The organism is Rhizobium sp. Pop5 (assembly GCF_024721175.1).
Classification (GTDB): domain Bacteria; phylum Pseudomonadota; class Alphaproteobacteria; order Rhizobiales; family Rhizobiaceae; genus Rhizobium.
Genome location: NZ_CP099399.1, coordinates 57,672 through 170,174, shown reverse-complemented (window position 1 = coordinate 170,174; position 112,503 = coordinate 57,672). Strand labels below are relative to the sequence as shown.

Genomic DNA, 112,503 nt, shown 5'->3' with positions numbered 1-112,503 from the left:
TTTCTCGATCCGCATGCTGGCGGCACCTGCGGCGCTCGCGAACTACGCGATCCTCGGTTTCGTGCTCGGACGCGGACAGGGCAACGTCGGACTCCTGCTGCAAGCACTGATCAACGGCATCAACATCCTGCTTTCCATCTATCTCGGCCTCTCGCTCGGCTGGGGCGTGGCCGGGGTCGCCTGGGCAACGATGGCCGGCGAAACGGCTGGCGCGATCGCCGGGCTTTTCATCGTGCTCAGTGGCTTCAAGGCAGGGCGACCGGCATGGTCGGAGATATTTTCCCGTCATCGCCTGGCGGAGCTTTTTGCGCTCAACCGCGACATCCTGATCCGCACCTTCGTGCTGATCGGCGCCTTCACCATCATGACGCGGATCGGCACCAGCTTCGGCGCGATCACCCTTGCCGCCAATGCCGTGCTGATGAATTTCTTCCTGCTCTCCGGCTATTATCTTGACGGGCTCGCCAATGCCGCCGAACAGATCACCGGCCGTGCGATCGGCGCGCGCTACCGGCCGGCCTTCGATCGCGGGCTGAAACTGACAACCCTCTGGTCCTTCGGACTGGCGGCGATCGTTTCCGCCTTCTTCTTCCTCGCCGGTCCCTGGCTGATCTCGGTCTTGACGACCTCATCCGAAGTGCGTGAAGCAGCCGGGATCTACCTGCCCTGGGCAGCGGTGACGGGGCTGACGGGAGCGCTTGCCTTTTTGATGGACGGCGTCTTCATCGGCGCGACATGGTCGGTCGACATGCGCAACCGGATGCTGATGTCCTTTGCCGGCTACCTCCTGATGCTCGCCGTCTTCGTGCCGCTCTTCGGCAATCACGGCCTGTGGCTGGCGATGAATGCCTTCCTGCTCTTCCGCGGCTTCTTCCTGGCGGTGCTGGTGCGGCCGCGAGCCGATCAGACCTTCCGCGCCGCCCAGTAGTCCAGCCTGCTGTCGCGCAAATCACGGATCGAGCCGGCCTTTTCACGGTCGAGCAGCGCCGAGAGACCGCGCACTATATCGCCGGGCAGGCCCGGCCCCTCATAGACCATGCAGGAATAGAGCTGGACAAGATCGGCCCCCGCCCTGATCTTTTCGAGTGCGGTTTCGGCCGAGGAGACACCGCCGACGCCGATGATCGGCAGGTCAGGGCCGACGCGCTTGCGCATCCTGGCAAGCACAGAAGTCGACTTTTCGAACAGCGGCACGCCGGAGAGGCCGCCCGCCTCCTTCGCCTGGCGCTGATCCTTGAGACCGTCGCGGGAGAGCGTGGTGTTGGAGACGATCAGTCCATCCAGCGCATGCGAAAGCGCTTCCGCCGCGATGTCATCCATGCCCTCTTCCGTCAGATCGGGGGCGATCTTCAGAAAGACCGGGATCTTCCGTCCGGATTTCGCAGCCTCTTCATCGCGCGCCGCCAGCACGGCAGAGAGCAGCGCCGCGAGGCTTTCGCGCGCCTGGAGGTCGCGCAGGCCAGGCGTGTTCGGCGAGGAAATGTTGGCGGTGAAATAACGCGCGACGGAATAGAAGCGGCGGATACCGGCGACATAATCGGCGATGCGATCCTCGCTATCCTTGTTGGCGCCGATATTGACGCCAACCATGCCATGGCTCCTTAGCGCTGCCAAGCGCGTGAAGGCGGCGTCATGGCCGTCATTGTTGAAGCCGAGGCGGTTGATGACGCCTTCATCCTCCACCAGGCGGAAGATACGCGGACGCGGATTGCCGGATTGCGGCTTCGGCGTCACCGTGCCGATCTCGGTAAAGCCGAAACCGAGCTTCAGTAGCGCCTCCGGTACCTCGGCATTCTTGTCATAGCCCGCGGCCATACCGATCGGATTTTCGAAGACGAGGCCGGCGACGGTCTGGCGCAGGCGCGGATCGGGAGCGATCCGGCAGGCCGGCACGAGGCCGGATTTCAGCGCGGCAATCGACATGCCGTGCGCGGTTTCCGGATCGAACAGGAAAAGACCCTGGCGGGCGAAACGCTTGAAGGGATCGATCATGGCTGCAGCTCCGGGAAAACGTGCGCGCCGTCCTGATCAAGCGGCAGTGGCGCCTCCCACAATACGGCCGAGAGCGGCAACTTGGCATAGAGATGTGGGAAGAGATCGCCGCCGCGCGAAGGCTCGAAAATCAATTTGTCGCCGAGGCCGCTGCCATCGACGGCAATGAGCACCAGGCCCAACTGGCCGGCAAAATGCAGCGCGGCGGTCTGCCTGACCTGGGCTGCCGTCGATAAATGGATGAAACCGTCCTTGAGATCGATGCCGGCGCCATGAAAAATGCCGGTTTGTCTGGCTTCCTGCCAGAGCGCTTCCGTCACGATCTTGTAAAGGGTCGGTGTCACGGTCATCATGGCCTCACGATATGCTGGTCCTCGATCATGAGCGCTTTGCCGGAAAGAGACGGCGATGTCCACGCCCCGGCGCGTAAAAGGGGACGGCCACGGGAAAAATCCGGAGGATGAGACGATGAAGGTTTTGGTTCTCACGTTTGGCGCTGTTTTCCTGGCGCTTGCGGCTGCGGCCGCCGAACCCGATGCCAGCCGCTTCCAGCTCGAAAGGAGCGGCGACCATTTCGTCCGGCTCGACCGGCAGACCGGGGCGATGTCGATCTGCCAGGACAAGGACGGCGCGCTGGTCTGCCGGATGGCAGCCGACGAACGGGCAGCCTACGAGGATGAACTCGACCGGCTTTCCCAGCGGGTGACGAAGCTGGAACAAGGCGGGCTCGTTCAGCGCGCGCTGCCGAGCGATGCCGAGATCGACCGCTCGATCAGCATCATGGAGCGGATGATGAAGAGTTTCATGGGGATGGTGAAGGAGTTCCAGTCCGAGGAAAAGACCAATCCCCTTCCGCAGAAGACATGATCTGATATAGTCATTTCAGCAAGTGTTCATGCGACGCGGAGGGATGGCGACGCATGCAGGCATGATCGGACTCTTGGGAGGGAGTTTTCGATGCAGGAACAGACCATCATCATCGCGGACGACCATCCGCTTTTCCGGGATGCGTTGCGCCAGGCGGTGATCGGCATGGAAGGCCGGCAGGCGATCGTCGAGGCCGGCGATTTCGCTGCCGCGCGTAAAGCAGCAGGCGCCCATCCGGATGCCGATCTGATGCTGCTCGATCTCGCCATGCCCGGGGTCAGCGGCTTTTCCGGTCTGATGGCCTTGCGCGCCGAATTCGCCAGCCTGCCAATCGTCATCGTCTCGGCAAGCGACGATGCGACGACGATCCGCCGGGCGCTGGAGCTCGGCGCTTCCGGCTTCATTTCCAAATCCTCCGGTATCGAAGACATTCGCCGCGGCATCCAGACGGTGCTTGCCGGCGATATCGCCACGCCGGAGAGCTATCGCGACGGGCAGGAACAGGATCCCGATGTCGCCGACCTGATCCACCGTCTGCATACGCTGACGCCGCAGCAGAGTCGGGTATTGACCATGCTTGCCGAAGGCCTGCTGAACAAGCAGATTGCTTACGAACTCGGCGTCTCCGAGGCGACGATCAAGGCCCATGTCTCGGCCATCCTCCTGAAGCTCGATGTCGACAGCCGAACCCAGGCAGTCATCCAGCTCGGCAAGATCAATATGGCAATGGTCGCCTGAGCGCAGCACATGACTGCAAACAGGATTTTATTCCTTTCTCGTCTTTACTCGGGCGGCACGGTCGGTTAATATTCCGCTCGTTTGAAGCGCGGCATTGGATGAGCCGCACGGGATCGGGCGCATCATGCTGTCACACGAGCAGATCTGGGGAGCGATCGACAGGCTTGCCGAACGGCACGACCTGACGCCGTCCGGTCTTGCCCGGCGCGCCGGGCTCGACCCTACCTCCTTCAATAAATCGAAACGGCTTTCCGCCGACGGACGGCTGCGCTGGCCCTCGACCGAATCGATCGCCAAGGTGCTCGAGGCGACGGGGGCGAGCATGGAGCAGTTTCTCGCCTTCATGCGGCCGGGTGGCGGCCCGTCCGGACCGCCGGACGCCGCGTTTGCGCCTCCAGGCAACTCTATTCCCCTGCTCGGCTTTGCGCAGGCGGGTGCCGGCGGCTTCTTCGATGACGGCGGCTTTCCGGCCGGCCAGGGTTGGGACGTGGTGGAATTTCCGACGGCGCCATCACAAAAGGCTGGCGTTTATGCGCTTGAAGTGCAGGGCGAGAGCATGATGCCGTTCTATCGCGACGGCGACGTGCTGATCGTCGAGCCGGGGGCGCAGGTGCGTCGCAACGACCGCGTCGTCGTGCGGACACGCGAGGGCGAGGTGATGGCCAAGGTGCTGCTGCGTCAGAGCCCGCGGTCGATCGAACTCATGTCGCTCAATCCCGAACATCCCAACCGCACCCTCGATCTTTCCGACGTCGACTGGATCGCCCGCATCATCTGGGCCAGCCAATAGGAAGATATTCCATGCGCCCTGCCGCCTTGGTTACAGGTATCACAGGGATTGCGGTGGTCGCCGGCCTGCTGATGGCGGGCGAAGCAAAGCTTGGCGGCGGCGCGGGCGGAGAAGAGATCGCGCCTGCAGAGGAAATGACGACAGCGACGGCGGATGCCGTTCCTGGGACCGTCGCACAGCCGGCGCCGATATCGGACGAGCACGCCGAAATGATTGCCCGCTCGGCCGCGCCGCCGGTTCCGCCCTCCCCTGATACAGCTGACGACACGATGTCCAAAGCCGCCGATGCCAAACAACTGGCGGAGACGACGGAGCGCGGCGTGGCAAGTGTCGACACGAAAAAGGCGACGGAGTTGTCACGGCCGGCGGTTGAAAATGCCGGCATTCTTTCCTTCGGCGAGCGAAGGCTTCAGCTTGCCGGCGTCATCCCGACGCCGGTCGACAAGATATGCGGGCCGGCAAGCCGGCAATGGCCCTGCGGCATGATGGCGAAGACGGCGTTGCGCCTGCTATTGCGCAATCGCAGCGTTACCTGCGATCTCGAGACAGCGGAATGGCAGGGAACGTCGACGGCCGCCTGTCGGCTCGGCACAGAGGACCTCGGCTCATGGCTCGCCGAAAATGGCTGGGCGGAAGCGCCGGCAGGTTCGCCGCTTGCAGCCGCCGCCGAGAAAGCCAGGCAGGCGGGAAAGGGTCTTTATGGCGACGATCCGCGCCGCAATCAGCCAGCGGCCCGGCAGCCGCGGAATGCTGCCGATCCCTTGTAAAGACCACTGCCAGTTCCTAATCTGGGCTGATCGAAAAAGGAATCAGAAATGAACAAGCCGCTTTCCGCCCATGATGCGCTGATCTACGTGATGGTGATGGCATCCGCCGTCGACAGCACGATGAATGACAGGGAGCTGGAAAGAATCGGCCAGTTGATCGGATTCCTGCCCGTCTTCCGGGATTTCGATGACGACAACCTGATTTCCGTCGCGCGCGACTGCGCCTCGCTGCTTGCCGGGCCGGAAGGTCTCGACGTCGTTCTGGAAACCGTGCGCGACACCCTGCCCGCGAAACTCTACGACACGGCCTATGCACTCGCCGTCGAGGTCGCCTCCGCCGATCTTTCCGTCAAGGCAGAGGAACTGCGGCTGCTCAGCCTGCTGCGCGATCGGCTCGGCCTCGACAAGCTCACCTGCGCAGCGATCGAGCGCAGCGCAATTGCCCGTTTCCGCAAGGGCTGAAGTCCGGTTGTGGCCTCAGTAGAGCCCATAGGGGAAATAACGCAGATAGATTTCCTGAAGACGGCCGTTGCGCGACAGCGCAGCGAGCGCGTGGTCGATGGCTGACGTCAGCACGCTATCCTTTTGCCGCAGCATGATCGTCATGCCCTCACCGAGGAAATGTTCGGAGAGATAAGGGCCGTCGAAGAGCGCACAGCATTTGGCCGAGGCCGGCGAAGAAACCCAGAAGGAAAGCTGAAGCGCATCGGCAAAGGCGACATCGACTTTGCGGTCCCTGAGTGCGGTAAGCAGGGCCTCCTTGGTATCGAACGGCTCGGCCTTCAGACCCGGAAAGAAAGCGGCCAACATCGCATCGTGCACCGTGCCCCTGACGACGCCGACCGGCAGGGCCGATAGTGCCGCGGCCGTCTTTCCATCGATCGGCGCCGCGAGATTGCGCACGAAGCGCGCCGGCAGCATCAGATAGGGCCTGGAGAAGACGAACTGCCTGCGAAGCTCCGGGGTCACGGCAAGGCCAGCAATGACAGCATCGCCCTGCGAGGCGGCGAGCGCATCTTTGAGATCGGCAAAGGGGATCGCCTGGATCTGGCATTTATCCGATATCTCAAGCTCGCTGCAGATTTCGCGGGCGAGATCGACGTCGAAACCGGAGAGCTTGCCGTTCTGATCGGTGAAGTTGAAGGGTGGAAAATCAACCGATGTCAGGAAGCGCAGACGGACCAGCGAGGAAAGATCCGGTTTGGCCAGGCGTTCGCGTGCATCGAAGAGCAGCGGCAGTGAAGGGGATGCCTGCTGAGCCGATGCTGCAAAACCCGAAAACAATGCCCCGAGAAACAGCCCGAACGCAAGAAATCCCTTCAAAATCAGGGATGGCATCTTGGATTGCATCATCGTGATCCGGTCTCGGGTTGAGCGCAAACGTAACCGAGATGTATCAGAGTCATGGTCGGCGGGGAATATGCGCCCGGGCCGCCCGATCACGCTGTTTCCCTGCCAGAGGTATCCATTTTACGCGAGGAGCGATCTGCCGCTACAGCGAAAAGGCGATTGGCGGCAAGAAGGAATATCGCCGTGATTGTACTTCTTGCAGTATGTCGGGGATAACAGCCCAGCCCCTGGAAATTATGGGCATCCCGGCATTCCGCGTTAGGGCGGAATTAAAGAATAGCGCCTTTATTTGTTGCGACGACATCGGACCCCGCCAGCCGATCGCATGATGCAACCGTCAGCAGCGCTCTGTTCGCAACAATTGATTTCAAAGCGCCGACACGTTCGGCCAATCGGGTGATATTTCCATGCTGAAGCATCTGAAAATCCGCACAAAGATCATATCGGTCGTGGCGCTCCTCGGGCTGATCACGATGGCCGGGCTTTTCTATGTCATCGCCGAGTTCCGTCGTGCGGATACAGCCTATGGCGCCTTCATCGACCATGAAGCGCAAGCCTCGATGCTGAGCGCGCGCGCCAGCGCATCGGTGGTCGCCTCGGTGCTTCAGGTCAGTCTGCTTGCCGATATGAAGCCCGGCACGCCGGAATTCGATAAGACGCTTTCCACGCCGAGCAGGCTGCCGCAGGCCCGTGACCGGATGAAACAGGCACTGGCCCTCGTGCCCAGCCGCAAAGCGGCGATTGATGAAATCCAGGCGGGCATCGACGAAATCGAAGCTCTCTCGGCCAAGATCATCGAGCAGAGCAAGACCAAGGACAGCGCCGGCGCCCAGGCGAATGTCGCCCTGGTCAATGCCAAACTCGATGCGCTGACACCGAAGATGATTGCGAACAACGACGCGATGATGGCGATGCTCACCGACGGCGGCGACACGCTCTCGGCCTCCGTCAACGAACAGATCAACCTCTGCTTCGCCGTGATCGGCATTGCCGTCCTCGCCGCGATCAGCTTCAGCGTCGCCGTGGCACAGACGGGTATTGCCGGCCCGATGGCGCAGTTGCGCCTGCGCATGACGAGGCTTGCCGAAGGCGATACCAGCAGCGATATCAGCGGCCTCGACCGCCGTGACGAAATCGGCCAGATGGCAAAGGCCGTTTCGATCTTCCGCGACAACGCGATCGAGCGCGTCCGGATTGAGGCGCGCGCCGAAGCCGACCGCAACGTCAGCGACGGCGAACGCCGGGAACGCGAGGCGCAGCAGGCGCGCGAGGCATCCGAACTCGAAGGCGCCGTCCAGGCGCTCGGCGATGGCCTACGCCGCCTTGCCGCCGGCGATCTCGCCTCGCATATCGACCAGCCCTTCGTTGCGCATCTCGATGCACTGCGCCAGGATTTCAACAATTCGGTCGAGAAACTCAACGAGACCATGCATACCGTCGGCGCCAATGCCCGGGCGATCAGCGCCGGCGCCAACGAGATCCGCTCTTCCGCAGACGAGCTTTCCAAGCGGACGGAACAGCAGTCTGCCTCCGTCGAAGAGACGGCGGCGGCACTCGAAGAGATCACCACGACAGTGCGCGACGCCGCCAAGCGTGCGGAGGAAGCGAGCCAGCTCGTTGCCCATACCCGCCTCGGCGCCGAAAAATCGGGCGAGATCGTCCGCAAGGCGGTCTCCGCCATGCAGCAGATCGAGCAGTCGTCGGTCGAAATCGGCAACATTATCGGCGTCATCGACGACATCGCCTTCCAGACCAACCTGCTGGCCTTGAACGCAGGTGTCGAAGCGGCGCGTGCCGGTGAAGCCGGCAAGGGCTTTGCCGTCGTCGCCCAGGAAGTGCGCGAACTCGCGCAGCGTTCTGCCAACGCCGCCAAGGAAATCAAGGCTCTGATCACCACATCCGGCACACATGTGCAGACCGGGGTTTCGCTTGTCGGCGAAACCGGCAAGGCGCTCAGCGCAATCGTCCAGGAGGTGCAAGAGATCAACCAGCACGTCCACGCGATCGCCGAGGCCTCGCGCGAGCAGTCGATCGGGCTGCAGGAGATCAACACCGCCGTCAACACTATGGACCAGGGCACGCAGCAGAATGCGGCAATGGTCGAGGAATCGACAGCGGCCAGCCAAAACCTCGCCACGGAGGCAGCAGCGCTCAACAACCTGCTCGGCCAGTTCAGGCTGACGGGCACCGGCGGCTTTGCCGCCGCCGCACCGATCACGCCGGCCCGGCCGCCGGCCGCGGCGCCACGCGCCACTGTGCGCCCGGTTGCCAAGACACCGATCCGTATTGCCAAGGAAGGAACCGCCCGCCCGGCCGCCTCGCCGGCTCGCGCGCTCGGCCAGAAGATCGCGAACGCCTTCGGTACGGGCAGCAGCACACCGTCAAGCAAGGACGCCGATTGGACCGAGTTCTGAGGCGATCGAAACAAGCATGGGAAAGGGCGGCCGCGGCCGCCCTTTGTTTTTTGGGATGGAGCATCTCCGTTTTTCTCCGAATTGCGGAGCTGCTCTATCTCTTTGTTTTCACGCATTCCGGGCAAAAGCGCTTCGCGCTTTGCCTGGCAAAAGCGCTACACATTTTTGCTGGAATTGCTTTAGCCCGGCCGCCAGCCGACCTCGACGAGGATGTTTCCCGGCGCCGTGCAATAAAACAGCCAGCCACCGCGAATAGCGGCAGGCGGTCCGGAAACGGCAGCGTCATCCGCCGCCAGGCGAACATGAAGCTGATCGACATCCGATCTTTCAGCTAGGATAAAGCCGATATGATAGGTTTGCCTCTGCAGCTCGAACTGATCGGCACCGCCGAATTTCGGCAACGGGCGACTGAGAACGACCTCCGTGCCCTGGTCGTCGTAGAGGATCGCCCGGCCGATCCGTTCGTTCATCTCCCCTAATTCCAGACCGAAATAACGCAGGAAGAAATCCGCCGTAGCGGCAATATCGGGCACGTAGAAATCAAGATGGTTCAGGCGCATGACAGTCTCCGTTCGAAAAAAATCCCGGGACTGCTTTTGCCGTCTCCGCACGCCGCCGGGATCCCGCATCTTCATGCGGACCACGTCGCGGGTTCTCGTGCCAGGGCACGGAGCAGAGCTTCTTGAGAGCGCTGCGCTCTCGCGGAAGGGATCGGGCTTACCTCAACCGATCCTGCCTTTTTCGACAATGCCGATCTAGCAGACGGTACAGGTTTCGGCAATGGATGGGTTGCCACACGACTGGCGGAACGGGATTTCCACCCTAATATCAATAGCTGGCCGCCGACTGCTCGATCACGACGTCCGCGGGGACGCTTCCCGAAAGCTTGAAGAGCGGCATGGGCATTTGTGTCGTGAACTCTATCCGGCAAGGAGTAGAGTGATGTCATTCACGGCATTGGGAGGGGTGGATATGAAACCTGCAATCATCGGCCTTGTCGGCACTCTCGTCCTTGCGGGATGCAACAGTGTAACCTACAGCGGCCCCGGCCTCGAACCCATCCCGGGCAGCATCACCTATAGCGGTCAACCGCGCACAAAGCTCACCAAATCGCCCGTCGGTTCAGCCTTCCCGCATGATTTCATCGACCAATACGGCCGGCAGGTCGAGGAAACCTACATCATTCAGCCCGACAGAAGCCTGATCATCGCGCATCGCCAATACAAGCCGATCCGGTTCTTCGGGGATTAGGTTTACTAGGCATCGCTTGGGAGAGATAGAGCGCTCAAATGGAGCTGCGGTCTAAGAGGCAGATGACGTCGTCGAGGTCAGCGGGAACCACTGAAATGATGCTGCTAGCCGACGACGTCTGGAAGTCTAGGCGAAGCTCAGGACGCGCTTCTTTTTCCGAACCCGAATGTCTTTCTCAGACTGCTATCGACCGCGTTTGCCGGCATAAACCTGCGCAGCCAGCTGAGCAGCTTCGCCTGGCCACCGGCCGGTTGACGCATTCGGTATGGACCGTTGATTGCGGCCAAGATCTTTTCTGCTACTGAAAGCGCCGATGGCGCGGTTCTGATCTGGGCCTGTACCGCCTTGATGGTTGCATCGGCCTGCGTCGCATAGGCCCCCAAAGGCGCCTCGGTTTGTGCCGCATTTACATCGAGCTTGGTGTTTGTGAAGGTCGGCTCGAGAAGGACCACGCGCACGTTGAATTCACGAATTTCATGGTCCAGCGACTCGGACAGGCCTTCGAGCGCATGCTTGCTGCTGGCATATATTCCCATGAACGGTGCCGGCAGGAAGCCGAGGACCGAACTGATATTGATGATCAGTCCGCTGCGGGCGGCGCGCATGGAGGGCAAAGCAGCGCGAATCATTCGCAACGGACCGAAAACGTTGGTATCGAATACCGCTTGAGCTTCGGAAGGCGACGTGTTTTCGACAGGGCCGACCAGCGAAACGCCGGCGTTATTGATCAGGACGTCAATCTTGCCCGCCTCGGACAAAACCCATTGAACAAAATTCGAGACCGAGACGTCATCGGTCACGTCGACAATCCCATAGCGCACGCCGGGAATGGAATTGACGCGCTTCGGGTCACGTACGCCCCCAAAGACCTGGAAACCGTTTTGTGCAAGAAGGCGGGCTGAAGCTTCGCCTATTCCGGAGGATGCTCCGGTGATAACGACGACTTTATTTGTGGACATGCATGCTCCTGGCTGGGCGCGATTACGTGCTTCGATAGAAAGGTCAGACTCCTTACCCTGTCGCAAAGACAGCTTTCTAGAACCTGGCATCCAAGCACGTAAGATTTCAATCGACATCTATCCTTGCTTTAGATGTCAATCGAAATATAAAATCAAGCACTTTTTGCTCTACGGAGATTTTTCCGACGATCGCGCCTCCAAACGTGCCGGGGCATGACGGCGAGCCCGAAGGCCCCGCCGTCATGAAGGGTGGGAGGGACGCTGGAGCGCCGCGATGGACCTGGACGATAGGCCATGCAGCAAGAGCTCACCGAATTCAGGATTTCGGAGCGGCAGTCCCCGCTCGGTTTCGAGCGACCATTTCATCATGAGTCAAACTCGCGCCTACCGCGAAGAATTCATTGATCAGCGCATCGCGATTGTTGGCTGCGCGGGATCGGTCCGCCGATCGCAGCGCTTCTTTCAGCTCACTTGTTGCGAGCTCGGTGCAATAAGCGGGGGTGCCGGGTTGCTGACGCCAGGACGCCGCCAGCCCTCCTGTATCCAGCGCTTCGAAGCCGATGGCCTCAACCAGCTCTATGGCAATCGCCTTTGCTTCCGGAGCGTCGCCCGCAACCGGAATGGCGATGCGTCCATCCGTGCCGTCAAGCCGTCCCTTCTCCGCCAGCGTTGCTGCCAGCACGGCGTTCCAAGTTTTGATGACGGGCCGGCCGATTTGCCCGCTCACCCAAACGCTTTCGGGCATGCCGCCATCGACGTCCGCGATCGCACCGTCGCGAAACGGATAATAGTTTGACGTATCGATCACCACGACCTCTTTAGCGACATCGCCGAAGAGCCCACCGAGATCGCGATAGTTTCCGAACGGGATCGAAAGAACGACCACGTCGACGCCCTGGACGGCTTCTTCCTTCGAAACGGCAGCCGCTCCGATATCGCCGGCAAGATCGCGGATGGTGTCCGGCCCCTTTGAATTGGCAAGCTTGACCTCGTGACCGCCGGCGGCGAGTTTTCTCGCCAGAGTCGCGCCGATATTCCCGGCGCCGATGATTCCGATCTTCATAGGATGTCCCTTCTCTGATGTGGAAGTAGGCCCGTCTCAATCGCGGGCGGGGCGAGCAAATGCGTGCAGAGTGTCGCGCAGATCGACCAGCCCCTCGTCCGTGAGCTGGCAAGCCGTCTTGATCTTGGCGGTGACGGCCCAAAGCTCCTCGCGCAGCGATTCACCTATCTTGGTAAGATGGATGAGCACCCGCCGCTCGTCCTCGCGATCGCGCGTGCGGGTCACCATGCCGGCCGATTCCAGACGCTTGAGCAACGGCGTGATCGTTCCCGTGTCCATAGCGAGCTTTAAACCCAACTCCCCTACGGCGCGGGGCGTACCGTCATAAAGTTCCAGCATCACCAGGTACTGCGGGAATGTCAGGCCGAGCGGCTGCAAATATGGCTTATGAAGGCGCGCCATCCGATTGGCTGCGCCATAGAGCGCAAACGAAAGTTGGGTGCCTACCGCGTGGCGGGATGCGATCTTGTTGTTCGACATGGCTTTACCTAGCGTACTTTTATCTAGCGCACTAGATAATGACTTCATCGGAGAGCACAAGGTCGGCAGCCATTAATTACGCGCCTGTGCCTTTCAGGCAGGCGCGCGGTCTGACTTGCCGAGAGCCTTCATGATAAAGCGGATTTGCGCATCCAGGCTCACTGCAGTGGGCTCACCCTCCCGGACGCGCTGCTCAACCAGGATCGGATGGAAAAACGGCAAGAACGCGGTATTGATGCCTTCTGCAGCTTCGTCGGCGTCTTCGACTTTGAACTCGCCTGTTTGGACACCCTCGCGGACAAGTGCCTTGAGGATTGTCAGGATTTGCACATTATGCGCATTGATGGTTGCCCAGCTTCCATCCATGGCCGCTACGAGCAACTCGTGCATAGGCCTGTCCTCCACCAAGGTTCTCGTGCTGTGCCGATGGATGGCGGTTAAAAGATCAACCAGCCTTTCGCTCGCCGGCGCATCCGTTTGCGCGATCGCCAGAGCGATTTCGGCAACCTCTTTGACAACAAGTCCGCAGACAGAACTGTTGATCGCTGTCCTTGAAGGAAAGAAGCGATAAACATTCGCGCGGCTCATTCCGAGCTCCGAAGCAATGTCGGCGACTGACGTCTTATGGTAGCCAACCCGGCGAAAATATTTTTCCGCGACCTCAAGAATTTGCATCCGTGACTGCTCAACGTCGCTTCTATCGGGTCCGCGAAAGTCATTGCCACCGCCAGAGAACATCACTCGGCAGCCATTGCCGTTGGTAGCTCCACCTTCTTCGGTGAATTTTCATGACTTTCATTTTCCGTCGGCTTGATGCGGAACCATGTGGCGTAGAGAGCGGGAAGGAAGAGCAGGATCATCACGGTCCCGACCGCCGTTCCACCGATCAGCGTGTATGCCATCGACCCCCAGAACACCGAGTGGGTGAGAGGAATGAAGGCAAGGACGGCCGCAAGAGCCGTCAAGACGACGGGACGTGTCCGCTGCACCGTCGCCTCGATGACGGCGTGATAATTGTCGAGACCGGCTGCCTCATTCTCCTTGATCTGTTCCGTCAGGATCAAGGTGTTGCGCATCAGGATTCCAGCCAGTCCGATCAATCCGAGAATGGCATTGAAGCCGAAGGGCTTGTCGAAGAGAAGCAAGACCGGAACCGCCCCGGCAAGGCCGAGCGGCCCCGTCAGCATGACCATGGTCATGGTCGACAGGTTGCGGACCTGCAGCACGATAACGATGAGCATAGCGGCAATCATCACCGGGAAGACTTTGACCAGGGCGTCGTTGGCCTTGAGCGATTCCTCGATGTTTCCGCCCATCTCGATACGATATCCCACGGGAAGCGAGGCAATCAGCGGCTGAAGCGCCCTCAGAACCTGCCCTGATACTTCAGGCGGCTGTGTCGCCTCGTTGATATCCGAACGGATCGTGATGACGGGCGTTCGATCGCGGCGTTTCAGGATCGGTTCTTCAAACCGGATTTCCGAGTGGCCGATCTGATCGAGCGGAACCTGTCGCCCATCCCGGCTCATCAGCGAGAAGTCCGCCAATCTTGAGGGATCAAGCCGGTTGTCGCCAGCACTACGTGCGATGACAGGCACGTTGCGAATATTCTCGCGAACCTCCGTAATCGGAATTCCGCTCAGCAGCAATTGCAACTGCTGGGCTGCCTCGGCCGGCGACAGGCCGATCAGGTTCAACCGATCCTGGTCGGGAACGAAGCGCAGCACCGGCGTACGGTTGCCCCAATCGCGGTTCGCCTGGCGCACATCCGGCACGCTCTTCATGATGTCGAGGGCTTTCTCGGATATCTGGTACAGTTGCTCCGGATCAGGGCCGGTGATCCGGAACTCGACCGGAAACGGCGTGTAAGGACCGAAGACGAGCTGCGTGACGCGGACATAGGCCTCTGGGGCAAGCCCATCCGAAACGGCAGTGCGCAGGCGAAGCTTCAAGACCTCGCGTGTGTGAGCATCAGGGGTCAGCACGACGATCTTGGCGAAAGACGGGTCCGGCAATTCCGGCGCCATGGCAAAGAAGAAGCGGGGAGCGCCCTGGCCGACATAGCTGGTGACTGTCTTCGCCTCCGGCTGCTTCTGCAGCCATTCTTCGAGCTTCGTAACCGTTGCCGTCGTCGTCTCGATGCTGGTGCCTTCGGGCATGCGGACTTCGACGAGGACTTCGGGACGGTCCGACGTCGGGAAGAACTGCTTTTTCACCGCGCCCATTCCGACGACGGAGGCCCCCATGGCGATGACGACCACCGCACAGGTGAGGAACTTGTGGCGCACGGTAAATTCGATCAGCCGCCGCAGGCGCCGGTAATTCGGGGTGTTGTAGATGGCGTGATGGCCGCCTTCGACCGGCTTGATCGCCGGCAGCATCTTGACGCCGAGATAGGGCGTGAAGATCACCGCGACAATCCAGGAGACGATTAGGGCAAAGCCGACGACCCAGAAGATGTTGCCCGCATATTCGCCGGCGGTCGATCGGGCAAAGCCGACCGGCATCAGCCCGATGATCGTCACGAGCGTACCCGACAACATAGGGGCTGCGGTGTGGCTCCAGGCATAGGCGGCCGCCTTGATGCGATCCATACCCTCTTCCATCTTCACCACCATCACCTCGATGGCGATGATGGCGTCGTCGACCAGAAGCCCGAGCGCGAGGATGAGCGCGCCAAGGGTGATGCGATCGAAGAACCGACCGGTTTCCAGCATGATGAGGAAGACGACGGCAAGGGTCAGCGGAACAGCCAGAGCGACGACGATGCCGACACGCCAGCCGAGACTGACGAGGCTGACGAACAATACGACACCGAGCGCCATGGCGAATTTCAGCATGAACTCGCCGACGGCTTCGTCGATGTTGACGGCCTGGTCGCTGACCTTGGCGAGCGTCATGCCGAGCGGCAGGGTCTTTGCGATCGCGGCGGATCTTTCTTCCAGCGCCTTGCCGAGTTCCAGACCATTCCAGCCCTGTTGCATCACCGCGGCAAGCATGATCGCGGGCTCGCCGTCATGGCGAATGAGATAGGTGGCCGGATCTTGGTAACCGCGCCGTACTTCGGCAAAATCCGAGAGCTTCAAGGTGCGCCCAGCGGCGACGATCGGCGTGTCTGATATCGCCTGGATGCTATCATAGGCGCCATCGAAGCGAATGAAGACCTGCGGGCCGCGCGTATCGATCGATCCTGCCGGCGTCACGGTGTTCTGCCGCTGCAAGGCGGCCGCGATGTCCTGGGCCGAAATGCCGAGAGTGGCGAGCTTGGCATAGGAGAATTCTACGAAGATCTGTTCGGGCTGCTCTCCGAGGATGTTGATCTTCTTGACTCCCGGCACATGCAGGAGATCCTGGCGGATCACCTCGGCCTGGCGTACGAGCTCGCGCATCGGCATGCCCTTGGCCTTCAGCGCATAAAGCCCGAAGCTGACATCGGAATACTCGTCGTTGACAAAGGGACCGAGCACGCCCCTCGGCAGGTTGCGGACCTCGTCTCCAAGCTTCTTTCGGGCCTGATAGAATTCCTCCTCGACGGCCGCGGCCGGCGTGCTGTCCTTCAGTGTGACGGTCAAAAAGGCGTAGCCCGGCCGCGTTGTCGTCTCGACGCGATCGTACCAAGTAAGCTCCTGGAGGCGCTTCTCCAGCGGCTCAGCGACAAGATCCTGCATTTCGCGCGCTGTCGCGCCCGGCCACACGGCCGTTACCGTCAAGGTCTTGATGGTGAAGGAGGGGTCCTCCGCGCGTCCAAGCTTGACGAATGCATAAGCGCCGGCGGCGGCCAGCAGAACGATGAAAAACAGCGTGACGGCCCGCTCGCGAACGGCGAGCGCGGATAGATTGAAGTTCATCAGTTTACCGCCTCTGCCTGTTCCACCTTGGTGCGCACGCTGGCGCCGTCCTGCAGCAGATGGGCGCCGAGAGCGACGACCGGCTCGCCTGCATTGACGCTGGAAACCACCGCGACCTCCTCACCCATCTGTTCTATTTTCACCTGTCGGAAGTGGACGGTCGAAGATTCCTCATCGAATACCCAGACGCCGGTTCGACTGCCATCATCCAAAACGGCGCCAACGGGAACCGCGGCATGCGATTGGCCGCTGCTGTTGGAGATTCTGATCGTCACGGTCGCACCAAGCGGGGCCGACGCTGCCGCGCCGTCCAGAACCCAGCGGGCTTCATAGGTGCGGGTCTGGGGATCGGCGGCGTCGGAGATCTGCCGCAGCCGCGCCTTGTCTTCCCGGCCTTCCTTTCCATAGATGCTGGCGTCGGCTACCTCGCCGAGCTGCGGCCGAAGGAATTCGGGAAGCCAGACCAGCGCCTCGCGCGGGCCGGCCTGTGCGAGCCGGACCACGGTTTGTCCTGCCATCACGACTTGCCCCGGCTCTCCGAGCGTTTCGACAACCGTTCCGTCAGTATCGGCAACCAGGACGGAATAGGCGGTCTCGTTTTCTGCGACCTTCGCATCCGCTTCCGCCGCGGCAAGCTGCGCGGTCGCGGTGTCGAGTGCTGCCTTTGCCTGCTCATAGCGCTGCGGGGTCGCGGCCAATCCGTTTTTCACCAAAGCGGCGTAGCGTCTCTCGTCTGCTTGCGCTTGGGTCAGCATAGCTTCAGTTGCAGCGACCGCGTTTCGTTTCGCCGTCAGTGCGAGACGCAGATCGGTCTCGTCGATGCGCATCAGCGGCTGGCCGGCCTTGACCTGCACGCCAACGTCCACATAGCGCTGCATGATCTTGCCCGGCACACGAAAACCGAGATTGCTCTGCACCCGGGCGGCAATGGTGCCGGTGAAGGTACGTTCGGCTGTCTCCGGGCTCGTTGCCTCTATCAGCTTGACGAATGGTGGCGCGATGCGGGGATCGGCGGCTTGCGCGTCCCTTTTCGCGGGCTCCCCGAAAAGGACGAACGCCGTGGCGCCGGCAGCCGCCAGAAGGCCGAAAGAGGCGAAGAGAATTTTGCGGTTCATGTCATTAACCCTTATTGACGGGCGCAGCTATTCGTTTAGATTGCGATCTAACTCTAATTCTGGTATAGATGTCAAATGAAATCTAATTGGAGATCGCTATGAGAGTCAGTCGGGCTCAGGCCGAGGCCAATCGTGAAACGGTGATCAATGTCGCAAGCCGGCTCTTCCGGGAGCATGGCTTTGATGGGATCGGGCTGAAGGATTTGATGAAAGGTGCCGGCCTCACTCAGGGCGGATTCTACAAGCAGTTCGAATCGAAGGATGATCTTGCGGCGCTGGCATCCGGGCGAGCGATGGAGAGCGCGGTTGGCAGGTGGTCAAGGGTTGCCGCCGGAAGCGCCGATCCCTTCGGCGCGGTTGTCGGCATGTACCTTTCGACCGGGCACCAGGAAGAGAAAGGCGATGGTTGCCCCTTGGCAGCGCTCGGGTCCGACGCGGCGCGTCAGAGTGAGGAGGTGCGAATTCCCTTCCAGAATGGCATCGAAGCGCACCTTCAGATTCTCGACGAATTGATCCCGACATCGGACGGCACGAAACCTTATGACAAGGCCATGGTCGTGCTGTCCCTCATGGTGGGCGCCGTAACCATTTCTCGCATCATGACCGATCAGGCCATGTCGGAGCGTATGCTCGAATCCGCTGCTGATGCAGTCAAGTACATCGCGGGCGACAGAAACGAAAAATGAGATCAGATGAATGAGCAGCTGGAGCGGGTGAAGGGAATCGAACCCTCGTATTCAGCTTGGGAAGCTGCTGCTCTACCATTGAGCTACACCCGCGTTGAGCTGAGATTTCCAACAGATGGGGGCCGCTGTCAAGTCGCGGCAGGTGCAAGGCTTCAGATGCGGAAATGCTTCGAGAGCTTAAGGCCCTGGGCCTGGTAGTTCGAGCCGAGGCCAGAGCCGTAGAGGCTTGCGGGCTTTTCCTGCATGTGCTCGTAGACCAGGCGGCCGACGATCTGGCCGTCTTCGAGGATGAAAGGCACTTCGTGGCTGCGCACTTCGAGCACGGCGCGGCTGCCGCGCCCGCCGGCCGGCGCATGGCCGAAGCCCGGATCAAAGAAGCCGGCATAATGGACGCGGAATTCGCCGACCAGCGGATCGAAGGGGGTCATTTCGGCGGCATAATCCGGCGGCACATGCACGGCCTCGCGCGAGACGAGAATATAGAACTCGTCGGGATCGAGGATCAACTCGTTGCGGCCGCGGCTATAGAGCGGTTCCCAGAAGTCGAAGATGTCGTGCTGATCTTTCTTGTCGACGTCAACGACGGCGGTGTGGTGCTTGCCGCGATAGCCGATCAGGCCGTCCTTGTCTCCGGTCAGGTCGATCGAGAGCGCAATGCCGCCACCGGAAACATTGGGCTGCTTGCTGGCGACCAGCGTCTCGCTTTCATGCAGCTTTAAAAGCTCCGGCTCGCCGAGCAGTGCCTGGCCGACGCGGAAGCGGATCTGCGACAGGCGCGATCCGCGGCGCACGACGATCGGGAAGGTGCGCGGGCTGATTTCGAGATAGAGCGGGCCCGCATAGCCGGCCGGGATCTTGTCGAACTCCTGGGCGTAATCGGTGATGACGCGGGTGAAGATATCGAGCCTTCCGGTCGAGCTCTTCGGATTGGCCGAAGCGGACATATCGGCCGGGAGCGCCAAGCTTTCCATCAGCGGCACGATATAGACGCAGCCGGTTTCGAGCACCGCACCCTCGGAAAGGTCGATCACATGCAGGCTTAGCCGGTCGAGCTTGTCCGACACCAGATGCGAGGGGCCTGGCATAAAGCTGGCGCGCACGCGAAAAGCCTTGGCGCCCAAGCGCAGATCGAGACTGGCCGGCTGGATCTGGTCGCGGTCCAGCTCCCGCTCGGAGATAAGACGCCCCGTTTCGAACAGCGCCGAGATTGCGCGGTCAGCCAGAATTCCCGTTTCGCGAGCCATCATGCCCCATCCATCATTTGCCGCCGACAAAACCAAACTCGGGGAATTGACGCAAGCAGCTAACAGCAGTATTGCAGAATTATCCCGTGGTGATTTGGCCGGTCGGCTTGCAGCCACGTTAAACAAGTGGCTAAAAAGACCGGGTGTGAAACCGGTCTGCTTTTGCGGCCGGTTTTTTTGTTATGTGAAGGTGATGGCATGAGCAAGACCTGGCGCCCGGCAACCCAACTCGTCCACGAAGGAACGTTGCGTTCGCAATATGGCGAGACGTCCGAGGCAATCTATCTCACGCAGGGTTTCGTCTATGACACGTCCGAGGCGGCCGAAGCACGCTTCAAGGGCGAGACCGACGGGTTCATCTATGCCCGCTACGGCAGCCCGACCAACGACATGTTCGAGAAGCGCATGTGCGCGCTGGAAGGCGCGGAAGACGCCCGCGCGACGGCTTCCGGCATGGCCGCCGTCACCGCCGCTATCCTCTGCCAGCTGAAATCGGGCGATCATATCGTCGCGGCGCGCGCGCTGTTCGGCTCCTGCCGCTGGGTTGTGGAGACGCTGGCGCCGAAATACGGCATCGAGTGCACGCTCATCGACGGCCGCGATCTTGCCAACTGGGAAAAGGCCATCCGCCCCAACACCAAGGTGTTCTTCCTGGAAAGCCCGACCAACCCGACGCTCGAAGTGATCGACATCGCCGGCGTTGCCAAGCTTGCCAACCAGATCGGCGCCAAGGTCGTCGTCGACAACGTCTTCGCCACCCCGCTCTTCCAGAAGCCCCTGGAACTCGGTGCCCATATCGTCATCTACTCCGCCACCAAGCATATTGACGGCCAGGGCCGCTGCCTCGGCGGCGTCGTGCTTTCCGACAAGGCATGGATCGACGAGAACCTGCACGACTATTTCCGCCATACCGGCCCGGCCATGTCGCCGTTCAACGCCTGGACGCTCCTCAAGGGCATCGAGACGCTGCCGCTGCGCGTCAAGCAGCAGACTGAGAACGCGGCGAAGATCGCCGATTTCCTGGCCGAGCAGGGCAAGGTCGCCAAGGTCATCTATCCCGGCCGCAAGGACCATCCGCAGGCCGATATCATCGCCAAGCAGATGACGGGCGGCTCGACGCTGGTCTGCTTCGAGCTGAAGGGCGGCAAGGAAGCTGCCTTCGCGCTGCAGAATGCTTTGGAGATCGTCAAGATCTCCAACAATCTCGGCGACAGCAAGAGCCTGATTACGCACCCGGCAACGACGACGCACAAGAACCTGACGGAAGAGGCGCGCGCCGAACTCGGCATTTCTGCGGGCACGGTCCGGTTTTCGGCCGGCATCGAGGATACCGACGACCTGATCGAGGATTTCGCACGGGCGCTTTCCAAGGTCTCGGCCTGACCAGCGACAATGGCGGCCGGCCCTGATCGGGTCCGGCTCGCCGCTCCGCCAGGCGGACCTGTTCGGCCGCAGCTTCGGAACAAATCCGCTGACGCCGGCGTTCGCAGTAATATTAACACTGACGATTAGGCTTAATGTTCGAAAACCCTTCGATCATGACCATTTCATCGATGATCAACGTTCCGTTCCTTGACGGACAAGGCCTCTTATAAGATACGGGTAACATATCTTGACTAAGGTGCAAGGCATGTATCGCGCCCTCACAAGAGAGATCGAAGTTGTAGTTGAACCGTTCTATCTGGAGGAGCAATCCGATCCGGAAGACGACCGCTATGTCTGGGGTTACCGGATTGTCATCAGCAATAATTCCGGCATAGCCGTTCGCCTCGTCAACCGCTACTGGAACATCACCGACCAGAACGGACAGGTGGATGAGGTGACCGGTCCCGGCGTTGTCGGCGAACAGCCGCGGCTCAGCCCCGGCGACACCTACGAATATTCCTCGGGCTGCCCGCTCGATACGCCGTCCGGCCTGATGTTCGGCCATTACCAGATGGAAACGGATGAAGGCGAGCTGTTCGATGTCGACATACCCGCCTTCTCGCTGGATTCACCAGGGCTTCTGCGCGTCCTCAACTGAGCCTATTCGGCCGGTTGAAACTCGACCGGCTCGAAGCGGTAGGTGGTCGAGCAGAATTCGCAGGTGACGGCGATCTCTCCGTTTTCCTGGCTCGCCTCGATTTCCTCGGCGCTGAAACCCTTCAGCACACCGCCGATCTTTTCGCGCGAACAGCTGCAGCGGTCGAAGACCGCTCTGGGTTCATAGACGCGCACACCGCGTTCATGGAAGAGCCGGAACAGCAGTCGTTCGGTGCCAACAAGCGGATCGGTCAGTTCATCGGCATCAATCGTCTCGACCAGCGAACGGGCTTCGACCCAGGCGTCATCCTCGCCATGCGGACGGTCGCCGGTATCGCCATCACCTCCATGGAGATCCGGTTGGCGCATGCGCTCCGGGGCCTCCGGCAGAAACTGGGCGACGAGGCCTCCCGCCCGCCAGCGATGGCGCGGCTTGCCGGCCTCGTCACGGTCGAAGAGTTCAGCCGCGGCAAGGCGCACGCGCGTCGGGATCTGCTCCGACTGGCGAAAATAAACGCCGGCGATATCTTCGAGCGAGGTGCCGTCGAGCGCGACGATGCCCTGGTAAGGCTGGCTGAACTTGCCCTGATCGATGGTGAAGGCGAGCACGCCCTTGCCGAGCAATTGCTCCGGCTCGGCCTCGCCCGCTGCAACCGCCTTGGCGAGCAACGCCTGATCGAAACGCGCATAGGCGCGGACATTTTCCGGCGTCGAGAAATCGGCGACGAGAAGATCGACCGGACCATCGCCCTTGGTCTGCACCGTAAACTTACCGTCGAACTTCAGCGAGGTGCCGAGCAGCACCGTCAGCACGACGACTTCGGCGAGCAGCCGGGCGACGGGCGCGGGATAGTGATGGCGCTCAAGGATCGCATCGAGCATCGGGCCGAGCTGGACGGCGCGACCGCGCACATCCAGACCCTCCACCTGAAAGGGAACGACGTGGTCATCGCCGGCGAAATCGAACTGGCCGAGGGCGGCTGCAGCTTCTGCCATGGCTTTCACTCCTAATTTTCAGAGCGACGGCCAAGGTGCCCGACGCTCGCGCGGTCGCCAGTTTTTGACTCGGCGACACCAGATTATGGTTCAGATCGCGCCCAGGCACCAAGCAAGAATCGATTTCTGCGCATGAAGACGGTTTTCCGCCTCATCGAAGACCACGGATTGCGGGCCGTCGATCACGTCATCCGTCACTTCCTCACCACGATGGGCGGGCAGGCAATGCATGAACAATGCATCGTTGCCGGCCTTCGCCATTAAGGCCGCATTGACCTGATAAGGCTGGAAGACATTATGACCTCGGGCCCGATGTTCCTGATTCATGGAGACCCAGGTATCGGTCACCACGCAATCGGCGCCGGCGACCGCACGGTCGGCATCATGGCAGAGCATGATTTCGGCGCCCTCATCGCGGGCCCAGTTCAGATAGTGATCCTTCGGCTCGGAACCAAGAGGCACGGCCATGTTCATGCGGTAGCCGAAGCGCGCGGCGCCCTCGACCAGCGAATGCAGCACGTTGTTGCCGTCGCCGGTCCAGGCGATGGTCTTGCCCTTGATCGGGCCGCGGTGTTCTTCGAACGTCATGATATCGGCCATGATCTGGCAAGGATGGGTATCGTCCGTCAACGCATTGATGACCGGCACGGTCGCATGCTCGGCAAGCTCCAGCAGGCGCGAATGCTCGGTCGTGCGGATCATGATCGCATCGACATAGCGCGACAGAACCTTGGCGGTGTCGCCGATCGTCTCGGCGCGGCCGAGCTGCATCTCGGTGCCGGAGAGGAACAGCGTTTCGCCGCCGAGCTGGCGCATGCCGACATCGAAAGAGACGCGGGTGCGCGTCGAGGGCTTTTCGAAGATCATCGCCAGCATCTTGCCGGCCAGCGGCTTGTCGTCCTTGCCGGTTTTGAAGGCCTGCTTGCGGGCGAGCGCATCGTTCATGATGGTTCTGAGATCGGCTGATGTGACCGCCGAAAGATCAAGGAAATGCTTAGGTGTCATATCGTCTTCCTACCTCGTTCAAGCCGTCTTCTTGACCTTGGACGCGCGAATGCTCTCAGCGGCGCGCTCGATGCGGGCAAGGCCCTCGCGGGCTTCCTCGGCGGTGACGACGAGGGGCGGAAGAAGGCGGATAACGTTATCGCCGGCAGGCACGCCGAGCAGATGGGCGGCACGGATCGCCTGCAGCAGTTCGGCTGAGGGGACTGCGGCCTTGACGCCAAGCAACAGCCCCTCGCCTCTGATATCCTCGATCACATCGGGATAACGATCCTTCAACGAGGCGAGGCCCTGGCGGAAAACCAGCGCGACGTCGCGCACATGCTGAAGGAAGCCATCGGCGAGGATGATGTCGAGCACGGCGCTGCCGACGGCCATGGCGAGCGGATTGCCGCCATAGGTCGAACCATGCGTACCGGCCTTCATGCCGGAAGCGGCCTCTGCTGTGGCAAGGCAGGCGCCGAGCGGGAAACCGCCACCGATGCCCTTGGCGACAGCCATGATGTCGGGAGTGATGCCCGACCATTCGTGGGCGAAGAGCTTGCCGGTGCGGCCAACGCCGGTCTGAACTTCGTCGAGGATCAGCAGCAGGCCCTTCTCGTCGCAGATCTGGCGAAGCGCCTTCATGAACTCGTTGGTGGCAGGACGGACACCGCCCTCGCCCTGCACCGGTTCGATGAGGATTGCGGCCGTGGCATCGGTGACCGCAGCGCGGACCGCTTCGATATCGCCGAAAGGCACCTGATCGAAGCCCGGCGCCTTGGGGCCGAAGCCTTCGAGATATTTCTCCTGGCCGCCCGCGGCGATCGTCGCGAGCGTCCGGCCGTGGAAAGCGCCCTCGAAGGTGATGACATGGAACCGCTCGGGATGGCCCTTGGAAAACTGGTAGCGGCGCGCCGTCTTGATCGCGCATTCGAGCGCTTCCGCACCCGAATTGGTGAAGAAAACCTTGTCGGCGAAGGTGGCGTCCGTCAGGCGCTTTGCCAGGCGCTCCTGACCCGGGATTTCATAAATGTTCGAGAGGTGCCAGACCTTGTCGGCCTGCTCCTTCAGCGCGCCCACAACATGCGGATTGCTGTGGCCGACCGATGTGACGGCGACGCCGGCGCCAAAATCGAGATATCGCTCGCCGCTTTCGGTGATCAGCCACACGCCCTCGCCTCGCTCGAACCGCAGCGGGGCACGAGAATAGGTGTCATAAAGCGGCGCGGCTTCAGCCATGGCGCGATCTCCTGATCTAAAAGTTATGGGGCAACTGACTCCGGCTAAGAAACCAGGCCCGAAAAATCAAAAATGCCGCCTCGCGGCGGCAAGCGGTACTATTTCCTTTTCGCGCTGCAATGTCAACAAAACTGCGCCCTTAGCGCATGCAGCAAGCGTGTACAGCGGCATTTCAAGTCTTCAACAGGCATTATTGCAGAAATGACACGCAGGGGCAGCAAGTTGGGGAAAACCCGAAATTCGATTCATCCGGATTCACGCGACTCTTGTCACGGAGTCAGCCTCACACTAGGTTAAAGTTCAATTACTAGACTGCATGCGGCGGAACTAGTCACCAAAATTGATCAGGCGTTTCTTGTTTCGGAGGCTTCCGGGACAACGGTGAGGGATTCTGCCATCACCAACGCAAAAGGTGGAGACAGGGCATGAACTGGACAGACGAGCGGGTCGAAAAACTCAAGAAGCTTTGGTCCGAAGGGCTGAGCGCCAGCCAGATCGCGGCGCAGCTTGGCGGAGTGAGCAGGAATGCTGTCATCGGCAAGGTTCATCGACTGAGCCTTCCGGGCCGCGCCAAGGCCGGCGGCACGGCCACGACGGCGCGAGCGCCCAAGCGTACTACGTCGGCGCCGCGCGCCCCGAACTATGCCTCGCGCATCGCCACCCGCACCGTTACCCGCCAGCAGGGCGCAACGATGCTGAAGGAAGAGATCGAGATCGAAACGATCGAGGAAATGGAATACGTGCCGAAGGGCAACGTGGTTGTGCCGATTTCCCGCCGTCTCGGCCTGACGGAGCTTACCGAGCGCACCTGCAAGTGGCCGGTCGGCGATCCGCTGAAGGAAGACTTCCATTTCTGCGGCTGCGAATCCCCCGACAACTCGCCCTATTGCAGCTATCATCAGCGGCTTGCCTACCAGCCGGTCAACGAGCGCCGCAGGGCAGCAGCCCGCGTCAGCTGAGCGTGTGACATCGCTGGACATCAGAAACGGGCCGAGCGGCCCGTTTTTTTATGGAGCTTTACGGAAGCTCAGGTTTTGGATTGTCGATCAAGTCGGCGCGTGCAGACCCTCGGCAGAATGGCGAGGATGACATCGCGGGTTTTGCCAGGATTGTCAGCGGTTAGAATGGAAGCCCTCAGGCTTCCATCGAATAGCCGGCGCCGCGGACGGTGCGGATAACGTCCTGCATGTTGGAAAAGTTCAGCGCCTTGCGCAGGCGGCCGACATGGACGTCGACGGTGCGCTCGTCGACATAGATGTCGTGGCCCCAGACGCCGTCCAAAAGCTGCGACCGGGAGAAGACCCGGCCCGGCGACGACATCAGGAATTCCAGCAGGCGGAATTCGGTGGGGCCGAGGCGGACTTCGCGGCTCTTGCGATGGACGCGATGGGTTTCGCGGTCGAGTTCGATATCGCCGCATTTCAGCACCGTCGACAGAACCTCCGGACGGGCACGGCGTAGCATCGCCTTGACGCGGGCGACGAGCTCGGGGGTCGAGAAGGGCTTGACGACGTAATCATCGGCGCCCGTCGAAAGCCCGCGGACGCGCTCGCTTTCTTCGCCGCGCGCCGTCAGCATGATGATCGGCAGGCGCTCGGTTTCCGGCCGCATGCGCAGGCGCCGGCAGAGCTCGATGCCGGAGACGCCGGGCAGCATCCAGTCGAGGATGAGAAGGTCGGGCGTGCGCTCCTGAAGCCTGATTTCGGCTTCGTCGCCTCGAAGGATGGTATCGACCTCGAAACCTTCTGCTTCGAGATTGTAGCGAAGAAGCACGCTGAGCGCTTCTTCGTCTTCAACAACTGCAACTCTCGGGATCATGCGTGTCGGTCTCCTCGCGCATGATCCTTAAACCGGGGGTGATTTAAGCAATGCATCCTGCGCAAATTCAGAATTGGCTGCGACCTGTTTGCGCGCCCGGATGGGCGCGCACGCGATCTTCTGGTCCGGGCGACTGGTCCGGAACCGTTATTCCGTAACCGCGCCAACGGTGTTGGCGCTGTCGTCCTTCGGACGATCACCTTCCGGCTGTGCGCCGGTTGCCATGTAGTAGATCGTCTCGGCGATGTTGGTGGCGTGGTCGCCGATGCGCTCGATGTTCTTGGCACAGAAGAGAAGATGCGTGCAGCTCGTGATGTTGCGCGGATCTTCCATCATGTAGGTGAGGAGTTCGCGGAACAGCGACGTGTACATCGCGTCGATCTCGTTGTCGCGTTCGCGGATCGCATTCGCCTTGTCGGCGGCGCGCGTCGTGTAGACGTCGAGCACTTCCTTGAGCTGGACGAGCGCCAGTTCGGACAGATGCTCCAGGCCGCGGGCGAGCTTGCGGGGAACGCCGGTGCTCTGGACGGCGATGACGCGCTTGGCGGTGTTCTTGCCGAGGTCGCCGACGCGTTCGAGATCGGCGGCGATCCGGATCGAACCCATGATTTCGCGCAGGTCCGAGGCCATCGGCTGACGGCGGGCGATGGTGACGATCGCCTTGTCGCCGATCTCGCGTTCGGCGTGATCGAGGATCACGTCGTCGGAGATGACTTTCTGCGCCAGCGCGGTATCGCCGTTGACGAGAGCGCGGACGGATTCGCTGACCATCTGCTCGGCCAGGCCGCCCATTTCGGAAATCCGCCTGGACAGGAACTTCAGATCATCATCATAAGCGGAAAAAATATGTGTCGATGCCATGGGGCTTTATCCTCGAATAACGGGAAGGCTTCGTGTCGCCAAAATCAGCCGAAGCGACCCATGATGTAGTCCTGGGTACGCGGATCGTCCGGATTGGTGAACATCTTGTCGGTGTCGTTCTCCTCGACGAGATTGCCGAGGTGGAACATGGCGGTGCGCTGCGAAACGCGCGCGGCCTGCTGCATGGAGTGCGTAACGATGACGATCGTGTAATTTTCGCGCAGCTCGTGGATCAGCTCTTCGACCTTGGCGGTGGCGATCGGGTCGAGCGCCGAGCAGGGCTCGTCCATCAGGATGACTTCGGGGCTGACGGCGACGGCGCGCGCAATGCAGAGGCGCTGCTGCTGACCGCCCGACAGGCCGGTGCCGGATTCGTGCACGCGGTCTTTGACCTCGTTCCAGAGGCCGGCGCGCTGCAGGCTGGTCTCGACGATCTGGTCGAGATCGGCCTTCGACTTGGCAAGGCCATGGATGCGCGGGCCGTAGGAGACGTTCTCATAGATCGACTTCGGGAACGGGTTCGGCTTCTGGAAGACCATGCCGACGCGGGCGCGAAGTTCGACGACGTCGATATCGGGATCATAGATATCGTCGCTGTCGAGCGTGATCTTGCCGGTGACGCGGCAGCCGTCGATCGTGTCGTTCATGCGGTTAAGGCTCCGCAGGAAGGTCGACTTGCCGCAGCCCGAGGGGCCGATCAGCGCGGTTACGGTGTTTTCGCGGATGTTCAGGTTCACGTCGAAAAGCGCGCGCTTCTCGCCATAGTAAACCGAGACATCCTGGCCGATCATCTTATAAGGGACGTTGCTCATCTTCCGATCCAGCGCCTTTTCAACTGCTGCTTCCGTCAACATGTTCATGATGTTTAACTCCGTTTACCAGCGGCGCTCGAAGCGACGACGCAAGAGGATGGCGCCCATGTTCATGACGATCAGGAACAGGAGCAGGACGATGATGGCACCCGAAGTACGCTCCACGAAGGCACGTTCGGCCTCGTTTGCCCACATATAGACCTGTACGGGCAGAGCCGTCGAGGGATCGAGCGGTGTCGCCGGCGCGTTGGCGACGAAGGCGACCATGCCGATGAGCAGCAGCGGCGCGGTCTCACCGAGCGCATGCGCCAGGCCGATGATCGTGCCTGTGAGAATACCGGGCATTGCGAGCGGCAGGACGTGGTGGAAGACCATCTGCATTTTCGAGGCGCCGAGGCCGAGGGCTGCGGCGCGGATCGACGGCGGCACGGCGCGCAGAGCCGCACGCGTCGCGATGATGATCGTCGGCAAAGTCATCAGCGTCAGCACCAGGCCACCGACCAGCGAAGCCGAACGCGGCATGCCGACGAAGTTGATGAACACGGAAAGACCGAGCAGACCATAGACGATGGAGGGAACGGCGGCGAGGTTGTTGATGTTGACCTCGATCAGGTCCGTCAGCCGGTTCTTCGGCGCAAACTCCTCGAGATAAATCGAGGCGGCAACGCCGATCGGCAGCGAAAGTGCCAGAACGATCAGCATCAGGTAGAGCGAGCCGATGAGGGCGACGCCGAGGCCTGCGGCCTCCGGACGGCTGGAGTTGCCGTTGACGAAGAGGCCGGTGTTGAACTGCTTATGGAGAGCGCCGCTCGCCTTCAGCTCGTTCATCCAACCAACCTGCTTGTCGTTGACCTTGCGGTTCTTCTCATCGACCGAGAGATCGATCTGGCCCTTGTTGGCGCTATCGACATTAGCGTCCGCGAGCACCGTGACATTGACGGTCTTGCCGATGATCGACGGGTCGGCGACGACCATGTCGCGCAGTTGGATCGGCGCGCCCTTGGAGAGCATGGCCGTTGCGTCGCGCACGTCAGGCTTGCTTGAGGCATTGATGTTCAGTTGCTTGACGATCGCGTCACGCAGCAGAACCGGGTAGTTGGCGGCGACCAGAACCGAAGGGTCGGTCGCACGCTTGTTGTTCGGGTCGATCGTCTTCTCGGTGAATTCGATCGGCAGCGTGATCGCCGTCTGCTGGAAGGCGGTGTAGCCCTTGCCGATCACCGTCCACAGCAGGATGAAGAGGAAGACGAGGCCGAAAGCGATGGCGGCGATGCCGTAGGCCTGGAACCGGCGCTCGGCGGCGTAGCGGCGCTTGATACCGATATCGCGGCGTGGAGGTGCCTTGGAGACGGTGACGCCTGATGTGGGAGAAACAATATCCGTCATTCGTACTGCTCCCGGTATTTGCGCACGATGTAGAGCGCATAGATGTTGAGGCAAAGCGTGATGCAGAACAGCGTGATGCCCAGTGCGAAAGCGACCAGCGTCTGCGGCGAGGTGAACTCAAGGTCGCCTGTCAGCTGGTTGACGATCTTGACGGTCACCGTCGTCATCGGCTCGAAGGGGTTGATCTGGATGCGGGCGGCAACACCTGCGGCCAGCACCACGATCATGGTTTCGCCGATGGCGCGCGAGGCTGTCATCAGCAATGCGCCGACGATGCCGGGAAGTGCTGCCGGCAACACCACCTTCTTGATGGTTTCGGAGCGTGTGGCGCCAAGACCGAGCGAACCGTCACGCAGCGCCCGCGGCACGGCTGTGATGATATCGTCCGACAGCGAAGACACGTAGGGGATCAGCATGATGCCCATGACGATGCCGGCCGTCAGAACGCTCTGCGCCTGGATGAAATTGGTGTAGCTGCCGGAGAGCAAGCCGCTGATCTGAGCGGAGAAATCGCGCAGGAATGGGCCGACGGTGACGAGGGCGAAGAAGCCGTAGACGATCGTCGGAATGCCGGCGAGCACTTCAAGCAGCGGCTTGGCAACGCCGCGCAGCTTCGGCGAGGCGTATTCGGCCATGTAGATGGCGGCGAACAGACCGACCGGCACGGCGACCAGCATGGCGACCAAGCCGATATAGAGCGTGCCGAGCAGCAGCGGGATGAGGCCGAACTGACCGAAGGATGAGCTGCCGGCACCGGCAAAGCGCGGATCCCAGACGGTGCCGAAGAAAAAGTCGCCGGCGGGAACGGCTGCAAAGAAGCGGGCGGCTTCCGACAGCATCGAAAGCACGATGCCGATCGTCGTCAGGATGGCGATCGAGGAGGCGAGCAGCAGGCCCCAGAGCATGACGCGCTCGACGCGGTTGCGGGCGCGAAAGCGCGGAGCAATGGCCCGCAGCGCGTAGAAGGCGCCGGCGACGGCAAGAGCGAAGACGATCACCGTCATGGCGAGACGGCTCGTCACGCTCATAGCATTGAGCTTCTTGGCAGCGTCGAGCATGTAAGGCTGCGGCTGGCCGGCGAGCGGCACGCCCTTTTCGCTGAGCTTGGCCTGCAGGGCAGCGGGATCTGTCGCCACCGCCGCCGTTTCGTCCGGTGTCAGCATCGTCAGGCCGCGAGCGACCGTTGCCACCATCGAATAGCTCAGATCCTGCTCGACGGAAGCTTGCGCCTTGACGTCGTCAGGGAAAGCGCCGCGCACGGAGGAAGAGATGATGCCGGGGCTGACGGAGAGCCAGACGCAGAGCACGACGAGGGCCGGAAGAACCGCCCAGATCGCGGCATAGGCGCCGTAATAGACCGGCCGTGAATGCAGCGCAGAGGACCTGCCTCCGGCAAGCGCCGTGGCACGGCTGCGCGCGACCAGATAGGCGGCGGCGCCGATCACCACAAGGCACAAAAGTATGATGGATGTGCTCATTCGTTACGTCCCCAGGCCCACAGCCCCCAAAGCCCGGCAGCTTCATCAGCCTGCCTGCGGCTTCCAATCATGGAGAAGAAATTGACCCTGCAGCTCCGACGGACCGGGCGCAGGGGCATAAAGCAATGCCGGCGCGGGCCCTCAGGCACCGCGCCGGCAAAGTTATTACATAGCCTTGCCGGCTTCGACTTCCTTGCGGATCGCGTCACGCTCAGCATCCGGAGCGGCAACGAGGCCGTATTCAGCGAGCGGGCCGTCGGGGCCGATCATCTGGTCGGATACGAAGAAGTTGACGTATTCCTTCAGGCCCGGAACGGCGCCGAGATGTGCCTTCTTGACGTAGAAGAACAGCGGGCGGGAAACCGGGTAGGTGCCGTTGGCGATCGTTTCGGTCGACGGAACGATGCCGTTTACGCTGGCAACCTTGAGCTTGTCGGCGTTGTTTTCATAGAAGGAAAGGCCGAACACGCCGACGCCGGTCTTGTTGGCAGCGATGCGTGCGAGGGTTTCCGGATAGTCGCCGTCGATGTCGACTGCAGCGCCGTCCTTGCGGACTGCGACGCAAGCCTTGCCCTGGGCAGCCTTGTCGGAGATTTCCTTGGCGATGACGTCGACTGCACCGGCGGCCTTGCAGCCTGCGGCGAGAACGTTCTGTTCGAAGACTTCGCGCGTGCCGTGCTTTTCGCCCGGGATGTAGGCAGCGATATCAACAGCCGGGAGCTTCGGGTTGACTTCCGACCACTTCTTGTAGGGGTTGGCAACGAGCTTGCCGTCAACGACGACCTGTGCAGCGAGGGCCTTGTAGATGTCGGCCGGAACGTAGGCGACATCGGGGTTGGAAGAGTCGGTTGCGAAGACGATGCCGTCATAGCCGATCTTGACTTCCTGGATATCCGTTACGCCGGCTGCCTTGCAGGCTTCCAGCTCGTTCTTGTTGATCGGACGCGAAGCGTTCGCAACGTCGATGGTGTCTTCGCCAACGCCCTTGCAGAATTCCTTCAGACCAGCGCCCGTGCCGCCGGATTCGACGACCGGCGTCTTGAAGTTGGTGAAGGTTTCGCCGAAGGACTCGGCAACGATCTTTGCGTAAGGCAGGACGGTGGAGGAACCAGCAACCTGAATCTGGTCGCGGGCGACGGCAGCGCCAGCAAAAGCAGCAGTTGCAGCGAGCGCGGCAACGGTGAGCTTGAAGGTGTTCATGTAAATCTCCCGGCATTTGGGCTTGTGTGAGTGCGGCCTGTGAGAGGCCCTCGCATTGCCTTTTTTCATCGGCGGGACTCTCTTAGCGCTTTATGCCCCGTCCTTTTATGTCAATTGCGTGAAACAATTGTGACAGCTTAAGCAATTGTAATATAATTGAAAATTTCAACGTTATCGTTCAGCGGTGCCGTCGGTCGCCAGGGTTTGGCCCACGATCTACCTCGCATTGCAAAACCTGCTACAGGCAGGCTTTGAGTTGCAAGGGACGCCGACTGTCGCGCCGGGCTCCCTCCTCCTGCAATCGGGCTGGAAGGACGACCGGCCGCATCTATCCGTCAGAAGCGGACGGTAAAGTCGGTGCCCTTGCCGACCTCCGACTTGACGATCAGCCGGGCGCGATGGCGGGTCAGGATGTGCTTGACGATGGCGAGGCCAAGACCGGTGCCTTTCTTCGATCGGCTGTCCTCGATGCTGACGCGATAGAAACGCTCGGTCAGGCGCGGCACGTGCTCGGCCGGGATGCCGGGGCCCTTGTCGACGATGCTGACTTCCACCGGATGACCGGCGCCATTCTTCAGCCAGACATCGACGACTTCACCCTCCTGGCCATATTTGCAGGCATTTTCCATAAGGTTCTCGAAGACCTGGACAAGCTCGTCACGGTCTCCGAGCACCTCCACCTTGCCGTCGGGCAAATGCAGGTTGATGTCGACGCCGACGTCCCTCGCCAACGGCACCAGCGAGTCCCTGACATGGCCGAGGAGCGGCACCAGATCGATCTTCTCATCCGGCGCGATATGCGATTTCAGCTCCAGGCGGGAGAGCGACAGCAGGTCATCGACCAGCCTGCTCATGCGCGTCGTCTGATCGAACATGATGTTGAGAAATTGCGCCTGCGCCTTGAGATCGTTCTTCGCCGGTCCCTGGATGGTCTCGATGAAACCGCGCAGCGAGGCGAGCGGCGTGCGCAGCTCGTGACTGGCGTTGGCGACGAAATCGGAGCGCATGCGGTCAATGCGGCGGACCTCTGAAATATCGCGGAAGGAGAGGATGAAATAACGCTCGCGCGACCCCTCCCCGGCCTCGAATTCGACGGGTGCGCTGCGCACGATATAGACGCGCTCGGAGGGCAACCGCTCGGCATGCTCGATCTGGTTCGGCGCATTGGTGGCGATGGTTTCGCGCACCATGTCGAGAACGCCCGGCGAGCGCAGGCGGGCGGATATATGGGCGCCGAGCGTCACCTCGCCGAAGGCCTTTTCGGCGGCCCGGTTCTGAAAGAGCACCGAGGCGTCATCCGACAGCACCATGACGGGGATATCGAGGCCGGATAATGTAGCGGACACTTCGGCCAGGCGGCTCGGCCGCGCCTCCGGCTCGATCTCCACCGGCTCGGCGGCTTCGGCCTCGATCACGGGCGCCTCGTTGAAAAGCGCTGTCAAGACCATGGCGAGAAGCAGAATAAGCACAGCCCATTTGTTCATACCGGCAGCAAGGGCGACGAGAGCGCTGAGGATCGCCGCAAGCAGCACCGGCCGTTCGCGCCGGATGCGCGCCAACAGGCTTGTTGTCCACGATGTTTCGTCTTGCAAGTGCCCTCGCGGCGTCGATTCGTTTGTCTTCATATTGAACTCTGCCTGATAGCGGCAATTCATGACAGAAATTTTCGGGCAGCGCCTGTGTTGCGAAAGGCCGCAGCCGAAAACCGAGAAAAACGCCAGGCCAAAAGCGAGAGATTTGATTTTCAACGGTAAATATGTTCGCCTGCATCAGGAGAAACGATTAGGCGCGGGAGGACCATATGGCCGAGGACGTCGAAAGCAGGGCCGTGGAGCTCGATATCCGGGGAAAGAAACGCATCTTCGATGTCGACGATCCCGTCCTGCCGGATTGGGTGGAGGAAAACACGCTGGAATCCGGCGATTTTCCCTACAAGAAGAAACTTGGGGAAGAGGACTATCTGGAACAACTCGAAAAGCTGCAGGTGGAACTCGTCAAGGTGCAGTTCTGGCTGCAGGCGACCGGCAAGCGGGTGATGGCGCTCTTCGAGGGACGCGATGCGGCCGGCAAGGGCGGCGCGATTTCGGCCTCCTCGGCGCATATGAATCCTCGCCTTGCGCGCGTCGTGGCGTTGACCAAGCCCACCGAGCGCGAGCAGGGACAATGGTATTTCCAACGCTATATCGCGCAGTTTCCGACATCGGGCGAATTCGTGCTCTTCGACCGCTCCTGGTACAACCGCGCCGGCGTCGAGCCGGTCATGGGCTTCTGCACGCCGCAGCAATATGAAGACTTCCTCAAACAGGCCCCGCAGCTCGAAAAGATCATCGCCCACGAAGGAATCTTCTTCTTCAAATTCTATCTCGATATCGGCCGCGAAATGCAGCTCAAGCGCTTCCACGACCGCAGGCACGATCCGTTGAAAGTCTGGAAGCTGTCCTCGATGGACATCGCGGCGCTGACGAAATGGGGCGACTACAGCGACAAGCGCAACCGGATGCTGAAGGAGACCCATACCGATTTCGCGCCGTGGACGGTGATCCGCGCCAACGACAAGCGGCGGGCGCGCCTGGAACTGATCCGCCATATGCTGAAAAAGATGGACTATGACGGCAAAGACCAGAAAGCACTCGGCGAGGTCGACGAAAAGGTCATCGGCTCCGGCCCGGGCTTCCTGAAATAGCTGGCCGCCAAACGGCAAGCCCGCCGCGTCATTGCCCCGGCAGGATGCGAATAGCGAAGAGGTTGATGCCGCGGGCCTTGCCGTCGAGATCGCTGTTGATCGTCAGCGTGCCCGGCGAATTCGGCGCCAGCGAGCGGTCGAACTTCACCTGCAGCAGCGCATCCGATTTTTCCCGGGTGACGCTGAAGCGATGCCGCGCGCAATTGCCGAGCGACTGGAAATTGCATTCGACGGTGACCTGCGTCGGCTCGTCGGTGGTGGATTGCAGCGTCAGCGCAATCGTCGAGGATTTGCCGGCGAGCTGCTGCAGCACCGAAGCCGGTACGCTGATCGAGATATTGCCATCGGCAGCACCGCTCTCGGAAATCAGGCGGACGGCGGGGCCGTCGTTTTCGGTGATCTTTTCGGTGCGCGCCCGCGCACCGTTCTGGATCTTGTCGGCCTCTTCGGGCTTGAACACCGGAATCCAATCCGCCGAGAAACTGTTCTGCGGGTCGATGGTCACCGGTTCGTCGGTATGGGAGCCTGTATTTGCGGCGCCATCGCTCTTGGCGCCATTGCCGGTGAAATCCTCGGGCTGGGTGCGTGCCGGCGGATTGGCGACGCTGGTATCGCGCTCGGCCGCCGTCAAAAGCAGGCCCGACGTATGCGCCCACCAGGCGCCGATGCCGATGAAGGCAAGCAGCACGCACCAGACCAGAAGCCTTGAAAAGAACTTGCGCGGCTTGCGCCGGCCGGCAGCCCGCTCCGGGCGGAAATCCATGTCGGTGGCGCGCTGGCCGCGCTGAAGGCGCTCCTCGCCGACGGGGGCGGCCGCCAGATGATCGGCATTGCTCGCATGCACGTTGTCGAGACTGGAATCGTCGCCACGGCGCATGACCACCTCAGGGGCGCGGGTCTCACCGGCTGCAGGACCATCGATCAGGCTGTCGATATCGGCCATGTCGCCCCGATGAACCGGTGGCGGCGGCATTTCCACGACCGGCGGCACGGGCACCTCCGGTGGCCTCTGGCGGGGATGAATTCGCTCTCGCTCCTCGCTTTCGATGGCGTGGATAGTGGTCTCCAGGCGGTGGCGGTGATGGGCGACGACATCGGTATCGGTAATATCCTGCTTGCGCAGACCGGCTTCCAGCGCCTGACGAGCGGACTGATAGATTCTCGCTCGAACCTCCGGATTGTCGCGTTCGGAATTCTCGAGCGCTGTTCTGATGGCCGTTTCTAATCCGCTCACGTCAAGTCCTTCACCTTGAATCCGGCATCGGATCGCAATCCCCGCCGTTCTCCATCAAAATTCGGTAGCGGCAAGCGCGACAAACCGCAAGCCTCGCGGGCCGGGGCGCAATTGATCGGCGGGGATAATGGGCGGCTTTCATGGGCTTGCGGCTTCGCTTTTTTCGTCATCTCACAAATATATATTCGGGCGGAAATCGACGAAGGCGTGGCAGCCGCTCTTTTATCGCCTTTTCATCTCTGTTATGAGATTGACGTTTTCGTAAACGTCAATCGAAAAACGGTGAACCATGACCCTGCCCCCGATCCTTAGGGATAAACTGAGACTGCCGGTCATCGGCTCGCCGCTCTTCATCGTCTCTCATCCCGCGCTGACGCTGGCGCAATGCAAGGCGGGCGTCGTCGGCGCCTTCCCGGCGCTGAACGCCCGGCCGGAAAGCCAGCTCGACGAATGGCTGGCCGAGATCACCGAGGAGCTTGCCCGCCACGACGCCGCCCATCCGGAGCGACCGGCCGCACCCTTTGCCGTCAACCAGATCGTCCACATGTCGAACAAGCGGCTGGAGCACGACCTCTCGCTCTGCGTCAAATACAAGGTGCCGATCGTCATTTCCTCGCTCGGCGCCGTGCCGGAGGTCAACGCCGCCGTGCATTCCTATGGCGGCATCGTGCTGCACGACATTATCAACAACCGCCACGCCCATTCGGCGATCCGCAAGGGTGCGGACGGGCTGATCGCGGTTGCATCAGGCGCCGGCGGCCATGCGGGCACGCTATCGCCCTTCGCGCTCGTCCAGGAGATCCGCGAATGGTTCGACGGGCCGCTGCTGCTGGCCGGCGCGATTTCGACCGGCGGCGCGATCCTCGCCGCCCAGGCGATGGGCGCCGACATGGCCTATATCGGCTCGCCCTTCATCGCAACCGAAGAAGCGCGCGCCAGCGAAGCCTACAAGCAGGCGATCGTCGAAGGGGCGGCCGCCGATATCGTCTATTCCAATTATTTCACAGGCGTGCACGGCAATTATCTCAAACCTTCGATCATTGCTGCCGGCATGGACCCTGACAACCTGCCCGCCGCCGATCCTTCCAAGATGGATTTCGAGCAGGCGACCGGCGGCGCCAAGGCCTGGAAAGACATATGGGGCAGCGGCCAGGGCATCGGCGCGATCAAGGCGGTCGAGCCGGTGGCAAAGCTCGTCGACCGGCTGGAGGCCGAATACAAGGCCGCCCGCGCCCGGCTGACGCTCTGAGCGCCTCCTCCCCTCTTTTTTGCCAAAGGCATGACAGGGTGCTTGAAATCTTCAAACAATGCCTGTATCAGCGCCATGCAAATCGCGGGCCGCACGCTTCGGCCGCCAAATGCCGCTTTAGCTCAGTCGGTAGAGCACATCATTCGTAATGATGGGGTCACGTGTTCGAGTCACGTAAGCGGCACCATTTCTTTCTCAGATTCCAATATATTCTTAATATGTGCGGTGGGGCTACTTCTCAGCGCCCGAGCAACACGTACATAAGTGGCATTCGCAGCCAAATGCCATGGACGTGGCCGGCGGCGAACTAGATCTCAGAACCCCTCCTCCATGGAACACGAATAGGTGATGTGATCACCGTAGTCGGTAATCCACCCTCGGTCATCAATGGGCTCGTTCTCTCCAGATCCGGAAAGCACTTTGAGGTCCCTTCTCGTGCGCTGCAGGATGTTGTCATGCAGCGTCTTCGCGTTCTCCGGAAAGGAAAAGCTGTAGTAGAAGGGCGACATACAGCCACCCCCAGCCTCAAGAGCATAGATCGGCATGCTGAACTGGGTGTATCGGCTTCCGAAGAATTCGCCGCTTGAAGCTCTTATGCTCGACCAAAGTATCTATCGTTCGAGGTCACTTCCCAATTAGCGCCGTTTGACGCGGCCAATCACAAAAGCGATTGGACACAGAAGGATCGGGAGCCCCGCGAATTCCGGTCCGGTTTCATATGCCCATGCAACCGTGCCCAATCCCGGAGCGAATGCGCCGCCTTTGACAAGCAACATGACGACAATCGCGATCGCAGCCACTGTGACAGCACCGGCCACGGATGCGAAGAACCCCGCCACTCCCACAAGCCATCCTCTTGGCATCCACCACGCAAGCTGAATACCGAAGACGAGCAATATAACGGCAAGAGCGAGATTGTACTGAAGGTAAATACTCATCATGTAGTCGTAGAAAATTTCCACTTTAAATCCTGAATGCGCGATTGAGACGACTGGACGGCACTGCGGTTGCACCGTTTTCACCCGCTGACAGATAAGGCTCGACGGCCGAATTGTCCTGCAGGCGATCTAACGAATCGAACTTATCGTTCTATTTCCTGCCGAAACATACAAGCGAGCGCAGTACCCGATCGTGCGGATATGAGTGCGTTGGGCTGCACTGCTGCGATTGCCGCTCCAATCAAACGCCAGCAAAATCGCAACCACGACAGGAACAATGCTGTCACCCGACAGGTTTCTCCTTGAGCCAATAAGGATGGAGAAAACCATGTCCTGCAAATTCATCACAATATCCCTCCTTTCGATCGGCCTTGCGGGCTCGGCCTTTGCCCAGACGGCGGGTGGGGCCAATTCAAGCGGGCGGCTTTCGGTGGGTCCTGTTATCGGCGGGTCGGACAGTTCGGGCGCGGGTTCGACTGGTCGCGGCTCGGCCGGTACCGGATCGACGGGCGCGGGTTCCGTCGGAACTGATCCCGGCACCACTGGCAGCACCATTGGCAATGGCGACGTCGATCTCAACAGTGGCCGCAGCACGATCAATCCCGGCGGGGTCAATCCGGATCTCCAGCAGGTGCCTGGCTGCACCGCGGGAACCGGTTCGCTGAGCGAGGCATGCCAGCAGTGAGGATGGGTGCGACGGCTCGCCTCCCGAGAGAATGAAGGCCCGGAGCGGAATGGCGCCGGGCCTTCGGCTGCCGCCTGACGGCACGTAAAAACGATGGTCGCCACGAGAATTGCTTTACCGGCCGGCTTCCAGGTCGTAAAAGAACAGCATCCCTCCGCAAACGGCGCATCGCCACCCGTCCAGCCAGCCTGCCGATTTTTCCGGCCATGCGGAGCACCCGAAGAGGATCGTCATGTCGAATGCAGCGCATCGCTCGAACCGCGTGCTGGTCGTCGCCACCATCATGCTTTCGACCTTCATGGTGGCGATCGAGGCGACGATCGTGGCGACCGCGATGCCGCGCATCGTCGGCCAGCTCGGCGGTTTTTCCTATTACAGCTGGGTGTTTTCCGCCTTCCTGCTGGCGCAGTCGACGACGACTGTCATCTACGGCAAGCTTTCCGATATTTTCGGGCGCAAACCGATGCTGATCGGCGGCATTCTCATCTTTCTCGTTGGCTCGGCTCTCTGCGGCTTTGCCTGGTCGATGATGTCGCTCGTGCTCTTCCGACTGCTGCAGGGGCTCGGCGCCGGCGCGATTCAGCCGGTGACGATGACTGTTATCGGCGATCTCTTCAAGCTCGAGGAGCGCGGCCGTGTGCAGGGCCTGATGGCGACCGTCTGGGCGACCTCGGCGGTTGTCGGGCCGCTGGCCGGCGGCATCATCGTCGACAACATCTCCTGGGCCTGGATCTTCTGGATCAACCTGCCGATCGGCATCGTGTCAATTGTCGCGTTCATGGCTTTCCTGAAGGAGGATGTGGCGCACAAGCAGGCGAGGATCGATTATCTCGGCGCGGTGCTGTTTTCGGTCTCGGTCGTGGCGCTTCTCGTCATGCTGACCGAAACCGATGCGAGCGCCTGGATCCTGCTGTCGCTTTTCGCCGTCTTCGTCATTGCGGGCCTTCTGTTTCTCGCGCAGGAGAAACGGACGCCGGAACCGATCATTTCGATCGCGCTCTGGAGCCGCCGACTGATCGCCACCAGCAATGCGGCGACGCTGCTTGCCGGCATGGCGCTGATCGGGCTTTCCACGATACTGCCGATCTATGTGCAGGGCGTGCTCGGCCGCTCGCCCATTGTCGCTGGCTTCACGCTCACCATGCTCGTCGTCGGCTGGCCGATAGCGGTGATGCTCTCAAGCCGCTTCTACAAGGCTTTCGGCATCCGCCGCACCTTGCGCGTTGGCAGCCTGATGTTTCCATTCGGCGCCTGCTTCCTCTTGTTCCTGACGCCGGAAAGCTCTCCTGTTCTTGCCGGCGCCGGCTCCTTCTTCATGGGCTTCGGCATGGGCCTCATCAGCCTCACCAGTATCGTGCTGGTGCAGGACAGCGTTGAATGGTCGATGCGCGGCAGCGCCACCGCCTCGATCATATTCGCCCGCAGCCTCGGCAATACGCTCGGCGCCACCGTGCTGGGCGCGATCCTCAACGCTGGCATCAGCCACTATGCGAGCGGCGAGGCGGCACCCGGCCTGCATGCGGCGCTGAACCAGCCGACCGGGCTTTCGGCGCTCGCTGCCAATCCGGCGACCCGTGCGATCTTCGATGCGGCCCTGCACTGGAGCTTCTGGGGCGTGGTCGTCGTCGCGGTGCTGACTTTCTTCGCCACCTGGCTGATCCCAGTCGGCCACAGCCAGAGGCGCGAAGAGCCGGCCGTGGCAAGCGAGGCAGCCTCGCAAAAGCAGTTCAGCAATTCCTGACAGAGCGGCTTTCAGGGACGATCGCGATGTGGTGCGCGTGTTCCGTCAAAGGGCACGCACACCATCACACCGATCAGCGAAAACCGCCACTGGCAGCCAATCGCTCGCCGGTCAGCCAGCGGGCATCATCGGAGGCGAGGAAGACCGCGACACCGGCGATATCATCCGGCTGGCCGGTGCGGCCGAGCGGAGTCTGTGCCACCAGAGCCTGCTCGAAATCCGAGCCGATGACGCCAGCAGTGTGCGTACCTTCGGTCTCGACGATCCCCGGCAGGATCGCGTTGACCCGGATCTTGCGCGGACCCAGTTCCTTGGCAAGCACGCTGTTGATGCCCTCCACGGCGCCCTTCGTGCCGGTATAGACGGCAGAGTCCGGCGGAGCCAGGCTGGTGACCACCGACGAGATGTTGATGACGCTACCGCCCTCGCCGAGATGCTTGACCGCTGCCTGGGTGGTCAGCAGCACACCCAGAACATTCACGTCGAAAATGCGACGATACTGTTCCTCGGTCACCTGCTCGATCGGCGCGAATTCATAGACGCCTGAGTTGTTGACCAGCACGTCGAGCTTGCCGAATTCCTTGACCGCGGCATCGACCAGGCCCTGCGCCTGTTCGGCCTTCGAAACATCGCCCTGCACCGCGATGGCCTTGCCGCCCGCCGCGCTGATCGCCTCAACCACCGCATCGGCTCCGGCCTTGCTGGAAGCGTAGTTCACCACCACTTGTGCACCCTCGGCGGCGAGCGCCTTGGCAATCGCGGCGCCAATCCCCTTGGAGGCCCCCGTTACGACTGCGACCTTTCCCGTGAGCTTAGCCATCTCTTTTTCCTTCTGATCCGGACTGCCGTCGCGACTGGCGGCCTTGTTCCGTAGTTCAGAAATTCGGAACTGTTGATCTCCATGTCAAGGGGCACTATATGAAAATTCATGAGACCGCTCTTCCACCCGGCCATAGAGGACATAAGGCCTGACGCGATATTGTATGCGCTTTCCGATCCGGAACGCGTCGCCATTTTTGCGTGGCTTGCCGGCGCTGCCTGCGGCGGGACATGTTCTGCTCTCGCGGATCTCGGCGAGCGCGTCATTCCAAAATCATCGCTGTCGAACCACTTCAAAGTGCTGCGCGAATCCGGCCTGATCCGAAGCGAGCGTCAGGGGGTGGAGATGCGCAATCAAACCCGCTGCGCCGAGCTGGATGAACGTTTCCCGGGCCTTATCAGGGCTATTCTGACGGCTTACGGGCAGCTTCCTGAACAGCTGAAGGCGGATTGACGGCGCGGGAAGCGGGTAAAGCGGAGATGGTAGCGGCAGGATGATAGGCGCCACGGCGCCTGCTTACCCTTCGCTTTCCGTCGTACTCTGTGGCAGGGATTGGAGCAGGGTCTGGCGGGCAGAGTGCAGATGCACGCGGCAGGCCTTTTCGATCGCCGCCTGGTCGCCGGACTCGAGTGCCGCGATATAGTCCAAATGCTCGTAGATCGCCCGCTCATTGCGCTCGCGAGCGGCAGTCTTGTTCCACTGGTAGTGATAGTGGAAGATGATGGCGATCGCATCATAGAAATCGGCGATGAAGCGGTTCTTCGAGGCGCGGTGGATCAGCAAGTGGAAGCGCTCGTCGAGGACGGAGAAATCCTTGAAGCGCTGGTTGATATCATCAAGCATCGCAAGATGTTCCTCGCGCATGGCAGCAAGGTCGATCCAGGCCTGATTGTCACGGGAAAGCCGGCCGAATTCGGCCGCGGAATGCAGCTCGAACATTTCGCGCACGTCGGCAAGCTCGAGGGCAAATTCGCGGGTGAAGCCCTTCAGCGTCCAGTGGCTGTTCGGGCGTTTCTCAATGAGGCCGAAACGGGAGAAGCGGATCAGGAATTCGCGCACGCTCGTCGTGCCAGTGCCAATTTCGCGGGCGAGCTCCAGTTCGTTGATCTGCATGCCGGGCGCGGCATCATCGGCAAGGATGCGCTGCATGAAGCTGCGCTCGATGATGTCATGCAGCGAATCCGTCTCTTCGGAAGGGAAGAGGTCGCGGTCGGTCGGCTGGCGCAGAACGGTCTTCTGCCGTTTGTTCCAGCGGATGATGCCTTCTTCGCTGAGCCGGGTGAGGATGGCGCGGGCCGTCGAGCGGCTGACGCCCAGCTGGGCGGCGATCTCCGGCTCCGAAGGGAGTGCGGTATCGGTGCGCAGCGCTACGGCGTAGCGATTGTACGCTTCCTTGAAGACCGTGTTCTGCCTTGCCATCAGACCTCCGCTTTTCCGCCCGCGTGCCGCGACCGCCACCCCGCTTAAAAGCGGGGAGGAGCCGGACCATGGGCTTGTTCAAACGACCTTTAACTTATTTCCGGCCGCCTGCGGCTCATTGCCTCCCTCGTCCACAGGATCAATATTCCCGTTGACTTGAAAATGTTTATTGTAGATAAAAAACAAAATCAATGCGCATTCGCCGATGCAGCGGGCGTTACCTTAGAACGGGATGATTTTAGGGCCTGGAGGTTTAAAATCTGAATCCTGTTCTAGATTAAAGAGTTAGAGCATGATGTCGTCCGAAAGTTCACACTTTTCGGCATTGTGCTCCAGGGAGAAAAGATTGGACAAACAGCCTTGGATTATCCTCTCGGCCGGAGACAATGTCGCGGTCGCAACGGCGGCTATCGCGCCGGGTTCGACGGTTGCCGGCGTTGAGGCTCGCCAGAAGATCGATCCCGGCCATAAGGTCGCGATTGCGGATATTCCGCTTGGGTCGCCCGTGGTGAAATACGGACAGGCCATCGGCCGCACCACGGCCGAGGTCAAGGCCGGCGACCATGTGCACAGCCATAACCTGCATTTCGAAAACGACCGGCTGGCCGCGACCGCCAATTCGGCACCGGAAGCGGCGAGCGCCGAGGACACGGCGCGCACCTTCATGGGCTATCGCCGTGCCGACGGGCGCGCTGCAACGCGCAATTATATCGGCATCATCGCCAGCGTGAACTGTTCCACCACGGTCTGCCGGGCCATCGCCGACGAGGCGAACCGGACGATCCTGCCGCATTATGACGGCATCGACGGTTTCGTGCCGATCGTGCACGATCAGGGCTGCGGCATGAGTTCGACGGGCGACGGCATGAACGTGCTGCATCGCACGCTTGCCGGTTATACCAGGCATGTGAATTTCGGCGGCGTGCTCATGATCGGCCTCGGCTGCGAGGTCAATCAGCTGACGCTTTACGGCCAGAGCGGCGCGGGCGCATCGAAGCGGCACTTCAACATCCAGGACGCCGGCGGTTCGCGCCGCGCGGTCGAGCGCGCCATGGGCGTTCTGCGCGAAATCGCCGCCGATGTCGGTAAGGAAAAACGCGTGCCGATCTCGATCGGCGAGATCATCATCGGCCTGCAATGCGGCGGCTCGGACGGCTTTTCCGGCATCACCGCCAATCCGGCGCTCGGTGTCGCTGCCGATCTGCTGGCTGCGGCCGGCGGCACGGCGATCCTTTCGGAAACCTCGGAAATTTACGGTGCGGAACACCTGCTGCGCAGCCGCGCCGTCAGCGACGAGGTGGCAAAGAAGCTCGACGAGAAGATCGCCTGGTGGGAGGAGTACGTCGCCCTGCACGGCGCCTCGCTCGACAATAACCCTTCGCCAGGCAACAAGCGCGGCGGGCTCACCACCATCCTGGAAAAGTCGCTCGGCGCGGTCGCCAAGGGCGGACGCTCGCCGCTGACGGCGGTCTATGGTTATGCCGAACGGGTCACGGCACCCGGCCTCGTCTTCATGGACACGCCAGGCTACGATCCGGTCTCGGCGACCGGCCAGGTTGCCGGCGGGGCGAACATGATCGCGTTCACCACGGGCCGCGGCAGCTGCTTCGGCTGCCGGCCGGCGCCGTCGCTCAAGCTTTCCAGCAATTCGGCGCTCTATGCCTCGATGGAAGAGGACATGGATATCGATTGTGGCACCATCGCCACCGGTGACGCGACAATCAGCGGCAAGGGCCGCGAGATCTTCGATCTCATCGTCGATACGGCGTCCGGCAAGAAGACGAAGAGCGAAATCTTCGGCTACGGCGACAACGAATTCGTGCCTTGGCATCTCGGCGCGACGCTCTAAGCTTTTTGTCTGCAATCCCTGGAAAACAGCTTCGCGCGGTTTTTCAGAACTGCTCACGACAGACAAGATCAAGTCTTCCGAGGAGGAATGATGAAAACCAGAAGGATCGGCAAGACCGGGCTGCAGGTGACCGAAATCAGTTTCGGTGCTGCCGCCCTCGGCGGCCTCTATCGGGAATGCCCGCGCGAGCAGGCGATGGACACGCTGCAGGCGGCCTGGGACAGCGACATCCGCTATTTCGACGTCGCGCCCTGGTACGGACTCGGCCTTGCCGAACGGCGGGTCGGCGACTTCCTGCGCGACAAGCCCGAAGGCGACTACGTGCTGTCGACCAAGGTCGGCCGGCTGCTCAAGCCGGTACCGACCGGCACCGTGCCCGAATACGGCTATGTCAATCCGCTCTCCTTCGATGCGGATTACGATTATTCCTATGACGGCATCATGCGCTCGGTCGAGTTCAGCTATGCGCGCCTCGGCCTCAACCGCATCGACATTCTCTACGTGCACGACATCGGCGGCTATACGCATGGCGCGGCCAAGAACGCGGTCCACCTGAAGCAGTTCCTCGATTCCGGTGTGAAGGCGCTGGAAGAACTGCGTGCTTCCGGAGCGATCTCCGCCTTCGGCCTCGGCGTCAATGAAGTGCCGGTCTGCCTCGATGTCATGCGCCATGCCGATCTCGACTGTATCCTGCTTGCCGGCCGCTATACGCTGCTCGACCGCTCCGCCGTCGACGAACTCCTGCCGCTCTGCCGGCAGAAGGGCACGTCGCTCGTCGTCGGCGGCGTCTTCAACTCCGGCATTCTCGCGACCGGGCCGGTGCCGGGCTCGCATTTCGACTATATGCCGGCAAACGACGACGTGCTCGCCAAAGTGGGTGCGATGGAGGCGATCTCCAAACGGCACGGGGTGCCTCTTGCTGCTCCCGCGATGAAGTTTCCGTTGCGTGAGGAGATCGTCGCATCGGTGCTGATCGGCACGGCGAAGCCTTCGAGCCTGACGCGCAACATGGAGATCGTCGCGCAGCAGCTTGACGACGGCATCTATGCCGAATTCGAACCTTATACGCTGGTTGCGCCGCCGCTCGGCGCCGAAGCTGTCCGGGTCTGAGGAGAAAACATGCTCAAGGGTATCCATCCACTGCTCGGCCCCGACCTGCTCCATGCTTTGAAGACCATGGGACATGGCGACGACATCGTCATATCAGACGCCAATTTCCCCTCAGGCTCGATGGGCCCGCCTGTCATTCGCGCCGACGGCGTCAGCGCCACAGCGATGGCCGAGGCGATCCTCACGCATATGCCGCTCGACACCTTCGTGCCTGAGACGGCCTGGCGGATGGAGGTGGTCGGCGACCCGCAAGCCGTGCCCGAAGTCTGCGCCGAGTTCCAGCAGATCGTTTCCAAACGCGGCGGCGATTTCCGCATCGTGCCCGTTGAACGCTTCGCCTTCTACGCCATGGCCCGCAAGGCTGCCTATATCGTCGCGACAACGGAATTCCGGCTGTACGGCAACCTTATTCTGAAAAAGGGCGTCGTGCATCCGCACGAGGTCGACATGACCTGATACCTATATTAGGGTATCGTTGTATTGAAATAAAATCAGTTGCTTGGCAGGAGTTTACCAAAGCAAAAAAGCCTATTCGGCGCTCTTGCAATTTGATTGCGCCTCGGCTAGCTTCACCTGGCAAATGTTTTTTATCGATAAAAATCGTCCGCCTGCGTTCAGCGGCCGGTTTATTCGGAGGAGAACGCATCCTGAGAGGAGAACCCTTATGACTATCGTGAAATCCCTTCTGTCCCGCCGCGCCTTTACGGCGCTCGCAGGCGCTGCCGTCATCGCCACGGCGATGCCGGTCACCTCGTTTGCCGCCGAGGTGACGATCCCGATCATCGTCAAGGACACGACGTCCTTCTACTGGCAGATCGTTCTGGCCGGCGCTCGCAAGGCAGGCAAGGATCTCGGTGTCAAGGTGCCGGAACTCGGTGCCCAGGCCGAATCCGACGTCAACGGCCAGATCAGCATTCTTGAGAACGCCGTTGCCGGCAAGCCAGCCGCCGTCGTCATCTCGCCGACCGAGTTCAAGGCGCTCGGCAAGCCGATCGACGAAGCCGCCAAGTCGGTTCCGATCATCGGCATCGACTCCGGCGCCGACTCCAAGGCATTCAAGTCGTTCCTGACGACCGACAACGTCCAGGGCGGCCGCATCGCCGCTGACGGTCTTGCCGCCGCCATCAAGGGGATGACGGGCAAGGAAGAAGGCGAAATCGTTATCCTGACCAACCTTCCCGGCGTCGGCTCGCTGGAACAGCGCCGCGAAGGCTTCCTGGATCAGATCAAGACCAAGCATCCCGGTCTGAAAGTCATCGCCGACAAGTATGGCGACGGCCAGGCGACGACCGGCCTCAACATGATGACCGACCTGATCACCGCCAACCCGAAGCTCGTTGGCGTCTTCGCCTCGAACCTCATCCTGGCGCAGGGCGTTGGCCAGGCGATCGCCGAAAACAAGCTCGGCGACAAGATCAAGGTCATCGGCTTCGACAGCGACGACAAGACGGTCGGCTTCCTCAAGGATGGCGCCATCGCCGGCCTCGTCGTTCAGGACCCCTATCGCATGGGTTATGACGGCATCAAGACCGCGCTTGCCGTCTCCAAGGGCGAAAAGGTTGAAGCCAACGTCGACACCGGCGCAAACCTCGTCACCAAGGCGAATATGGCCGATCCGAAGATCGACGCACTGCTGAACCCGAAGATCAAGTAAAACGACGGACGGGCCGCGCCGGCTTCAAAAACCGGCGCGGCCTTTCTCATCCATGGTATGGTTCACCAGGGATAGAGCAGACGTGACAAGAGAGGAGAGGTCCATGATCGGACTGGAAGAGGTCAGTCATCGCCACGATGACAGCGCGACGCTGAGAGAAGCCAATCGAGTTCCCGCCGGATCGCCCATCCTCGAACTGAAAGGCCTGCAGAAGAATTACGGTCATGTGCAGGCGCTGAAACCGGCGACGCTGACCTTCCTGGCCGGTGAAATCCACGCCATCGTCGGCGAAAACGGCGCCGGCAAATCCACTCTCATCAAATTGCTCACCGGCGTCATCACCCGTACGGCCGGCGAGGTATTGTGGTGCGGCCATCCGGTGGGCCTGTCGACGCCGAACGAGGCAATCGCCCGCGGCATCAACGCCGTTCACCAGGAAGTCGTGCTCTGCCGGCACCTGACGGTAGCCGCCAATCTCTTCCTCGGCGACGAGGTCAACCGTTACGGGCTCATGCGCAAGAAGCAGATGGAGAAGATGGCGCAGGCCGTTCTCGACGATCTCGGCTTCGGCCTGCCGGCCGGTGCGCTTCTGAGCTCGCTGACGATCGGCCAGCAGCAGCTCGTCGCCACCGCGCGCGCGGCCATGCGCGGCACACAGTTCCTGATCTTCGACGAACCCACAGCCTATCTGACGCGCCAGGAATCGGCGCAGCTCTTCAAGCTGATCCGCCGCCTGCAGGGCGAAGGTGTCACCATCGTCTATATCAGCCACCGCATGGAGGAGGTCTTCGAGCTTGCCGACCGTGTCTCGGTGCTGCGCGACGGCACGCATGTCGGCACGCGCCTCATCGGCGAGACCAACGACGCCGAACTGATCGCGCTGATGATCAACCGCTCGATCGAGCAGATCTACCACAAGGAAGAGATTGCGATTGGCGAGACGATCGTCGAGGTCCGCGACCTTTCAGGGCCGGGCTTCGAGAACGTGTCGCTGAGCGTCAAGGCGGGGCAGATCGTCGGGCTTTACGGGCTGATCGGCGCCGGGCGCAGCGAATTCGCACTCGGACTCTACGGACGCCAGCCGATAACATCGGGCGAAATCGCGTGGAGAGGCAAACCTGTCAACATCAGGAACGAGCGCGCGGCGATGGAGCTCGGCATTGCGCTGGCGCCCGAAAGCCGGCGCGACCAGGGGCTATGCCTCAACCTGCCGATCGGCCTCAACATCAACCTGCCAGTGTTCGGACGCCTCAGCCACGGGCCGGTCATCAATCACGCACGCGAATCGACGAATGCCGACAGGCAGATCCGCGATCTCAGCATCAAGACGCCGAGCCGGCGCGTTCCGGCCTCCAGCATGTCGGGCGGCAACCAGCAGAAGATCGTGATCGGCAAGTGGCTGAGCCATGGCGCGAGGCTGTTCATATTCGATGAGCCGACCGTCGGTGTCGACGTCGGCACAAAGGCGGAAATCTACCGGCTCTTCGCCAAGCTTCTGAAGGAAGGGGCAGGCATCATTCTGATCTCTTCCTACCTGCCCGAGGTCTATGAACTGGCCGACCGGCTGCACGTCTTCCGTGGCGGCAAGCTCGTCGCCAGCCATGATTTCCACGCGGCGACGCATGAACAAGTGCTCAGCGAAGCGATCGGCGTCTGAGCCAGAAGAATAAGAGGGAGAAAATTCATGACTGTCACCCCCACCGAAATCGTCGCGCCGCCGCCGCGCCGGACAATGAACATCTTGTTCGGCCTGACCCTGATTGGCCTGCTGCTGCTCCTCTGGCTCGCGCTCGCCATCAAGACGGATAGCTTCTGGACGCCGCTCAACATCTCGAACCTGCTGCGCCAGGGGGCGATGACGGCGATCCTCGCGCTCGGCCAGACTTTCGTCATCATCACCGCCGGCATCGACCTGTCGGTCGGCGCCATCGTCGGCTTCTGCACCGTCATCATCGCCTGGCTGCTGCAGGCGGGCATACCGCTCTGGGCGGCGATCGTGCTGACGCTGGCAATCGGTGTCGCGATCGGCGCCTTCCACGGCTTCGGCATCGTCCATATGGGCCTGCCGCCCTTCATCATCACGCTGGCGACGCTGACATCGCTGCGCGGCATCGGTCTGTTGATCACCAACGGCTCAACGATCAGCATCACCGACGAGACGTTCAGCAATTTCGCCCGCGCCGACTTCCTCGGTGTTCCGAGCCTGTTCTGGATGGTCATCCTGGTGGCGGTCCCATCCTTCGTCTTCCTGCATCTCAGCCGCTGGGGCCGCTATCTCTTCGCCGTCGGTTCGAATGCCGAAGCCGCGCGCCTTTCCGGCGTCAACGTCAAGGGAATGATCTATCTCGCCTATATTCTTTCGGCTTCGTTCGCGGCTTTCGTCGGCGTGCTGCTCGCCTCGCGCATCGCGATCGGCAACGCGACACAGGCCGACGGCTGGGAACTGCAGGCGATCGCCTCCTCCGTCATCGGCGGCACCAGCCTGTTCGGCGCGGTGGGTTCGGTGCATGGCCCGCTGATCGGCGCCTTCATTCTCGCCACCATCAACAACGGCGCGAACCTTCTGAACGTCAACTCCTTCTGGCAGCGCATCATCACCGGTCTGCTGATCATCGTGATCGTGTTCTTCGATCAACTGCGCCGCCGCAAGAGCAATTGAGCGACAAAAGGACAGCCGGCCTGACGGGCCGGCTTCCTCCATTCTAAAGCGCGCCCGAATCTTTCAGATTGGCTCGCCCGCGCTTTAGGTCTTTGTTTTTACGCATGTCGTTACCGCAAACCGCTCACAGTTTTGCGCGCATGCTTTAACAATGCGAGACCCGCCATGAAAGCAGTTCTTTGCCGGGAGCCCGGCGTGCTCGATATTATCGAGCGTCCTTCACCTGCCGCTCCCCCTGCAGGCTGGGTGCGCCTTGCCGTCAGCCACGTCGGCATTTGCGGCACGGATTACCACATCTTCGAAGGCAAGCATCCTTTCCTCGAATACCCCCGGGTGATGGGACACGAGATCTCAGCGACGGTGCTGGAGGCCGGCGAGGGCGTGAGCCTGGCGGCCGGCACGCCTGTCATCGTCAATCCCTATCTCTCATGCGGGCAATGCGTCGCCTGCCGCCAGGGCAAGCCGAACTGCTGCACCAACATCAAGGTCCTCGGCGTCCATACGGACGGGGCCTTCTGCGAGGAAATCTCGGTTCCATCAGGCAATCTCTACCCTGCCGAGGGCCTGAGCCTCGAAGCGGCGGCAACGACCGAATTTCTGGCGATCGGCGCCCATGCGGTGCGTCGCTCGATAACGGGCGCGGGGGCGCGGGCGCTTGTCATCGGCGCTGGGCCGATCGGGCTCGGGACGGCGATCTTCTCGCGCATTGCCGGCCATGAGGTGACGCTGCTCGATACCAGCACCGAGCGGCTGCAGATGGCCTCAGAGCGCTTCGGCTTCACGTCTGGCATCGTCGCCAATGAGGCGACGGCGGACGCGGTACGCGAAAAAACCAATGGCGACGGTTTCGACGTCGTCTTTGACGCGACCGGCTACGGGCCATCGATGGAGAAGGCCTTTTCCTTCGTCGCCCATGGCGGCGCGCTGGTTCTGGTCAGCGTTGTCAAGGACGAGATCCGCTTCTCCGATCCCGAATTCCATAAGCGCGAGATGATGGCGATCGGCAGCCGCAACGCCACCCGCGTCGATTTCGAGCATGTTGCCGATTCGATCGCCAAAGGCCTGGTTCCGGTGGAGAAACTCATCACCCACCGCACGACGCTTGCCGACGCGCCGCGCGACCTCGCACGCTGGGCGCATCAGAAGAACGGGCTGATCAAGGCCGTGATCCGCGTCGCTTAAAAGGCTGCCGCAATCGCGCGGCGCATCTCACCGACCACGGCGACATCCGTCCGGTTCATACTTTTCGCCTCGAAGCCGAACGCGACTGCGCGCGGGTCGGCGCTCTCAACTGGCGAACTGCAGGAGCCGTGAACCTCGCGGACGCCGGTCGCCCGCAATATTTCGCCGACATTTGCCGGACGGATGCCGCTGCCCGGCATGATCGAAATGCGGCCGGCCGCCCTTGCCGAAATGCGTTTCAACGTTTGCAGACCGTCGGTCGCCTTCAGCGCGCAGCCGGAGGTGAGAATGCGTTCGCAGCCGAGCTCGACAGCCTGCTCCAGCGCCTGATCGGCATCCGGCACCAGATCGAAAGCGCGATGCAGCGTCGAACCGAGGCCGGCGGCATGCGCCTTCAGGCGGTGAATGAGCGGCATGTCGAGCGTGCCGTCCAGTTGGTTGGCGCCGATGACGACACCGGCGAGGCCGGCGGCGCGCACCGCATCGATATCCATCATCATCGCTTCCTCATCGATGCTGTCGAAGACGAAGGGGCCGGCGTGCGGACGGATCATCGCATAGACCGGAATGGGCGCTCTGGCGGCGATTCTCATCAGGCCCGGCAGCGGCGTGAGGCCACCGAGCTCCAGCGCCGAGCAGAGCTCGATGCGCCCGGCGCCGCCCGCAATCGCCGCGGCAAGGCCTTCGGCGCTATCCACGCACACTTCCAGCAGAATGGTCACTTGCAGTCTCCCTCGTTCCGGCTGCGCATGCCTTAGATCAAAGCTCCTGCTTGGGCGACAGGTTGCGACGTAATCCTCGCCGCCGCCTCGATGATGACAGCGCAGGCATCGGCCGCGGCTCGACGGTGATTGAAAGCAACGTGATAGGACATCGGCAAATGCTCGTCGAGATCGACGATGCGCACCTTGTCGGCGATCGGCATGGCGCTGACCCGGCCGAGAAAAGAGACGTAGCCGTGATTGGCGACGAGGTCGACGATCACGGGCAGCGAATCCGCTGCGGTGATATCCCGATTGCGCAGACGCCGGTTGGAGGCGCCCTCATAGCTGAAGGCCATGGCCGCGTGCCCGAGGCCGGTGCGTGGGCTCGGCATGCAGATCGCGTGGCGGGCGACGAGATCAGCGACCGTGGTTTCCGTACTTTGCGGCGGCGCGATTACCACCATGTCGGTCTCGAGCAGTTCGCGATGCCGGAAGCTTTCGAGGCCAAAGACCGAATCCAGGATCGCGACATCGATGCGGCCGCTCTTCAGCGCCTCGCGCAGATCATCGGCAGTCATCGAAACCAGCGAAATCGCATTGTTGTTGCGGCGGGCATTCCATTCGGAAACCAGCGCGCCGAGGCAGCGCGCCACCCAGCTTTCCGATCCGGTCGGAATGATCGAGCCGATGCGCAGCGACCGGGCGGTGCGCCGATAGCGCTCGTCGGCGGACGATTTGAGATCGTTCCATGCCTGGCTGATCGCCGTGAAGATCTGATAGGCGCGCCTGCCCTCCTCCGTCAGCACGGAGCCCTGGGCCTGCCGCTCGAAGAGGCGGTGGCCCAGAAACTTCTCGAGATTGGCAAGCTGAAGCGAAAGCTGCGGCTGACCGAGGCGAAGCCGGCGGGCGGCGCGGTTGATGCTGCCTTGGTCGGCGACTTCGAGAAAACGCTCCATGGTGACGATCTTGACGGGAATGCGGGATGCCCAGGCCTCGTAGGCACCGCCGTCCGCATTGTCATGACCGGTCAATTGCCCGAACTCAGAGGTGGCAGCCGCGATCGGCCCCAGCCCTTCCAGCACCCTGTCGCTTGCGAGCAGCGTCACCAGCTCGCCGGAGGCGCGTTCCGTCAGCTTCAACGCCAGTTCGGACTCAAGATTATGGATTGCGGTGGAGACAGTGGAGGGCGACAGCTGGAAGCGCCGCGCCGTCTCGCGGACAGAACCGGAGATCAGGACATGGTTTGCAATGAACAGGGCACCGAGATGCAAACGGCTACCTCCGGAAAGCGCTGGAAAATCCGGACGATATGATGTGTTCACGAAAAAAGATATCCCTGCCCCGGCGGAGGCGGGCTATCGTTTCCGTCATAAAAAACCCGGGCGGCGGAAAACCGCAAAAGAGCCGGGGAATATCGTGGAAACACGCAAGGGGACAAAAACAAATCGCGCCGCCCTTGGAAAAGGGAATGCGTTTCCGCGCGCGGAGATGCATTCGCCGCCATAATCGTGCCGCGACCGCAAATACTGGAGGGGGCTTGCATCGATTTTTCGAGCATGCACGCTATTTCCATGACGCACGCAATTCCGGCATGATGGCGGCCTCGTCGCCCTCGCCGGCGGATTTTCATATGCGCAGGCCTCCCGTCGGGGCTCACGCTATATTTAACGGTGTCAAACAAGGGGACTTTCCATGCTGAAGAAACTTGCACTTGCCGTTTCGCTCTCCGCCTTCGCGGCGGGTGCCGCCCAGGCCGCAGACGTCGTCGTATCGTCGAAGATCGACACCGAAGGTACGCTGCTTGGCAACGTCATCGCGCTCGCCCTCGAGGCCAACGGCATCAAGACGCAGGACCGCATCGCGCTCGGCGCGACCCCCGTCGTGCGCAAGGCGATTACCGCTGGCGAAATCGACATCTATCCCGAATATACCGGCAATGCCGGCTTCTTCTTCAACAAGGCGGACGACGCCGCGTGGAAGAACATCGACCAGGGCTATGAACTGGCGAAGAAGCTCGATTACGACGCCAACAAGATCGTCTGGCTGACGCCGTCGCCCGCCAACAACACCTGGGCGCTTGCCGTGCGCAACGATGTCGCCGGCCCGAACAAGCTGAAGAGCCTGACGGATTTCGGCAAATGGGTTGCCGGCGGCGGTGCGGTCAAGCTTGCGGCTTCGGCCGAATTCGTCAATTCGGCCGGCGCGCTTCCCGCGTTCCAGACGACCTATGGCTTTCAGCTGAAGCCCGACCAGACGGTCGTTCTCTCCGGCGGCGATACGGCGGCGACGATCAAGGCGGCGGCCGACCAGACGAACGGCGTCAACACCGCCATGGTCTACGGCACGGACGGCGCGATCGAAGCGGCCGAACTCACCGTTCTCGAGGACGACAAGAACGTGCAGCAGGTCTATGCGCCCACCCCGATCATCCGCGAAGAGGTGCTGAAGGCCAATCCGAAGATCGAGGAAGTGCTCTCGCCGATCTTCAAGAGCCTGACCGCCGACGAGTTGCGCAAGCTCAACGCCAAGATCCAGGTCGACGGCGAGCCGGCGAAGTCCGTCGCCGAGGCCTATCTCAAGGAAAAGGGCTTCCTGAAGTAGTCATCGCTCGCTCCGCCCGATTGCGGGCGGAGCCTCCCATTGCTGATAGGTTGGGCAGACGGGTTGGCAGACACAGTTGAATTGATGGAAGAGACCTCAGCGGTCCGCCGGCTGGACCGGCTCGGCGTGGTCCTGGTGACGTGCGGTATCGCGGCGACGGCGCTGATGCCCTTCATCTATGTGAAGGCGAACCGCATCGCGGCCGGCAAGCCGATGTTACTGCTGCAGCTTCTTCCTCAGCCTTCCGTCATCTTCCTGACGATCCTCCTTGTCCTTACCGCCTTCGCCACGCTGTTCCTGAAGCAGGCCGTCGCGCGGCTTGTCATCGCCACACTCTGCCTTGCCGCGCTGATCGTCGCGATCGGCCTCGTCTCGGCGGCGGCAACGCCGCCGGGCAGCACGGTCGCGCGCATGACGCCCGGCGGCGGCTTCTGGGTTCTGTTTGCCGTCATCGGGCTCGTCATCTCGGATGCGCTTGTCAAAATCCGGCTGGCGCCCTGGATGCGGGTCGCAGCCCTTGCGGCGTATGCGGCGCTGCTCTTCGTCTCGCTCTCCTCAGGCCTGCTCGACAGTCTGTCGATCATGAAGGAATTTTCCACACGGTCGGCGCAATTCGAGACTGAAGCGATCTCGCATTTGCTGCTGGCATTCGGCTCGCTTGCGATCGCCATCGTTCTCGGCCTGCCGCTCGGCATCCTCTGCTTCTGGGTGCCGAAGCTGCGCGCCGTCGTGCTGCAGGGCCTGAGCCTCATCCAGACAATCCCCAGTCTGGCGCTCTTCGGTCTGCTGATGCTGCCGCTCGGCTATCTCGCCACCCATGTGCCACTGGCCGCCGCCATCGGCATCCGCGGTATCGGCACGGCGCCGGCGCTGATCGCGCTGGTACTTTATTCGCTGCTGCCGATCGTCGCCAACACGGTCGTTGGCCTTCAGGGCGTCGACCCTTCGGTACGCGATGCCGCCGCCGGCATGGGGCTGACCCGCCGGCAGATCCTGACCGGTATCGACATGCCCCTTGCCTTTCCCGTCATCCTCACCGGCATCCGCATTGTGCTGGTGCAGGCGATCGGCATGGTGACGATCGCTGCGCTGATCGGCGGCGGCGGCTTCGGCATCTTCATCTTCCAGGGGCTCGGCCAGACGGCGATGGACCTCGTCCTCCTTGGGGCCGTGCCGACCGTCTTCTTCGCCTTCTCATCGGCCGTCATCCTCGATGCGGTCATCGACAGCATCCGGGGATCCGCCGCATGAGCATGATCGAGATCAGGAACGTCACCAAGCGCTATGGCGCCGCCCCCGTTGTCGACAAGGTCTCGATGAGCGTCGAGAAGGGTGAGATCACCGTCATCGTCGGCACATCAGGCTCGGGCAAATCGACGCTGATGCGGATGATCAACCGGCTGGTGCCGATCACCGAGGGTCAGATCTTCGTCGGCGGACAGAACATAATGGACGTTGAGGTGACCGAGCTTCGCCGCAGGATCGGTTATGCGATCCAGGGACACGGCCTCTTCCCGCACCGGACCGTGGCGCAGAATATCGCGACGGTCCCCCAACTCCTCGACTGGGATTCCACCCGCATCGCCAAACGGGTCGAGGAACTGCTCGGGCTTTTCAACCTCGATCCGGCTGATTTCGCCGACAAATATCCGCATCAGCTCTCCGGCGGCCAGCAGCAGCGTGTCGGTGTCGCCCGCGCACTTGCGGCCGAACCGGAGCTGCTATTGATGGACGAGCCCTTCGGGGCGCTCGACCCTGTCATCCGCGGCAAGGCGCAAGACGACCTCTTGGCGATCCAGAAGCAGTTCGGCACGACCGTCATCCTCGTCACACACGACATGGACGAGGCCTTCCATCTCGGCAATCAGATCGCGGTGATGAGCCAGGGCAGATTGCTACAATGCTCGACGCCGGAAAAGATTCTCACCGAACCCGCCGATCCCTTCGTCCAACAATTGACCGGCACCTCCGACCGGGCGCTGAAGCTGATGTCGCTGCTCCCGCTGAAGGACAGCATGGAGCCGGCCAAGAACGGTCTCGCCTATGCGCTCCCGCAGTCGCTCAGCCTGCGTGATGCGCTCGCCGAAATGATCTGGCAGGGGGTCGAGGAGGCGGCCGTGCAGGATGGCGAGAAGGCGCCGGTGGGATCGATCTCGATGAGCCGGCTTCTCAAGCTAGGCCGCAAGGCATGAAACTCCTTGTCGCCAATCTCTTCCGCCTGGCGGCGCTCGCCCTGCTGTTGATCCTGCTGTTCAGGACGGAGTGGCTTTCCTTCCTGCTCGTGCCGCTGACGAACAACAATGCGCCCGCGGTCTATACCCAAAACAGTCTTGCCTCGCTTGCCGCGGGGCACCTGCAGCTCGTCATCGGATCGATCGCCTGCAGCGCCGCGCTCGCCGTGCTCGGCGGCATCTTCGTGACACGGGAAAGCGGGGCGGATTTTCTGCCGCTGTCGCGCGCCATCGCCAATGCAGGGCAGACCTTCCCGCCGGTCGCGGTGCTGGCGCTCGCCGTTCCCGCCACCGGCTTCGGCGCCATGCCGACGCTGATCGCGCTCTTTCTCTACGGCCTGCTGCCGATCTTCGAAAACACCGTCGCCGGCCTGAAGCAAGTTTCGCCGCAGGTGCTCGACGCCGCCGACGGCATGGGCATGAACGGCATGCAGCGGCTGTTTCGCGTCGAGCTGCCGCTCGCCCTGCCGCTGATCCTCGAAGGATTGAAGGTCGCGACCGTCATCAACATCGGCACGGCGACGATCGGCTCGACGGTTGCGGCAAAGGGTCTCGGCGAAGTGATCATCGCCGGGCTGATCTCCGACAATACCGCCTTCATCCTGCAGGGCGGCCTGATCGTCGGCCTGATGGCAGTGCTGATCTATGATGCCATGGGTCTCATCGAAGGCGCGATCACGCGAAGAATCGGCTTGCGTGCGGCGTAAGAGGACCGCTACCAAGGCTGCGGTGATCGATTCAAAGGGAGGCCGCCTTGGCGAAGATGATCCACTCCATGATCCGCGTTCTCGACGAGGCGCGCTCCGTCGAATTCTACAGCAAGGCCTTCGGCCTCTCGGTCGCCGACCGCGTCGATTTCGACACTTTCACTCTGATCTACATGAGCAATGCCGAGACCGGCTTCGAGCTGGAACTGACCGTCAACAAGGGGCGGACCGAGCCATACAATCTCGGCAATGCCTACGGGCATCTCGCCCTCTCCGTCGAAGAGGTTGCCGTCGAGCGCGAACGGCTGGCGAAACTCGGGCTGAAGCCGGGCGAGCTGGTCGAGCTCAATCGCGACGGCAGGCTCTTCGGCCTGTTCTTCTTCATCAGCGATCCCGACGGTTACAAGATCGAGGTGCTGCAGCGCCACGGCCGCTTTCTGTAAGGCAGGCTGATGATCGAAAAAACGACGCTCAATTCCGGTTGGACGCTTTCCTGCAACGATACAGAAAGGGTCAGCCTACCAGACGCGATCCCCGCAACGGTGCCGGGATGTGTGCATCTCGACCTCCTCGCCAACCGGCTGATCCCCGATCCCTATATCGACGTCAATGAGATCACCAATGATTGGATCGCCGAGGCGGACTGGACCTATCGCTGCACCTTCGAGGCGACGCCGAATGATGGCAGGATACAGGAGCTCGTCTTCGACGGACTCGATACGATCGCGACTATCGTACTGAACGGCCAGGAGATCGGCCGTACCTTCAACATGCACCGCACCTACCGCTTCGATGTCTCGGAGCTATTGAAAGCCGGCGCGAACGAACTCGCGGTCACCTTCCAGTCGGCCTACGCCTATGGCGCCGAGATGGAGAGGCACTACGGCTACCGGCCCAACAACTATCCGGGGCCGGGCAATCTGATGCGCAAGATGGCCTGCAATTTCGGCTGGGACTGGGGACCGACGCTGGTGACGGCGGGCCTCTGGAAGTCCGTGCGGCTGGAAAGCTGGGATCGGGCGCGACTTGGACAAACGCGGGTGTCGGCGACGCTTGCCGGTGGGGACGGGCTGGTGAAGGTGCATGCGAAGCTGGCGCGGCAAGGTGACCATACCCCATGCAGCCTCGTCGGCGAGATCGGCGGTGTGACCACGACGATCTCGGTTGCGGCCGATCAAGACGAAGTCGCCTTCGAACTTCGCCTGCCCTCGCCGCAGCTGTGGTGGCCGCATCATCTGGGCGCGCAACCGCTCTATCCCCTGACGGTGAAGCTGATCGACGAGACCAGCAGCGATCTGCTTGATACTTACGAGCGGGAGCTCGGCTTTCGCTCGCTGCGGCTCGACACCTCCCCGGACGAACACGGCTCGGCCTTCACCTTTATCATCAACGACGTACCGCTCTTCATCTGCGGGGCGAACTGGATCCCCGACGATTGCTTCCCGTCCCGGGTGACGGCCGAGCGTTATGCGGCGCGGATCGAGGAGGCGAAGGGCGCCAATATCCATATGCTGCGCGTCTGGGGCGGCGGCATCTTCGAGCGCGACGAATTCTACGAAGCCTGTGACCGCATGGGCATGCTGGTCTGGCAGGATTTCCTCTTTGCCTGCGCCGCCTATCCGGAGGAGGAGCCGCTCAAGAGTGAAGTCGAGGCGGAGGTGCGCGATAATGTCGTGCGGCTGATGCCGCATGCCTCTCTCATCCTCTGGAACGGCAACAACGAGAATATCTGGGGCTTCGACGAATGGGGCTGGCGGCCGATTATCAAGGCGGGTGAAAGCTGGGGGCTTGGCTACTATCTCGACCTGCTGCCGAAACTCTCAGCCGAACTCGACCCCGACCGCCCCTATTATCCCGGCAGTCCCTATTCCGGCTCGATGGAGATCGAGCCCAATGCCGACGCGCATGGCTGCAAACATATCTGGGACGTGTGGAACGACGTCGGCTACGAGGTCTACCGCAATTACATCCCGCGCTTCTGCTCCGAATTCGGCTGGCAGGCTCCGGCCAACTGGGCGACGATCGAGGAAAGCGTGCACGACGCGCCGCTGACGCCGCAATCGAATGGCGTCTTCCACCATCAGAAGGCGACCCAGGGAAACGACAAGCTGATCCGCGGCCTTTCCGGCCACCTGCCGGAACCGAAGACGATGGACGACTGGCACTTCGCCACCCAGCTCAACCAGGCGCGCGCCATCCGCTTCGGCGTGGAGCACATGCGCTCGTACCGAAATATCTGCAAGGGCGCGGTGGTCTGGCAGTTCAACGACTGCTGGCCGGTGACCTCATGGGCTGCACTCGATTCGGCTGGGCGCCGCAAGCCGCTCTGGTATGCGCTGAAGGCGGCCTATGATCCCCGCCTGCTGACGATCCAGCCGCGCAACGGCGGGCTTGCGGCGGTGGCGGTCAACGAACGAACGCTGTTCTGGCGGGCCAGGATCAGCGGCAGGCGCATGAAGCTCGATGGCACCGTGCTTGCCGAGTTCGAATTCTGGCGGCTGCTCTGCGACCGCTTCGAGGCCAAGGAATTTCCGCTGCCGGAGGATATCGTCAGCCCCGACTTACCGAAAGACGAAGTGATCGTCGTCGACATGCTCGACAGACGGGCCTTCCATTATTTCGTCGAGGATATCGAACTCAATCTGCTGGCGCCGCGGCTGAGCGTTGATGTCAGGGAGATCGACGGCGGTTATGCGGTGACGGTCACTGCGCAAAACTTCCTCAAGGACCTCTGCCTGATGGCGGATCGGCTGGCCCCCGATGCAATTGTCGACACGATGCTGGTGACGTTGCTGCCGGGCGAGAGCCATGTGTTTGCGGTGAAGACGTCAAAGATGATCCGGGCCGAGGATATTACTATCGGCACCGTGTTGCGGTCGGCCAATGATCTTATCGCGCGGTGGTAGAGGGGCCATCGGCTACAGCACATGAAAAAGGCCCCGCGTTCCACGGGGCCCTTCCAGCTCGGTCCATCGGACGAGATTACATCCAGTAGGGCGGCACGCCGTAGTAATCGTAGACCCGGCGGCCATTATCGTTGTACCAGGTGTCGTCATCGTCCGAATAGCTTGGTGCGCCCTCGATCTGCTCCTTGGTCAGGTCGATGCGATAGCCATCCAGCTTGGTGTCGTAGTTCAGCTTTTCCCAGGGAAGCGGATAATGATCGTGACCGATGCCAAGGAAGCCGCCGAAGCTCAGTACGGCATAGGCGACGCGGCCGTCGCGTTTCCCGATGATCAGGCGTTCGATGGAACCGATATGCCGGCCATCCGGGCCATAGACGCGGGTGCCCTCGACACGGTCGCTGGCGATCAGCGAGTGCGTGTCCTTGACATTCGGGTCACGGCGGGTGGCGTCGGTATCCTCGTTCAGCATTGTGCACCTCCTTTTTTGGTGTTCCTCATGGCGAGTATGGATGATCAAACTCCACCGCAGACTCAAAGTTCCCCGGCCTCGCCATTATCGTGCTACGGCGAAATGTTGACGTTTACGTCAAGGTTAGTATAGCTTCAATCTCGGCTTGAACCGTTCAGGCAATGGCATAAGCTGCCGGACTGAAAGATGGAGGATCCTTCAGTCGATTCCCGGCAACGCGCCGGTGCGGCGGCCTCAAGGGAGAGAGGACACGATGAACAGCATTTCCGTCCATCCGCACGGAGAAAAGCCCGGAAAGCCCTGGCTTGCCAGCTATCCCGATATCATTCCGGCCGAACTCCCGCCGCTGGAACACGCCTCGCTTGCCGAACTGCTCGATAAATCCTGCGCCCGTTACGCTGACCGCATCGCCTTTTCCAGCATGGGCAAGAAAATGAGCTACCGCGAACTGGAGAGCCAGACGCGCAAGGTCGGCGCCTGGCTGCAGAGCATTGGCCTTGAAAAGGGCGACCGCGTCGCAGTGATGATGCCGAACGTGCTGCAGAACCCGGTCGCCACCTACGCCATCCTGCGCGCCGGCCTCGTCGTTGTTAACGTCAACCCGCTCTACACGCCGCGCGAACTCGAACACCAGTTGCGGGACTCCGGCGCCAAAGCGATCTTCGTGCTGGAGAATTTCGCCCGCACCGTGGAACAAGTGCTCAACAAGACCGATCTGCACCATGTCGTCGTCACCTCACTCGGCGAAATGCTCGGGCCGAAGGGGCTGATCGTCAATTTCGCCGTGCGTAAGGTGAAGAAGCTGGTCCCCTCATGGTCCATTCCTCAACACAAGAGTTTCGGCCAGGTGTTGCGCGAAGGTTCTGCAAAAAAGCTCCAGCCGGTCACGCTTGCAGGCGGCGACATCGCCTTCCTGCAATATACCGGCGGCACGACAGGCGTTGCCAAGGGCGCGGTACTGACGCATCGAAACCTGCTCGCCAACAAGATGCAGCTCTCTCTCTGGCTCCGATCCGCCTTCGAGCGCAAGAAGCAGCCAGAAGTGCTGAATTTCCTGTGCGCCCTGCCGCTCTATCATATCTTCGCGCTGACGGTGAATTCGCTGATGGGCATGTCGCTCGGCGCCCATAATATCCTGATCGCCAACCCGCGCGACATTCCCGGTCTCGTCAAGGAATTCGAAAAGTCGAAGGTGCATATCTTCCCCGGTCTCAACACGCTGTTCAACGCGCTGATGAACAATGCCGACTTCGCCAAGCTCGACTTCTCCCCGCTGATCATGTCGCTCGGCGGCGGCATGGCCGTCCAGCGCCCGGTCGCCGAACGCTGGCTCAAGATAACCGGCACGTCGATAACGGAGGGCTATGGCCTATCCGAGACATCGCCTGTTGCCACCGCCAATCGTTTCGATTCGCCCGAATTCACCGGATCGATCGGCCTGCCGATGCCCTCCACCGACCTCGATATCCGCGACGAGGCGGGCCAATCGCTGCCATCAGGCGAAGTCGGCGAGATCTGCATCCGGGGGCCGCAGGTGATGGCCGGCTATTGGCAGAAGCCGGAGGAAACGGCGCGGGTGATGACAGCCGACGGCTACTTTCGCTCGGGCGACATGGGTTTCATGGACGAACGCGGCTATACCAAGATCGTCGACCGCAAGAAGGACATGATCCTCGTCTCGGGCTTCAACGTCTATCCGAACGAGATCGAGGAGGTCGCCGCCATGCATGCCGGCATCCTCGAGGCCGCCGCGATCGGCGTGCCGGACGGGCATTCCGGCGAGGCGGTGAAGCTCTTCGTGGTCAGGAAGGACCCGAACCTGACGGAGGCTGAGGTGAAGGCCCATTGCATCGCCAACCTCACGAACTACAAGCGCCCGCGCTTCATCGAGTTCCGCACCGAACTGCCGAAGTCGCCGGTCGGTAAGATCCTGCGCAAGGACCTGCGCGGCTGAATTTGACGATCTCATGAAATTGACGGCCATCCGCTTGCCGCGGGTGGCTTTTTTCATATTTCGAACGGTGGCTGAACTTGATTTGCGCCCGATAAAGCGAATAGTTTCCGCAACCCTTTCCGCCTTCAGAGGAGCTTCCCATGAACGCCATCGTCGAACAGCTGAAAAGCACCGCTGATGCCACCAAGGCGACCGATATCCGTGCCGCCTTCGCCGCCGATCCGCAGCGCTTCTCGCGTTTTTCCGTCTCGCTTGACGACCTGCTGATGGATTATTCCAAGACGGCCGTGAATGACGACATCCTCAAGCTTCTGGTGAAGCTTGCCGAAGAAGGCGGCGTCGAGAACAAGCGCGAGGAGATGTTCTCCGGCAAGGCGATCAACTTCACCGAAGACCGCGCCGTTCTGCACACAGCGCTGCGCAACCGCTCAAATACACCGGTTCTGGTCGACGGCAAGGATGTCATGCCTGACGTCAACGCCGTGCTTGTCGCCATGGGCAAGTTTGCCGACGATATCCGCTCCGGCGCGCTGAAGGGTGCGACCGGCAAGGCAATTACCGATGTCATCAATATCGGTATCGGCGGCTCGGATCTCGGCCCCGTTATGGCGACGCTGGCGCTTGCCCCCTTCCATGACGGTCCGCGCGCGCATTTCGTCTCCAATATCGACGGCGCCCATATCGCCGACATCCTGAAGCTCGTTCAGCCGGAGACGACACTTTTCATCGTTGCCTCGAAGACCTTCACGACTGTCGAGACGATGACCAATGCGCAAACGGCGCGCAAATTCATTGCCAGCGCACTTGGTGAGGCAGCCGTGCAGCACCACTTCGCCGCCGTCTCGACGGCGCTCGACAAGGTCGCCGCCTTCGGCATCGACAGCGCCCGCGTCTTCGGCTTCTGGGATTGGGTCGGCGGCCGCTACTCGATCTGGTCGGCGATCGGCCTGCCGCTGATGATCGCGATAGGGCCGGAGAATTTCGGCAAGTTCCTCGATGGCGCCCATGCCATCGACAATCACTTCCGTCAGGCGCCGATTACCGAAAATCTGCCGATGCTGCTCGGGCTGATCGGCTTCTACCACCGCAATGTGCTGGGCTATCCCACGCGCGCCATCCTGCCCTACGACCAGCGGCTGTCGCGCTTCCCGGCCTATCTGCAGCAGCTCGACATGGAATCGAATGGCAAGGGCGTCACCATCGACGGCACGCCGGTCGAGGGCAATTCCGGTCCCGTCGTCTGGGGCGAGCCCGGCACCAACGGCCAGCATGCCTTCTATCAGCTCATCCATCAGGGCACGAGCATCATCCCGGCCGAATTCATGATCGCCGCCAACGCCTTCGAACCGGAGCTGCGCCACCAGCACCAGCTTTTGATTTCGAACGTTCTCGCCCAATCGGAAGCGCTGATGAAGGGCCGCACCTTCGCTGAGGCCAAGAAGCAGCTGACCGACAAGGGCATGGACGACAAGAAAGCCGATTTCATCGCGCCGCACCGCGTCTTCCAGGGCAACCGGCCGTCGATCACCTTCGTCTACGACAAGCTGACACCCTATGCGCTCGGCCGCCTGATCGCGCTTTATGAGCACCGCGTCTTCGTCGAAGGGGTGCTCTTCCGCATCAACTCCTTCGATCAGTGGGGCGTGGAGCTCGGCAAGGAACTGGCGACCGGCCTGCTGCCCGTGGTCGAAGGCAAGGAAAGCGCTGCCGGCCACGATTCCTCGACGCAAGGTCTCGTTGCCACGCTGGCAAAGCTCGCCAAGTAATATCGGCGATCACGCTACTATCGAAGCCCATCCGCGATGCGGGTGGGCTTTTTTGTGTGCGCCAGGCATGGCGCGTGGTGCGAGAGCACCGTTTGACCGGGATGGTATCCGGTTGATGACTTGGAGGTGAAAGTCCTCTGCAGGCCCTGGTGATGGGAACTGCTAGCCGAACAACAAGGGCGTCGTTGCAAGGCGAGGTCTGAAGGAAGTTGTAAGCAAAGTGCCGGCCTGACGAACAGGAAACGCATATGAGGCGACCGCATCCGGACGAAGGTGCACAAATGCCTGAAGTCCAATATCACCCGGAGGATGCGGCCGTAGATGCGACAGGTATATGGCACGAAGGTCACGCGTCTTACCCTGGGAGACCTGCCGACCTGCCCCTGGTTTCAGGTGTGCTACCGGCGTCGCGAGGCGTCGGGATGGGGCGGCAGGGGTCAGCAGAAGCCGTATTAGCCGACCAAGCGGTGAAGGGCCGAACATTGAGTGCCGGACGGAGGCCGGTCTTTCGATGGTGAGGACAGACGCAGAAGACGGGGCTGAGACGCCCCGTGCCCATGCTGAGAGCAGCGGCCGGAAGCCGCGAGGGCAGGCATTGGGTGCATCAGACACCACGGCAGGGCCGGGATCCTCTCGACCGGAGGCGAATGAGCGACTGATGGAGGCGATCCTCAGCCGCGAGAACATGATGGCGGCTTACCGCCGGGTGGTGGCGAACAAGGGTGCGCCGGGTATCGATAAGATGTCTGTCGAGCAATTGAAGGCATACCTTGCGGAGCATTGGCCGCGCATCAGAGAAGACCTGCTGGCGGACCGCTACAGACCGACGCCGGTGCGTGGGGTGGAAATCCCCAAGCCTGGCGGCAAAGGGATGCGGCAATTGGGCATCCCGACGGTCCTGGACCGACTCATCCAGCAGGCGATGCATCAGGTGCTGATGCCGATCTTCGACCCGGACTTCTCTGCTTCCTCCTACGGCTTCCGGCCGGGGCGGAGCGCCCACGACGCGGTTCTTGCCGCCCGGTCTTATGTGGCCGGCGGCCGTCGCTTTGTGGTCGATCTTGATTTGGAGAAGTTCTTCGACCGAGTGAACCACGATGTCTTGATGGCACGCGTGGCACGCAAAATCGGAGACACGCAGGTGCTGCGGTTGATCCGCCGTTACCTGCAGGCTGGGCTGATGACGGGCGGGATCGTAACGGCACGCAGCGAAGGCACGCCGCAAGGCGGTCCACTCTCGCCGCTGCTGTCAAATATCCTGCTCGACGATCTCGACAAGGAATTGGAGCGGCGCGGTCATGCCTTCTGCCGCTACGCCGACGACTGCAACGTCTATGTACGTTCGCAGCATGCCGGCGAGCGGGTCATGGCCTCGCTCACCTGCTTCCTTACCGAACGGCTGAAGCTAACGGTCAATGGCGCGAAGAGTGCCGTGGACCGTCCATGGAAGCGTACCTTCCTCGGCTACACCATGACCGCCCACAAGGCGCCGCGTCTGCGGATCGCGGCGTCGAGCGTGGCGCGGTTCAGGGGCAAGCTGAAGGCTGCCTTCCGTGCCGGGCGCGGTCGCGCCCTTGGCGCCACCATCAAAGACCTTACCCCGATCCTGCATGGCTGGATTGCTTACTTCCGGCTGACCGACAGTAAGGGGATTCTCGAGGACCTTGATGGCTGGCTGCGGCGCAGGTTGCGCTGCATCCTGTGGCGGCAATGGAAGAAACCGGCCACGCGCGCTATGCGGTTGAGGCAACGAGGACTGACGGAACAGCGTGCCCGTGACTCGGCGGGGAACGGCCACGGCCCTTGGTGGAATGCCGGGGCCAGCCACATGAACGACGCCTTCCGAAAAGCCTTCTTCGAACAGCTGGGGCTAGTCTCACTCCAACAGGAACTCCGACGCCTAAACCACACTCGATGAACCGCCGTGTACGGAACCGTTCGCACGGTGGTGTGGGAGGAGGGTGCCGCAAGGCTCCCTCCTACCCGATTTGACCCTGTCGAAATGCGGGGCATCTCGTCGTCTATAGAGTGACAGAGGAGAAGCCGATGACTGCAACAGATGATGAGCTGGTGAAATTCGAAGCCGAGGGGGCGCAGGCATTGCCGCCCTCCAACGACCAGGGCTTCGTCGAGAATGAAGGCGCGCGCATCTGGTATGCGAGTTATGGCGCAGGCCCTGATGTCATCCTGCTGCATGGCGGGCTCGGCAATAGCGGCAACTGGGGTTATCAGGTTCCCGATCTTGTCGAAGCCGGCCACCGGGTCGTGGTGATCGACAGCCGAGGGCATGGCCGCAGCACGCGCGACAACCGTCCCTATACCTATCACCTGATGGCCTCAGATGTGCTGGCCGTGATGAACCATGCCGGGATCGAGGAAGCGGCCTTTGTCGGCTGGAGCGATGGCGCCTGCACGTCGCTCATCCTTGCCGACCAGAACCCGGAGCGGGTCTCCGGCGTCTTCTTCTTCGCCTGCAACATGGACCCCAGCGGCACCAAGGAATTCAAGGCGACGCCAGTCATCGACCGCTGCTTCAGCCGCCACCGGAAAGATTATCAGGCGCTATCGGCGACGCCTGACCAGTTCGAGGCCTTCGTCGGCGATGTCTCCAAGATGATGGCGACGGAGCCGAATTATACGGCCGGTGAGCTAGCCGCCATCAGGGTGCCAGTTTCCGTCGTGCTTGGGGAGCACGACGAATTCATCATGCCTGAACATATCGATTATCTGGCAAGGACGATCCCGAATGCGGAATTCGTGCTCATGCCCGGTGTCAGCCATTTCGCGCCGCTGCAGCAACCGGACCTCTTCAACCGCGAGGTCCGGGCCTTTCTCGACCGGATCGAATGAGACTTAGAGGCCGATTTCGCGCGCCCAGGGCGGATTTGCGCCGGCGCGGGAGACCGTGACGGCCGCCGCCTTGGCGCCAAGCGCCAGGGCGTTGCGGAGCGCTTGTTCGTCGAGATTGGCGACCTGCGCTTTGGTCAGCAGGTTATCCATCTTCAGCGAGGCGAGAACGCCGGCATCGAAAGTGTCGCCGGCGCCGACCGTGTCGACGACCGCGACACGTTCGCTCGGCACCGTCACCTTGCGGTCTTTCGTATAGCCGGAAGCGCCTTCGGCGCCCTTGGTGATGACGACGAGTTTGGCGCCGTGGTTCAGCCAGTGGGCGGCGAGCGCATCATGATCGCCTTGCAGCCCGAACCAATCGAGATCCTCGTCGGAGAACTTCACGATGTCTGATTTGGCCGCCATCCTCTTGATCCGGGCCATATGCGCCGGCTTGTCCTTGATGAAGCCGGGGCGGATGTTGGGATCGAGCGATATAACGCGGGTCGCCGCTTCGCGATGGAGGAGCGCTTCGTAGGTTTCGCCGCAGGGGCTAGGGATCAGGCTGATCGCGCCGAAATGCAGCGCTTCGCAATCGTCGCCGAGAACTGGCAGGTCCGCCTCGGTGATCATCCGGCCGGCCGTGCCCTCGTCGTAGAAGGCATAGGTAGCCTGGCCGTTGACGAGCTTGACGAAAGCAATCGTCGAAGGACGCAGCGTGATGGCGCAGAGGCTGTAATCGACATTGCTTGCCTTCAGGGTCTCAAGCAGGATTTCCCCCATCATGTCATCGGCAATGCCGGTGAAGAAGGCAGTGGGAATGCCGAGACGGCCGAGCGCGATCGCGGTGTTGAAGATCGCGCCGCCGGCATAGGGCGCAAAGCCCTTTTCACCCAGGGTCGTGTCCCTCGGCAACATGTCGATCAGGGCTTCGCCGCAGCACAAAATCATCGGATTCCTCCCAACAGGACGTACGTGTTCTTCAATCGATTAAGCGAGCTTTTGTCAAAAGGCTAGAGCGGAAGCTCACTTACGCCACCATTCCTTTGCGACCAGGCAAGCGGCGCATCGAGGAAGGCTTCGACTTCCGACAGCGTCTTGTGATCGAAGAGCCTCTGCTGCTTGGCAATCGCCAGAACCTCGCGCCAGGTGGCGATATGATGGAACTGAACCTTGCCATTGGCGAAACGCCGTTCGGCTTCCGGGAAAATACCGTAGGAGAAAAGCGCGATGCCGTGATCGACGATGCCGCCGGCCGCGCGGATGGCATCGATGAAGGTGAACATGCTGCCGCCCGCCGTCGTCAGATCCTCGATAACAAGCACGCGGGCGCCTTCCTTCATCTCGCCCTCGATCTGCGCGTTGCGGCCATGGCCCTTCGGCTTCTTGCGGACATAGATCATCGGCAGGCCGAGGCGATCGGCTAGCAGTGCGGCGAAGGGAATACCCGCGGTTTCGCCGCCAGCGATGCAATCGAACTGCTCGAAGCCTGCGTCGCGCAGCAGGATGCTCGCAGCAAAATCCATCACGGTCGAGCGGATGCGGGGGAAGGACAGGAGCTTGCGGCAATCGATATAGACCGGGCTCATGATGCCGGAGGCGTATTTGTAGGGCGTCTCGGCGTTGAAGTGCACCGCCTTGATTTCCCACAGCATCTTTGCCAGCAGCTCTGCCATGACGGCGCGGTCGGGGAACGTGGTCTGGATCATGCGGCTCTCTCCTTCGGCTGACACTCAAGCGGCAATAGCAGCAAGAGCGCCCGGTTTCCAGACGGAAGACTGCCGTCAGCCAAGCAGCCGATCGATATCGGCAACCTGCATCCGCTTGAAAAGCGCGATTGCCTGCGCACCCTTTTCCCCGTCCAGCGAAACCGCATAACGCACCGCGGCTGCGAGCAGCTGCATCGTCAGCCTGGCGACGGCCAGAAGCTCGGCTTCCGTCCGCTCCGGCCACAGCCGTTGTAACACCGAAAACAGGGCCTGTGCATGGAATTCCATGTCCTCGGCATCGACCTCCTGAAGCAGCTTGTCCGTATGGGTCGCATGCCAGATATCGCGCATGACGGGTTCGCGGCGGAAGAAGGCGTAATATTCATCGGCGATGACGCAGAGCGCAGTGCGCAAATTATCAGCGTCCCTCACCTTGGCCAGCTCGTCGGCCACGCATTGGCGGCCCTGCTCGTTGAAACGCTCGGCAAGCGTACGGATGATCGAGGTCTTATCCGGAAAATACTGATAGAGGGCACCGAAGGAAAGCTCAGCTTTTTCAACGATTTCGCTCATCTTCAGGGCATCACTGCCGTTCTTTTCGATGAGCTCGGAGGCGACCGCGAGAATTTTTTCGAAGCGATCACGGCCGCGCTGCTGGCTCGGAATGCGGCGCGGCTGGCCGGTCGGTTCCTGCTGACGTCTACGCTTTGCGACCATTTCTTCCGCCATCTTTCCATCCTTTCGACCGTTGACAAACAAAATAAGAGAGTTTATCTCATTTTGCAAATGAGAGAGTTTCTCTTGTTTTAACCAAGGAGGAGTTTCGACATGCAAAATTCCGAAATCGTTCTGATCGGCGGATCGGGGAAAACCGGCGGGCGCATCGCAGCAAGACTGGAAGAGCTTGGCCTGCCCGTGCGCAAGGCATCCCGCTCCACGACACCTGCTTTCGACTGGGAGGACCGCTCGACCTGGCGTGGTGCGCTCGAGGGCGCGGCAAGCGCCTATGTCGCCTTCCAGCCGGATCTCGCCGTCTCCTGGGCGGCCGGGTCTATCGGCGAACTTTCCAGGATTGCACTGGAATGCGGTCTGCAGCACATCGCACTGCTCTCCGGCCGCGGCGAAGAGGGAGCCCAGCGTAGCGAAGAGGCCGTCAAGGCATCCGGGATCGACTGCACGATTCTGCGCGCCTCCTGGTTCTGCCAGAATTTCAGCGAAGGCGCCTTCCTGGAGCCGCTCATCGCCGGCAAGCTGCAGCTTCCGGCGGGCGACATCAGTGAACCCTTCATCGATGCCGGCGACATTGCCGATGCAGCGGTGGCGGCGCTTACCGATGCCAGGCACCGCAACAGAATCTATGAGCTGACAGGCCCTCGCGCCCTGACCTTCCGCGAAGCCGTCCGTGAGATCGCTGCCGCCGCGGGGCGTCCCATCGCGTATGAAGAAGTATCGATGGCGGATTTCGCCGCGGGGCTTTCGGCCGCTGGAACGCCTCAGCCTGTCATCGCGCTTCTCGAAGAGCTCTTCGGCCAGGTGCTCGACGGGCGTAACTCACAGGTCATGAGCGGCGTCACCGATATTCTCGGCCGTCCCGCAACCGATTTCAGCCACTATGCCCGCCGCGCCGCGGCAACCGGAATATGGAGCGCCTGACGATGCAGATCCTTCTCGTCCTATGCCTTGTCGCTGCCGCTATCGGCAGCGGTCTCGTCGCCGGCATCTTCTTCGCCTTCTCGACTTTCGTCATGACCGCCTTCTCGCGCATCCCGGCGGAACAGGGCATTGCCGCTATGAACTCGATCAACGTCACGATCGTCCGCTCGCCCTTCATGGCGCTCTTCGTGCCGACGGCGATCCTCTGCATCGTCATCGCGGTGCTGGCGATGATCGACTGGCGCGGCGGGCTATCCTCGCTGATGCTGTCCGGCGCAGCATTCTATCTCGTCGCCTCGTTCCTCTCGACCATCGTCTTCAACGTGCCGATGAACGATGCACTCGCGAGGGTGAGCGGCAACTCGCCGGAGGCGACGGCGCTGTGGGCCACCTATCTCAGGGACTGGACGTGGTGGAACCACGTGAGAACCATCGCATCCCTACTCGCCTCGGTCGCCTTCATCCGCGCGCTGATGATCGCGTAATAAAGACGGAGGGGAGGTGCCCCTCCGCCGCTTGATTACGTCTGCTCGCAGAAGGCGATGCGGTTGCTGAAGGGGTCGATGACAGTCATTTCGAGCCCCCACGGCGCTTCCTCCACACCGGGCTTCATGTAGCGATAGTCCTTGCCTGAGAGTTCGGCGTGATAGGCCCGGATATTGGCGACGCGGACGAAGGCCTTGGCACCGGGGCTGGCGTCGCCGGAATGTTCACTCAGATGCAGCGTCATGCCGTCGCGGGAGACCTGGCAATAGAGCGGGAAGTTTTCCCCGAAGCGGTGTTCCCAATCGAGGGTGAAGCCGAGAAAGCCGCAATAGAACTCCATGGCCTTTTCCACCGAGAAGATGCGGAAGATCGGCGTCGGCGGCTCGATGCCGATCGCCGAGCGAGAGGCGCCTGCCTCGCCGATCTTCGCCGAGAGGATATTCCATTGATCGAACCCGAACTGCCTGGCGACGATTTCAAGCGTCTCGCTGTGGGTGAGGGAAATATCGCGGTCGGCGAGAGCCTGCCGCAATGTCTTTGCCATGAGCTTGGCGTCGCGAAAATTGCGCATGATGTCATCCTTCCGTTGGCGGCAAACAGGAAGATCAGTGCCCGCGTCTGCTGACCCGTTCGCCATCAATCGCCAAACGGCAAGGGATGTGAAGGATGTTACCTGGATGCATTCACCATAACGCCTGGGCGTCGCGGGGCGGCTGGCCGCATCCGGCCGATGACGACGTTAGGAGAGGATCGGGCGGGAATCAAGATGCCGTGCGCGACACGCCTGCCGGGATCGCCTGCAGGTGGCCGGCAAGCTCGACCCGGTTGCGGCCCGCACGCTTGGCGGCGTAGAGCGCCTTGTCGGCGGCGCTCAACATCGCGTCGAAATCCCAAGATTTCGAGCGGCCGGGCGCCACGCCGACGCTGACCGTGCATTTCAGCACCTCGTCGTCGATATGGATTTCGCGCGATTCGAACGCCCTGCGGATGCGCTCCGCCGCAAGTTCGGCGCGGCCGGGCATGATCTCCTTCAGCACCAGTGCGAATTCCTCGCCGCCGAGCCGCGCGGCAGTATCGCCGTTGCGGCAATGGGCGGCAAGCTCGCCGGCGAAGACCTTGAGCACGCGGTCGCCGGCGGCATGGCCGAAGCGGTCGTTGACGGATTTGAAATGATCGATGTCAAAGAGGATGACGGCAGTCGTCGTGCCCATCGGGCGCGTGCCGTGCTCGTCGAACAGGGCGCGGCGGTTGAGCAGGCCGGTGAGCGGATCGGTGATCGCTTCAAGACGATGGCGGGCCGCAAGCCGCCACTGATGCAACGCCAGCGACAATGCGCCGATCCCCGTCATGCCGGCGATGCAGACGGCGAGGCTTAGATCCTCCGCCCAGTTGCTCGGCGCCTTTCCGAGCACGAGCTTGCCGTCCGATATCAGCACGGCGGCACACAAGACAAAGGAGATCGCGGTCAGGGTATATAGCGCGGTGAGGCCGAGGAGCGGCGCCGGCGCCTCGGCGCGGGCGAGCCAATATTGCCGGGCGGTGGCAAAGAGCAGAAGAGCGATAGCGAGATTGTCTGCGATGAAGGCCAGACCGTCATAACCTGACAACATCGGTACGATGGAGAAAACCATCGCCGCGAGCGCGCGGACCGTGATGGCCGGGATGGACAGGCGGCCGGTGAGGAATTGCTTGCCGGCGCCCCAGATGGTGGCAAAGCCGGCATGAAACAGCGCGAAACTGGCCACGCAAAACCATGTCTGCGGGCTATTCACATAGGCGCTGTAAACGAAAATACCACTGACGACGAGGACAAGACCGATGGTGGCGGTCAGCAGCACCGTTTCAGAGCGGCGGACCAGCCAACTGCCCATCAGCGTCACGGCGAGACATGCCGCCGAAACGCCGAGCGCCAAGAGGAGGGAGTTATAGTCAAGCATCATGCTCTTCAGTCTCCGCAGCAATTCAAAGTGCTGCAGCATCCTTTGCGCGTCTGAAAAGATGCGCGGCGCTGTGGTATCGCGCCGAATGCTGGCAGCTTATAGGGCCCGTGACGAGAAATGTCTTATGCATCCGTTAAAAAATGATGCACCGCACAAAGCAAATGTTACGCGTTTAACGTCACGCCGAGGGATAAGATGAATATTCTATTTAAAATTGAAAACGCTGAATCGATATCTAGGTCATCACCCGCCAATGCAAGGGAAACATCGGATCGAAGACCGTCACCGGACCGGCTCCGGTTTCTATCTTGGCGGGAAAGGAGACCGGCTCGGCCTGTCTGGTCAACGTGATGCTATCCTCGTTCGCGGGCATGCCGTACCAGGCCGGCCCGTTCAGCGAAGCGAAGGCTTCGAGCCTATCCAGAGCGTCCTCCTGTTCAAACACGTGGGCGAGGCAGCTCATCGTATTGATCGAGGTGTAGATGCCGGCGCAGCCACAGGCGCATTCCTTGAGCGGATCGACATGCGGAGCGGAATCCGTGCCGAGGAAAAAGCGTGGATCGCCGCTGGTCGCGGCTGCGCGCAAGGCCAGCCGGTGGTTCTCGCGCTTGGCGACTGGCAGACAGTAATAATGCGGGCGGATGCCGCCGACGAGGATGGAGTTGCGGTTGATGATCAGGTGGTGGGTGGTGATCGAGCCGGCGAGATTGGCTTTGGCCGCCTTGATGTAATCGATACCATCAGATGTCGTCACATGCTCCATCGTCACCTTGAGCTCCGGCAGCCGATGCCGCAGCGGATCGAGCACCGTCTCGATGAAGACGGCCTCGCGGTCGAAGATATCGACCTCCGGGGTCGTCACTTCGCCGTGAACGCAGAGCGGCAGGCCAATCTCAGCCATGCGCTCCAGCACCGGCATCGCCTTTTCCATATCCCGCACCCCGCCATGCGAATTGGTGGTGGCGCCGGCAGGATAGAGCTTGACGGCGGTGATCAGGCCGCTCCTGGCGCCCTGCTCGACATCGTCGGGGCTCGTATGCTCGGTGAGATAAAGCGTCATCAGCGGCTGAAACCGGTGGCCCTCCGGCAGGGCCTTGAGGATACGTTCGCGATAGGCCGTGGCGTCGGCAGTAGTGACAACGGGCGGCACCAGATTGGGCATGATGATCGCGCGGGCGAAGGTGCGACTCGTATCGGCGATCACGCCTTCCAACATGGCGCCGTCGCGCAGATGCAGGTGCCAGTCATCAGGACGGCGGATGGTGATCGATTGCATGGCGGACCTCCGAAAGTATGCGTCGAGGTCTCGATAACACTAAAGCGCGTCGCATAGAACTTGATTCATGCGGCGCGCTTTCGTCGTTTTTCATGGAGGTCGTTGGGAAAGGCGGCACACTTCCGGGCGACATGCCGCGGCATCACGCCAGCGCGATCTCCAGCGTCACATCGGCCGGGCGGCGGTTTTCGAGGATCAGACGGCCATTCGGCAGATCGTTGCCGTAGACCTTGGCGCTCGCCTCTTCCTCGCTGAGCTTATAGCCGCGCCAGCGATCCCAAAGACGCTCTTCCAGCACCTCTATCGGCGGGGCAAGCATGATCGTGTAATCGAAGATGCCGTCGAGTTCTGCCCATTTGCCCTGGGTGAAGAGCAGGTAATTACCCTCGATGATGATGAAGCGATCCCTGGGATCGATCGGCCGGGCCGAGGCGATCGCAAGCTCGCGGGACCGGTCGAAGACCGGAACGAGGACTTCCTGGTCTGCAGGACGGACGGCGCGGACGATATCGAGAAAGCCGCGGACGTCGAAGGTCTCCGGAATACCCTTGCGGGCAAGCAGGCCGCGTTCGATCAGGATGGCGTTGTCCATGTGGAAGCCATCCATCGGCAACACGGCGGCGGTCTCGCCCTTCTCCTTCAGCGCTGCCGCCAGGTTATCGGCCATGGTCGATTTGCCGGAGCCCGGCGGTCCGGCGATGGCAATCAGGAAACGCCTGGCATCGCCGGCGCGGTCAAGCACCTCGCCGGCGATTTCGTCGATGCCTACGCTCATGCAGCGACGGGCTCCGTCGGCACCGCCTTGGCGCCGGTCATGAAGGCGACGGCGTCGGACATGGTGTATTCCTTCGGATCGATCACCGTCAGCCGCCGGCCGAGTCGGTGGATATGGATCCGGTCGGCCACCTCGAAAACATGCGGCATGTTGTGGGAGATCAGCACGATCGGCAGGCCGCGGGCGCGCACGTCGAGGATCAGTTCCAGCACGCGGCGGCTTTCCTTGACGCCAAGCGCGGCCGTCGGCTCATCCATGATGATGACCTTGGAGCCGAAGGCGGCGGCGCGGGCTACCGCAACGCCCTGACGCTGACCGCCCGAGAGCGTCTCCACGGCCTGGTTGATGTTCTGGATGGTCATCAGGCCGAGTTCGGTAAGCTTATCACGCGCCAGCTTTTCCATGGCCGGCCGGTCGAGCATGCGGAACATGGAGCCGAGCATACCGGGTTTGCGGATCTCACGGCCGAGGAACATGTTGTCGGCGATCGACAGCGCCGGTGACAGAGCGAGGTTCTGATAGACCGTTTCGATGCCAGCTTCGCGGGCCTCCATCGGCGAGCGGAACTGGACCTGTCGGCCTTCCAGCGTGATCACCCCCTCGTCAGGAGTGACGGCGCCGGAGATCGCCTTGATGAGCGAGGACTTGCCAGCGCCGTTGTCGCCGATGACGGCGAGGATTTCACCGGGATAGAGGTCAAAATCGGCATTGTCGAGCGCGGTCACCCGGCCATAACGCTTGACGAGACCGCGCGCGGTGAGAAGAGGTTCGCGAGCCATGGTTACACCGAAACCTTTCTGATCCACTGATCGATGCCGACGGCGGCGATGATCAGCACGCCCGTCAAAAGGACTTTCCATTGCGGGTCGGCGCCGAGCATGTTGAGGCCCATCGAAACGACGCCGACGATCATCGCACCGAAGAGCGTACCGAGAATGGAACCGCGGCCGCCGAAGAGCGAGATGCCGCCGATCACGGTCGCGGTGATCGCCTGGAGGTTATAATCGGTGACGGCCGAGGACGGTGAGATCGAGCCGTTGCGGCCGATCGAAACCCAGGCGGCGAAAGCGGCGATGACGCCCGATATGGTGTAGACGGTCAGCAGCACCTTCTTGGCTTGAATACCAGAAAGCTTGGCCGCCTCCGGATCGTCGCCGACCGCATAGACATGCCGGCCCCAGGCCGTGTGATTGAGCACATACCAGAGCACCAGGACGAGCAGCACCATGGCGACGACGCCGAGGGTCAGCACGGCGCTGCCAAGCTTGAAACTCGCGGCGAAAAGATGCAGCAGCGGCGCCTGTTCGTCGACATCGGTGTCGCGGATCGTCTCATTGGCGGAATAGATGAAATTCGTCGCCATGACGATATTCCACGTGCCGAGTGTCACGATGAAGGGCGGCAGCTTCATATAGGCGACGAGGAAGCCGTTCAGCAATCCACACAGGCCGCCGACAAGGAGGCCGGCTGCCACCGCAATCGGCGTCGGTATGCCGTAGGAGATGGCGACATTGCCCATGATCACGGCCGAAATCACCATGATGACGCCGATCGAAAGATCGATGCCGGCAGTCAAGATGACCAGCGTCTGGGCCGCGCCGAGAATGCCGACGATGGCGATCTGTTGCAGGATCAGCGTCAGCGTGTAGGACGAGAAGAACCGTCCGCCGAGGGCGATCCCGAAGATGATGATCGCCAACACCAGCACGATCAGCGGCACGGCGGCCGGCGTCGAGTGCAGAAAATGCTGGGCGCGCTTGATCAGCGAAACATTCTGGTGCTCGAAGGCGGCGACGTTCTTGTCGCTGCCGTCGAGGACGCGTTCGAATTCCTGTGCTCCGGTCATTGTTCCTCCTCCGCATCCGCGCGCCGAACTCGCGCGGAGGCCGTCACCCTTGTTGATCCGTTCATTGCTTAGCCGGTGGGCGACGGCACATCGTCCGTCCAAAACGGCCGGGGATCAAGCCCCGGCCGTTTTCTCTTTCAAAAGATCGGGCTCAGCCCCAGCACTTGGCAGTGCCTTCCTTGGTGTCGATCGACTTGACGCCGGAGACCGGCTTGTCAGTGACGAGCGAGACACCGGTGTCGAAGAAGGACTTGCCTTCCGTCGGCTTCGGCTTTTCACCACTGTCGGCGAACTTCTTGATCGCCTCGATACCAAGCGACGCCATCAGCAGCGGATATTGCTGCGAGGTGGCGCCGATGACGCCGTCCTTGACCGACTTGACGCCGGGGCAGCCGCCGTCGACCGAGACGATCAGCACGTTCTTTTCCATGCCGACGGCCTTCAGCGCCTGATAGGCACCGACAGCGGCCGGCTCGTTGATCGTGTGGATGACGTTGATGCTCGGATCCTTCTGCAGAAGGTTTTCCATGGCCTTACGGCCGCCTTCCTCGTTGCCGTTCGTCACGTCATGGCCGACGATGCGCTTGTCGTCTTCGTCGCCGATCTTGTTCGGGTTCTTCGGGTCGATGCCGAAGCCGATCATGAAGCCCTGGTCGCGCAGAACGTCGACCGTCGGCTGCGACGGCGTCAGGTCGAGGAAGCCGACCTTGGCGTCCTTGGCCTTGTCGCCCATCGTTTCCTTGGCCCACTGGCCGATCAGCTTGCCGGCGAGCAGGTTGTCGGTGGCGAAGGTGGCGTCGGCGGCATCGGCCGGCTCGAGCGGCGTGTCGAGCGCGATGACCAGCAAGCCGGCATCACGCGCCTTCTTGACCGAAGAGACGATGCCCTTGGTGTCGGAAGCGGTGAGCAGGATGCCCTTTGCGCCGTCGGCAATGCAGCTTTCGATCGCCGCGACCTGGCTTTCGCTGTCACCGTCGACCTTGCCGGCATAGGACTTCAGCGAAACGCCGAGTTCCTTGGCCTTGGCCGTCGCGCCTTCCTTCATCTTGACGAAGAAGGGGTTGGTGTCGGTCTTGGTGATCAGGCAGGCGGAAACATTAGCCGCCATCGCCGGAGCGGAAAAAGCGACACCAAGCGCGAGCGCGCCGAAAGCGAGAACTGATTTCTTCATGGACTCCTCCCAGAGTTTGCCGGCACCGCCCCTGCGGTCCGGAACTGCTAAAATGACACTTCGCCGTGGAGCGCCCAAGGCCCCCACAAACTGTCCCGTGCCCTTGACGATGGCAATTAAGAGCGAAAAGAAATCGGCTTGTCAATAAATAAATCCGATTGAATTATTAATTCGATATGGCATGCTCGGCGCAAATCAGGCATAGGCCAACGATCGGGAGGAGCGGCCATGTCGTCCTTGGATGGACCGGAGAACACACCGGGCCCGCCGCCAATTCTAAATCCGGCCGGAGGCGCGAACCAGGTCAGGGTGCGGGCGTATAACGAGCGGCTCGTGCTGTCGCTGGTGCGCCTTTACGGCGCGCTGTCGAAGGCCGATATCGCGCGCCGCAGCGGGCTCTCGGCGCAGACCGTCTCCGTCATCATGCGGGTCCTGGAAAAGGAAGGGCTGCTTTCGCGCGGCGCGCCGGTGCGCGGCCGGGTGGGCCAGCCGTCGATCCCGATGCATCTCAACCCGGACGCCGTCTATTCCTTCGGCCTAAAGATGGGCCGGCGCAGCGCCGATCTGGTGCTGATGGATTTCGTCGGCCGCATCCGCATGCAGCTCCACCGGACCTATGCCTACCCGCTGCCGAACGAGATCCTGGCCTTCGTCACCTCGGGCATTCGGGAGATCGAGGACCGACTCGATCAAAAGCAGCGCAGCCGCATCGCCGGTCTCGGTATCGCCGCGCCTTTCGAGCTCTGGAACTGGGCGGACGAAGTGGGCGCGCCGGCGGGCGCGATGGAGGTCTGGCGGGACGTCGACCTACAGGCGGAGGTCGCCACGCGTGTCTCCCATCCAGTCTTCCTGCAGAACGATGCGACCAGCGCCTGCGGAGCCGAACTCGTCTTCGGCGTCGGGCCGTCCTACCCGGATTTCGTCTATTTCTTCATCGGCTCCTTCATCGGCGGCGGCATCGTGCTGAATTCAGCGATCTTTTCCGGCCGCACCGGCACGGCGGGCGCGATCGGGCCGCTACCCGTCCGCGGCAAGAACGGCGAAACGAAACAGCTGCTTGAAATCGCTTCGATCTTCGTACTCGAAAACATGCTGCGCGAACGTGGCATCGATCCGCAGCCGCTCTGGTATTCCGCCGACGACTGGGTGGATTTCGGCGAGCCTATGGAAACGTGGATTCAGGATACCGCCAAGGCGCTGGCGCAGGCGATCGTGGCGGCCGCCTCGATCGTCGATTTCAGCGCAGCGGTGATCGACGGCGGCTTTCCCAACTGGGTGCGCAGCCGCGTCGTACAGGCGACGATCACGGAAGCCGCCAAGCTCGACCTGCAGGGCGTCGTCATGCCCGATATCATCGAGGGCGCGGTCGGCGCCCAGGCGCGCGCCATCGGCGGCGCCAGCCTGCCGATCTTCGCGCGCTACCTCACCGACCAAAACGTACTCTTCAAGGAGGTTGACCATGCTGAAGGAACTTGATCCGCTCTTGAGCCCGGAATTGCTTTTCACGCTTCGCGCCATGGGCCACGGCGACGAGATCGCCATCGTCGACGGTAACTATCCCGGCGTCGAGCATGCACGCCGGCTGATCCGGCTTGACGGCCATCACCTCATCCCGGTTCTGAACGCCGTGCTCAGCGTGCTGCCGATCGACGATTTCGTGCCCGAGGCGATCTTCCGCTCGACCGTCAAGGCCGAGCGCGACAAGCTCGACCCCGTGCACGAAGAGATGATCGCCTGCTGCGCGAAGCACGAACCGCATCGGCAGGTGGTGCCTCTCGTCGGCCAGGATTTCTACGGCCGCGTCAAGGCCGCCCACGCGCTGATCCAGACCAGCGAGCCCCGGCTCTACGCCAACATCATTCTGCGCAAGGGCGTGATCTATCCGAAGGAGAACACCCACACCGAGGTCGATCCCTTCGTCTATTGACGCTCAAATCTCCCCGGCTGATGGTCCCCAGACATCGGTCAGCGCGAAACCACCGGGATGCGGGTCGAAGGGGTCGAGCGCCACCTGGGTCAGGCCGAAGGTGAAGCCGCGGCCGGTGATGGTGGGGATGACGGCCGGGCGGCCGGCCACCTCGGTCACCGCCTGCAGGCCGACCTCGAATTCCGAGCCGATGATCGACTTCGACCTGAAGACGTCACCGACCTTGGCTTTGCCGCGGGCATGGAGGGTTGCGAGATTGGCGGAATTGCCGGTGCCGCAGGGCGAGCGGTCGGCCCGGCCCGGCCACATGGTGGTGCAGGTGCGCACGGTGCCGTCCGCTTCCGTATCGCGGAACATCACATAGGCGATGCCCGATATGGCCGGGATCTCGGGATGGACGACCTTGATGTCGCGGTTGATCAGTTCCTTGAGGATCATGCCGGCCTGGACGAGGGCGGCGGCATTGGCCTTCTCGATCGTCAGGTTGATCTGGCCGACGTCGACCAGGGCATAGAAGATGCCGCCGTAGCAGATATCGGCCTTGATCTTCCCCCAATGCGGCGTGTCGAATTCGACGTCGAGTTCATGCACGAAGGAAGGCACCATTGTGAGCCTGACCTTCTCGCAGCGCCCATCCCGGCAGGTCGCCGTCGCCTTGACGAGGCCGGCAGCGGTTTCGAGGGTCACTATTGTCTCCGGCTCCTTCATCTCGACGATGCCCGCTTCGAGCAGGGCCGTGGTCACGCAGATCGAATTCGAGCCGGAACTCGCATGCGCCTGGTCGGGCTGCAGGATGATGAAGGCGGCGTCCGCTTGCGGGTGGCGCGCCGGCAGCAGCAGATTGACGGAACCGATCGGGGCGCCGCGCGGCTCCAGGCAAAGGAAGCGGCGAAGCTCATCGCCCTTCGGATCGGTATTCAGCCAGTGCAGCTGAGCGGCGATGGTATCGCCGGGGATCTTCGGAACGCCGCCGATCGCGACGCGTCCGATCTCGCCTTCGGCGTGAACATCCAGCAACTGGATCGTGCGCTTCCATCTCATATCGAAAACTCCAGTTCAGAGGCGGCAAGTGAGGCCATCAGCGCTGCTTGTCTAGTACCGGTCTATGCGGAACGGGCTCATGTCGACCGCCGGCTTCGCTCCGATTACCATATCGGCGATCAGCCGCGCTGTCGTCGCCGAATAGGTCAGGCCGAGATGGCCATGGCCGGTCGCATAGAAAACACCTGGCATCTTCGACGAAGGCGAAATGATCGGGATCGTATCGGGCAACGCCGGGCGATGCCCCATCCATTCCGACGCCTCCTCGACCTTCAGCCCCGGCAGGGCGCGCTGGGCATGGCGCACCAGCACCCGCGGACGACGAAAATCGGGAGCGGCGTGAAGACCGGCCAGTTCGACATTGCCGCCGACGCGGATGCCGCCTGCCGTCGGCGTCACCATGAAGGCACGATGCGGCCAGATCACCGAGTAGCGCATGGAGATACCCGGCTTCATGATCTGCGTGTGATAGCCGCGCTCGGTTTCAAGCGGGATCGGCTCTCCGAGTTTTGCAGCAAGAAACCGGGTGTGCACGCCGGCGGCCAGCACCACCGAACCGGCCTCAATGCGCCTGCCATCCTCGAGGAGAACGACGGCTGTGCCGTCGCCGCTGCGCTCGATATTCCTCGCAGTGCCGGAGACGAAGACCGCACCTCCTTCGAAAGCCGCGTCGGCCAGCTTCACCACCAGCTTGTGAGGATCGCGGACCGATTTGTTGTCCGCCAGCAGCACAGCGCGGGCGATCGCCGGTGACAGCGCGGGCTCGTAATATTGGATGGCGCCGTTGCTCAACACATCGAATTCGAGACCGTAGCGTTGCATCAGGGCGAGATGGGCGCGATCAGCGGCGAACTCCGCCTCCGTCTCGTAGATCGCCAGACACCCCTCCTCCGTTAACAATTCGGGCGCGCCAATCGCCTGAAGCATTTCCTTGAAATCGCCGAGCGCCCGGTGAGACAGGCCCATGCCGGCATCCTCGATTTCTCTGAGACGCGAGGGGCGGCCGGCGGCGAGGAAGCGCAGGAACCAGGGCAGCATCTTTGCCGCATAGGAGGGCCGCAGCCAGACCGGACCTTCGGGATCGAGCAGCCAGCCGGGAATCTTCTTCCATGTCAAAGGGCCGGAACCGGCAGCAAAATCGAGCGCGATGCTCGCCATATTGCCGTAGGAGGCGCCGCGTCCCGGTTCGCCTTTGTCGATCAGCGTTACCTGCAGGCCGCGCCGCTGCAGTTCGAAGGCGATCGACGCGCCGACCACCCCCGCGCCGACGACAATTACGCTGTTCTTCATCTCATCCGCCATGTCATCAACCCATCACACGGCAGACAAGATCGCCGCAGCGAAACTGATATATCACATCGGCGGTCATGCCTACGGATTTTTACTGACTTTCGGGAAGGCTTGCGCCGACACTGTCGCCGACCGAACCGACGGTATTGTCCATCGACTGGCCGAGACGCTTCAGCTGTGCGTCGTAATTGCGCCGGGTGCGCGGATCGAAGATCGCGATCGGCGTGCTGACGGCGACACTGACGGCACTTCCGGCCGTCTGGGCAGCCCCCATCGCCACCGCACCGACGGCCTCGCCGAGGCCGACATTGGAATCGGTGATGGTCTGGCCGGCGATCAACCGATCGCCGATCAGCTTCACCACCTCGGGGCTTTCGGCGAACTTGCCATGATTCAGCCGGTCGCCGGTCTTGAGCTTGGTGAGATCGAGCACGGTGATGCCCGCGGCCTCCAGCTTGCTACGGTAGGGTTCGGCAGAGGGATCGATCTGACCGAGCCGGTCGACGTTGCCTGAAATGCGCCGTGACAGGGCAAGAGCCCGGTCATCCCTGGAGACGAAGATGGTGAAGTGCGGCTTATCCTTGCCAAGGCTGACGAACTGGCGGCCGAAGACATCGACGTCGAGATCCGGCGAGGCAAGGATGACATTGTTGATCTTGGCGGCAACATGTCCGTTGCGGATGGCCATCTGCCTGAGTGCTTCGACAGTCAGCCAGGTGCCCATCGAATGGGCCATGACGGTGATGTCGTCGATGGCGGGATTGGCAGCCGTCCGGGTCAGCAATTCCTCCAGCGCGTCGCGGGAATAGTTGGTGCTTTCCTTGTCGTAATTATAATCGAAGATGCTGGCACGCGAAGGCCAGGTGAAGACGACCGGGGCGACGTCGGCATGCGAATCGTGGACGATCTGCGCGAAGCGGTAGACGGCGTCTTCGTAGCGATTGTTGAAGCCGTGCACGAAAACCAGCACGCGGCGGCTTTTAGGCATATGACCCTTCAACCAGGTCTCGCCCGCCCGCTCACCTTCCAGCGGATCGACGGATACGGTGACGAAATCCTTGAGCGGATCGGCCGGCAGCCGTTTTGGCCACTGCACCTGGCCGACTTTGCGGTTGGCTTCCGGCGGGATGGAAACATCGACGGCATTGACGGTCAGCCCGGTGCCGCGTTCGCCGGAGAAAAGCACCGCCGGATTGTCGTCGGCAGCGCGCGTCGTCGCCACGAGAAGATCGACTTTCGACGTGCCCGGAGGCACGGAGCCAGCCGCCTGCATCACGCCGATCGGCCTGCCGCCGCAGCTGGCGAGCACAAGCGTTGCAACCAGAAGCACTCCCATAGCCGAGCGGGGCGCGCGCCATTTGCCGATCATGACCAATCTCCGGTTCACGCGCCGGACAGGCGGCACACGTCCAAATAGTCCGACGGCGCTTGCCGAGTCAAACCGGATGAAGGGGAAAGCTTGCGCGGAAAAGAAAAGAGCCCGGCGCGGGAGGAGGTGCGCCAGGCTCTCGATCCTGACTGACAACTGGGAGGAGGAGTGTTGTCAGTCCGATGTAAGAGCGCTGGGAGGAGGAGTGCGCTGCTTACGGAGATATAAATACCCAATTCATTTGATCGGGAATAGCGAAAATACCGCAATGCAGCAATGCATTGGGCGCAAGGCTTGCCTTCTAAAGGGCAGAGTGACGCCTCATTTTGCGGCATATTTGATCAAGTGGTCAAAATTTCGCCGAAAAATGAGGCCTCCCCGGTTGCAGCCCTCATCCGCCTGTCGGCACCTTCTCTCTGTTTTCTTGGAAAGGGTTAGGACGAGGGCAGCGGTCAGCGTAAATCAAGCAGCCTTGAACACCTTCCTGCCTTCGGCATCGAGGGCCGAAAATTCCTCGTCGGAGAGCGTGATATCCACGGCGGCTACGTTTTCCTCGAGATGCTTGACCTTGGAGGTGCCGGGAATCGGCAGCATTACCGGGCTGCGCTTCAGCACCCAGGCAAGCGCGACCTGGCTCGGCGCTGCGCCATGCTTTCTGGCGATCGTATCGAGCAGCGAGCCCGGCTTGGCGAGATCGCCGGCGGCAAGCGGATACCACGGGATGAAGCCGATATCATGCTTGGCGCAATAATCGAGCACGTCCTCGCTGGTGCGATCGACGAGATTATAGCGGTTCTGGACGGTTGCGACCTTGAAGTGCTTCGAGGCCGCCTCGATGTCGGCAACGGAAACTTCGCTGAGACCCGCATGACGGATGAGGCCGGCGTCGAGCAGCGATTTGATCGCATCGAATTGCTCCTTGGCCGGCACCTTCGGATCGATGCGATGAAGCTGCCAGAGGTCGATCTGTTCGACGCCGAGATTGCGCAGGCTCTTATGCACCTGCTGGATCAGATATTCGGGCCGGCCGACCGGCAGCCAGATATTCGGGCCGTGACGGGTCAGGCCGCCTTTGGTGGCGATGACGGATTTGGCGCCATAGGGATGCAACGCTTCCCTGATCAGCCATTCCGAGACATCGGGGCCGTAGGAATCGGCGGTATCGATGAAGTTGACGCCGAGTTCTGGCAGGCGCTTCAGCGTGCGGATGGATTCGTCGTGATCGTCGGGTTCACCCCAGATACCCTTGCCGGTGACGCGCATGGCGCCGAAACCGAGACGGTTAATCTCGATATCGCCGCCGATCTTGAAGGTGCCTGACTTTGCCGCGATGTAGCTGGACATGGTCTTTCCTCTCTCGGTCAATGAAATCGTTCAAAATCGATGGAACTGCCGAAAGCGGGAAACGCCCCCGCGTTCGAATTTCCCATGATCGGCGGCGACGCCGGCTGGTGATCATCCGCCTGTCAGGGCTATCGAGAAATGTGGCTGTAACTCCTGCACATATAGTACGGCGTCGACCGGATAACAGAGATGACGCTGAAAATTGCCATCGAACTCACGGCTTGGTTGCAGCGAAACCGGATAGCGAACTTCATCTGCAGCCGGCGGCGCCGCACGAGATCGTGCCGATACTCAGCTGACGTGCCTCACCTGTTCTTCGCCTCATCGCCGAACTCCGCCAGCATCTTCCAGAGTTCGGCGAAAGTCTCGTGAGCAAAATCCTGCAGCGAGGCGCCCGGCGGGCGCTGCTGCCAGAGTTCGCCGCCGACGCGCATCGCGCCGATGATGATCGCGGCGAGCATGCGCATGCGGGGCTGCTCCTGCGGATCGTTTCCCTTGCGCAAAAGCAGCGCCTCGGTGAGCTTCTGCTCGAGCTTGGCATATTTCAGCTGATCGCGAGCCTTAAGCGCTGGGGTGCGATGAATGAGCTCATGAAGCGCCAAGCCGCTCTCATCTATCGACTCGGCAACGGTTGCCGTGATCGCCGCCTCCACAGCCTTGACGGACGATTCTTCCACAGGTCTCGCCGCGACCGCCGCCATCAGGCGATCGGCAAAGGAATCCTGCCAGGCGAAAACGACCTCTTCCTTCGACGGGAAATAATCGAAGAAACTGCGCTTGGAGACATCGGCAGCCTCGGTGATGTCCTCGATCGTCGTGGCTTCAAAGCCGCGCCCCAAGAAGAGAGCCATGGCGGCCTGCTCGATGCGCTCGCGCGTCTGCCGCCGTTTGCGTTCCCGCCTGCCTTCCGTCGTCTTCGTCTGCTTGTTCTCAGTCATTCCCGCCCGACGATATTATTCAGCCGCCCGCGTCATTGGAGAAGGCGGTGATATCGTCGATCTCGGCTTCGCTCTTCCGATACCTCAGACGCTCGCGCGAAAGCTCCAGCGGCTCGCGGCGTGAAATCCTGTAGACCGAGGCCGGCGGCAGATTGCGCACCGTGCCGCCGATGCGCACCGCCTCCAATCCGAGACGATCGAGTATCGGCCGAGGCACCGGACAACGCGGCCCATAGGTAAACTGATAGACGGCCCCGCCCGGCCGCATATAGGTGAAGACGCCGGCCATGATCGCGGCGATCTTATCCGGCGACATGGACAGCAGCGGCAGGCCGCTGACAACGGCCCCGACCGGCTCACCCTCGAAAATATCGGCCTCGGCGAGATGGGCTGCATCCATCTGCAGAAGGCGTGCCGTCGGGAAACGCGACTGCAGCGCACTGATGAATTCCGGGCCGTACTCAATCAGCGTCAGATCGGCCTCACTGACCCCCCGCGCCAAAAGCGCACGGGTAAATACGCCCGTTCCCGGGCCGAGCTCGATGATCGGCCCGTCTAGCGCTGCAATTTCACTCGTCATAATCCTGGCAAGCGGATCGCCCGACGGCGCGATGGCGGCGACCCGAAGGGGATTGCTGATCCAGGAGCGGAAAAAATGCAGGAAATCGGAGCATGCAGTCTTTGCGATCATGATTGTCCCACCTGTCTGAAATTCGATTGATTATGAATGCGACCATCGTGGCTAGCATGGCAATTCCAAGGCAGACAGCGCTCTGCGCATCTGTTTCCACGTACTTTCCTTGTCAGCATTTAGTGTATTTTTGCATCTAGTGCAATATTATACAGAATCATGCCGCAATGCGGCGGACTTTCCTGAAGGCGAAGGGCTCGCCGAACTTGCAAAGACCCCTCCCCCGAGCTTAGTTGAAACGAAAAAGGCGGCCCTGAGCCGCCTTTCACGAACGCCGCGGCGTCCTCAGTAGTTGCAGCTGGAACTGCTCGTCGGGTTGAAGCCGAGCTTGCAATCCATGTTCAGCGGCTTCGTCGGCCTCATCATATAAGGCATGGTCGAACCCGTGGTGTCCGTGCTGCGCTGGCCGATGGAACCGGTCGTGCGCCTGTCGTGCTGTATTCTGGTTCCGTCCTGGACAACCGGACGCTCGGCTGCGGGCTGCTCGACAGCGCTCGACTGAAGGGGGGCGGCCCCGGCAGAGAAAGCCGAGAGGCCGAGAATTGCGCCGGCAGCAGCAGCCATCAGGCCAGTCTTGAAGGAAGTGATCATTGTGGTCTCCTTGGGAGGATTTGTGGAATTTACGCCGAGGAGTTAGGAAGCGGATCTGTCACATTCCACGGCGCCGCAAGAGAGGTCACAAACATGTGAGCGACGCCCCGATCATGAAAAGGCGGCCGGTCACCGCCTCGTTCATTTGCCGGCTCAATAGCCGTTATCACACGGCATGCTTCCGGGCTCGATCGATCCCGAAAACGTAGAGTTGCATATTGTCGCGGGTGCCGGGCTATTCACCGGCTGGCGGACGATGGAGCCTTGGTGCCAGCCTCGACGCCGAATGCGACAAGGGGATACCAGTGGCCATCGGAATGGCCGCGGGTGCCCGAGCGCTCGGTGCGGAAACCACGAAACCATGCAAGTAGCCGGCATGCGCTTCATTTTGCACCATTACGTCCGATACGGCGGAGATCGGAAGGCGCGGCTTGCACGGGAACCATCGGTACGAGAGCAAGAAGAGCGCCGAGCGCAACGATCGAAGAGGCAAGATTGAGCATTTTCACGATAAACCCTCCTTACTGAATTTATCTCGGAAAAATGCCTTCTCCATGCGGAGTTCCGCCGCGCAACGTAGCTTCCAAAACTCGTGATTGCAGGCGATCCGGCGTGACCAAATCACCTAAAAATGTGAAAAGGCGCGATTACGGGAATAGCTCAGGGGATGCTTGGACAGCGCCGTGACGAAACGTGAATTCTCTGTTCTCAATTCGCGTATAATGGCCGATAACCCTGGCCGGAGATGCAGGCGACATATTGCCGGTGAGCTGCGGCACGCGCGATCGTTTCCGCTTCCAGATCATCGGCCTGCGCGTACCCCGTCAGCTGCGCGCGCAACTCATACTGTTTCCTCGCCTCGTCATACATGGCGTTGCCATCAGTCACGCAAATGCTGTTCGCGACAGCGGCCGGATTGACCGGCACGCCGATCGCCAGGAGCACGGGCTCGTTCGCATGGTCGATGCAGCCGGCAAGAGCCATCATCATGGCCACCGCACCCAAAGCCCGAAAAATTCCCACCACCATGCATTCCTCCGGCCATACGCCTCACAGATCACCAGACCCGCAGATACATCAGGAAGGTTGCGCGAAACTAGGCTGGCCGCAGAGCCGCAGCGCCGCCAAGGGGAGTTCGGAACGGCGCGCCCGGCAAAACAACAATGAGTTGCATAACGGAGGGAAGCGTCTAGAGTTCCACCACTGACCTGATCGAAGGGACCAGCATCATCATCAAGGGTATTGTGATGAGCAAAGACGAAAGCCCGGCACCGAAGAAATCGTTTCTGGAGCGCATGACGGGCACGACCGCCCAGATCACCGCGCTGCTCATCGCCGTAACCGCACTGCTCACACAAATTCCAAGCCTCACCAAGACGGGCCGCGATGCCGTCTGCTCCGTACTTTCCTGTTCCGAGATACACGACACGCAATCGCCGACCGACAGCCGGCCGGACACACCGCTGCCATCGGGCGATTCCAACAACAAGCTGCAGGCATTGGAGGCGGCAGGGATCAGCCGTGGCACTATTCAGCCGGATTGGCTCAACAATGAATACAGCCCTTACCCCTTCATTGGGGAGGCGCTTTTAAAGTTGCTGGACGGTAAGCGTCTTGTCCGGCCCATCACAATAGACACCCTCGTCGGGACCTATGAGTACCAGACGACATCGCCGCGAAGCGCTGCGGAAGTCGATATCGAGCATCTGAAGGCGTCCGTGGTCATGACCTACAACGAGACCTATGGCGAGACGCAGAGCGATTTCCAGGCGCTGCTGCGCACGCGTTAGGAAAACGGCCAACGGCGCCCGGTTTCCCGGATGCACGAACAATCATTTAAGGCATTGAAAGAAATGGCGCACCCGAAGAGATTCGAACTCCTGACCCCCAGATTCGTAGTCTGGTGCTCTATCCAGCTGAGCTACGGGTGCGCTTGCAGAAGCGGCCGTGCCGCTTGCGTGGGCGGTTCTCTAAAGGGTCCTTTCGGACAATGCAAGAGCATTTCTGAAAAAATCGCGTGTTTGTCTGCTGGCGGCTGGCGCGTTGCGAAACCACCTCACTTTTCCAGGTGTGCCCGGCTGCGGTAGTCCTCCAGCGAAACCGGGCGGTCGGGGATCTCGATGCGGAACTGCGTACCGACCGTCGGCTTTTCCACAAGCGCGATCGTGCCGCCATGGGCGAGCACCAGTTCACGGGCAATCGTCAGGCCGAGGCCTGTGCCGCCCGAGCGGGCGGAGCCTCGGAAGGCGGCAAAGAGGTTCTGGCGCGCCTTCAGCGGCATGCCGGGACCGGTATCGTCCACGGTGATGCTGACGACGCTGCCGACGCGCTGGGCCGACACCGTGATGCGCCTGATAGAACCCGGACCGCCCTCGCCCGGCGACGTCAGTGCCTGCAGCGCATTGCGGCAGAGGTTGTGGATGACACGGAAAAGCTGCTCGGCGTCGGCATCGACTTCGAGGTCGGCGCCGATCTGCTCGACGAATTCGATACCGGTCTGCGGCTCGATCGCTAGAATATCTTTGACCTCCTGGGTCAACTCCAACAGGTGCATGCGGCGGCGGCGCGGCGCCGATTCGCTCGCCTTGCCGTAGGACAGGACCTCTGTGGTGTAGCCGACGGCGCGGTCGATGGTGCGCAGGAGCTTCGGGGCGAAACTCTTGACCATGGGATCGTCGACGTCGACCAGCCGGTCCGACATCAGCTGTGCGGAAGCCAGGATGTTGCGCATGTCGTGATTGATTTTGGAAACGGCAAGCCCGAGCGCGGCAAGGTTCTTCTGCTGTTTCAGCGTCTTCTGCAGCTCCATCTGCATCGACGTCAGGTTGCGCCCAGCCACCGCCAGTTCGTCGCGGCCACCGTCGCCGATATAGACATGAGCCGGATTCTCCGGATCGGAGGAGAATTGCTGCATGCTGCCGGTCAGCCGGCGGATCGGGCCGATGAGGATGCGGTTGATCGAAAAAAAGATCAGCGTCGCCGTGAACAGCGAGATCAGCACCGACAAGAGAAGGACGTTGCGGGAATAGAAGAACATCGCCGTGCGCAACGGCCTATCCTTCATCACCACCTCGACGCCGGTGTTGGTATCGCCGACGGGCCCGTAGACGCGGATCATCCTGTTGCCGCCGAAGACCAAGGTGTCGAGCGCATCTCCTATCGCCGTCAGCGGCGGCACATCGGTCAGATCGTAGGATTCGTCGACCGACGTCGGCATGTCGGTGGTCGCCAGAAGCCGCGAGGTGCCCTCTTTGCGAAGCACGATCGCCTTGGTGCCCGTCGCCTCCAGCGTCTCCTTCTGCAGCGCGCGCGGCAACTCGATCGGTTGCAGCCCGTCGATGACGATGGCGGCGGCAGCGGCCGTGTTCAGCCTCTCCTGCAGCCAGCGCAGCCGCATGCTGGCGACCGACGGGAAAAAGATCAGCACTTCGGCGAGCATGATGAAGAAGACCGTGAGCCAGAGCAGCTTGCCGGATAGGCCGCCGAACATGCCCGCAGACGGGCACCGCGCCCTTGCGGCCTCACCGGCCGCCGGGATTTCCGCCGAAGGATTATCGCCCTGGTCTTTAATCGGCATTCTGGTCTCGCCCGATCGGCAGCGCGCGGCCGCCCTCACCATTGGAGCTCTATATTAGACCAATACGCTCCGCTTTCAAATCTTTGCGAGCGGTGTCACGTGGTCACAAAGAAAACGCCGCCCGGAGGCGGCGTTCGAAGACATGTCGTGGGCGAGAGAGATCAGAACTCTTCCCAGCTCTGTTCGGCCGCGGCCGTATTGCCGCCGAAGGCGCGGGCGACCTTGCCGATCGCCCGGCGGGCGGGCGAAGCGACGGGCCTCAGCGCCTCGTTGCGAACAAGCGCCACGGGTGCCTGCGCATTCGACAGCTTGAAGCGTGCGATGAGGCGCACCAGGCCGTCGGCTTCGGCAGACAGCTTGTGGGTGGCGGCGGAGGTCTCCTCCACCATCGCAGCGTTCTGCTGCGTCACCTGGTCCATCTGATTGACGGCGGTATTGACCTCCTTGAGGCCGGTCGCCTGCTCCCGTGCCGCCGTCGCGATCGAATGGATGTGGTCGTTGATCGCGATGACGCGGGTGCCGATTTCGGACAGCGCTTCGCCAGTCGCCTGGACGAGCTTGACGCCGACCTGCACCTCATCGCCCGACTTGGTGATCAGCGCCTTGATGTCCTTGGCGGCCGTTGCCGAACGCTGCGCCAGCTCCCGCACCTCCTGCGCCACCACCGCGAAGCCCTTGCCGGCTTCACCGGCACGGGCCGCCTCGACGCCTGCGTTCAGCGCCAGGAGGTTGGTCTGGAAGGCGATCTCATCGATGACGTTGATGATCTGGCTGATTTCGCGCGAAGCCTGCTCGATGCGGCCCATGGCCTCGACGGCATTGCCCACGACGACGCCGGAGCGGCCGGCATTCTCCTTGGCTTCGGACACCATGATGGTTGCTTCATGCGCCCGCTCGGTGGAATTCTGCACGACAGCGGTGATCTCATCGAGCGCCGCCGAGGTCTGTTCGAGGGCGGCCGCCTGCTGCTCGGTGCGCTTCGAGAGGTCGTCACTCGCATTGCGCAGCTCAGCCGTATTGCCGTTCATCGCTTCCGTCGTCTCGCGCACCTCGCGCATCGTCGCCTGCAGTGTTGCGAACGTATTGTTGACGTTCTGCTGCAATTCGGCGAAAGCGCCCTGGAAGTTGCCGTTCATCGTCTGGGTGAGATCGCCCTCGGCAAGGCTTGCGACGACGCGGCGGGTCTCGCCGATGCCGGCGTCGACGCTCGACAGCAGCGTGTTGATGTTGCCGGCGAACTGGTTGAGGCTCTCGTCCTCATAATCCTTGTTGATGCGATGGCTGAAATCGCCCGCAGCGGCCGCAGCCACGACCACCGACATGCTCGACTGCAGGTCGTCGCTCTTGGCGCGCATGGCCGTTTCCTGGGCGTTCAGGCGCTTGACGGCAAGGCCGTTCTCCTTGAAGACCGCAACTGCCGCAGCCATTTCGCCGATTTCGTCCCGACGGCCGGCAAAGGGAACATCGGCCTCGAAGTTGCCGTCCGCGACCTGCTTGATCGCATGGGTGACACGCTTGATCGGGCGGCTCAGATGGCTGGTGCCGATATAGAATCCCATGCCGATGCCGACCGCGATGCCGATGCCGGTGATGCTGAGGACGAGCATCAGCACCCATGTGCGGAAGCTCTCGATTTCGGCATCGACGGCTTCAAGCGCGGCCTTGTCGATGGCGACGACCGCGTCGATTTCCGCCTGGAAGGCCTTGCGGTTGGCGCGATTGGCCTCATTGTTGCCCTGTTTGCTGGCTGCCTCGGGGCCGACTTCCGTGCCGAGGCGAGCCGTTTCCGTGCGGAAGCTTCGGAATTCGGCGGCGCGGGCGACGAGCTTGGCAAAATCGTCCTTCTCCGCTTCGGGAACGAGCGGCGCCCAGCCGGCGACGACCTTATCGATCTCGTCGAGGTCGGCCATCAGGCCCTTTGCGAAATTCGGAGTATCCTTGATGTCCTTGGCGGCATAAATGCCGCGCGATTCCATGACCACCGCCGTGACGAAACGGTTGAGGCGCTCGCCGGCGTAGGCGCGGGCGGCGGCATGCTCATAAGCCGTGAGGTTGCTACTGTATTCGTGCATGGCGGACAATGCGGTTGCCCCGATCAGAAGCGCTACCGCGCCCATCACGGAAACCAGCAGGTTAATCTTGCCGCGGATCTTCAATGCGATGCCTCCTCGCTACACCCTTGCCTGGAAAGCGAATTCCCAGCCGATGATCTGAATATCGGCTAAATTTCTTAAAGTTACATTTCTAATGTTTACGATTATGGCTACCGAAAATTAGCCATTAAGGCCTGCTCCGCGGACCTTAGAACCCCGAAAAAGCAGGCGGCAGCGCCGAAAATTCTGCCCCCGCGACTGTGTTGCACAACCCTGCAGAGTGCATCAAAATTCTTAACACCAGCGTGCGAAAAATTGCACTTGAGCGGACTTTACTTGAAAATCTCCGGTATAATTGACTTTCACGGCCTTCATCCGTATAAGCCGCCGCACGTCCGGTCATTCAGGCCTTTCATGGCCCGCCCGTTCGAAAAACAACGCTCCTTGCATTCTGCAAATTCAAGAAGGGCCGCACTCCGCGGTGTTTAAATAAATGAAGCGTACTTACCAACCATCCAAGCTTGTTCGCAAGCGTCGCCACGGCTTCCGTGCGCGCATGTCCACGAAGGGTGGCCGCAAGGTCATCGCTGCCCGCCGCGCGCAGGGCCGCAAGCGTCTTTCGGCTTAAGGCCGGGTTGCCCGATAAGAGATGGCGGGCGAATTGACGACCAGAAATCAGAAACACGCTGTCGGGCGGCTGAAGAGCCGCCCGCAGTTTCTTGCTGTCCGCGAAGGCGAAAAACGCCGGGGCGGCCTCTTCCTTCTCGAAGTCCTCGACCGGAAGGAACCCGACAGCCAAGCCCGCGTCGGTTTTACAGTCACCAAGAAACATGGCAACGCGGTCGAACGCAACCGCATGCGCCGCCGCCTGAAAGAGGCGGTGCGGCTTCATGCGGGGTTTGCAATGCAGCCCGGACACGACTATGTGGTTGTCGCGCGCAGGGACGTGCTTGAGGCGTCCTTCAAAGAATTGGCTGCGGAACTGAAATTTCGCGTGGAAACCAAGCCGAAACACCGGCGCTCCGGAGACGGGCGCCCCAGGAACGTATGATGGAAAACAACCGCAATTACTTCATTGCGATCGCTCTCTCGGTGCTGATCGTCCTCGGCTGGCAGTTTCTCTATATGAATCCGCGCATCGAGGCTCAGCGCAAGGCGCAAGAAGCCCAGAAGGCGCAGCAGCAGACCGAACAGGTTCAGAAGCCCGCGGCAGGCGGCCAGGCACCGGCCCAGACGAGCGGCGCGGCACCTTCCGGCCAGGCAGAAGCGACGGCGACGCGCGAGCAGGCGCTTGAGAAGACCCCGCGCGTTGTCATCGACACGTCTGCGCTTTCCGGCTCGATCAACCTCGCCGGCGCTCGCCTCGACGACCTGAAGCTCAAGGCATATCACGAGACCGTCGACGACTCGAGCCCGACCATCACGCTGTTCAGCCCGGCAGAAACCAAGGACGGCTACTTTACCGAACTCGGCTATATCGGCGGCGACGCGACGGGTGCCGTTCCCGGCCCCTCGACGCTCTGGACCGCGCCAGAAGGCGCCAAGCTCACCGAAAAGACTCCGGTGACGCTTTCCTACACCAACGACAAGGGCCTGACGTTCACCCGCACCATCTCCGTCGACGAACGCTACATGTTCACCGTCGTCGACAAGATCGAGAATGCCGGGCAGGCTCCCGCCTCGCTCTCTTCCTACGGCCGCGTGACACGTTACAACAAGCCGACGACGCCGTCCGCCTACGTTCTGCATGAAGGCTTCATCGGCGTCATCGGCGACGATGGCCTCGTCGAAACCAAATATACCGCTACGGAGAAGGAGCCGGTAACGCCGGCGAAATCCACCGGCGGCTGGCTCGGCATCACCGACAAATACTGGGCTGCAACGATCATTCCGCCGCAGAGCTCCGCCTATGAGGCCCGCTTCTCGCATTTCAGCGATGGCCAGCCGCGCTATCAGGCCGACTATAAGGACGATGCCTTCACGGTCGCGCCGGGCCAATCGATCGAGCTCAAGAACCTCGTCTTTGCCGGCGCCAAGGAAGTGCCTGTCATCGACGGCTACGAGGTGTCCTACTCGATCCCGAAGTTCGACCGCCTGATCGACTGGGGCTGGTTCTATTTCATCACCAAGCCGATGTTCAAGCTGATGGACTTCTTCTTCCGCTTCTTCGGCAATTTCGGCGTGGCGATCCTGTGCACCACCATCGTCGTCAAGGCATTGTTCTTCCCGCTCGCCAGCAAGCAATACGCTTCAATGGCGAACATGAAGCGCATGCAGCCGAAGATGGAGGAACTGAAGGCGAAATTCGGCGACGACCGGATGGGGCTGCAGCAGGCGACGATGCAGCTCTACAAGGAAGAAAAGATCAATCCGATCGCCGGCTGCTGGCCTGTGGCGCTGCAGATCCCGATCTTCTTCTCGCTCTACAAGGTGATCTACATCACCATCGAAATGCGGCACGCGCCCTTCTTCGGCTGGATCAAGGATCTTTCGGCGCCCGATCCGACGTCGATCGTCAATCTGTTCGGCCTTTTACCCTTCGACGCGCCGACGATGCTGCATCTCGGCGTCTGGCCGCTGATCATGGGCATCACCATGTTCTTCCAGATGCGCATGAACCCGACGCCGCCCGATCCGACGCAGGCGATGATCTTCAACTGGATGCCGCTGGTGTTCATGTTCATGCTGGCGAGCTTCCCGGCCGGCCTCGTCATCTACTGGGCCTGGAACAACACGCTCTCGGTGCTGCAGCAGTCGGTGATCATGAAGCGCCATGGCGTCAAGATCGAGCTCTTCAACAATCTGAAGGGCCTGTTCCGACGAAAAGAAGCGCCATCGAAATGAACCTTTGCCAAGCCCCGCTCCGGCGGGGCTTTTCATTTCCAGCCGCCGAAGCTTGACATCTGTCCGCAAAACCACGAAGCCCGATAAAAGACCGAACCCAGAGATTGCCGAGGCCGCATGCCCGATACCGAAAAGCCGCTCTTCGGCCACCCCTGGATCTTCATCCGCGGCGTCCCGTCGCTCAACTTCCTGCCGCCGGAAGGGCCTCTGGAAGTGGCCTTTGCCGGGCGCTCGAATGTCGGAAAATCGTCGCTGATCAATGCACTGGTCGGCCAGAAAGGCCTGGCGCGCACATCGAACACGCCGGGCCGCACACAAGAACTCAACTATTTCGTTCCGGATGGTTATTCGGGTGAAGGCAACGACCTGCCGCCGATGGCGATCGTCGACATGCCGGGCTACGGTTACGCGCAGGCGCCGAAGGAGCAGGTCGACAAATGGACCAAGCTCGTCTTCGATTATCTGCGCGGCCGCGCGACGCTCAAACGTGTCTATGTGCTGATCGATAGCCGCCACGGCATCAAGAAGAACGACGAGGACGTGCTGACCTTGCTCGACAAGGCCGCCGTCTCCTATCAGGTGGTGCTGACCAAGACCGACAAGATCAAGGCGCCCGCCGTGCCGAAGCTGCTTGCCGAGACGGCGGAAAAGATCCGCAAGCGCCCGGCCGCCTATCCCGCCGTGCTTTCCACCTCGTCGGAAAAGGGCGACGGGCTGAATGACTTGCGGCAGGCGATCGCCGAAACCGTCGGCATCGCCAACTGGAAATAGAAGGGGCGCCCCGAAGAGCGCCCCATCGTCCTTGCCGATACGCGTGGATTACATCTTCGGCAGCAGTACCGCATCGACGACGTGGATGACGCCGTTGGATTGCTTGACGTCGGCGATCGTTACATGGGCGACATCGCCGTTTTCATCGGTCAGCGTGATCTTGCCCATGCTTTCCCTGGCTTTCAGCACGCAGCCGCCGACGGTCTTGATGTCGTGCTCACCGCCGTCATCCTTGATCATTTTGGCAACGGTCTTGGCCATCGCGTCTGCCGCAACGACGTGGCAGGTCAGCACCTTGGTCAGCTTTGCCTTGTTTTCAGGTTTCAGCAGCGAGTCGACGGTGCCGTCCGGCAGGGCGGCGAAGGCTTCGTTGGTTGGCGCGAAGACGGTGAAGGGGCCTTTGCTCTCCAGCGTGCCGACGAGGCCGGCGGCCTTGACGGCTGCGACCAGTGTCGTGTGATCCTTGGAATTCATGGCGTTTTCGACGATGTTCTTCTTTTCGAACATCGCTGCGCCGCCGACCACCGGGTTCTTCGCATAAGCGGTGAAGGCGACGGCCGACATGGCAGTGGCGAGCGCGGCGATGCACAATGCAGACTTGATCATGATTTTCTCCTCTGGCCGGGCACCGTCCGCCGGCTTTATGCCTCAAGCGTCGTCCGGACATTTCGATCTACGGAGGGCCGTGCCGAAGAGTTTCAAAAAGGAGAAATTGTTTTACGGCCGGCGGACGGTGCCGCTTGCAACGATAGGGCCCGTCGCCTGCCCGGTCGGCGAGCCGCCGAAGGGTTCGAGGCTGACGGCAAGTATGGCGCCATCGCCGACTTGGCTGCGCAAATCGGCTGGAATGAGAAGTTCACCGCCCTCACCCGGCTGGAAGATACCGAGCGATTTCGGTACGCCGCTGCCTGGTACCAGCCAGAGTTCGAGTGACTTCTCCTCCGGCTTGCCGGCCGCGACCGGCACGATCTTCAGCCGGCCGCTCTGCACTTCGTAGGATGCACGAAGATTGATGACGTTGTTTTCACCCGAAAGCTCGGCCACCAGCGGTGTCGGCCCCTGCGGCTGCGGCACCACGCCGGAGGCGAAGATGACGGCGCTGACGGCGACGACGATGCAGGCGAAGGCCAGCGAGCGCCAGAAGACCGCGGAATTCCAGAGCCCATGCGAAAAGGACGCGCTTTTTTCGCCATCGCCGAAAAGCCGCGCCTCGATCTGCTTGAAGGTTTCCCGATTCGGGGCGACGCCTTCATATTCGTCGTTGAACGAGGAGAGGTTGGCTTCCCAGCGGCTGACGATCGCTGCGAACGTGCGATCGTGACGCATGCGCTCTTCCACCACCCGGCGATCCTGCTGTGAGAGGACCCCAAGCACATATTCACCGGCGAGAACCTCGTCGCGGGAGCGGTTTCCCTTGCTTTTGTCGGGCGATGTCATCGTTCCATGCACTCTCTCAGTTTCAAGAGGCTGCGCCTGAGCCAGGTCCGCATCGTGTTTAGCGGAACGCCAAACTGATCGGCCAGTTCCTGATAGCTCAGCCCTTCGACATAAGCCCGTTTCACCGCGACCGCACGATCAGCTTCCAACTCTTCCATGCAGGTGTCAATCCGCCTTCCTTCATCCTTCGTGATGGTCTGCTTTTCCGGGTCGGGTGCGGAATCGGCAAGGTCGTAGGCGCTGTCCAGTTCGTCGGCGACGGGCTTGCGCGCCCGCAGCACGTCGATCGCACGATTGCGTGCAATCGCAGCGAGCCAGACCGGGGGCGAGCCCGAAGCGGTCGAGAAGCTCCGGGCGCGCTGCCAGATGCTGATATAGACTTCCTGCAGGGCTTCCTCGGCTTCTGCGCGATCCTTCAAGATACGCAGGCAGATCGACAAAAGTTTCGGCGCAGTCTGGTTGTAGAGGGCAACGAAAGCCGTGCGGTCGCCGAGCGCGACGCGGCCGATCAGGTCTGCGATCCCATCGCCTTGCATGCCGTTCCTCATATCGTGTTTCACCGCGCCGGACCGCGGAATCCACCGGCCCCGCGTCACATACGAAAAACTATTGCATGCTGGATTATTCCCTCTGTCAGAAACTTGGGATAAAAGGCCGCGATCAATTCTGCGGGGTTCCCATGAACGAGTCCGAAAGCGAAATTCAGGCACGGCTTCTGGCCAAGGCGCTGCCTTTCATGCAGCGCTACGAGAACAAGACGATTGTCGTGAAATACGGCGGCCACGCCATGGGCAATCCCGAGCTCGGCAAGGCGTTTGCCAGCGACATCGCGCTCCTGAAGCAATCGGGCGTCAACCCGATCGTCGTTCATGGCGGCGGCCCGCAGATCGGCGCCATGCTCAACAAGATGGGCATCGAATCGAAATTCGAGGGCGGGCTTCGCGTCACCGACCAGAAGACGGTCGAGATCGTCGAGATGGTGCTCGCCGGCTCGATCAACAAGGAGATCGTCGCGCTCATCAACCAGACCGGCGAATGGGCAATCGGCCTTTGCGGCAAGGACGGCAACATGGTCTTCGCCGAAAAAGCGCGCAAGACCGTGAAGGATCCGGATTCGAACATCGAGCGGGTGCTCGATCTCGGCTTCGTCGGCGAAGTGGTCGAAGTCGACCGCACGCTGCTCGATCTTCTCGCTCGCTCCGAGATGATCCCCGTCATCGCGCCGGTCGCACCCGGCCGTGACGGCGCGACCTACAATATCAATGCCGATACTTTCGCCGGTGCCATTGCCGGTGCGCTGAACGCCACTCGCCTGCTCTTCCTGACCGATGTTCCCGGCGTTCTCGACAAGAACGGCCAGCTCATCAAGGAGCTTTCCGTCGCCGAAGCGCGTGCCTTGATCGCCGACGGCACGATCTCGGGCGGCATGATCCCGAAGGTCGAAACCTGCATCGATGCGATCAAGGCCGGCGTGCAGGGTGTCGTCATCCTGAACGGCAAGACCGCCCATTCCGTCCTGCTCGAGATCTTCACCGAGCACGGCATCGGCACGCTGATCGTTCCCTGATCGAAGGCTGCGCCCTTTAACGATGCGAAGGGCGCATCTCCTTTTACGCGGCGGCCGAGATAATCGGCGTCAAAGCTGGCTATAGATCGCCGCCGCGTCCTGCTTCAGCTTTTCCATCATCGATCGGTAAGGCCCGGGACCGTAGCTGACGCGGCCGACGCCGAGCCTTGCCAGCGCTTTCAGATCTGGAGCGCCTGCCCGCATCATCACGTTGACCGGCAGCGACGATGCCGCGCAGATCTTTTCGATCAATGCGGGGTCGATCAAGCCCGGAACGAAGAAGCCGCTGCCGCCGGCCGCCGCATAGGCCCTGCCCCGCTCAATCGCTTCGTCTACCAGACCGGCATGTTTGGAAAGATCGCTCTCGGCAAGGAAGAGGTCGGTGCGGGCGTTGATGAAGAAGGGAATATCCTTTCCTTCCGCCATCTCGCGAATGGCGCGGATGCGCGCCGCCTGCCGTTCGACCGGATGGAGCCCGCTGCCGTCGACGACCCGATCCTCGAAATTGATGCCGATGGCGCCGACCTCCACCAGCCTGGCGACATTGGCGGCAGCACCGGCGGGCTCGGTCGAATAAGCGCCTTCAAAATCGACCGAAAGCGGCAGGTCGATGACATTGGTGATCGCCTTCACCGTTTCGACCAGCGCCGGCATCGGCAGTTTCTCGCCGTCCGCATAGCCTTGGGCTGCTGCGACCGACCAGCTTCCCGTTGCAAGCGCCTTGGCCCCGGCATCGGCAACGGCCTTCGCCGTGCCCGCATCCCAGATATTATAGAGGACGATCGGATCGCCCTTCCGGTGCAATGCGTGGAATGCTTTGGCCTTTTCAATCTGGTTCATGCCGTCTCCTCCATCTTCGTCTGCATAGCGATATTCTCTTCATGCCGTAGCAGCCATTGCTTGCGCCAGAGCCCGCCGCCATAGCCGGTCAACGAGCCATCCGCGCCAAGGATGCGATGGCAGGGCACGATAATGGCCAACTGATTGGCGCCGTTGGCGCGGCCGACGGCACGCACGACCTCCTGCCGCTCCATCTCCCTTGCAAGATCGCCATAGGCGCGCGTCTCACCGACAGGGATATCCAGGAGCTTCGCCCAGACACGCTTTTCGAAGGGTGTGCCGCCGAGCGCCAGAGGCGTTTTAAAGGAGGTCAGCCGGCCGGCGAAGTAATCCCGGATCTCCGCCTCGATCTGGTCGATGACAGGCGTGCGGCCGATCGCGACAGAAGAACGGACGCGCTTCTGCAGTGCTTCGAGCTCGGTCGGCAACGCCTTGCGATCATGGAATTCGAGGAGATGCAGATGCGTCTTGTCGGCAACGGCAATCATCGGCCCGAGCGGCGTGTCGAACCAGTCGGCAAAGAGCAGTTCGCGGTTTTGCGAGAGCGCCGGTGCCTTGCCGACGAGCCGCTGAAAGGCTGTGCGAAAACCACTCGGAGACTCGTAGCCGGCTTCCATTTGCGCATCAATGACACGTGCCCCGTCGGCGAGCTGCCGAGCCGCCTCCCCGAGACGGCGGTAGCGGACGATATCATGGAAGGTCATACCGAGCGCCCGTTTGAAGGCACGCCGCACGGTCGAGGGATCGTAGCCGCGACGTACCAGTTCATCTTCGGTCCAGCGCACCTCCGCCTCGCGGTCGAGCTTTGCCACGAGCTCGTCGACGATCGGCTCGCGGCCCGGCTGCTCGAGTGGTCTGCAGCGCTGACACGGCCGAAAGCCCGAATGCATGCAGGCGGCGATCGTATCAAAGAAGACGGTGTTTTCCCGCTTCGGCTTGCGCGCCGGGCAGGTCAGGCGGCAGAAGATGCCTGTCGTCTTCACGCAGACATAGGCCTGGCCTTCATAATCGGCGCTGCGCGCGATCAGGGCGTCATAAAGCGTATCATCGTCGGGGCGTTCGAAGAGCATGTCCACTTTCTAGCATCCCGCGCATGCCGCGTCCGCCGAAAATCGGGCGTCTATTTTTTCTTGTCGATTTCCTTGCTGCAGCAGCCGTGCCATAAGGGCGGCCATGACAAAGATCGACCGTACGCCTGAAAGAGCCGATTTCGAACACGTCACCGATTGGGTGTTCGACCTCGACAACACGCTTTATCCTCATCACGTCAATCTCTTCGCGCAGATCGACCAGAACATGACCGCTTATGTCGCGGCGCTCTTACAGATGGAGCGGGAGGAAGCACGCAAGCTGCAGAAAAAGTATTATCTCGACCATGGCACGACGCTGCAGGGCTTGATGATCCATCACGGCATCGATCCGAACGACTTTCTCGAAAAGGCGCATGCGATCGATTATTCGGCGCTGACGCCGCAGCCGGAACTCGGCGATGCGATCAAGGCGCTGCCGGGGCGCAAGTTCATCTTCACCAACGGCAGCGTCAAACATGCCGAAATGACGGCCGGCGCGCTCGGCATTCTCGAGCACTTCGACGACATCTTCGATATCGTCGCCGCCGATTACGTGCCGAAACCGGCGCAGGCGACCTACGACAAATTCACCGCGCTGAAGCGCGTCGAAACGAGCAAGGCGGCGATGTTCGAGGATCTGCCGCGCAACCTGACTGTACCGAAAGCGCTCGGCATGCAGACCGTGCTGCTGGTGCCGCGCAATCTGGAAGAAACGGTTGTCGAATGGTGGGAAAAAACCAGCGGTGAGGAAGATCACATCGATTTCGTCACCGACGACCTCGTTGCTTTTCTCGGCAAGGTGACCGGATCCGGCAGCTGACGGGGCGTCACGTTACGAAAGTTTCACCCAGCTTACCGATGTTTAACTGGGTCTTCCTGCCGCGTTGCCATACCTTTTTCGTGAGGGGACACCTTACGAAAGGGATACACGATGTACCGCAACAAGCTGATACTGGCAGCACTTTCCTCCGTCCTCGTTTTCGGCGCAGCCGCCGGGGCAAGCTTTGCCGCCCCCGGAGATGGGCCGCGCCAGCATGCCGGCATGGGCCGGCCGGGCCGCGACGCCTTCTTTGAGATCACCTATGTCCGCATGCTCAAGCAGTTTGACACCAATAAGGACGGGAAGATCTCCAAGGAAGAGGCCACCGAAGGCGTCGACAAGATCTTCGCCGCGATCGACACCAACAATGACGGCTCGCTGACGCCAGGCGAAATCCGTCAGTACCGGCAGGCTGAGATGAAGGCGATAAAAGATCAGCGGAAGCAGAATGCCGGCGAAAACAGCGATGGGAATGCCGCGCCCGAGACATCGGACAATGGCGACCAGGGACCGCCGCCACGCGATGACCACGACGGCGGCCACCGCTGGATGCACCACGGCAGCAACATCATGCATGCTTCGATCATGATGGAGCGGATCGACACCGACGAGAATGGCCAGATTTCCAAGCAGGAAGCCGAAGCCGCCATCGACAAGCTGTTTGTGCGGATGGACCGCAACAAGGACGGCGTCATCTCAATCGACGACATGCCGGACCGACCACTCCTGTAAGGCTACGCGAACCATTGCCTCCACTCTTTCCCTGCCCGCGCGGGGAAAGAGATTTCTTATGCCTCATGCAATTGAAACGCCGCGCTTGAGCCTTATTCGCGGCGCTCGTAAAAATCCTGCACGATCTTCCACGCAGCTTCGGCCGTCTCGACGAAGCTGATTAGCTTGACGTCGTCGGGCGCAATCGTGCCGAATTCGGCCAATGCCTCGAAATTGATGATGCTTCGCCAGAACGCTTCCCCGAAGAGGATCAGCGGCAGTCGCTCCATGCGGCCGGTCTGGATCAGCGTCAGGCATTCGAAGAATTCATCGAGCGTTCCGAAGCCGCCGGGAAAGACCGCGATTGCCTTGGCCCGCACCATGAAATGCATCTTGCGGATGGCGAAATAGTGAAAGTTGAAGCTGAGTTCCGGCGTCACATAAACGTTCGGTGCCTGCTCGTGCGGCAGCACGATGTTGAGGCCGATCGAAGGCGCGCCCTCGTCGGCCGCACCGCGATTGCCCGCCTCCATCACACCGGGGCCTCCGCCAGTGACGATGACGTATTCGTGGAAATCGAAAGTGGCCGAATATTTCGAGCAGAGCCGGGCGAATTTGCGCGCCTCGTCGTAGTAGACGGACGCAGCCTCCAGATTGGCGCGTTGAATATCGTTGCGCGCCGCCCAGGCGCTCTGGCCGGGGGCGGGAATGCGGGCGCCGCCGAACATGACGACGGTCGACCTGATGCCGCGTTCGGTCAGCATCATTTCCGTCTTCATCAGCTCCAGCTGCAAGCGGATCGGCCGCAGTTCCTCGCGGCAGAGGAAATCCTCGTCGACATAGGCAAGACGGTAGGCGGGCGACAGCGTCTGCGGCGTCTTCGGCACCGCTTCGGCGCGCTGCCTGTCGGTCGAGCTGCTCTTCAGCGGATCCCAGACACCATCCTTGCGCCGCGAACCGCCGTTTCGTCCCTTCGCCATATCGAAATGCCTTTCAGTATTGCCGGCCGTGAAACCGGATATGTCGCTACAACGCCTTGAATCCAGATATGATCTTGTCCGAAAATTCATTCCGTTCTACGGGTGCATGCTGTAGAGCAGGACACACCGCCGCCGATCGTAATTCTGAGACTCCGCCGTCTCGACGATAAAGATCGAAGTTTAAGGAATTCTCATGAGCGCCATCGACCTCGCATCCCTCGAAAAGACCATCGAAGCCGCCTTCGACAATCGCGACAATGTGAACACGTCGACGAAGGGCGAGGTTCGCGATGCGGTCGAAGCAGCGCTCGATCTGCTCGATGCCGGCAAGGCCCGCGTGGCCGAACGGGGCACCGACGGCGCCTGGACGGTCAACCAGTGGCTGAAGAAGGCCGTGCTGTTGTCCTTCCGCCTCAACGACATGGACGTGGTCAAGGGTGGTTCGGGCAATTCGACCTGGTGGGACAAGGTGCCCTCTAAATTCGAGGGCTGGGGCGAGAACCATTTCCGCGCCGCCGGCTTCCGCGCCGTGCCGAACTGCGTCGTGCGTCGCTCGGCCTATATCGCGCCGAACGCAATCCTGATGCCGTCCTTCGTCAATCTCGGCGCCTATGTCGGCGAAGGCACGATGGTCGATACCTGGGCGACCGTCGGCTCCTGCGCGCAAATCGGCAAACATGTGCATCTCTCCGGCGGCGTCGGCATCGGCGGCGTGCTAGAGCCGATGCAGGCCGGCCCGACAATCATCGAGGACAATTGCTTCATCGGCGCCCGTTCCGAAGTCGTCGAGGGCTGCATCATCCGCGAAGGCTCCGTGCTCGGCATGGGCGTCTTTATCGGCAAGTCGACCAAGATCGTCGACCGCGCCACCGGCGAGGTGATGTACGGCGAAGTGCCGCCCTATTCCGTCGTCGTCGCCGGCTCGATGCCGTCGGGCAATGCGACCATGGCGAACGGGCAGCCGGCGCCGCATCTCTATTGCGCCGTCATCGTCAAGCGCGTCGATGAAAAGACCCGCTCCAAAACGGGCATCAACGAGCTGCTCCGAGATTGATGACATCGGGACGTTGATCCGATAAACAGACGGCGTCTTTTTAGGCGAGGCGGGCTTCGCCTTGCCATGTCTTTGCCATTCCCGCCGGATAATTCGACCGCCATGACCGCTACCGATCCCGTCGTCAATCTGCAGGCGCTGATTCGCTGCCCCTCCGTGACACCAGCCGAAGGCGGAGCGCTCACGGCGCTGGAGGCGATGCTTGCGCCGCTCGGCTTCAAGATCGACAGGGTGAAGGCGAGCGAAGAGGGAACGCCCGACATCGAGAACCTCTATGCGCGCCTCGGCAGCGACGGCCCGCATCTGATGTTTGCCGGCCATACCGATGTCGTGCCGGTCGGCGACGAAGCCGCCTGGACGCATCCGCCCTTCGCCGCAGAGATTTCGAAGGGTGAACTCTTCGGCCGGGGCGCCGTCGACATGAAGGGCGGCATCGCCTGTTTCGCTGCCGCCATTGCCCGCCATATCGAAAAGAACGGACCGCCCGCAGGCTCGATTTCCTTCCTCATTACCGGCGACGAAGAAGGTCCGGCGATCAACGGCACGATCAAGCTCCTGCAATGGGCGGCCGAACGCGGCGAGCGCTGGGACGCCTGCCTCGTCGGCGAGCCTACCAATCCGGACAGGCTCGGCGACATGATCAAGATCGGCCGGCGCGGCTCGTTGTCGGGCAAGATCACGGTTCATGGCGTGCAGGGCCATGCGGCCTATCCCCACCTTGCCGACAATCCGGTGCGCGGCATTCTGCAGCTGACGCAGGCGCTGATGGACCCGCCTTTCGACGGCGGCACCGACGATTTCCAGCCGTCGAACCTTGAGGTGACCACCGTCGATGTCGGCAATCCCGCGACAAACGTCATTCCGGCCAAGGCATCGGCAAGCTTCAACATCCGCTTCAACGATAGCTGGACGGCCGAGACGCTTCGCGCCGAAATCCTGCGACGTCTCGATGCCGCGGCCACTGACGGCCGGCTGCGGCCGGGGCGGGAGCCGGTGAGGTACGACATCGTCTGGGCCGACCGGCCAAGCCATGTCTTCCTCACGCGCAACAACGGCCTGATCGCCTCGCTATCATCGGCAGTCGAAAGCGTGACTGGCCAGTCGCCGGCTCTTTCCACCACCGGCGGCACGTCGGATGCGCGCTTCATCAAGGATTATTGCCCGGTCGTCGAATTCGGCCTCGTCGGCCAGACGATGCACATGGTCGACGAGCGCGTCGCAGTATCCGACCTGGAAACGCTGACGGCGATCTACGAAACCTTCATCGCGCGCTGGTTCGCCAATGCCGGGTCTTAGGGAAGTTCAATATTATCTGGCCGGCCTCTGGCTGCTGATCCGGCTGGATCCGCGCGGTTTCCGCTTCCTCGACATGTCGGACCGCGGTGTCAACCGCTCGTTCTGGGCGATGGTCTGGTGCCTGCCACCGATGGGTATTTCCTGGCTCTGGTGGCGGCAGGCCTTTCTGCGATCGATGCCGCCGGAAGCCGATGTCGACTTCGCCTTCTATATCAGGCTCGGCCTCGTCGAAGTCGCCAACTGGTTCGTGCCACTGGTCTTTGCCGGGCTACTGCTGCTTGCCTTCCGCATGGGCGAGCGCTTCGCGCCCGTCGTCGTGAGCGTCAATTGGCTCGGCGTGCCGCTCTCTTATATCAACGGACTGCTGCTGGCGCTGGTGTTCTTTCTGCCCGGAGCCGTCGGCCTCGTCTCGATACTGCTCCTCGTCTTCATGCTGGCGCAGGTCTTCGTGCTTGCGCGCATTCTCCGGATGATCTGCCACGGCCATGCCCTGATGGTCGGCGCTCTGACGCTGGCGCTGCTCGTGCCATCGATGATCCTCTCGGAATATCTGCAGCACTTCCTCGGCATCTATCCCCTCTGATCGAGCTTACGACAGATCGTCACTCTCATCGGCATCGCCGGCCGGCCTGCGGCGGTCGATGATCACTTCGGGATAATCCACCTGCATGAAATAGAGCCCTTCCGGCGGTGCCACCGGGCCGCAGGCCTTGCGGTCCTGCGCTTCGAGCGCCGCCTGCACATCTTCCGGCGTCCATTTGCCCTCACCGGCGAGTTTCAGCGTTCCGGCGAAAGAACGGATCTGATTGTGGAGGAAGCTCTGCGCCGTGGCGCGGATTTCGATCAACTCGCCGTTGCGGGTCACATCCAGCCGGTCGAGCGTGCGCACAGGGCTGTTCGCCTGGCAATGGGCGGAGCGGAAGGTGGAGAAATCGTGCCGGCCGACCAATTTCTGGGCTGCTGCATGCATGACCTCGTGGTCGAGCGCCTTCGGCACCCACCAGGCCTTGCCAGCCTCGAGCGCCAACGGCGCCCGGCGGCTGACGATACGGTAAAGGTAGTGACGTCTCAGCGCCGAGAAGCGGGCATCGAAGAATTCGGGAACCAACTCGACGTCGAGAATGGAGACGCGCTCGCCGGCAAGCCTCAGATGCGCGTTCAACGCATTCTGCAACTTGTAGGGCGACCAATCCTTCGAAAGATCGGCATGGATCACCTGCCCCATGGCGTGGACGCCGGAATCGGTGCGTCCGGCACCGCGGATCGATACCGTCTCGCCGGTCAGCGAAAGCACCGCTGCTTCGAGCGCTCCCTGCACGGAGTGGCCGTTCTCCTGGCGCTGCCAGCCGACATAAGGGCCGCCGTCATATTCGACGGTCATGCAGAACCGTGGCATCAGGAAAGCCTCTTGCCCGCGGCTAGCGGCGTGCCCCTGAGGAAATCATCCGCGGCCAGCGGCTTGCCGCCCGCCTTCTGCAGCCTGGTCAGCCGCACCGCGCCCGAACCGCAGGCGACGACGAGATCATCCGTCAGCAGTTCTCCGGCAGCGCCCTGCCCTTGCGCCAGCTCGGAGCCCAGCACCTTCACCCGCTCCGGTTTGCTGCCGATCTCAAGCTCGAACCAGGCGCCCGGAAACGGTGCCAGGCCACGGATATGATTATGCACATTCCTGGCATCTCGGGCGAAATCGATGCGCGTCTCAGCCTTGTCGATCTTGGCGGCATAGAGCACGCCCTCTTCCGACTGCGGGGTCAGCGGCAGGTCATTCATCTCCAGCTTTACCATCGCCTCCGCCATCGCCTTGGCGCCGGTCAGCATCAGCCGGTCGTGCAGCTCGCCCGCCGTCATGTTCGGCTCAATCTCGATCTCACGGGTCAGCGCGACCGCGCCGGTATCGAGCCCCTTGTCCATCTTCATCACCATCATGCCGGTCTTTTCGTCACCGGCCATGATCGCCCGCTGAATGGGTGCCGCCCCGCGCCAGCGCGGCAGCAGCGAGGCGTGGCCGTTGTAGCATCCATCCCTGGTGCCGTTCAAAATCGCCTCCGGCAGCAGCAATCCATAGGCAACAACGACGCCGACATCTGCATTGAAGGCGGCAAAACGCTCACGCTCCTCGGGGTCTTTGAAATTGACAGGCGTGAAGACGGGAAGACCGAGCAGTTCGGCCGCCTGATGCACGTGCGATTTCTGCAGATCGAGCCCGCGCCGCCCACCCGGCCTCGGAGGCTGCGTGTAAACCGCAACGATGCTGTGCCCAGCCTCAACGAGCAGGCGCAGGGTCGGGACCGAGAATTCCGGCGTTCCCATGAAAATGATGCGAAGAGACATTCTATCTCGCCAATTGAGGATCAACCGTCTTCAAACGGGTTTACGAGCTTGAGATCAAGCCCCTCGAAATCTCTGGTGTTGCAGGTGGCGAGCGTCGCGCCGTTTGAAAGGCAGATGGCGGCGATCATGGCATCCTTCGTTTCCACCGGCCGTCCTGCCTTTCTGCGCGCTGCAGCCAGCAGGCCGTAGCGATTGGCTGCGCTGAGCGAAAAACCGAGGATGCGACCGGCAAATTCGGACTCGATCCGGTTGAAGTCGGAAATCAATGCCGTCTTTCGCCTGCCGTCATCAAGGAGTTCAAGCCCATAACGCATTTCCCCGACGGAGATCGTCGTCAGGAACAGCGTCTCGACGTCGTAAGCGTCCAGCCAGTTCAATACCCGTTCGCTGTGGGTTCTTCCCTGCAATTCGGATATTACGTTCGTATCAAGGACGATCATCTGTCGAAACGCGGCGGTTCGCGATCACTTTCGTGGCGAGACGCAGCGATAGCCTTCACTTCGTCATCGCTCAATCTTTCCTCTCCCATCAGCGATCGCAGACGCCGCCCTGCAGGCGCTCCCGAACGCTCAGCAGCGATCTGCCGACGGATGATTTCGATTGCTTCTTCCGAAAGGCTGCGGCCATTGCGTTGCGCGCTTTCCTGAAGCTGCCGCTTCATGGCGTCCGGAACATCCCGGATAAGCAGATCACCCATTCGGCACCTCCATCATGATATCGGCGATATCATAATGCTCTGACGACGCATTTTCAATGCGTCGTCAGAGCGCCTTGGACTTCGCCGCCTTGGTGAACTTCTTGATCACCATTTCCCGCTTCAGCCGCGAGATATGGTCGATGAACAGCACGCCGTTCAGATGGTCGATCTCGTGCTGCAGGCAAGTGGCGAGCAGGCCGTCGGCTTCCACCGTCTGTTCCTTGCCGTTTCGGTCGAGATATTTGACCGAGACGACAGCCGGGCGCTCGACTTCGGCATAATAATCCGGAATCGACAGGCAGCCTTCCTCATAGACGGAACGCTCGTCGGAGGATGTGACGATCTCCGGGTTGATGAAGACCTGCGGCTGCTTTTCTTCACCTTCGCGCGACACGTCGATAACGAGCATGCGGCGCGGCACGCCGATCTGGATTGCGGCAAGGCCGATACCAGGGGCGTCGTACATGGTTTCCAGCATGTCGTCGGCAAGGCGCTGCAGATCGACATCCACCCGCTCGATCGGCTTGGAGAGCTGGCGAAGAAGGGGATCGGGAAGAATGATGAGTGGCTTGATGGTCATGGCGTTCCCATAACCCATCTTTTCCGACTATGGAATTATCCGGCGGGCGGGGAATACGCTTTTTTCCCATACCCACCCGGAATTTCGCCATATTCGCGTCACGCCGCCCGGCGGGCGGAGATGACGGAATGGCTCTCCGGCCGGGCGCGGAAGCGCCGCAAGAGCTCGATCAGGCTCTCCACCTCGTCCTTGAGGCGGCGGGTTTCCGCCGACGTATGCTCGACCATGCCTGAATTCTGCTGGGTGATTTCGCCCATGCTGCGGATCGCTACGCTGACCTCGTTGACGCCGGTCGCCTGATCGCGGGCGGTGGCGGCGATATCGGCGACGAAACGGTTGATGATATCGATGCGGCCGATCATGTCGTTCAGCGCCTCGCCGGTGCTGGAGACGATGCCGACACCCTGGTTGACCTGGGTCGAACTCTGAGAGATGAGGTTCTTGATCTCCTTGGCTGCGTCGGCGGTGCGCTGGGCGAGCTGGCGGACCTCCTGGGCGACGACCGCAAAACCCTTGCCGGCGTCACCGGCACGGGCCGCTTCGACACCGGCATTCAATGCGAGCAAATTGGTCTGGAAGGCGATCTCGTCGATGACGCCGATGATCTTGGAGATCTCGGTCGAAGATTTTTCGATGCCGGCCATCGCCGAAACGGCGCTGGTGACGAGTTCACCCGAGTTCTTTGCCTTCTGCTGCGTCTCGCGCACGGCATCCGATGCCTTCTCGGCATTGGCGGCTGTCTGCCCGACGCTGACGGAAAGCTGCTGCAGGGCGGCCGAACTTTCCTCGACGCCCGCCGCCTGCTGGGCGGTGCGCAGCGCAAGGTCGTTGGTGGCGTTGGAAATGACGTCGGCGCCGCTCATGATATGGCCCGATGTGTCGCGCACGGATGCAAAAGACTTGCGAAGGGCGCTGACGGCGCGGTTATAATCCTCGGCCATCTGCCGGAAGTTGCCCGGCAGATCGATCGGGAGGGTGGCTTCCAGATCACCGTTCGACAGCGCTTCCAGACCGCGGCGCAGTTGCTCCAGCGCCATTTTCTGGTCGGCCTCGGCCTGGGCGCGCTCCTCCTCCAATGCACGCCGCTTGGCTTCAAGCGTTTCCAAGTAGACCGAGATGGAATAATCCATGTCGAGCATGCCGGCCTTGATGACGGCCGACAGCGTCTCGGCCAGCTGCTTGCCCTGCCGGCGCGCGAAGACCGAGGGCCACTGTTTCTCCATGATGCCCTTGACGAGTTCCGACATGAGGATGGCGTAACCGCCGATATACCAGCGCGGCTCCAGCCCGATGCGGGCATGTGTGCGACCGACGGCAGTCACGCCGGCAACGTAGCTCTCGTCGAATGCACCGCCGGCGAGATTGGCCCAATGATCCTGCTGGCGCTTCTTGGCGTGACCCATATGGGATTTATCGGCAAAAAGGCCGGCGACGGCGGAGGTCCTGGCGATCTTGGCGTAGAATTTGTCGAGCGCGCCGCCGATCAGCTCCGATATGACAGGGCGCAGATCTCGCATCGACTTGCGCGCCGCCTCATCCAGTTCGATGAAATCAAGGCGCTGCCCGAGGGCACTGTCGGTCTGCTGGGACGTCATGGGGATCTCTATGCTTGGCGCAAACGCGCGGGAGGGAAATTCTACGCCACAGGTTTTGGCGAATATGGTTGAGCAATCGTTAAATTAGGCTGCGATTTTTTTGTGATGAGGAAGAACAGCGGTTTGCGAAGATATTGGGGACCGTCAATTTTGTTCACGTTTTGATCTATATGTTGTCATTTCTTCTGTTATGGTTGCGGCATGACCAGTCATTCCGATTCGTTCGCTCTTTCCCTTGTCTCGATCAGCCCGGCCATGCTGGCGCTTGCCGGCGGGGCTCTTGCGGTCCTCGTCCTGTTGGCGGTCGCCCTTCTCTTGCGCGGCGCCAGCCTTCGCCGCGAGCAGGCGGAGGAGGCTAGCCTGCGCGCGGCCGAAGGTGAGGCCCGCATGGCCGAGCTTCTGAAAATCCAGGCGGAGATGCAGGGCCGCATCACGGCCATGGC

General features: G+C 61.5%; 110 protein-coding genes, 3 tRNA genes, 1 pseudogene and 1 riboswitch (2 of these 115 running past the window's edge). Of the genes and pseudogenes, 51 read left to right on the top strand and 63 right to left on the bottom strand.

Features of this window, described 5'->3' with window-relative positions:
• Nucleotides 1-928 carry the 3' portion of an MATE family efflux transporter gene (locus NE852_RS03015; protein ID WP_008524216.1) on the top strand. Its footprint begins 416 nt before the window's first position, so the window shows 928 of its 1,344 coding nt (coding positions 417-1,344); its start codon lies off the left edge, out of view; its stop codon occupies nt 926-928.
• Here the strand turns inward: NE852_RS03015 and NE852_RS03010 are convergent.
• Together NE852_RS03010 and NE852_RS03005 are read right to left on the bottom strand one after the other, a co-directional pair.
• A complete protein-coding gene (locus NE852_RS03010; protein ID WP_008524217.1) occupies nt 904-1,992 on the bottom strand; it encodes a quinone-dependent dihydroorotate dehydrogenase in 1,089 nt (362 codons plus the stop codon). The two genes, NE852_RS03015 and NE852_RS03010, sit on opposite strands and share 25 nt — an antisense overlap.
• The gene (locus tag NE852_RS03005) at nt 1,989-2,342 is read right to left on the bottom strand and encodes a DUF952 domain-containing protein (RefSeq protein ID WP_037170853.1); all 354 of its coding nucleotides are present in this window, start codon (nt 2,340-2,342) and stop codon (nt 1,989-1,991) included. Before NE852_RS03005 ends, NE852_RS03010 begins: the two co-directional genes overlap by 4 nt.
• Nucleotides 2,343-2,460: 118 nt before the next feature.
• Between NE852_RS03005 and NE852_RS03000 the strand changes: the two genes are divergently transcribed.
• The 5 genes from NE852_RS03000 to NE852_RS02980 all read left to right on the top strand — a co-directional run bounded on the left by NE852_RS03000 (nt 2,461) and on the right by NE852_RS02980 (nt 5,616).
• Entirely contained in the window at nt 2,461-2,859 is a 399-nt protein-coding gene (locus tag NE852_RS03000; protein WP_008524219.1) for a hypothetical protein, read from the top strand.
• A gap of 90 nt (nt 2,860-2,949) precedes the next feature.
• A complete protein-coding gene (locus NE852_RS02995) occupies nt 2,950-3,597 on the top strand; it encodes a response regulator transcription factor (RefSeq protein ID WP_008524220.1) in 648 nt (215 codons plus the stop codon).
• 124 nt (nt 3,598-3,721) lie between these two features.
• Nucleotides 3,722-4,387 (top strand): helix-turn-helix transcriptional regulator, encoded by a 666-nt coding sequence (locus tag NE852_RS02990; protein ID WP_008524221.1) that lies wholly within the window; start codon nt 3,722-3,724, stop codon nt 4,385-4,387.
• A gap of 11 nt (nt 4,388-4,398) precedes the next feature.
• A complete protein-coding gene (locus NE852_RS02985; RefSeq protein ID WP_008524222.1) occupies nt 4,399-5,154 on the top strand; it encodes a thermonuclease family protein in 756 nt (251 codons plus the stop codon).
• A 48-nt stretch (nt 5,155-5,202) separates the two neighbouring features.
• Nucleotides 5,203-5,616, top strand: coding sequence for a tellurite resistance TerB family protein (locus NE852_RS02980; RefSeq protein ID WP_008524223.1), 414 nt, complete (start codon nt 5,203-5,205; stop codon nt 5,614-5,616).
• 15 nt (nt 5,617-5,631) lie between these two features.
• Here the strand turns inward: NE852_RS02980 and NE852_RS02975 are convergent, their stop codons facing one another.
• Nucleotides 5,632-6,507, bottom strand: coding sequence for a transporter substrate-binding domain-containing protein (locus tag NE852_RS02975; protein WP_008524225.1), 876 nt, complete (start codon nt 6,505-6,507; stop codon nt 5,632-5,634).
• A gap of 404 nt (nt 6,508-6,911) precedes the next feature.
• Here NE852_RS02975 and NE852_RS02970 point away from each other — a divergent pair, with 404 nt between their 5' ends.
• Nucleotides 6,912-8,918 carry a methyl-accepting chemotaxis protein gene (locus NE852_RS02970; protein WP_258156185.1) on the top strand — a complete coding sequence of 669 codons (2,007 nt, stop codon included), beginning with the start codon at nt 6,912-6,914 and terminating at the stop codon, nt 8,916-8,918.
• Nucleotides 8,919-9,097: 179 nt separating this feature from the next.
• Here the strand turns inward: NE852_RS02970 and NE852_RS02965 are convergent, their stop codons facing one another.
• Nucleotides 9,098-9,478 carry a VOC family protein gene (locus tag NE852_RS02965; RefSeq protein WP_008524233.1) on the bottom strand — a complete coding sequence of 127 codons (381 nt, stop codon included), beginning with the start codon at nt 9,476-9,478 and terminating at the stop codon, nt 9,098-9,100.
• 412 nt (nt 9,479-9,890) lie between these two features.
• Here NE852_RS02965 and NE852_RS02960 point away from each other — a divergent pair, with 412 nt between their 5' ends.
• Nucleotides 9,891-10,169, top strand: coding sequence for a hypothetical protein (locus NE852_RS02960; protein ID WP_008524235.1), 279 nt, complete (start codon nt 9,891-9,893; stop codon nt 10,167-10,169).
• A gap of 137 nt (nt 10,170-10,306) precedes the next feature.
• On the opposite strand, the gene NE852_RS02955 is transcribed toward NE852_RS02960, so the two are convergent.
• The 6 genes from NE852_RS02955 to NE852_RS02930 all read right to left on the bottom strand — a co-directional run bounded on the left by NE852_RS02955 (nt 10,307) and on the right by NE852_RS02930 (nt 17,634).
• Nucleotides 10,307-11,128, bottom strand: coding sequence for an oxidoreductase (locus NE852_RS02955; protein ID WP_008524237.1), 822 nt, complete (start codon nt 11,126-11,128; stop codon nt 10,307-10,309).
• A gap of 316 nt (nt 11,129-11,444) precedes the next feature.
• Nucleotides 11,445-12,191, bottom strand: a complete 747-nt coding sequence (locus NE852_RS02950) for an NADPH-dependent F420 reductase (RefSeq protein WP_258156184.1) — start codon at nt 12,189-12,191, stop codon at nt 11,445-11,447.
• A 36-nt stretch (nt 12,192-12,227) separates the two neighbouring features.
• Nucleotides 12,228-12,671 carry a MarR family winged helix-turn-helix transcriptional regulator gene (locus NE852_RS02945; RefSeq protein WP_008524251.1) on the bottom strand — a complete coding sequence of 148 codons (444 nt, stop codon included), beginning with the start codon at nt 12,669-12,671 and terminating at the stop codon, nt 12,228-12,230.
• 93 nt (nt 12,672-12,764) lie between these two features.
• On the bottom strand, nt 12,765-13,346 hold the full coding sequence (locus NE852_RS02940; protein WP_008524253.1) for a TetR/AcrR family transcriptional regulator: 582 nt from the start codon (nt 13,344-13,346) through the stop codon (nt 12,765-12,767).
• A gap of 62 nt (nt 13,347-13,408) precedes the next feature.
• Nucleotides 13,409-16,519 carry an efflux RND transporter permease subunit gene (locus tag NE852_RS02935; RefSeq protein ID WP_008524255.1) on the bottom strand — a complete coding sequence of 1,037 codons (3,111 nt, stop codon included), beginning with the start codon at nt 16,517-16,519 and terminating at the stop codon, nt 13,409-13,411.
• Nucleotides 16,519-17,634 carry an efflux RND transporter periplasmic adaptor subunit gene (locus tag NE852_RS02930; protein ID WP_008524257.1) on the bottom strand — a complete coding sequence of 372 codons (1,116 nt, stop codon included), beginning with the start codon at nt 17,632-17,634 and terminating at the stop codon, nt 16,519-16,521. Before NE852_RS02930 ends, NE852_RS02935 begins: the two co-directional genes overlap by 1 nt.
• Before the next feature lie 98 nt (nt 17,635-17,732).
• Here NE852_RS02930 and NE852_RS02925 point away from each other — a divergent pair, with 98 nt between their 5' ends.
• Nucleotides 17,733-18,320, top strand: coding sequence for a TetR/AcrR family transcriptional regulator (locus tag NE852_RS02925; protein WP_008524259.1), 588 nt, complete (start codon nt 17,733-17,735; stop codon nt 18,318-18,320).
• A gap of 19 nt (nt 18,321-18,339) precedes the next feature.
• On the opposite strand, the gene NE852_RS02920 is transcribed toward NE852_RS02925, so the two are convergent.
• Together NE852_RS02920 and NE852_RS02915 are read right to left on the bottom strand one after the other, a co-directional pair.
• A tRNA-Gly gene (locus NE852_RS02920) sits at nt 18,340-18,413 on the bottom strand.
• Nucleotides 18,414-18,472: 59 nt separating this feature from the next.
• Nucleotides 18,473-19,567: a 2'-deoxycytidine 5'-triphosphate deaminase gene (locus tag NE852_RS02915; protein ID WP_008524261.1), complete on the bottom strand. Its 1,095-nt coding sequence runs from the start codon at nt 19,565-19,567 to the stop codon at nt 18,473-18,475.
• Nucleotides 19,568-19,640: 73 nt separating this feature from the next.
• A riboswitch (SAM riboswitch) is annotated at nt 19,641-19,719 on the top strand.
• Between the two features lie 43 nt (nt 19,720-19,762).
• On the opposite strand from NE852_RS02915, the gene NE852_RS02910 reads away from it, so the two are divergent.
• Together NE852_RS02910 and apaG are read left to right on the top strand one after the other, a co-directional pair.
• Nucleotides 19,763-20,947, top strand: coding sequence for an O-succinylhomoserine sulfhydrylase (locus tag NE852_RS02910; RefSeq protein ID WP_008524270.1), 1,185 nt, complete (start codon nt 19,763-19,765; stop codon nt 20,945-20,947).
• A 247-nt stretch (nt 20,948-21,194) separates the two neighbouring features.
• Nucleotides 21,195-21,587: a Co2+/Mg2+ efflux protein ApaG gene (apaG, locus tag NE852_RS02905; RefSeq protein ID WP_008524271.1), complete on the top strand. Its 393-nt coding sequence runs from the start codon at nt 21,195-21,197 to the stop codon at nt 21,585-21,587.
• Between the two features lie 2 nt (nt 21,588-21,589).
• Here apaG and NE852_RS02900 read toward each other — a convergent pair whose 3' ends face one another.
• The 3 genes from NE852_RS02900 to NE852_RS02890 form a co-directional block, all read right to left on the bottom strand.
• Entirely contained in the window at nt 21,590-22,582 is a 993-nt protein-coding gene (locus tag NE852_RS02900; RefSeq protein WP_008524272.1) for an Hsp33 family molecular chaperone, read from the bottom strand.
• A 90-nt stretch (nt 22,583-22,672) separates the two neighbouring features.
• Nucleotides 22,673-23,587 (bottom strand): ornithine carbamoyltransferase, encoded by a 915-nt coding sequence (argF, locus tag NE852_RS02895; RefSeq protein ID WP_008524273.1) that lies wholly within the window; start codon nt 23,585-23,587, stop codon nt 22,673-22,675.
• A gap of 18 nt (nt 23,588-23,605) precedes the next feature.
• Nucleotides 23,606-24,805: an aspartate aminotransferase family protein gene (locus NE852_RS02890; RefSeq protein WP_008524274.1), complete on the bottom strand. Its 1,200-nt coding sequence runs from the start codon at nt 24,803-24,805 to the stop codon at nt 23,606-23,608.
• A 425-nt stretch (nt 24,806-25,230) separates the two neighbouring features.
• Here NE852_RS02890 and NE852_RS02885 point away from each other — a divergent pair, with 425 nt between their 5' ends.
• Nucleotides 25,231-25,764 (top strand): GcrA family cell cycle regulator, encoded by a 534-nt coding sequence (locus NE852_RS02885; RefSeq protein ID WP_008524275.1) that lies wholly within the window; start codon nt 25,231-25,233, stop codon nt 25,762-25,764.
• 175 nt (nt 25,765-25,939) lie between these two features.
• On the opposite strand, the gene phoB is transcribed toward NE852_RS02885, so the two are convergent.
• From phoB to phoR, 7 genes are all read right to left on the bottom strand, one after another.
• On the bottom strand, nt 25,940-26,623 hold the full coding sequence (gene phoB, locus NE852_RS02880; protein WP_003570612.1) for a phosphate regulon transcriptional regulator PhoB: 684 nt from the start codon (nt 26,621-26,623) through the stop codon (nt 25,940-25,942).
• 147 nt (nt 26,624-26,770) lie between these two features.
• A complete protein-coding gene (gene phoU, locus NE852_RS02875; protein ID WP_008524282.1) occupies nt 26,771-27,484 on the bottom strand; it encodes a phosphate signaling complex protein PhoU in 714 nt (237 codons plus the stop codon).
• 44 nt (nt 27,485-27,528) lie between these two features.
• Entirely contained in the window at nt 27,529-28,344 is an 816-nt protein-coding gene (pstB, locus tag NE852_RS02870) for a phosphate ABC transporter ATP-binding protein PstB (protein WP_008524284.1), read from the bottom strand.
• A 15-nt stretch (nt 28,345-28,359) separates the two neighbouring features.
• Nucleotides 28,360-29,682 (bottom strand): phosphate ABC transporter permease PstA, encoded by a 1,323-nt coding sequence (gene pstA / locus NE852_RS02865; RefSeq protein WP_008524286.1) that lies wholly within the window; start codon nt 29,680-29,682, stop codon nt 28,360-28,362.
• Entirely contained in the window at nt 29,679-31,160 is a 1,482-nt protein-coding gene (gene pstC, locus NE852_RS02860) for a phosphate ABC transporter permease subunit PstC (protein WP_258156183.1), read from the bottom strand. The genes pstA and pstC overlap by 4 nt, the downstream gene beginning before the upstream one ends.
• Nucleotides 31,161-31,325: 165 nt before the next feature.
• The gene (locus NE852_RS02855; RefSeq protein ID WP_008524298.1) at nt 31,326-32,360 is read right to left on the bottom strand and encodes a substrate-binding domain-containing protein; all 1,035 of its coding nucleotides are present in this window, start codon (nt 32,358-32,360) and stop codon (nt 31,326-31,328) included.
• 335 nt (nt 32,361-32,695) lie between these two features.
• Nucleotides 32,696-33,919 (bottom strand): phosphate regulon sensor histidine kinase PhoR, encoded by a 1,224-nt coding sequence (gene phoR / locus NE852_RS02850; RefSeq protein ID WP_258156722.1) that lies wholly within the window; start codon nt 33,917-33,919, stop codon nt 32,696-32,698.
• 242 nt (nt 33,920-34,161) lie between these two features.
• Between phoR and ppk2 the strand changes: the two genes are divergently transcribed.
• Complete coding sequence (gene ppk2, locus NE852_RS02845; protein ID WP_258156182.1) at nt 34,162-35,043, top strand: polyphosphate kinase 2; 882 nt, start codon at nt 34,162-34,164, stop codon at nt 35,041-35,043.
• Nucleotides 35,044-35,071: 28 nt separating this feature from the next.
• Here ppk2 and NE852_RS02840 read toward each other — a convergent pair whose 3' ends face one another.
• On the bottom strand, nt 35,072-36,277 hold the full coding sequence (locus NE852_RS02840; protein ID WP_037170868.1) for a hypothetical protein: 1,206 nt from the start codon (nt 36,275-36,277) through the stop codon (nt 35,072-35,074).
• A gap of 289 nt (nt 36,278-36,566) precedes the next feature.
• On the opposite strand from NE852_RS02840, the gene NE852_RS02835 reads away from it, so the two are divergent.
• Together NE852_RS02835 and NE852_RS02830 are read left to right on the top strand one after the other, a co-directional pair.
• Nucleotides 36,567-37,526: a nitronate monooxygenase family protein gene (locus NE852_RS02835; RefSeq protein ID WP_008524326.1), complete on the top strand. Its 960-nt coding sequence runs from the start codon at nt 36,567-36,569 to the stop codon at nt 37,524-37,526.
• Between the two features lie 111 nt (nt 37,527-37,637).
• Nucleotides 37,638-37,713 (top strand) — tRNA-Thr (locus NE852_RS02830).
• A gap of 448 nt (nt 37,714-38,161) precedes the next feature.
• On the opposite strand, the gene NE852_RS02825 is transcribed toward NE852_RS02830, so the two are convergent.
• Complete coding sequence (locus NE852_RS02825) at nt 38,162-38,488, bottom strand: hypothetical protein (RefSeq protein ID WP_128623512.1); 327 nt, start codon at nt 38,486-38,488, stop codon at nt 38,162-38,164.
• Between the two features lie 304 nt (nt 38,489-38,792).
• Here NE852_RS02825 and NE852_RS02820 point away from each other — a divergent pair, with 304 nt between their 5' ends.
• Together NE852_RS02820 and NE852_RS02815 are read left to right on the top strand one after the other, a co-directional pair.
• Nucleotides 38,793-39,149 carry a hypothetical protein gene (locus tag NE852_RS02820; RefSeq protein WP_008524329.1) on the top strand — a complete coding sequence of 119 codons (357 nt, stop codon included), beginning with the start codon at nt 38,793-38,795 and terminating at the stop codon, nt 39,147-39,149.
• Between the two features lie 232 nt (nt 39,150-39,381).
• Nucleotides 39,382-40,890 (top strand): MDR family MFS transporter, encoded by a 1,509-nt coding sequence (locus NE852_RS02815; protein WP_008524330.1) that lies wholly within the window; start codon nt 39,382-39,384, stop codon nt 40,888-40,890.
• A 73-nt stretch (nt 40,891-40,963) separates the two neighbouring features.
• On the opposite strand, the gene NE852_RS02810 is transcribed toward NE852_RS02815, so the two are convergent.
• A complete protein-coding gene (locus NE852_RS02810; protein WP_008524331.1) occupies nt 40,964-41,710 on the bottom strand; it encodes a glucose 1-dehydrogenase in 747 nt (248 codons plus the stop codon).
• A 108-nt stretch (nt 41,711-41,818) separates the two neighbouring features.
• Here NE852_RS02810 and NE852_RS02805 point away from each other — a divergent pair, with 108 nt between their 5' ends.
• Entirely contained in the window at nt 41,819-42,163 is a 345-nt protein-coding gene (locus NE852_RS02805; RefSeq protein ID WP_008524332.1) for a helix-turn-helix transcriptional regulator, read from the top strand.
• A 63-nt stretch (nt 42,164-42,226) separates the two neighbouring features.
• Here the strand turns inward: NE852_RS02805 and NE852_RS02800 are convergent, their stop codons facing one another.
• Nucleotides 42,227-43,129 (bottom strand): GntR family transcriptional regulator, encoded by a 903-nt coding sequence (locus tag NE852_RS02800; protein WP_258156181.1) that lies wholly within the window; start codon nt 43,127-43,129, stop codon nt 42,227-42,229.
• A 346-nt stretch (nt 43,130-43,475) separates the two neighbouring features.
• On the opposite strand from NE852_RS02800, the gene NE852_RS02795 reads away from it, so the two are divergent.
• The 7 genes from NE852_RS02795 (at nt 43,476) to NE852_RS02765 (ending at nt 51,583) form a co-directional block, all read left to right on the top strand.
• A complete protein-coding gene (locus NE852_RS02795) occupies nt 43,476-44,978 on the top strand; it encodes a UxaA family hydrolase (RefSeq protein ID WP_008524338.1) in 1,503 nt (500 codons plus the stop codon).
• 90 nt (nt 44,979-45,068) lie between these two features.
• Nucleotides 45,069-46,088 carry an aldo/keto reductase gene (locus NE852_RS02790; protein WP_008524339.1) on the top strand — a complete coding sequence of 340 codons (1,020 nt, stop codon included), beginning with the start codon at nt 45,069-45,071 and terminating at the stop codon, nt 46,086-46,088.
• A gap of 9 nt (nt 46,089-46,097) precedes the next feature.
• On the top strand, nt 46,098-46,544 hold the full coding sequence (locus NE852_RS02785) for an RbsD/FucU family protein (RefSeq protein ID WP_008524340.1): 447 nt from the start codon (nt 46,098-46,100) through the stop codon (nt 46,542-46,544).
• Nucleotides 46,545-46,752: 208 nt separating this feature from the next.
• On the top strand, nt 46,753-47,742 hold the full coding sequence (locus NE852_RS02780) for an ABC transporter substrate-binding protein (RefSeq protein ID WP_008524341.1): 990 nt from the start codon (nt 46,753-46,755) through the stop codon (nt 47,740-47,742).
• A 103-nt stretch (nt 47,743-47,845) separates the two neighbouring features.
• Nucleotides 47,846-49,399 carry a sugar ABC transporter ATP-binding protein gene (locus tag NE852_RS02775; protein WP_008524342.1) on the top strand — a complete coding sequence of 518 codons (1,554 nt, stop codon included), beginning with the start codon at nt 47,846-47,848 and terminating at the stop codon, nt 49,397-49,399.
• 27 nt (nt 49,400-49,426) lie between these two features.
• The gene (locus tag NE852_RS02770) at nt 49,427-50,401 is read left to right on the top strand and encodes an ABC transporter permease (protein ID WP_258156180.1); all 975 of its coding nucleotides are present in this window, start codon (nt 49,427-49,429) and stop codon (nt 50,399-50,401) included.
• Nucleotides 50,402-50,566: 165 nt separating this feature from the next.
• Nucleotides 50,567-51,583 (top strand): zinc-binding alcohol dehydrogenase family protein, encoded by a 1,017-nt coding sequence (locus tag NE852_RS02765; protein WP_008524347.1) that lies wholly within the window; start codon nt 50,567-50,569, stop codon nt 51,581-51,583.
• Here NE852_RS02765 and NE852_RS02760 read toward each other — a convergent pair.
• Both NE852_RS02760 and NE852_RS02755 read right to left on the bottom strand, forming a co-directional pair.
• On the bottom strand, nt 51,580-52,305 hold the full coding sequence (locus NE852_RS02760) for a copper homeostasis protein CutC (RefSeq protein WP_008524349.1): 726 nt from the start codon (nt 52,303-52,305) through the stop codon (nt 51,580-51,582). The two genes, NE852_RS02765 and NE852_RS02760, sit on opposite strands and share 4 nt — an antisense overlap.
• 32 nt (nt 52,306-52,337) lie before the next feature.
• Nucleotides 52,338-53,558 (bottom strand): LysR family transcriptional regulator, encoded by a 1,221-nt coding sequence (locus NE852_RS02755; protein WP_008524350.1) that lies wholly within the window; start codon nt 53,556-53,558, stop codon nt 52,338-52,340.
• Between the two features lie 421 nt (nt 53,559-53,979).
• On the opposite strand from NE852_RS02755, the gene NE852_RS02750 reads away from it, so the two are divergent.
• The 6 genes from NE852_RS02750 (at nt 53,980) to NE852_RS02725 (ending at nt 60,732) form a co-directional block, all read left to right on the top strand.
• A complete protein-coding gene (locus tag NE852_RS02750; protein ID WP_008524353.1) occupies nt 53,980-54,888 on the top strand; it encodes an ABC transporter substrate-binding protein in 909 nt (302 codons plus the stop codon).
• Between the two features lie 84 nt (nt 54,889-54,972).
• Complete coding sequence (locus tag NE852_RS02745) at nt 54,973-56,139, top strand: ABC transporter permease (RefSeq protein ID WP_008524354.1); 1,167 nt, start codon at nt 54,973-54,975, stop codon at nt 56,137-56,139.
• Complete coding sequence (locus tag NE852_RS02740; RefSeq protein ID WP_008524355.1) at nt 56,136-57,080, top strand: ABC transporter ATP-binding protein; 945 nt, start codon at nt 56,136-56,138, stop codon at nt 57,078-57,080. Before NE852_RS02745 ends, NE852_RS02740 begins: the two co-directional genes overlap by 4 nt.
• Nucleotides 57,077-57,826, top strand: coding sequence for an ABC transporter permease (locus tag NE852_RS02735; RefSeq protein WP_008524356.1), 750 nt, complete (start codon nt 57,077-57,079; stop codon nt 57,824-57,826). Before NE852_RS02740 ends, NE852_RS02735 begins: the two co-directional genes overlap by 4 nt.
• A 47-nt stretch (nt 57,827-57,873) precedes the next feature.
• Nucleotides 57,874-58,269, top strand: a complete 396-nt coding sequence (locus NE852_RS02730) for a VOC family protein (protein WP_008524357.1) — start codon at nt 57,874-57,876, stop codon at nt 58,267-58,269.
• Between the two features lie 9 nt (nt 58,270-58,278).
• Entirely contained in the window at nt 58,279-60,732 is a 2,454-nt protein-coding gene (locus tag NE852_RS02725) for a glycoside hydrolase family 2 protein (RefSeq protein ID WP_008524359.1), read from the top strand.
• 76 nt (nt 60,733-60,808) lie between these two features.
• Here NE852_RS02725 and NE852_RS02720 read toward each other — a convergent pair whose 3' ends face one another.
• Nucleotides 60,809-61,201, bottom strand: a complete 393-nt coding sequence (locus tag NE852_RS02720) for a PRC-barrel domain-containing protein (RefSeq protein WP_008524361.1) — start codon at nt 61,199-61,201, stop codon at nt 60,809-60,811.
• Nucleotides 61,202-61,454: 253 nt separating this feature from the next.
• On the opposite strand from NE852_RS02720, the gene NE852_RS02715 reads away from it, so the two are divergent.
• The 4 genes from NE852_RS02715 (at nt 61,455) to NE852_RS02700 (ending at nt 67,771) form a co-directional block, all read left to right on the top strand.
• Nucleotides 61,455-63,155, top strand: coding sequence for a long-chain fatty acid--CoA ligase (locus NE852_RS02715; RefSeq protein ID WP_008524362.1), 1,701 nt, complete (start codon nt 61,455-61,457; stop codon nt 63,153-63,155).
• 140 nt (nt 63,156-63,295) lie between these two features.
• Nucleotides 63,296-64,921, top strand: coding sequence for a glucose-6-phosphate isomerase (gene pgi / locus NE852_RS02710; protein WP_008524372.1), 1,626 nt, complete (start codon nt 63,296-63,298; stop codon nt 64,919-64,921).
• A gap of 658 nt (nt 64,922-65,579) precedes the next feature.
• Entirely contained in the window at nt 65,580-66,839 is a 1,260-nt protein-coding gene (ltrA, locus tag NE852_RS02705) for a group II intron reverse transcriptase/maturase (RefSeq protein WP_258156179.1), read from the top strand.
• 128 nt (nt 66,840-66,967) lie between these two features.
• On the top strand, nt 66,968-67,771 hold the full coding sequence (locus NE852_RS02700) for an alpha/beta fold hydrolase (RefSeq protein ID WP_008524378.1): 804 nt from the start codon (nt 66,968-66,970) through the stop codon (nt 67,769-67,771).
• A 3-nt stretch (nt 67,772-67,774) separates the two neighbouring features.
• Here the strand turns inward: NE852_RS02700 and NE852_RS02695 are convergent, their stop codons facing one another.
• From NE852_RS02695 to NE852_RS02685, 3 genes are all read right to left on the bottom strand, one after another.
• A complete protein-coding gene (locus NE852_RS02695) occupies nt 67,775-68,701 on the bottom strand; it encodes a carbohydrate kinase (protein ID WP_008524380.1) in 927 nt (308 codons plus the stop codon).
• 62 nt (nt 68,702-68,763) lie between these two features.
• The gene (locus NE852_RS02690; protein WP_008524381.1) at nt 68,764-69,459 is read right to left on the bottom strand and encodes an orotate phosphoribosyltransferase; all 696 of its coding nucleotides are present in this window, start codon (nt 69,457-69,459) and stop codon (nt 68,764-68,766) included.
• A 75-nt stretch (nt 69,460-69,534) separates the two neighbouring features.
• Nucleotides 69,535-70,188 carry a TetR/AcrR family transcriptional regulator gene (locus tag NE852_RS02685; protein WP_008524383.1) on the bottom strand — a complete coding sequence of 218 codons (654 nt, stop codon included), beginning with the start codon at nt 70,186-70,188 and terminating at the stop codon, nt 69,535-69,537.
• A gap of 99 nt (nt 70,189-70,287) precedes the next feature.
• Here NE852_RS02685 and NE852_RS02680 point away from each other — a divergent pair, with 99 nt between their 5' ends.
• Both NE852_RS02680 and NE852_RS02675 read left to right on the top strand, forming a co-directional pair.
• Nucleotides 70,288-71,112 (top strand): NmrA family NAD(P)-binding protein, encoded by an 825-nt coding sequence (locus NE852_RS02680; RefSeq protein ID WP_008524384.1) that lies wholly within the window; start codon nt 70,288-70,290, stop codon nt 71,110-71,112.
• A gap of 2 nt (nt 71,113-71,114) precedes the next feature.
• Nucleotides 71,115-71,597 carry a DUF1772 domain-containing protein gene (locus NE852_RS02675; protein WP_008524386.1) on the top strand — a complete coding sequence of 161 codons (483 nt, stop codon included), beginning with the start codon at nt 71,115-71,117 and terminating at the stop codon, nt 71,595-71,597.
• Nucleotides 71,598-71,632: 35 nt separating this feature from the next.
• Here the strand turns inward: NE852_RS02675 and NE852_RS02670 are convergent, their stop codons facing one another.
• From NE852_RS02670 to NE852_RS02640, 7 genes are all read right to left on the bottom strand, one after another.
• Nucleotides 71,633-72,169 (bottom strand): glyoxalase superfamily protein, encoded by a 537-nt coding sequence (locus NE852_RS02670; protein WP_008524388.1) that lies wholly within the window; start codon nt 72,167-72,169, stop codon nt 71,633-71,635.
• 190 nt (nt 72,170-72,359) lie between these two features.
• Nucleotides 72,360-73,538, bottom strand: a complete 1,179-nt coding sequence (locus tag NE852_RS02665) for a GGDEF domain-containing protein (protein ID WP_037170877.1) — start codon at nt 73,536-73,538, stop codon at nt 72,360-72,362.
• A 235-nt stretch (nt 73,539-73,773) separates the two neighbouring features.
• Nucleotides 73,774-74,814 carry a dihydroorotase gene (gene pyrC, locus NE852_RS02660; protein WP_008524392.1) on the bottom strand — a complete coding sequence of 347 codons (1,041 nt, stop codon included), beginning with the start codon at nt 74,812-74,814 and terminating at the stop codon, nt 73,774-73,776.
• Nucleotides 74,815-74,956: 142 nt separating this feature from the next.
• On the bottom strand, nt 74,957-75,589 hold the full coding sequence (locus NE852_RS02655) for a nucleoside triphosphate hydrolase (protein ID WP_008524395.1): 633 nt from the start codon (nt 75,587-75,589) through the stop codon (nt 74,957-74,959).
• Complete coding sequence (locus NE852_RS02650) at nt 75,586-76,368, bottom strand: ATP-binding cassette domain-containing protein (RefSeq protein WP_258156178.1); 783 nt, start codon at nt 76,366-76,368, stop codon at nt 75,586-75,588. Before NE852_RS02650 ends, NE852_RS02655 begins: the two co-directional genes overlap by 4 nt.
• A 2-nt stretch (nt 76,369-76,370) precedes the next feature.
• Nucleotides 76,371-77,435, bottom strand: a complete 1,065-nt coding sequence (locus tag NE852_RS02645) for an ABC transporter permease (protein WP_008524398.1) — start codon at nt 77,433-77,435, stop codon at nt 76,371-76,373.
• A gap of 151 nt (nt 77,436-77,586) precedes the next feature.
• Nucleotides 77,587-78,606, bottom strand: a complete 1,020-nt coding sequence (locus NE852_RS02640; RefSeq protein ID WP_008524399.1) for a sugar ABC transporter substrate-binding protein — start codon at nt 78,604-78,606, stop codon at nt 77,587-77,589.
• 228 nt (nt 78,607-78,834) lie between these two features.
• Here NE852_RS02640 and NE852_RS02635 point away from each other — a divergent pair, with 228 nt between their 5' ends.
• Both NE852_RS02635 and NE852_RS02630 read left to right on the top strand, forming a co-directional pair.
• The gene (locus NE852_RS02635; RefSeq protein WP_008524400.1) at nt 78,835-80,082 is read left to right on the top strand and encodes an ROK family transcriptional regulator; all 1,248 of its coding nucleotides are present in this window, start codon (nt 78,835-78,837) and stop codon (nt 80,080-80,082) included.
• Entirely contained in the window at nt 80,066-80,533 is a 468-nt protein-coding gene (locus NE852_RS02630; RefSeq protein ID WP_008524401.1) for an RbsD/FucU family protein, read from the top strand. Before NE852_RS02635 ends, NE852_RS02630 begins: the two co-directional genes overlap by 17 nt.
• A 3-nt stretch (nt 80,534-80,536) precedes the next feature.
• On the opposite strand, the gene NE852_RS02625 is transcribed toward NE852_RS02630, so the two are convergent.
• From NE852_RS02625 to NE852_RS02590, 9 genes and pseudogenes are all read right to left on the bottom strand, one after another.
• Complete coding sequence (locus tag NE852_RS02625; protein WP_008524402.1) at nt 80,537-81,574, bottom strand: 4-hydroxyproline epimerase; 1,038 nt, start codon at nt 81,572-81,574, stop codon at nt 80,537-80,539.
• Nucleotides 81,575-81,625: 51 nt separating this feature from the next.
• On the bottom strand, nt 81,626-82,876 hold the full coding sequence (locus NE852_RS02620) for an FAD-binding oxidoreductase (RefSeq protein ID WP_008524403.1): 1,251 nt from the start codon (nt 82,874-82,876) through the stop codon (nt 81,626-81,628).
• Nucleotides 82,877-82,955: 79 nt separating this feature from the next.
• Nucleotides 82,956-84,233 carry an alpha/beta hydrolase gene (locus NE852_RS02615; protein ID WP_008524404.1) on the bottom strand — a complete coding sequence of 426 codons (1,278 nt, stop codon included), beginning with the start codon at nt 84,231-84,233 and terminating at the stop codon, nt 82,956-82,958.
• Nucleotides 84,234-84,695: 462 nt separating this feature from the next.
• Nucleotides 84,696-85,577, bottom strand: coding sequence for an aldo/keto reductase (locus NE852_RS02610; protein ID WP_258156177.1), 882 nt, complete (start codon nt 85,575-85,577; stop codon nt 84,696-84,698).
• 305 nt (nt 85,578-85,882) lie between these two features.
• Nucleotides 85,883-86,515, bottom strand: a complete 633-nt coding sequence (locus NE852_RS02605; protein WP_008524410.1) for a TetR family transcriptional regulator — start codon at nt 86,513-86,515, stop codon at nt 85,883-85,885.
• 19 nt (nt 86,516-86,534) lie between these two features.
• Nucleotides 86,535-87,206, bottom strand: a complete 672-nt coding sequence (locus NE852_RS02600; protein WP_258156176.1) for a class I SAM-dependent methyltransferase — start codon at nt 87,204-87,206, stop codon at nt 86,535-86,537.
• A 285-nt stretch (nt 87,207-87,491) separates the two neighbouring features.
• The gene (locus NE852_RS02595) at nt 87,492-87,797 is read right to left on the bottom strand and encodes a hypothetical protein (protein ID WP_008524414.1); all 306 of its coding nucleotides are present in this window, start codon (nt 87,795-87,797) and stop codon (nt 87,492-87,494) included.
• Nucleotides 87,798-87,950: 153 nt separating this feature from the next.
• Nucleotides 87,951-88,306, bottom strand: a pseudogene (locus NE852_RS32605) (cell surface protein).
• Between the two features lie 199 nt (nt 88,307-88,505).
• Nucleotides 88,506-88,826: a hypothetical protein gene (locus NE852_RS02590; RefSeq protein ID WP_008524416.1), complete on the bottom strand. Its 321-nt coding sequence runs from the start codon at nt 88,824-88,826 to the stop codon at nt 88,506-88,508.
• 218 nt (nt 88,827-89,044) lie between these two features.
• Between NE852_RS02590 and NE852_RS02585 the strand changes: the two genes are divergently transcribed.
• The gene (locus NE852_RS02585) at nt 89,045-89,587 is read left to right on the top strand and encodes a hypothetical protein (protein WP_008524417.1); all 543 of its coding nucleotides are present in this window, start codon (nt 89,045-89,047) and stop codon (nt 89,585-89,587) included.
• A gap of 64 nt (nt 89,588-89,651) precedes the next feature.
• Here NE852_RS02585 and NE852_RS02580 read toward each other — a convergent pair.
• The 3 genes from NE852_RS02580 to NE852_RS02570 all read right to left on the bottom strand — a co-directional run bounded on the left by NE852_RS02580 (nt 89,652) and on the right by NE852_RS02570 (nt 93,530).
• Nucleotides 89,652-89,728: transfer RNA gene (locus tag NE852_RS02580), tRNA-Arg, on the bottom strand.
• A gap of 125 nt (nt 89,729-89,853) precedes the next feature.
• Nucleotides 89,854-91,374, bottom strand: a complete 1,521-nt coding sequence (locus NE852_RS02575) for an ATP-binding protein (RefSeq protein ID WP_258156175.1) — start codon at nt 91,372-91,374, stop codon at nt 89,854-89,856.
• Between the two features lie 161 nt (nt 91,375-91,535).
• The gene (locus NE852_RS02570; RefSeq protein WP_008524429.1) at nt 91,536-93,530 is read right to left on the bottom strand and encodes a methyl-accepting chemotaxis protein; all 1,995 of its coding nucleotides are present in this window, start codon (nt 93,528-93,530) and stop codon (nt 91,536-91,538) included.
• Between the two features lie 430 nt (nt 93,531-93,960).
• Between NE852_RS02570 and rpmH the strand changes: the two genes are divergently transcribed.
• From rpmH to yihA, 4 genes are all read left to right on the top strand, one after another.
• On the top strand, nt 93,961-94,095 hold the full coding sequence (rpmH, locus tag NE852_RS02565) for a 50S ribosomal protein L34 (protein ID WP_008524438.1): 135 nt from the start codon (nt 93,961-93,963) through the stop codon (nt 94,093-94,095).
• Between the two features lie 21 nt (nt 94,096-94,116).
• Nucleotides 94,117-94,518, top strand: a complete 402-nt coding sequence (gene rnpA, locus NE852_RS02560) for a ribonuclease P protein component (RefSeq protein ID WP_008524441.1) — start codon at nt 94,117-94,119, stop codon at nt 94,516-94,518.
• Nucleotides 94,518-96,311 carry a membrane protein insertase YidC gene (gene yidC / locus NE852_RS02555; RefSeq protein ID WP_258156174.1) on the top strand — a complete coding sequence of 598 codons (1,794 nt, stop codon included), beginning with the start codon at nt 94,518-94,520 and terminating at the stop codon, nt 96,309-96,311. The genes rnpA and yidC overlap by 1 nt, the downstream gene beginning before the upstream one ends.
• A gap of 117 nt (nt 96,312-96,428) precedes the next feature.
• Nucleotides 96,429-97,082 carry a ribosome biogenesis GTP-binding protein YihA/YsxC gene (gene yihA / locus NE852_RS02550; protein ID WP_008524450.1) on the top strand — a complete coding sequence of 218 codons (654 nt, stop codon included), beginning with the start codon at nt 96,429-96,431 and terminating at the stop codon, nt 97,080-97,082.
• A gap of 48 nt (nt 97,083-97,130) precedes the next feature.
• Here yihA and NE852_RS02545 read toward each other — a convergent pair whose 3' ends face one another.
• From NE852_RS02545 to NE852_RS02535, 3 genes are all read right to left on the bottom strand, one after another.
• The gene (locus NE852_RS02545) at nt 97,131-97,688 is read right to left on the bottom strand and encodes a fasciclin domain-containing protein (RefSeq protein ID WP_258156173.1); all 558 of its coding nucleotides are present in this window, start codon (nt 97,686-97,688) and stop codon (nt 97,131-97,133) included.
• A gap of 111 nt (nt 97,689-97,799) precedes the next feature.
• Complete coding sequence (locus NE852_RS02540) at nt 97,800-98,519, bottom strand: anti-sigma factor domain-containing protein (protein ID WP_258156172.1); 720 nt, start codon at nt 98,517-98,519, stop codon at nt 97,800-97,802.
• Entirely contained in the window at nt 98,516-99,055 is a 540-nt protein-coding gene (locus NE852_RS02535) for a sigma-70 family RNA polymerase sigma factor (protein WP_008524455.1), read from the bottom strand. Before NE852_RS02535 ends, NE852_RS02540 begins: the two co-directional genes overlap by 4 nt.
• Nucleotides 99,056-99,198: 143 nt before the next feature.
• Here NE852_RS02535 and argB point away from each other — a divergent pair, with 143 nt between their 5' ends.
• Entirely contained in the window at nt 99,199-100,086 is an 888-nt protein-coding gene (gene argB, locus NE852_RS02530) for an acetylglutamate kinase (protein WP_258156171.1), read from the top strand.
• A gap of 69 nt (nt 100,087-100,155) precedes the next feature.
• On the opposite strand, the gene NE852_RS02525 is transcribed toward argB, so the two are convergent.
• Together NE852_RS02525 and NE852_RS02520 are read right to left on the bottom strand one after the other, a co-directional pair.
• A complete protein-coding gene (locus tag NE852_RS02525) occupies nt 100,156-100,926 on the bottom strand; it encodes an isocitrate lyase/phosphoenolpyruvate mutase family protein (RefSeq protein WP_008524469.1) in 771 nt (256 codons plus the stop codon).
• Nucleotides 100,923-101,996, bottom strand: a complete 1,074-nt coding sequence (locus tag NE852_RS02520; RefSeq protein WP_008524471.1) for a bifunctional transcriptional activator/DNA repair enzyme AdaA — start codon at nt 101,994-101,996, stop codon at nt 100,923-100,925. The genes NE852_RS02525 and NE852_RS02520 overlap by 4 nt, the downstream gene beginning before the upstream one ends.
• A gap of 103 nt (nt 101,997-102,099) precedes the next feature.
• On the opposite strand from NE852_RS02520, the gene NE852_RS02515 reads away from it, so the two are divergent.
• Together NE852_RS02515 and NE852_RS02510 are read left to right on the top strand one after the other, a co-directional pair.
• Nucleotides 102,100-102,816 (top strand): pyrimidine 5'-nucleotidase, encoded by a 717-nt coding sequence (locus NE852_RS02515; protein WP_008524473.1) that lies wholly within the window; start codon nt 102,100-102,102, stop codon nt 102,814-102,816.
• A gap of 111 nt (nt 102,817-102,927) precedes the next feature.
• Entirely contained in the window at nt 102,928-103,548 is a 621-nt protein-coding gene (locus NE852_RS02510) for an EF-hand domain-containing protein (RefSeq protein WP_008524475.1), read from the top strand.
• A gap of 92 nt (nt 103,549-103,640) precedes the next feature.
• Here the strand turns inward: NE852_RS02510 and NE852_RS02505 are convergent, their stop codons facing one another.
• Nucleotides 103,641-104,507, bottom strand: coding sequence for an LOG family protein (locus NE852_RS02505; protein WP_008524478.1), 867 nt, complete (start codon nt 104,505-104,507; stop codon nt 103,641-103,643).
• A 193-nt stretch (nt 104,508-104,700) separates the two neighbouring features.
• Between NE852_RS02505 and dapD the strand changes: the two genes are divergently transcribed.
• The 3 genes from dapD (at nt 104,701) to NE852_RS02490 (ending at nt 107,440) form a co-directional block, all read left to right on the top strand.
• The gene (gene dapD / locus NE852_RS02500; RefSeq protein ID WP_008524480.1) at nt 104,701-105,561 is read left to right on the top strand and encodes a 2,3,4,5-tetrahydropyridine-2,6-dicarboxylate N-succinyltransferase; all 861 of its coding nucleotides are present in this window, start codon (nt 104,701-104,703) and stop codon (nt 105,559-105,561) included.
• Nucleotides 105,562-105,663: 102 nt separating this feature from the next.
• Nucleotides 105,664-106,857 (top strand): succinyl-diaminopimelate desuccinylase, encoded by a 1,194-nt coding sequence (gene dapE / locus NE852_RS02495; RefSeq protein WP_008524482.1) that lies wholly within the window; start codon nt 105,664-105,666, stop codon nt 106,855-106,857.
• Nucleotides 106,844-107,440 (top strand): hypothetical protein, encoded by a 597-nt coding sequence (locus tag NE852_RS02490; RefSeq protein ID WP_008524484.1) that lies wholly within the window; start codon nt 106,844-106,846, stop codon nt 107,438-107,440. Before dapE ends, NE852_RS02490 begins: the two co-directional genes overlap by 14 nt.
• Before the next feature lie 6 nt (nt 107,441-107,446).
• Here the strand turns inward: NE852_RS02490 and truA are convergent, their stop codons facing one another.
• The 6 genes from truA to NE852_RS02460 form a co-directional block, all read right to left on the bottom strand.
• A complete protein-coding gene (gene truA, locus NE852_RS02485; protein WP_008524487.1) occupies nt 107,447-108,253 on the bottom strand; it encodes a tRNA pseudouridine(38-40) synthase TruA in 807 nt (268 codons plus the stop codon).
• Nucleotides 108,253-109,188 carry a methionyl-tRNA formyltransferase gene (gene fmt / locus NE852_RS02480; RefSeq protein ID WP_008524489.1) on the bottom strand — a complete coding sequence of 312 codons (936 nt, stop codon included), beginning with the start codon at nt 109,186-109,188 and terminating at the stop codon, nt 108,253-108,255. Before fmt ends, truA begins: the two co-directional genes overlap by 1 nt.
• Before the next feature lie 20 nt (nt 109,189-109,208).
• Complete coding sequence (locus NE852_RS02475; protein WP_008524491.1) at nt 109,209-109,628, bottom strand: type II toxin-antitoxin system VapC family toxin; 420 nt, start codon at nt 109,626-109,628, stop codon at nt 109,209-109,211.
• The gene (locus tag NE852_RS02470; RefSeq protein ID WP_008524492.1) at nt 109,625-109,885 is read right to left on the bottom strand and encodes a plasmid stabilization protein; all 261 of its coding nucleotides are present in this window, start codon (nt 109,883-109,885) and stop codon (nt 109,625-109,627) included. Before NE852_RS02470 ends, NE852_RS02475 begins: the two co-directional genes overlap by 4 nt.
• Nucleotides 109,886-109,949: 64 nt before the next feature.
• A complete protein-coding gene (def, locus tag NE852_RS02465) occupies nt 109,950-110,465 on the bottom strand; it encodes a peptide deformylase (protein ID WP_008524495.1) in 516 nt (171 codons plus the stop codon).
• A 98-nt stretch (nt 110,466-110,563) separates the two neighbouring features.
• Complete coding sequence (locus NE852_RS02460; RefSeq protein ID WP_008524497.1) at nt 110,564-112,060, bottom strand: globin-coupled sensor protein; 1,497 nt, start codon at nt 112,058-112,060, stop codon at nt 110,564-110,566.
• 201 nt (nt 112,061-112,261) lie between these two features.
• Here NE852_RS02460 and NE852_RS02455 point away from each other — a divergent pair, with 201 nt between their 5' ends.
• On the top strand, nt 112,262-112,503 hold the beginning of the coding sequence (locus NE852_RS02455) for a DNA recombination protein RmuC (RefSeq protein ID WP_008524499.1). 979 nt of this gene lie beyond the right edge of the window; the window shows 242 of its 1,221 coding nt (coding positions 1-242); the start codon lies at nt 112,262-112,264; its stop codon lies off the right edge, out of view.

Coding starts and splice junctions, on each gene's coding strand:
- NE852_RS02970 (WP_258156185.1), top strand. CDS start 6,912: ATGCTGAAGCATCTGAAAATCCGCACAAAGATCATATCGGTCGTGGCG.
- truA (WP_008524487.1), bottom strand. CDS start 108,253: ATGCCACGGTTCTGCATGACCGTCGAATATGACGGCGGCCCTTATGTC.
- pstA (WP_008524286.1), bottom strand. CDS start 29,682: ATGACGGATATTGTTTCTCCCACATCAGGCGTCACCGTCTCCAAGGCA.
- NE852_RS02520 (WP_008524471.1), bottom strand. CDS start 101,996: ATGCTCTTCGAACGCCCCGACGATGATACGCTTTATGACGCCCTGATC.
- NE852_RS02665 (WP_037170877.1), bottom strand. CDS start 73,538: ATGATGCTTGACTATAACTCCCTCCTCTTGGCGCTCGGCGTTTCGGCG.
- NE852_RS02965 (WP_008524233.1), bottom strand. CDS start 9,478: ATGCGCCTGAACCATCTTGATTTCTACGTGCCCGATATTGCCGCTACG.
- NE852_RS02630 (WP_008524401.1), top strand. CDS start 80,066: ATGCTGAAGGAACTTGATCCGCTCTTGAGCCCGGAATTGCTTTTCACG.
- rpmH (WP_008524438.1), top strand. CDS start 93,961: ATGAAGCGTACTTACCAACCATCCAAGCTTGTTCGCAAGCGTCGCCAC.
- NE852_RS02765 (WP_008524347.1), top strand. CDS start 50,567: ATGAAAGCAGTTCTTTGCCGGGAGCCCGGCGTGCTCGATATTATCGAG.
- NE852_RS02675 (WP_008524386.1), top strand. CDS start 71,115: ATGCAGATCCTTCTCGTCCTATGCCTTGTCGCTGCCGCTATCGGCAGC.
- NE852_RS02535 (WP_008524455.1), bottom strand. CDS start 99,055: ATGCAAGGCGATGGGATCGCAGACCTGATCGGCCGCGTCGCGCTCGGC.
- NE852_RS02910 (WP_008524270.1), top strand. CDS start 19,763: ATGAGCAAGACCTGGCGCCCGGCAACCCAACTCGTCCACGAAGGAACG.
- NE852_RS02590 (WP_008524416.1), bottom strand. CDS start 88,826: ATGGTGGTGGGAATTTTTCGGGCTTTGGGTGCGGTGGCCATGATGATG.
- NE852_RS02610 (WP_258156177.1), bottom strand. CDS start 85,577: ATGTCCAGCTACATCGCGGCAAAGTCAGGCACCTTCAAGATCGGCGGC.
- NE852_RS02625 (WP_008524402.1), bottom strand. CDS start 81,574: ATGAGATGGAAGCGCACGATCCAGTTGCTGGATGTTCACGCCGAAGGC.
- yidC (WP_258156174.1), top strand. CDS start 94,518: ATGGAAAACAACCGCAATTACTTCATTGCGATCGCTCTCTCGGTGCTG.
- dapE (WP_008524482.1), top strand. CDS start 105,664: ATGACCGCTACCGATCCCGTCGTCAATCTGCAGGCGCTGATTCGCTGC.
- phoU (WP_008524282.1), bottom strand. CDS start 27,484: ATGGCATCGACACATATTTTTTCCGCTTATGATGATGATCTGAAGTTC.
- NE852_RS02900 (WP_008524272.1), bottom strand. CDS start 22,582: ATGGCAGAAGCTGCAGCCGCCCTCGGCCAGTTCGATTTCGCCGGCGAT.
- NE852_RS02575 (WP_258156175.1), bottom strand. CDS start 91,374: ATGCCGATTAAAGACCAGGGCGATAATCCTTCGGCGGAAATCCCGGCG.
- NE852_RS02885 (WP_008524275.1), top strand. CDS start 25,231: ATGAACTGGACAGACGAGCGGGTCGAAAAACTCAAGAAGCTTTGGTCC.
- NE852_RS03000 (WP_008524219.1), top strand. CDS start 2,461: ATGAAGGTTTTGGTTCTCACGTTTGGCGCTGTTTTCCTGGCGCTTGCG.
- NE852_RS02800 (WP_258156181.1), bottom strand. CDS start 43,129: ATGGCAAGGCAGAACACGGTCTTCAAGGAAGCGTACAATCGCTACGCC.
- NE852_RS02750 (WP_008524353.1), top strand. CDS start 53,980: ATGCTGAAGAAACTTGCACTTGCCGTTTCGCTCTCCGCCTTCGCGGCG.
- phoB (WP_003570612.1), bottom strand. CDS start 26,623: ATGATCCCGAGAGTTGCAGTTGTTGAAGACGAAGAAGCGCTCAGCGTG.
- NE852_RS02770 (WP_258156180.1), top strand. CDS start 49,427: ATGACTGTCACCCCCACCGAAATCGTCGCGCCGCCGCCGCGCCGGACA.
- NE852_RS02950 (WP_258156184.1), bottom strand. CDS start 12,191: ATGAAGATCGGAATCATCGGCGCCGGGAATATCGGCGCGACTCTGGCG.
- NE852_RS02475 (WP_008524491.1), bottom strand. CDS start 109,628: ATGATCGTCCTTGATACGAACGTAATATCCGAATTGCAGGGAAGAACC.
- NE852_RS02690 (WP_008524381.1), bottom strand. CDS start 69,459: ATGATCCAGACCACGTTCCCCGACCGCGCCGTCATGGCAGAGCTGCTG.
- NE852_RS02605 (WP_008524410.1), bottom strand. CDS start 86,515: ATGACTGAGAACAAGCAGACGAAGACGACGGAAGGCAGGCGGGAACGC.
- NE852_RS02680 (WP_008524384.1), top strand. CDS start 70,288: ATGCAAAATTCCGAAATCGTTCTGATCGGCGGATCGGGGAAAACCGGC.
- NE852_RS02975 (WP_008524225.1), bottom strand. CDS start 6,507: ATGATGCAATCCAAGATGCCATCCCTGATTTTGAAGGGATTTCTTGCG.
- pstB (WP_008524284.1), bottom strand. CDS start 28,344: ATGAACATGTTGACGGAAGCAGCAGTTGAAAAGGCGCTGGATCGGAAG.
- NE852_RS02745 (WP_008524354.1), top strand. CDS start 54,973: ATGGAAGAGACCTCAGCGGTCCGCCGGCTGGACCGGCTCGGCGTGGTC.
- NE852_RS02990 (WP_008524221.1), top strand. CDS start 3,722: ATGCTGTCACACGAGCAGATCTGGGGAGCGATCGACAGGCTTGCCGAA.
- NE852_RS02740 (WP_008524355.1), top strand. CDS start 56,136: ATGAGCATGATCGAGATCAGGAACGTCACCAAGCGCTATGGCGCCGCC.
- NE852_RS02820 (WP_008524329.1), top strand. CDS start 38,793: ATGTCCTGCAAATTCATCACAATATCCCTCCTTTCGATCGGCCTTGCG.
- NE852_RS02620 (WP_008524403.1), bottom strand. CDS start 82,876: ATGGCGGATGAGATGAAGAACAGCGTAATTGTCGTCGGCGCGGGGGTG.
- NE852_RS02815 (WP_008524330.1), top strand. CDS start 39,382: ATGTCGAATGCAGCGCATCGCTCGAACCGCGTGCTGGTCGTCGCCACC.
- NE852_RS02995 (WP_008524220.1), top strand. CDS start 2,950: ATGCAGGAACAGACCATCATCATCGCGGACGACCATCCGCTTTTCCGG.
- NE852_RS02780 (WP_008524341.1), top strand. CDS start 46,753: ATGACTATCGTGAAATCCCTTCTGTCCCGCCGCGCCTTTACGGCGCTC.
- NE852_RS02470 (WP_008524492.1), bottom strand. CDS start 109,885: ATGGGTGATCTGCTTATCCGGGATGTTCCGGACGCCATGAAGCGGCAG.
- NE852_RS02935 (WP_008524255.1), bottom strand. CDS start 16,519: ATGAACTTCAATCTATCCGCGCTCGCCGTTCGCGAGCGGGCCGTCACG.
- ppk2 (WP_258156182.1), top strand. CDS start 34,162: ATGGCCGAGGACGTCGAAAGCAGGGCCGTGGAGCTCGATATCCGGGGA.
- NE852_RS02645 (WP_008524398.1), bottom strand. CDS start 77,435: ATGACCGGAGCACAGGAATTCGAACGCGTCCTCGACGGCAGCGACAAG.
- NE852_RS02955 (WP_008524237.1), bottom strand. CDS start 11,128: ATGTCCACAAATAAAGTCGTCGTTATCACCGGAGCATCCTCCGGAATA.
- NE852_RS02650 (WP_258156178.1), bottom strand. CDS start 76,368: ATGGCTCGCGAACCTCTTCTCACCGCGCGCGGTCTCGTCAAGCGTTAT.
- dapD (WP_008524480.1), top strand. CDS start 104,701: ATGAGCGCCATCGACCTCGCATCCCTCGAAAAGACCATCGAAGCCGCC.
- NE852_RS02925 (WP_008524259.1), top strand. CDS start 17,733: ATGAGAGTCAGTCGGGCTCAGGCCGAGGCCAATCGTGAAACGGTGATC.
- NE852_RS02670 (WP_008524388.1), bottom strand. CDS start 72,169: ATGCGCAATTTTCGCGACGCCAAGCTCATGGCAAAGACATTGCGGCAG.
- NE852_RS02595 (WP_008524414.1), bottom strand. CDS start 87,797: ATGATCACTTCCTTCAAGACTGGCCTGATGGCTGCTGCTGCCGGCGCA.
- NE852_RS02585 (WP_008524417.1), top strand. CDS start 89,045: ATGAGCAAAGACGAAAGCCCGGCACCGAAGAAATCGTTTCTGGAGCGC.
- argF (WP_008524273.1), bottom strand. CDS start 23,587: ATGACACCTAAGCATTTCCTTGATCTTTCGGCGGTCACATCAGCCGAT.
- argB (WP_258156171.1), top strand. CDS start 99,199: ATGAACGAGTCCGAAAGCGAAATTCAGGCACGGCTTCTGGCCAAGGCG.
- NE852_RS02805 (WP_008524332.1), top strand. CDS start 41,819: ATGAGACCGCTCTTCCACCCGGCCATAGAGGACATAAGGCCTGACGCG.
- NE852_RS02540 (WP_258156172.1), bottom strand. CDS start 98,519: ATGACATCGCCCGACAAAAGCAAGGGAAACCGCTCCCGCGACGAGGTT.
- NE852_RS02510 (WP_008524475.1), top strand. CDS start 102,928: ATGTACCGCAACAAGCTGATACTGGCAGCACTTTCCTCCGTCCTCGTT.
- NE852_RS02930 (WP_008524257.1), bottom strand. CDS start 17,634: ATGAACCGCAAAATTCTCTTCGCCTCTTTCGGCCTTCTGGCGGCTGCC.
- NE852_RS02545 (WP_258156173.1), bottom strand. CDS start 97,688: ATGATCAAGTCTGCATTGTGCATCGCCGCGCTCGCCACTGCCATGTCG.
- NE852_RS02715 (WP_008524362.1), top strand. CDS start 61,455: ATGAACAGCATTTCCGTCCATCCGCACGGAGAAAAGCCCGGAAAGCCC.
- NE852_RS02985 (WP_008524222.1), top strand. CDS start 4,399: ATGCGCCCTGCCGCCTTGGTTACAGGTATCACAGGGATTGCGGTGGTC.
- NE852_RS02810 (WP_008524331.1), bottom strand. CDS start 41,710: ATGGCTAAGCTCACGGGAAAGGTCGCAGTCGTAACGGGGGCCTCCAAG.
- NE852_RS02700 (WP_008524378.1), top strand. CDS start 66,968: ATGACTGCAACAGATGATGAGCTGGTGAAATTCGAAGCCGAGGGGGCG.
- ltrA (WP_258156179.1), top strand. CDS start 65,580: ATGGAGGCGATCCTCAGCCGCGAGAACATGATGGCGGCTTACCGCCGG.
- NE852_RS02790 (WP_008524339.1), top strand. CDS start 45,069: ATGAAAACCAGAAGGATCGGCAAGACCGGGCTGCAGGTGACCGAAATC.
- NE852_RS02505 (WP_008524478.1), bottom strand. CDS start 104,507: ATGGCGAAGGGACGAAACGGCGGTTCGCGGCGCAAGGATGGTGTCTGG.
- NE852_RS03005 (WP_037170853.1), bottom strand. CDS start 2,342: ATGACCGTGACACCGACCCTTTACAAGATCGTGACGGAAGCGCTCTGG.
- NE852_RS02915 (WP_008524261.1), bottom strand. CDS start 19,567: ATGATGGCTCGCGAAACGGGAATTCTGGCTGACCGCGCAATCTCGGCG.
- yihA (WP_008524450.1), top strand. CDS start 96,429: ATGCCCGATACCGAAAAGCCGCTCTTCGGCCACCCCTGGATCTTCATC.
- NE852_RS02890 (WP_008524274.1), bottom strand. CDS start 24,805: ATGGCTGAAGCCGCGCCGCTTTATGACACCTATTCTCGTGCCCCGCTG.
- NE852_RS02600 (WP_258156176.1), bottom strand. CDS start 87,206: ATGATCGCAAAGACTGCATGCTCCGATTTCCTGCATTTTTTCCGCTCC.
- NE852_RS02945 (WP_008524251.1), bottom strand. CDS start 12,671: ATGTCGAACAACAAGATCGCATCCCGCCACGCGGTAGGCACCCAACTT.
- NE852_RS02785 (WP_008524340.1), top strand. CDS start 46,098: ATGCTCAAGGGTATCCATCCACTGCTCGGCCCCGACCTGCTCCATGCT.
- NE852_RS02490 (WP_008524484.1), top strand. CDS start 106,844: ATGCCGGGTCTTAGGGAAGTTCAATATTATCTGGCCGGCCTCTGGCTG.
- NE852_RS02460 (WP_008524497.1), bottom strand. CDS start 112,060: ATGACGTCCCAGCAGACCGACAGTGCCCTCGGGCAGCGCCTTGATTTC.
- NE852_RS02980 (WP_008524223.1), top strand. CDS start 5,203: ATGAACAAGCCGCTTTCCGCCCATGATGCGCTGATCTACGTGATGGTG.
- apaG (WP_008524271.1), top strand. CDS start 21,195: ATGTATCGCGCCCTCACAAGAGAGATCGAAGTTGTAGTTGAACCGTTC.
- NE852_RS02615 (WP_008524404.1), bottom strand. CDS start 84,233: ATGATCGGCAAATGGCGCGCGCCCCGCTCGGCTATGGGAGTGCTTCTG.
- NE852_RS02695 (WP_008524380.1), bottom strand. CDS start 68,701: ATGATTTTGTGCTGCGGCGAAGCCCTGATCGACATGTTGCCGAGGGAC.
- NE852_RS02725 (WP_008524359.1), top strand. CDS start 58,279: ATGATCGAAAAAACGACGCTCAATTCCGGTTGGACGCTTTCCTGCAAC.
- pstC (WP_258156183.1), bottom strand. CDS start 31,160: ATGAGCACATCCATCATACTTTTGTGCCTTGTGGTGATCGGCGCCGCC.
- def (WP_008524495.1), bottom strand. CDS start 110,465: ATGACCATCAAGCCACTCATCATTCTTCCCGATCCCCTTCTTCGCCAG.
- pyrC (WP_008524392.1), bottom strand. CDS start 74,814: ATGCAATCGATCACCATCCGCCGTCCTGATGACTGGCACCTGCATCTG.
- pgi (WP_008524372.1), top strand. CDS start 63,296: ATGAACGCCATCGTCGAACAGCTGAAAAGCACCGCTGATGCCACCAAG.
- NE852_RS02685 (WP_008524383.1), bottom strand. CDS start 70,188: ATGGCGGAAGAAATGGTCGCAAAGCGTAGACGTCAGCAGGAACCGACC.
- NE852_RS02635 (WP_008524400.1), top strand. CDS start 78,835: ATGTCGTCCTTGGATGGACCGGAGAACACACCGGGCCCGCCGCCAATT.
- NE852_RS03010 (WP_008524217.1), bottom strand. CDS start 1,992: ATGATCGATCCCTTCAAGCGTTTCGCCCGCCAGGGTCTTTTCCTGTTC.
- rnpA (WP_008524441.1), top strand. CDS start 94,117: ATGGCGGGCGAATTGACGACCAGAAATCAGAAACACGCTGTCGGGCGG.
- fmt (WP_008524489.1), bottom strand. CDS start 109,188: ATGTCTCTTCGCATCATTTTCATGGGAACGCCGGAATTCTCGGTCCCG.
- NE852_RS02855 (WP_008524298.1), bottom strand. CDS start 32,360: ATGAACACCTTCAAGCTCACCGTTGCCGCGCTCGCTGCAACTGCTGCT.
- NE852_RS02640 (WP_008524399.1), bottom strand. CDS start 78,606: ATGAAGAAATCAGTTCTCGCTTTCGGCGCGCTCGCGCTTGGTGTCGCT.
- NE852_RS02940 (WP_008524253.1), bottom strand. CDS start 13,346: ATGCAAATTCTTGAGGTCGCGGAAAAATATTTTCGCCGGGTTGGCTAC.
- NE852_RS02835 (WP_008524326.1), top strand. CDS start 36,567: ATGACCCTGCCCCCGATCCTTAGGGATAAACTGAGACTGCCGGTCATC.
- NE852_RS02515 (WP_008524473.1), top strand. CDS start 102,100: ATGACAAAGATCGACCGTACGCCTGAAAGAGCCGATTTCGAACACGTC.
- NE852_RS02655 (WP_008524395.1), bottom strand. CDS start 75,589: ATGAGCGTAGGCATCGACGAAATCGCCGGCGAGGTGCTTGACCGCGCC.
- NE852_RS02735 (WP_008524356.1), top strand. CDS start 57,077: ATGAAACTCCTTGTCGCCAATCTCTTCCGCCTGGCGGCGCTCGCCCTG.
- NE852_RS02720 (WP_008524361.1), bottom strand. CDS start 61,201: ATGCTGAACGAGGATACCGACGCCACCCGCCGTGACCCGAATGTCAAG.
- NE852_RS02960 (WP_008524235.1), top strand. CDS start 9,891: ATGAAACCTGCAATCATCGGCCTTGTCGGCACTCTCGTCCTTGCGGGA.
- NE852_RS02525 (WP_008524469.1), bottom strand. CDS start 100,926: ATGAACCAGATTGAAAAGGCCAAAGCATTCCACGCATTGCACCGGAAG.
- NE852_RS02775 (WP_008524342.1), top strand. CDS start 47,846: ATGATCGGACTGGAAGAGGTCAGTCATCGCCACGATGACAGCGCGACG.